Genomic DNA, 115,343 nt, shown 5'->3' on the forward strand with positions numbered 1-115,343 from the left:
GGTCTCGCCATTGGCTTGGTTTCCTTGATTGGTTACTCGTCGGACATTTTCCTGCCGCTCCTGAACGGTTACATCACGGAGCATTACGCGGGCATGCTCGGCTATCAGTTCTATTTCGCTTACGTGGCCGCTATCGGCACGCTTGGCGGCATCGCCGCGCTCGTGCTCAAGCGCATGTCCTATTCACAACCTGCCTGAATACGCTCGAACCATGAAAGTCGTTGCAATGCAAACGCACGTCGTTGCGGTGCCTCCTCCGCACCTCGGCGGCATGTACTGGATCTTCGTCACGCTGGAAACCGATTGCGGCATCCAGGGCGTGGGTGAAATCTACGCGGCCACCTTCCATCCCGATGTGATGGTGCCGGCCATCGAAGATGCGTTCTCGCGCTATCTGCTCGACCACGATCCGCATCATGTCGAGCGCCTGTTCCGCGAAGCGTATTCGAGCGGCTTCACGCAGCGCCCCGATCTCACGATGATGGGCATCGTCAGCGGTCTGGAAATGGCCTGCTGGGACATCATCGGCAAGGCCGCGAACAAGCCCGTGTACGAATTGCTGGGCGGCATGGTGAACGAGCGTCTACGTTCGTACACCTATCTTTATCCGAAGAACGCCAAGGGCGAGTACGACTACGACGATCCCGATCTCGCCGCCGAATGCGCCGCGCAGATGGTGAAGATGGGCTTTAGCGCCGTGAAGTTCGATCCGGCCGGCCCGTACACCGCGTACTCGGGCCATCAGCTTTCGCTGGAAGTGCTCGACCGCTGCGAAACGTTCTGCCGCAAGGTGCGCGAAGCCGTGGGCAACAAGGCCGATATTCTGTTCGGCACGCATGGTCAGATGGTCCCTTCGTCGGCGATCCGTCTGGCGAAACGCCTCGAAAAATACGATCCGCTGTGGTTCGAAGAGCCGGTCCCTCCGGGCCAGCCCGACGCCATGGCCGAAGTCGCGAAGCACACCAGCATTCCGATTTCGGCGGGCGAGCGTCTGATCACGAAATACGAGTTCCACAAGCTGCTGGAAGCGGGCGCAGCCTCGATCATCCAGTTGAACGTGGCGCGCGTGGGCGGCCTGCTCGAAGCGAAAAAAGTGGCGACGCTGGCCGAGGTCTATTACGCGCAGATCGCGCCGCATCTCTACAACGGCCCGATTGGCGCGGCGGCGAGCATCCAGCTGGCGGCCTGCACGCCGAACTTTCTGATCCAGGAAAGTATCGGCACGTGGGGCGGTTTCCATGCGGAAGTCCTCAAGCAGCCGATCCAGTGGGAAGAGGGCTACATCATTCCGTCGAAGGCGCCGGGTCTGGGCGTCGAACTGAACATGGACGTGGTGCGCGCGCATTCGCCTTACACCGGCAAGCGTCTGCATCTGCAGATGGCGAGCCAACCGGCTGACGTGCGCGATAACTCGCCTGCACGCGGCTAGGCGCCAGTCAATACGCGGGAACATAGCGATGAATTACGACTACATCATTGTCGGCGCGGGTTCGGCGGGCTGCATTCTCGCCGAACGGCTTTCGGCTTCGGGACGCCATTCGGTGCTGCTGCTCGAAGCGGGCGGATCGGACAACTCGTTCTGGTTCAAGATACCCATCGGCTTTGCCAAGCTGTACTACAACAAGGTGCACAACTGGATGTACTACAGCGAGCCGGAACCGGAACTCGCGGGTCGCCAGATCTACGCTCCGCGTGGCAAGGTGCAGGGCGGCTCGGGCTCGATCAACGCGATGATCTACGTGCGCGGCGCGCAGCGCGATTTCGACGATTGGGCGGCTGCGGGCAATCCGGGCTGGTCGTATCAGGACGTGCTGCCGTATTTCCGCAAGCTCGAATCGCATCCGCTGGGCGACACGCCGTGGCACGGCGCGAATGGTCCCGTGCGTATTTCGCCGATGAAAGACGGCGCGCATCCGATCTGCCAGACCTTCCTGGAAGGCTGCGAGCAACTGGGCTATGCGCGCAACGACGATTTCAACGGCGCGAAGCTCGAAGGCGTGGGTATTTACGATGTGAATACGCGCAATGGCCAGCGCGCCTCCAGCAGCTTTGCGTATCTGCATCGCGCGGGCGAGCGTCCGAACCTGAAGATCGAGCTGCATGCACGCGCAACACGCTTGCTGTTCGATGCGAGTCCGGAGGCGAACCCGCAGACGCCGCGCGCAATCGGCGTTGAAATCGAGCAGCAAGGCGTCAAGCGCACATTTCACGCCAATCGCGAAGTGATCGTGGCGGCGGGGGCCGTCGATTCGCCCAAGCTGCTGCAACTCTCGGGCGTGGGCCCGGCCGCGCTGCTCAAGCAGCACGGCATCGGCCTGGTGCATGAACTGCCTGCCGTGGGCCAGAATCTGCAGGACCATCTGTGCGTGAGCTTCTACTATCGCTCGCGCGTGAAGACGCTGAACGACGCCTTCAGCAGTTGGGTCAGCAAGATCAAGTTCGGCATGCAGTATGTCTTCCAGCGCAAAGGGCCGTTCTCGATGAGCGTGAACCAGTCGGGCGGTTTCTTCCGTACGTCTGAGGATCAGGTCCATCCAAATATGCAGATTTATTTCAATCCGCTGTCGTATCGGATTCCTAAATCAAATCGCGCACAATTGACGCCGGAACCGTATTCGGGCTTCCTCGTCTGCTTTAATCCGTGCCGTCCGACCAGCCGCGGTTCGGTCGAAATTGCCTCGGATAGCGTTGCGGATGCGCCGAAGATCCGCGGCAATTATCTGTCGACGCAAAAGGATCGCGACGAAGCCATCGAAGGCAGCCGTCTGGTGCGCAAGCTCATGCAGGCGAAGGCGCTCAAGGACATCACGGTGGAAGAAGTCACGCCCGCCGGCGAAGTCACCGACGACGCCAGCATGCTCAAGTTCTTCCGCGAACAAAGCGGCTCGATCTATCACCTGTGCGGCAGTTGCGCGATGGGTCCGGACCCGGAAACATCGGTGGTGGATGCGCGCCTGCGCGTGCATGGCATCGACGGTCTGCGGGTGGTCGATGCGTCGATCTTCCCGAACATCACGTCCGGCAACACTAACGCGGCGACCATGATGGTGGCGGAAAAGGGCGCAGATCTGATTCTGGAAGACGCAGATCGCACGATCGCCGCGCGCAGCCTGGCGCAAAACGTTCAGCGGGCCGCGGCGATCTCTTCCTGAAGCCACTGCCTGAAAAGCTGGAGCGGCCTGGACGCTTTCTGTTCGGGCCGCACCACGAACCAGTAGGATTGCCGCCCATCCACGTGGATGTCGCGCACCGGCGCGAGCAGGCCATCGGCCAGTTCGCGCCCGATCATGTTGCGATCGGCCATGGTCACGCCCAGCCCTTCGATGGCGGCGCGGATCGCATGGTCGAGCAGATCGAATTCATAGCCGCCCGAGGTGTCCACATCCTCGATGCGCGCAGCGTCCAGCCAGTGACGCCACGTCAGATAGCGCTGGTTTTCCGCGGCCAGCACGTGTAGCAGCGTTTGCTGCGAGAGATCGACGGGACCGTTCGCCAGCAGCGCGGGCGCGCACACGGCGATATGCGACTCGTGCATCAGCAGCGAGCTCTCCAGCCCGTCCCATTCGCCATCGCCAAAACGGATCGCGCAGTCTAGCGCGGTCGAATCGGCGAGCGTGTCCTGTAACTGCGTCGTGAGGCTCAATTCGAGCGAAGGATGGCGCGCGTGCAGGCGCGTGAGGCGCGGTACCAGCCAGCGGCTCGCGAAGGTGGGCGGCGCGTTCACACGCAGGCGGTTCAGGTCGCTTTTCTGCTGGATCGTGCGCACGGTCACTTCGATACGATCGAACGACTGCTGGAGCGTGCGCAAAAGCGCGCGCCCGGCCTCGGTCAGTTCGAGCCGGTGATGGTGGCGCTCCAGCAGCGTTTCGCCGAGTTGTTCTTCGAGCTGGCGCACCTGGCGGCTCACGGCGCTCTGCGTCACGTTCAGCTGTTCGGCGGCGCGGGTGAAGCTGCCGCTCGTGCCTGCCGCCTCGAACGCTTTCAAGGCGTTCAGCGCCGGCATCTTTCGCTTCAAGGTCGTCTCCTCGCGGTCGGCGCTATCGCGAAAAGGCGCGGCGCCAAAACGACGGAGTATACCGGGCCGCGCGGCCATCTAGCGCCGCGCCCGCGAAAGCGCCGCCAGACCGAGCGTCACGGCCGTCGCAAAAATATAGAGGCCGCCAGGGCCGAGCAGGCGCATGAAGAGCGAAGCTAGCGTCGGCCCGGCCGCGCCGCCCAGCGAGAACACCAGCAGCAGCGTGGCGCTGGTCTGCACGCGGCGGGTCTGGTCGACGTGATCGTTGACGTCCGAAACGATCACGCCGTACAGCGTGAAGGTGAGCGCGACGTACAGGAACAGCAGCGTATCGACCAGAAGCGGAATGCGCACGACGATCAGCGCGGCGGCCGCGACGGCGGCGACCAGCGAGACGAGACCGAGTGTCGCGCGGCGGCCAAGCAGATCGGATAGCCGTCCCACCGGCCATTGCGACAGCAGCGCACCAATCAGCACGACCCCCATCGCATGCGAGATATCGCCCGCCGGAAAGCCGATACGCGCGAGATAAACCGGCGTGAGCGCGTAGAACGCGCTCGACAGCAGCCCCGCGCCGATACACGCGGGGACACTGCGCGGCGCGACGCGTGCGAGTTCGCGCAGGCCGTCGAGCAGTAGCGTAGGGCGCTTGGGCGTGGCGAGCGGCGAGGCGCGCGCGGCGGCTTCGGTCACGGGCGGCGGCACGCTTTGCTGCCAATCGCCGATCAGCGCGACGGGAATCAGCGAAATCACGTAAAGCCCGTTGACGAGTGCGTGTTCGACATTGCTGCCGGGCGCGGCCACGCCTAGCAGGAATTGCCCGGCGCTCACGCCCAGGTAGGTGAGCACCAGATAGAGCGCGAAGGCGCGTCCGCTCCGCTCGTTGGGCACCGCGCCGTTCACGCCGCTTTCGATCGACGTGAACACGCCGACCATGCTGAAGCCCGTCACGAAACGCAGCGCGGCCCAGGCATCGGGCGAATCGAAGGAGAGATAGCCGAGGGCGGCCAGCGCCGTGAGCGCGCCGAAGCCGATGAAGGCGCGCTGCGGCCCGATCCGCCCAACCAGCGGACCCAGCCCCAACGCGCCCGCAATGAAGCCGACGTAGTAGCACGATTGCACGAGACCCACGCCGAGCGCGCCGTGCGCAGCTTCGAGCATGCGCAGCGAGATCAGCGTGGTGAGGAGGCTGTTGCCGCAGACGAGAACCGTGTAGCCGCCCAGCAGGCCGTAGAGCGCCCGCATCGGGCGCTTAGTGAGTCACGGCGCTGCGGCGCTCGACGAAACGGCGCACGTAGTCGTCGGCGGGGCGCTCAAGGATGTCTTCGGGCGTGCCGCACTGGATCAGGCGACCATCGCGCAGGATCGCGATCTGGTTGCCGATGCGCAGCGCCTCGTCCAGATCGTGCGTGATGAAGACGATGGTCTTTTGCAGGGACTTTTGCAGTTCGAGCAACTGGTCCTGCATTTCGGTGCGGATCAGCGGATCGAGCGCGGAGAATGCTTCGTCCATCAGCAGCACGTCGGTGTTGGCGGCGAGCGCGCGAGCCAGGCCCACGCGTTGACGCATACCGCCCGAGAGTTCGTCCGGGTAGTGGTCGCCGTAATTGCCGAGCCCCACCTTGCCGAGCCACTCGCGCGCGCTGGCAAGCGCCGCCGCCTTCTTTTCGCCGCGCGTGACGAGTGCGTAGGCGGCGTTGTTGAGCACCGTCTGATGCGGCAGCAGGCCAAAGCTCTGGAACACCATGCTCACGCCATAGCGGCGCAGCTCCCGCAGGCCGTTGTCGTTGAGCTTGAGCACGTCCTTGCCGTCGATCAGGATTTCGCCGACGGTCGGCTCGATCAGGCGGTTGAAGTGGCGCACGAGCGTGGATTTGCCCGAGCCCGACAGCCCCATGATGACGAAGATCTGTCCCGAGCCGATCGACAGGCTCACGTCGTTCAGGCCCACGTTGCAGCGGGTCTTTTCCAGCACTTCCGCTTTGCCCGCGCCGCCGCGCAGCAGTTCCAGCGCACGTTCGCTCGCGTCGCGCGAACCAAAGATCTTGTACACGTGTTTGACTTCAATGCCGCTCATGTTGGTTACCTCTATACGTGTTCGTGTGTACTGCGCGAGTGCGCCTTAGTTCGCTTTACTTGGCGGGCTGGCCGCTCAGGTCGCTGGACTTGGATGCATCGGCGTTAGCGTCGGCCTGATTGCGGGCACGGCGGAACGGAATGCGCGACGGCTGCTTCTGGCGCGCGAGGCCGCGCGTGCGGCGTCCCTGACCGTAACCCTGACTGATACGGTCGATCACGATCGCGAGAATCACGATCGCGATACCGGCCTGCGTGCCCTTGCCCACGTCGAGCGTCTGGATGCCCGCGAGCACGTCTTCGCCCAGGCCACGCGAACCGATCATCGACGCGATCACTACCATCGACAGCGCCATCATCGTGGTCTGGTTGATACCGGCCATGATGCTCGGGCGCGCCAGCGGCAGTTGCACGCCGAACAGCAGTTGCACACGCGTGGTGCCGAAGGCGCGCGCCGCTTCGACGATCTCGCCGTCCACTTGCCGGATGCCCAGATCGGTCAGACGAATCAGCGGCGGCAGCGCGTAGACGACGGTGGCGAGAATCGCCGGCACCTTGCCGAGGCCGAACAGCATCAGCACCGGGATCAGGTAGACGAAGCTGGGCAGCGTCTGCATCACGTCGAGCACGGGCAGGAGAATGCGGCGCAGCGTGGCGCTACCGGCCGCGAGAATGCCCAGCGGCACGCCCAGCGCCACGGAAATGACGGTGGCGACCACCATCAGCGCGAAGGTCTGCATGAGCTTGTCCCACAGCCCGAAGCAGCCGATCAGCCAGAGCAGGCCGACGAACAGCAGCGCCACGCCCACACGGCGCGACGCATGCCAGCTCAGCAGGCCCACGAGGGCGAGCACGAGCAGAGGCGGCATGGCGCGCAGCAGGCCTTCGAGCGGCACGAGCACGTCGCGCAGCATCAGCACGCTGAAGTTGTGGAACGCGTCGCCGTATTGCTGCACGAACGCGGTGACCTGATCGTTGACCCAATCGGCGATCGACAGGTGGAGAAAGGGAGATCCCATGGTGAGCCTCATTCTGCGTGTGACGTGTAATGCGGTAAGTGCGGATCCTGCGGATCAGGTCAGGTCTTGAGACCCGCCTGCACGCGCGCCGCGACATCCGGCGTGACCCATTGCTTCCAGATTTCCGGATGCTGCTCGAAGAAGCTGCGCGCGACCGTGGAGGCGTCGAGTTTCTTGTCGTGCATCTGCTGGACCAGTTGTTCGTCGAGCGTGAGCGGCAGGCTCACTTTCTCGAAGAACGAAACGGCGTCGGGCTGGGCGTCGAAGAACGGCGTGGAGACCGCGACCTTCAGATGCGAGACCTTGAACGCCGAGGCGCAAGGCGTGCCCTTGGGATCGGCGATGGTGTTCCAGCAGGCGTCGGAGTACGGTGCACCCGCAAGCTGTACGAAGTGATACTTCGCCATCAGCCCGGCCGGTTGCCAGTAGTAGAAGAGGATGGGCTTGCCGCGCTCATACGCCGAAGCGATCGCGGCGTCGAGCGCACCGCCGGTGCCGGGGCGGAAGTTGGTGTAATCGTCACCGAGCTTGTAGGCGGACATCAGGCGATTGTTGAAGCGCTCGCAATCCCAACCAGCCGGACAGTTGTAGAAGCGGCCCTTGCCGGGTTCTTCGTCGTCGCTGAAAAGATCCTTGTATTGCGGCAGTTGCGCGATCGACCGCAGTTGCGGCGCGAGCGGTTTGATGCCGCGTTTGGCGTCGCCGTTGATGACGTAGTCGGGCACGTACCAGCCTTCCTTGTCGCCGCCGGGGATCAGTTCGCCTACCAGTTTCACGTTGCCGTCTTTCAGGCCGCGCGCAATGATCGGGCTGCGGCCGGTCCAGTGTTCGGCCCAGATTTGCAGGTCGTTATTGGTGAGCGCGGTTTCGGTGGCGGCAGTCGCGCCCGGCACGACTTCGGTTTTGCAGCCGTAGCCTTTTTCCAGCACCGTGCGGACCATTTCGGTCATCAGCGCGCCGCTTTCCCATGTGATCTGGGCGAGCTTCACCGTTTTGCCTGATTGACACCAGTTACCGGCTGCAAAGCTGCTCGTCGCGGCGCAGGTGAGCGCCAGTGCTGCGGCAAGGCGCACGCCTGCCAGGGTGATTCGTTGCATGTCTCCTCCGTTCGTTGTCGGGGTCGCCGTGCGTGCCGCTGCATGGAGCGGCTTTTTGCGGATTTTCGTTTCGGCGCGAACAGAGTCTAACGGCAGCATTTTGGGTTGCGAAGCAACGAAAAGTCATCGAAGCATTACCTGATCTCATGCCGATGATCCGGCGTCATGCCCCCATGAGATTTCATAGCTTTCAGCGCTGCGTGGCGTGTGCTGGAATTCGTCTCGACGCGCAGCCTGCATCGATAAAAAACGCACGTTGCAGCGCACCAATCAAACACCGGCACACCAGGAGACGGAGTCAATATGAAAGCCTTGGAAGTCTATATCGGCGAGGGTTTTGCAGGACCAGGCGTAAACGCTGCCCACATCAACATCATGATTGGCCCGCGTAATGGCCCGGTCGGTCAGGCGTTCACGAACAGCCTTTCGTCGCCCTCGCAAGGTCACGTGCCTTTCATGGTGGTCGCGCAGCCCAACGTGCCGGTCAAGCCCGCCACGCTCTACGTGAACAAGGCCGATATTCGCGGCGATCTGCATGGCAACGCCACGTGGGGCGCCTCGCAGGCGGCCATCGCGAAGGCGGTGACGGAAGCGATGCTCGACGGCACGCTGCCGCCGGAAGCCGAAAACGAATGGTGCGTCGTCACGGCGAACTGGGTGAACTGGTCGTGCGACGATCTGGACGCTGTGTACGAGAACAATTACGTCGCCTGCAAGACCGCGATCCATGCTGCGATGAATGGGCTGCCCAAGCTCGACGACATCGCGAAGATCAAGGATCAGATCAGCAATCCGTTCTACACGCCCAAGGCCAAAGCGGCCTGAGTCGCGACTCTTCTATCAGGTGACTACGATGCAATACGTGCAACTCGGCCGCTCTGGCCTGAAAGTGTCACGCCTGTGCCTTGGCACGATGAATATGGGCACGCCCGACTGGAAGCCCTGGATCTATAACGAAGAGCAAAGCGAGCCGATCGTGCGCCACGCGCTCGAAGCGGGCGTGAACTTTATCGACCTCGCAGACTTCTATTCGACCGGCGTGGGCGAGGAAGTCGTGGGCCGCATCGTCAAGCGCATCGCGAAGCGCGACGAACTCGTGCTGACCACCAAGGTGGGTTATCCGATTGGCGGCGGCGTGAATAATCAGGGCCATTCGCGCAAGCACATCATGGATGGCATCGACGGTTCGCTGCGCCGTCTGCAAACCGATTACGTCGACGTCTACATGCTCCATTACTTCGACGTGAATACGCCCGTCGAAGAAACGATGGACGCGCTCAACGATATCGTGCGCTCGGGCAAGGCGCGTTATATCGGCGTATCGACCATGTTTACGTGGCAGTTCGCAAAGATCCTGCAGGCCTGCGAGCGCTATAACTTCGCACGCCCGATCAATATGCAGTTGCAACTGAACTGCGCCTATCGCGAGGAAGAGCGCGAGATGGTGCCGTTCTGCCAGGATCAGGGCGTGGGCGTTTCGGTTTTCAGCCCGCTGGCTCGCGGCCTGTTGTCGGGCGACGCGAAGTCGGTGCGCAACCAGACTGACTTCTTCACCACGCAGATGTACGACGATCAGGTTTCGCGTGACGTGGCGATTTCGGTAGCCGAAGTGGCCGAAGCGCGCGGCGTGTCGTGCGCGCAGATCGCTCAGGCGTGGGTGCTGAATCGTCCGGGGATTTCGTCGATGCTGGTGGGCGCGGATACCGTTGCGCAATTCGACAGCGCGCTCGCCGCACTCGACACGAAGCTCGACGCCGATGAAATCTACGAACTCGATCGCAACTACACGCCGTGCGACGTGATCAACGACTACGTGACGTCGCGCATTCCGCGCGTGCCGCGCGCATCGCGCCGCCTGGAGATTGCAGCATGATCGACGGTCTCAAGGAAACACGTTTGCTGCGCACGTCGAGCTTTATCGACGGCGAATGGGTGGCGGGCGACAGCACCTTCGCGGTGATCGATCCGGCAACGGGCAAGCCGCTGGCAGAAGTCGCGCGTGCAGGGGCGCGCGAAACGCTGCAAGCCGTGGCGGCCGCTTCGCATGCGTTCCCGGCGTGGCGCGACGCCACGGCGGCAGAGCGCGGCGCGAAGGTGCGCCGCTGGGGCGAGTTGATGGTCGCGCATCGCGAAGACCTCGCGCGCATCATGGTGGCCGAGCAGGGCAAGCCGTATGCGGAAGCGCTGGGTGAAGTGGGCTACGCGGCGAGCTTTCTCACGTGGTTCGCGGAAGAAGCGCGCCGTGCATATGGCGATGTAATTCCGGCGCCGAAGAAGGGCTCGCGTATCGTCGTGACGAAGGAAGCCGTGGGCGTGGTCGGCGCGATTACGCCGTGGAATTTCCCGCTCGCAATGGTTACGCGCAAGGCCGGACCGGCGCTGGCGGCGGGCTGCACGATGGTGCTCAAGCCGTCCGAGGAAACGCCGTTGAGCGCATTCGCGCTTGCCGTGCTGGCGGAAGAAGCAGGCATTCCGCGCGGCGCGTTCAACGTCGTGACGGGCGACGCGCCGGCGATTGGCGACACGCTGATGGCGTCGAAGGCCGTGCGCAAGATCTCGTTCACGGGATCGACGCGGGTGGGCAAGCTGCTGATGCGCGCCGCCGCGGATAGCGTCAAGAAGGTTTCGCTCGAACTGGGCGGCAACGCGCCGTTCATCGTATTCGATGACGCCGATCTGGACGCCGCCGTGGAAGGCGCGATGGCATCGAAGTTTCGCAACACGGGGCAGACCTGCGTGTGCGTGAACCGCTTCTATGTTCAGGCGGGCGTGCATGATGCGTTCGTCGAAAAGCTGACGGCGGCAGTTCGCGCGCTGCGCGTATCGAACGGCATGGAGGCGGGCGCGACGCAGGGGCCGCTCATCAACGCCGCGGCGCTGCGCAAGGTTGAAGCACATGTGAGCGATGCGCGCGAAAAGGGCGGTGAGATCGTGTGTGGCGGCAAGGCGCACGCTTTGGGCGGCACGTTCTACGAGCCGACCATCATCACCGGCGCACATGGCGGCATGATGCTCGCGCACGAAGAGACCTTCGGTCCGGTGGCTGCTGTGTTCCGTTTCGAAACCGAAGAGGAAGCGATCCAGGCGGCGAACGACACCGAGTTTGGTTTGTCGGCGTACTTCTATGCGCGCGATATCGGCCGCGTGTGGCGGGTGGCGGGCGCGCTGGAAAGCGGTATGGTCGGCATCAACGAAGGGATCATTTCGACCGAGGTCGCGCCGTTCGGCGGCGTGAAGGAATCGGGCCTCGGACGCGAAGGATCGAAGTACGGTCTCGATGAGTATCTTGAGACGAAGTACATGATGATGGGTGGGTTGGGGTGAACTTCATCCAGTGTTGAGCGTTCTCCACGCATTGCTCTTTATGGGCGAAAGCCGCTACGTGAAAACGGGGCGGCTTTTTTTGTTGTGCGCGTGTGTACGCGGTCAAGATTCAGCCGTTTCTGATTTCCTCTGCAGATCAGTTCAAGGACTCTGATAGTCGCTTCGCCGACCGGAAGCGATACATCGATTGCTGAAAACTCAGAGCGGAGGATGACAGGTGCCAAATCCCAAAACAATTGTCAGGACCAACTCGACGCCAAATTCGATCTACGAAGTGCATTTAAGGGCCGTGACGTTCGACGAACTGTGGTCCGCATATCCAGACGAGGAAGACCCGTTTGTCGATCCGAAGACAGGAAAAGTGCCCGCCTACGCAGATAATCAATGTGCAATCCGACTAAGCCTGACGCTTCACCGTGTCGGCATTGCGATGAAGTCGTTTCGAGGTGAAGGGCAGATTCTTGTCGACGGCAAGCGAACCTCGTTGCGTGCGCGGGAGATGGCCGAGTGGTTGAAGTTACGTCCAATGGCGGGCTTGCCGTTGCCGGTCGATGTAACGGGCGCAGACTGGCAGAGCAAAATCAAGGGCAAGAGGGGCATCGTGTTCTTTTCCGGCTACTGGGCGCGGCAGACCGATCACAATGGCCAGGTTACGGGCGATCATATCGACCTATGGAACGGCAATACTTTGACCTCGCCGGGGATTCAAGGAAGGCTTACGTCGTTCTTCCGGTTCCGGCTAGGCCAGAATTCAGCCTGGTATTCGGACCTTGGAAAATCAAAGCAAATCCTCTTTTGGGAAGTCAAATGAGGCGCCTCGTGGTGACTGGACTATTCCTCGTTGCGGGACTTTTTACATCGTGGATATCGATGCTATTCGCGAGTTGGATTGCGTCGCGATTTGCGTGGCCATTGATCGATACGAGTTGGCATCCATGTTGGGACGCGGAGCGTTGTCAGGTTTCGTGGCTAGGCGATGCGATGGTTGTGGCGTCGATAATCGGCCCAGCGTTAGTTTGGGCTATGGTTGGATTTTGGCTGGCGAAAGAACTTCTGCCGCTTCAACTCAGCAGGCGCATAGTGCCGATGGCTATCGCGACGTTGGCGTTTTACCTTGTGCTCTACGTCGCCGTCTGGCCCTAGCTTCGACGAGACTTCATATCGGTGAGGGCACAGTCACGCGTTCACCGCGTGCCGCCCCACCAACCACTGACTGAAATTCCTCACCCGCACAGTCTCCTGCACCTCGGGCCGCACATCGAGCCAATACCCAGAAGGCCCGTCCACCTCGATCTCGCTTAACTGCACGAGCGTCCCGTTCGCCAGTTCCTGTTCGATCATGTGCCTGTCCGCCACGGCAATGCCCAGGCCTGCCACTGCCGCATGAATCACCTGATCGAGCGTACTGAACTCCAGCTCGCCGCGTGGTGCCATTTCCACGTCCAGCGCGGCCGCTTCGAGCCACGCCTCCCACACCAGCAAACGGCGATCGATGTCGAGAATATAAAGCCACGGATGCTGCGCCAGAATCTCACGCAGCGCATCCGCGTTTTCAGGCACATGAGAGAACTCGCGCGCGGATCCGACCAGCACATGCCGCTCGCGCATCAGCAATGTCGATTGTCCTCCCGGCAGCGGTTCCATACCGAAGCGTATCTGGCAATCCTCATTGCGTTCGCTGCCATGCAAAGGGCCATATTCGTTCGTGATGGAGATACGCAGATCGGGATGAAGCATCTGGAAATCGCGCAGACGCGGCGTAAGCCAGCGGGTCGCAAGCGTGGGCGCGGCGTTCAGGCTCAGCAGACTGTTCGAAGGATCGGCGCGAATCGTATCGAGCGTATGAGCAATGCTGTCGAACGCAGCCTGCAACGTAGGCAGTAGACGCTTGCCCGCAGCAGTAATCTCCAGCCGATGGTGATGCCGCATGAACAGCGGAGTGCCCAGATAATCTTCGAGCAGGCGGATCTGGCGGCTGATCGCGCCTTGTGTGACGTGCAGATTCTGCGCCGCCTTGGTGAAGCTGAGAGTACGGCTGGCCTCTTCGAATGAACGCAGGGCCGAAAGGGAAGGAAGGCGGCGCATGCTGCAACCTCTTGATACGGAACGATACGGATAGCTAAATCGAAAACGCCGGCTCGCGCCGGCGTTTCAAACAGCGGGTGTCAGAAGGAGTGGGTGATGCCCACGCGGCTGACTACCTGGTTCTGCGTGCTCGACGGGTTGAAGCCCGTGATCTGTGCGTTTTCTGCGCCGCCCGCTGCGTGCTGGTACGAGCCCATCGCGTAGACCGACGTGCGCTTGGAGATCGAGTATTGCGCGATCAGGTTGACCTGATGGTACTTGGGCGAGGCGTCGGTGGCGTGATCCTGGCCCATCGTAAAGGTGTAGCCCGCGCCCACCGTGAAGGCCGGCGTGATCGCATACGTACCCGACAGTTCGTAGTTCTGGAAGTGCAGGTCGTGGCTGCCGTTACCCGAAGAGAAGTCGACATTCGAGTAATTGGCCATCATCTTGAGGCTGCCCAGCACGTACGATGCGCCCGCCGAGAGAATCCCCTGGTAGCGGGCATTCGCCAGCGCGTTACCGTAGATGGTGTTCACGTAGCCGCCGCCGCTGCCGTAACCGGCCACCGCCGAAATCGGATCGTTGATGCGCAGGTAACCCACGCCCGCGCTGAACGAGCCGAGCGTGTACGCGGCTGCCGCGCTATACGAGGCATTGTTCGAGAACTGGCCCGCCTGGCCGCCGAACGAGTAGTGGCCTTCGAACTGGAAGCCCGCCATCACCGGGCTGATGTACTTGACGGCGTTGTTGACCGGGAACCCGTTGTCGAGGTTGTCCATGTCGTTCGGGTGCGCGAAGTACCAGCCGCCATAGTTGCCGTTCAGCGAATACGGCTCGATCAGGTCGACCGTGGCGTCCCACTGCTTGCCCAGGGTGATCTGGCCGTATTGTTCCGACTTCACGCCCACATACGCATTGCGCGAGAACATCAGGCCGCCGCCTGCTGCGCCGGTGGCCGCGTTGAAGCCGCTTTCGAGGCGGAAGATCGCCGAATAGCCGCCGCCCAGGTCTTCCGAACCGCGCAGGCCCCAGCGGCTGCCTGCCGGCACGCCGCTTTGCATCTGCACCAGACGGCCACCGCTGCCCGGCACGAGGTTGCCGTTCGCGCCGTTGACGACGTTGTTGGCATAGTCCACGCCCAGATCGATGATGCCGTACAGCGTGACGCTGCTTTGCGCGTGTGCGCCTGCCGCAGCCAGCGCGAGCGGCAGCGCCGCGAGAAGTTTCTTCTTCACTCCGAGTCTCCTTGTTTGAACGCCGCTCGCTGCGGCGCTTTTTTCTGCTTGTTCTGCCTGAATACTGACTTGCATGATTACCTGGTATAACGAAATAAGTCCGGATCGAATGCAGATGGGACGCTGATCGAACGCTCAGATTGAGCGCCCGATCGAACGATTACGCGCCCAGCGACTTCTGCACCTTTGTCGCGACATCGGCGGGCACCCACGTCTTCCACATTTCCGGATGGGTCTTGAGGAACTTGATCGCTTCGTCCTGGGCATCGACCTTATGCTCGGTCATGTCGAGAATCGTCGTGTTCAGGAAGTCGATCGGGAAGTTGACCTTGGAGAAGAAGGTCATCACGTCCGGTTCGGCTTGATAAAAAGGCGTGGAAACACCGATCTTCAGTTGCGAGACCAGATACGACGACGCGCACGGCTGCGTGCTGTTGGCGTCGCGCAGCGTCTTCCAGCAGGCTTCGTTGAACGGCGGCATCTTCAGTTGCACGAACTTGTACTTCGCCATCAACGCGGCCGGTTCCCAGTAATACGTGAGGATCGGCTTGCCACGCGCATAGGCCGAGGAAATCGCCGCGTCGAGCGCCGCGCCGGTGCCGGGGCGGAAGTTCGTATAGCTGTCGTCGAGCTTGAGCAGCTTCAGGAGGCGCGTGTTCACGCGCTCGCAGTCCCAGCCCGACGGGCAGTTCAGGAAGCGACCACGATCCGGTTCCTCGTCGTCGGTGAAAAGCGTCTTGTATTTCGGCAGATCGCTCACGGATTGCAGGTCGGGCGCGCTCGCTTTGATACCGCGTTTCGGGTCGCCGTGAATCACGTAGTCGGGCACGTACCAGCCCTCCTTGGTGCCGCCCGGCAGCGTATCACCCACCAGCTTCACCGAACCAGCCTTGACGGCGCCCGCGATGATTTCCGAGCGGCCCGTCCATTGTTCGGACCACACTTGCAGATCGTTGCGCGAGAGCGCCGTTTCGGTGGCGGCGGTGCTGCCCGGCACGCTATCGGTCTGGCAGCCGTAACCGTTCTTGACGATGTAGCGCAGCACTTCGCTCGTAAAGTTGCCGCTTTCCCAGGTAACGCCTGCGAAATGGACCGGTTTGCCCTGGCTGCACCAGTTGCCCGCGGCGTGCGCGGGAACCGTGGCGACGGCGATCGGCGCAGCGATCAGGGCCGCGCGGATGGCGGCCAGAATCGGTCGGCTTAACTTTCTCATGACATGTCTCCTTCTATTGGAATTGTTTCGGAATGCTTCGGGTTTAGTCCGGTCGTTCGCGAAATCTTTGCTTTGCCGGAGCGGGTCAATCATGTGTCGACCCGCTTGATTCGGATGTCGTTTTTCGAGCGTCGGGTGCTAGTCGTAGCGGCTGTCGTTCGCGCGCGTCGCGGTCAGCACGGCTTCATCGAGTTCGATGCCCAGGCCCGGCGCGTCGCCCAGATCGATCCAGCCTTGCGCGTCCGTTTCGATGGCGCGCGTGAGCGGAAAATCACGGCGCGCGGGCGTCCATTCTGGCGGGTCGTAGGGGAATTCGACGAAGGGTGCATTGCCCGCGCCCGCCGTCACATGCAGATTGGCGGCAAGGCCGATGCCGTTGCCCCAGGTGTGCGGCGTGAACATCCTGCCGTTGGCTTCGATCTGCGCGGCCAGACGTCGGGCCCCTTCCATGCCGAGCGAGCAGACCACATCGGGCTGATACACATCGAGGCAATCGTGCGCGAGCAGCGCTGCGAATTCGTGCGCCTCGCGCGTCATCTCGCCGCCTGCGATGCGCACCTCGGTCGAGCCGCGCAGTTGGGCATGACCGGCGTAATCGCCGCGATGCAGCGGTTCTTCCACCCAGTAAGGGCGATAGCGTTCGATCTGGCGGATCACGGCGAGCGCGTCTTCCATGCGCCACGGCGCCTGGGTGTCCCAGGGCATGCGCCAGCCTTGGTTGCAGTCCACCATGATGTCGATGGCGTCGCCCGCGGCTTCGCGCACGGCGGCCAGCGCAGCGATATCGTCGGCGAGACTGGCGCGGCCAAAGCGCACCTTGAGCGCCGGAAAGCCGCGCGCCACTGCGTGTTCGGCCCACTGCGCCATGCCGTCGAGAGAGCGATGCACGCCCGACGACGCATAGGCCCGCACCCGCCGCGCGCGGCCACCGGCCATCTGCCAGCACGGCTGGCCGAGTATCTTGCCGGCCAGATCCCAGAGCGCGACATCGAGCGGCCAGAGACGGCCCGCGTGGAAACTCAGGTTGTCGAGCACGGCCGAATGGCGCGCGAGATCGAGCGGATCAGCGCCGATAAACAGATCGCGATAGTCGTCGAAGCCATACATGGCGTCGCCCGAACCGATGCCCACACGTCCTTCGGTGTCCTCCACACGCACGATGGTCGCCGGGAAGGCGCGGCGCGGACGGCTGTCCCAGGAGGCGGGAAACGGCGGGTCGAGCGGCAGGCGATGCTGGCTGACCGTGATGCGGGCGATGCGATTTGTCATGGCGCGTGTGGCGTCGCTTTTGGCGCGCTGAAAGCAGCGCCGGTCGGCGATTGTCTCCTTGGCCTGTGCTGGCGTTACGGCATCCTAGAGGGTCAATTAGTGGCACTCAATGAAGTCAATTCAAGTAAATGACAGCCTTCAATTCCCCGGATTGGGCGCGATAATGACGCAGCGGTCGTGCGGGGGCGCGACGCGCTTCGACCCCTCGGGAAAACACCCATGAACGGCTGGATGCCCACGCTGCCCGCGCTGCCTCGCGGCGAACCCAAATACCGCGCGATTGCGTACGCCTACGCGCAGGCCATCAACGGGGGCCAGATGTTGCCCGGCGAGAAATTGCCTGCGCACCGCTTGCTCGCGAAAAAGCTCAGTGTGACCACCGGCACGGTGAGCCGCGCCTATACGGAGCTGGAGCGCTGCGGGATGGTGGTGGCGCGCGTGGGCGACGGCACCTACGTCGCCGAGCCCGATGCGGACGGCGCACGTCTGCCAGCGCGCACCCGCCAGTCGCCCGAAGCCGGCGAAGGGAGCAATACCAGCAGCGCCGTCGGTCTTGCTTCCACGGCCAGTACACCCGCGCCGCCTGCGCCGGGCAGGCCGGTCGATCTCGGCCAGAACGTGCCGATGCCCACCGACGAAGCGCTGCTGCTCACCCAGACGCTGCGCGAACTGGCCGCCGACGAACGCCTCGCCGGCGAGTTGCTGCTCTATCAGCCCGAAGGGGGCCGCCGCTCGCATCGCGAAGCCGGGGCGCGCTGGCTCGCGCGCATGGGCTGCACGGTGCCCGCCGAACGCGTGCTCGTGACGCAGGGCGCGCAGCATGGACTCGCCTGCGTGTTGCGCGCGGTGCTGCGTCCCGGCGACACGATCTTCGCGGAGGCGCTGAGCTATCCCGGCATCGTGGCGCTCGCGCGGCAATTGCGCCTGAATCTCGTGGGCATCGAAATCGACGAGGAGGGCATCGTGCCCGCCGCGCTAGAACGCGCCTGCGGGCTGCTTGCGCCGCGTGCGTTGTTCTGCGTGCCGACGTTGCACAACCCCACCACCGCGACACTTTCCGAAGCGCGCCGCGCGGCCATCGCCGAGATCGCCGTGCGCCACAATCTGGTGGTGATCGAAGACCTCGTGCCCGCCGCGCTGCTCGATGCGCCGCCCACGCCACTGGCGGCGCGTTTGCCCGAGCACGGCATCGCGATCAGCAGTCTTTCGAAGGCCGTCGCGCCCGGCTTGCGCGTGGGCTACGTGCAGGCGCCGCAGGACTGGGTGGGCAAGATTCTCGCCGTGATCCGCAGCGACTGCTGGATGACCTCGCCGCTGAGTGCCGAAATTGCGGCGCGCTGGATCGTCAACGGCGAAATCGACCGGCTGGTCGCACAGCAGCGCGCCTGTGTGGACGTGCGTCAGGCGATTGCCGCCGAGGTGCTATCGGGATGGACCTATCGCACCGATCCGGCGAGTCCGCATCTGTGGCTGCCGCTCGCCGAACCCTGGCGCGCCGCTGAATTCGCAGCGGCTTTGCGTCAGGCAGGCGTGCTTGCAAAGACGGCGGATAGTTTCGTGATCGGACGGGGTTCCGCGCCGCATGCCGTGCGTTTGAGTCTGGGCGGCGCGCGTTCGCATGAAACTTTGCGCGAGGCATTGGAACTGCTGGCGCGCACGCTACGCAATGGGCCGGAAGGGCTTTATTCGGCGTAGTGCTGTCATTCTGGCGCGTTAGCATGAACGGCAAAGGCCACCATCAGCCGTCAGGAGCGACGAAAATCATGAGCAATGCGAAGGAGTCGAAAGCGAAACCCGGCAAGACAACAACGCCAAAGGCGCAAACCGGCGCCGAAGCCGGTAAGGCCCGTCGCACCGAAGTCATGGGCGAAGCGTTCGTCGAGCGCGCGATGGGCTCGATGGATGGCTTTACGCGGCCGCTTCAGGAATGGCTCAACGAACATGCTTGGGGCAGCACATGGTTGCGCGACGGGCTCGATCTGAAGACGCGCAGCCTGTGCACCTGCGCGATGCTGGCGGCGCTCGGGCGCAGCACCGAACTCAAGGGCCACGTACGCGGCGCGATCAATAACGGCGCGAGCGTGATCGAGATTCGGGAGGTGCTGCTGCACAGCGCGATCTATGCGGGAGCGCCTGCTGCCAGTGAGGCGTTTCGTGCTGCGAAGGAAGTGCTCGCGGAGATAGGCGTGGCGATGCCTGACTAAGGCGACGACCGCGTGCGCGCTGACCAAACGGCGGCGCACGCGTCGGACTGCTTCCCGCTTACGCTGCGACGCCTTCCTCCGCCTCACGCCGCCGCACGGCATCCAGATCGTCGACCGTCACCGGCACGCGGCGCGCCACGGCGCACATCAACTCGTAGCCGATCGTGCCCGACGGCTCGGCCACGTCATCCACCTTCACGTTCTCGCCCCACAGCTCCACATGCGAACCGATGCCCGCATTCGGACAGGGCGTGAGATCGACCGTGAGCATGTCCATCGATACGCGGCCCACCACGCGTGTGCGCACGCCGTCGACGGCGATCGGCGTGCCGGTCGGCGCGTGGCGCGGATAGCCGTCCGCGTAGCCGCAGGCAACTACGCCGATGCGCATCGGCTGCTCGACCGCATAGGTTCGGCCATAGCCGATGGTGTCCTGCGGCGCGAGCGTCTGCACGCCGATGATGCGGCTCGACAGCGTCATCGCGGCGCGCAGGCCCACGCCTTCGATATGGCGCGCCGCGCCGGTGGGCGATGCGCCGTAGAGGATCGTGCCGGGCCGCACCCAGTCGCGGTGCGCGCGCGGATGCCAGAGCACCGCCGCCGAGTTCGACAGCGAGCGCTCGCCGGGGATGCCTGCGGTGGCGGCGTCGAAGCGGTCAAGCTGCCAGTCGATGGCGCCGTCGTCGGCGTTGGCGAAGTGGGTCATGAGGCTGATCGCGCCGATGGTGGGGATCGCGCGGGCGCGTTCCCAGGCGGCGCGATAGGCGTCGGGCTGGTAGCCGAGACGGTTCATGCCCGAGTTCATCTTCAGCTGGATGTCGATGGGCTGCGTGGTGTGTGCCGCGGCCAGCAGCGCCAGTTGCTCGTCGCAATGCACGGCGACGGTCAGACGATGCGCGACGGCCGTGGCGACGTCGGCGGCATCGAACACGCCTTCGAGCAGCAGGATCGGCTTGGTCCAGCCAAGCTCGCGCACGCGTACCGCTTCGTCGAGATCGAGCAGGGCGATGCCGTCTGCGTCCGCGAGCGCCGCGTAGATGCGCTCGATGCCATGACCGTAAGCGTTGGCCTTCACGACGGCCCACACGCGTGCGCCCGCGGCGCTGCGCGCGGCGAGCTGAAGGTTATGGCGAATGGCTTCGGGATGGATGCGGACGGAAATGGGGCGCGGCATGATGGGCGATCCTGCGGACGAAGGTGAGTGGGTGAGTTCAGTAATTTGTGCAATCGTATTGATTTTCGTCCAGTTATTTTTAACGTATTTTTCTGGGAATTTGGTTTTATCGACTGTATTCGCCGATTTACGCCGCGGCCTGCTGTTCGCCCGCGGCGTGACGCAATGCCTCCAGCACGGTGGCGACGGCGGCGCTGCGCGGCTCGTGGCTCAGCGCGCCCACGGCGGGCGCGATGGTCGTGAGCTTGAGCGGCAGCACGCGCAATTCGCGCATCGCGTCGCTGCGGGCCGCGCGCGTGGCCGACGTCACGAACAGACACGGCATGCGCTGCGCTACCGCGCGGTTGGTGTGATGCGAGGCCGACTCCATCACGATCTGCGGCATGGCGTGGCCCGCGCGCGCGAATTCGGCTTCAAGGGCGGTGCGCATGGGCGAACCGAGCGGCGGTGCGATCCACGGAAACGCCGTGGTATCCGGCCAGCTCACCTTGCTGCGCCGATGCAGCGGATGCCGATGGCTTGCCACCACGACCACCTCGTCGTGCAGCAGTGCGTCCGCGCGCAGCCCGGAAGCCAGCGCCGTCGCTTCCAGGCGGCACACCAGCAGATCGAGTTCGCGCCGCTGCGCGAGCGGCAGCAGGCGGTCGAGCGTATCGACGCGCACGTTGAGCTGCAGCGGCGTGTCGTGCTCGTGTAGCCACGCCAGCACGGCGGGCAGGAACTGCTCGTCCATATTGGGCAGCAGACCGATCGTGAGCGGCTGGCCCAGGCCCTGGCGCAGCGCCTCGAAGGCCGGTTCGATCTCGCGCAGATCGTTGAGGATGCGCGCGATGCAGTCGAGCATCGCCTCGCCGTAGAGCGTGGGTTCGACGCGCCGCGAGGTGCGCTCGAACAGTCTCAGGCCCAGCGACTCTTCGAGTTCGCGCAGCCATTTGGAGAGCGCGGGCTGCGAGATCGACGCGGCTTCTGCGGTGCGCGCGAAGCTGCGATAACGGCCCAGCCATTCGAGCGTTTCCAGATCACGCAGACGCAGGCGGCGCAGTGCAACGGGCAGCGCGGCAAGGCGCGCCGCGTCCGGCGATGTGGCTACCTTCTGAATGGGCTTCGAGGCGGGGCGGGTGGCGGACATGATCGGGCGATTCCATTCATATATCTGCGGTTATGGATTATGGGGAATCTTTCATCGAATCGCACGCCGATCCGCGAATAATGAAAAGCCCGCGAACAAGGCCCGCGCGCAATGACGGCGGGCCACGAATGAAGGAGACGCACGATGAATGACGGCACGAACGGCAGCGCGAATGGCGGCCGCCGAAATTTCCTCAAGGCAGCCGGCGCGGCTGTAGCGACCGTGGGCGTTAGCGCCGCCGCGCCCGCGACGGGCATGGCGGCCGAAGCGCCCCGCGCCGCGAGCGCGCCCGACGGTGTGCCCGCGTTCCGCCAGGCTGCCAGCGCGCCCGGGCAGGCGCCCGAGGGCTACAACATCCTCTTCATTCTCACCGATCAAGAGCGCCACTTCGACGCCTGGCCGTTCCCGGTGCCGGGCAGAACCGCGCTGCGCCGCGACGGCATCACCTTTGCGAATCACCAGATCGCCTCGTGCGTGTGTTCGCCTTCGCGCTCGACCATCTACACGGGGCAGCACACGCAGCACACCGGCGTGCTCGACAACGCGGGCGTGCCCTGGCAGCCCGACATGTCACCGGATATCCGCACCGTCGGCGACATGATGCGCGACGCGGGCTATTACGCGGCTTATCTGGGCAAATGGCATCTGAGTTCGAAGCTGCACGAAACGGCCAGCCCGTACACCGCGCCCGTGAGCGATTACAACCACACGATCAAGGAATACGGCTTCGACGATTACTTCGGCGTGGGCGATCTGATCGGCATGGTGCGCGGCGGCTACAACTACGACGGCATCACCACCGAATCGGCGGTGAGCTGGATGCGCAATCACGCGCCGCGTCTTGCGAAAGAGGGCAAACCGTGGTTTCTCGCGGTCAATCTCGTGAATCCGCATGACGTGATGTTCGTGAATACCGATCCCGCCGGATCGAACCTGCAGGACGCGAACAAGCCGATGCTCGGCAACGCGCATCCGCCCGAAGACGCGCTTTATCAGCAGAAGTGGGACCGCGTGCCGCTGGCGGCGTCGCGCCATCAGCCTTATGACGAGCCGGGCCGCCCGCCCGCGCACGGCATGTTCAACGCGGCGCACGCGAATCTGGTGGGCCGCTATCCGTTCACTGACGAGCGGATTCGGATCTATCAGGATAACTACTTTAATTGTCTGCGCGATTGCGACACGCATGTCGTGCGTCTGCTGCAATCGCTTCAGTCGTTGGGCCTCGATGAGCGCACCATCGTCGTGATGACGGCGGATCACGGGGATCACGTGGGCGCGCATCAACTGGTGGGCAAGGGCGCGACCGCGTATCAGCCGCAGAATCATGTGCCGCTGGTGATCCGCCATCCTGCTTATCCGGGCGGCAAGCACTGCGATGCGCTGACCTCGCATATCGACGTTGCGCCTACGCTGCTCGGCCTCGCCGGTCTCGACGATGCGCGCCGCGCGGCCATTGGCGGTCCCGCGCTCAAGGGCAAGAATCTCGCGCCGTGGCTCGCCGCGCCGGAGAAAGCGCAAACCAATAGCGTGCGCGACACCGCGCTCTTTAATTACGCGATGCTGCTCTATTACGACAGCGAATGGATGCTCAAGGAATTGAGCACGCTGCGCGAAAAAGGCGTGCCTGAAGACGAATTGCGCCGCCGCGCGCTGGCGCAGCAGCCTGATTTCCGCTTGCGCGGCACGATACGCAGCGTATTCGACGGGCGTTACCGCTTCACGCGTTATTTCTCGCCGCTGCAATTCAATACGCCGACATCGCTGGAAACCCTGTTCGCGCAGAACGATGTCGAGCTATACGACGTGGCGAGCGATCCCGGCGAGATGCGCAATCTGGCCGTCGACCGCAAACGCAACGGCGAATTGCTGCTGGCGATGAACGACAAGCTCAACGCGGCGATCGCCAATGAAGTCGGCGACGATAACCCCGACGTGATGCCGATTCGCGACGGCAAGGTGCAGGTGCAAATCCGCAGCTTCCATTAAGGCTGGCGGCGTGCGGGATCGAGTTGCCTGTAGTAGAAAGTGGTCGCGCAGAAGCCGCCGTCGGGCATCAGTGCGTAATCCGGCACGGTGCCCGCGCGCTGCCATCCTGCGCGCTCGTAGAGCCGCTCCGCCTCGCCGCCTGTGACGGTGTCGAGCACCAGCACGGTCTTGCCCGCCAGTTGCGCGTGCGTATCCACGGCCTGCATCAACCGCGCGCCGATGCCTTGCCTGCGCGCGGCGCGCGACACCAGCATCTTCGCGACATCGGCGCGATGGGGTTGATTCTCCGGCTGCGCAGTGACGATCTGCACCGTGCCGACGATGCGGCCGTGTGCGTCTTCGGCAATCAGCAGGATGCGCTCGTCGGCGGCCACGCCATCGGCGACGCGCTTCCAGAATGCGAGCGCGGTCTCGCGCGCAAGCGGCGCCATGAAGCTCACCGACGCGCCGCCTTCTACACAGTCGATCAACACGTCGGCGAGTGCATCGATGCTTGCCGCCGCTTCGTTCGCGCCTAACCGGCGCACTTCGATATCGCTGTTCATGGTGAGGTCCGCGAATGATTAAGGAGCGACGCGGCTCAAGGCCACGAGATAGCGCGCGCGCTGGCGCGTGGGATTGCGCCAGACGATCGGGCAATCGAGCTTCATGGCGAGACAATCGCCCGTCTCCAGACGCCAGCGCTGTTCGCCGACCGTGATTTCCATCGTGCCTTCGATGATCCAGACCTGTTGATGGATTTCCGCGTCGCGCAGGCTGGTGTCGTAGGCGACGCGCTTGCCAGCGGGGAATTGCACCTCGACGAGCTGGATGGGCGAGGGGAGTTCGGGCGAAAGATTGCGGCGCACGTAGCCGGAGGCCGGATCGGTCCAGACCGGTTGTCCGTGCGCGGCGCAATAGGGCGAAGGTTCGGCGGCCACCGTGGAGTCGGGCGGCTCGAACAGCGAGGCGAGCGTGACGCCCAACGCAGTCGCGAGCTTGTCGAGCACGACGGCGGTGGGGCTGCTTTCGCCGCGCTCGATCAGCGAGATGGTGGAGCGACTGACGGCGCTGCGCTCCGCGAGCGCTTCGAGTGACCAGCCGCGCGCGTCGCGCAGTTCGCGCAGGCGTTGGGCCAGCGCGGAATGGATATCCATGGCGTCCAGTTTAGTGGATGGTATTGTCCAGTAAACTAGATGCGCGATTTTCGATTGTCAATGCCGACAAAAAAGTCGACGTAACAAAAAGACCTCCACCCGGTTCACAGATTTGCGAAAAATCTGCTCACCGTAGTGGAGGCCTACGTGTACAACGAGTGCATCAACTCAGCGCGATCAGAACTCGACAGTCGCGTTGGCGATGAACGTACGCACTGCGCCCGGCAGCACGTAGTAACCGTATCCGGTGGTCCAGTAGCGCTTGTCGAACAGATTGTTGACGCCTGCGCGGAACGTCACGTCCTTGCCCGCGATTGCCGTTTCGTACTTCGCGCCGATATCGACCGTCGTATAGGACGGCACGATGAACTGGTTCGCCGCGTCCAGCGCCATATTCCCCGTGTACTTGACGCCCGCATCGAGCGTCAGGCCGTGCACGACCGGCGGCGAATATTCGACGCGCGCCGTCGCCTGGAAGCGCGGCGTGCCGAAGATGCGCTTGCCGTTGATGCTCGCATCGTCGATACCCACGCCCTTGGCGTTGAGCGCCAGCACGCCCGCCATCACGCGCACATCGCGCACCGGCGAGAACCAGGCGCTTGCATCGACGCCCATGTAGCGCTCGGTGCCGTCCTGCACGAACATGTTCGCGGTGTTGGTGTAGTCGTAGCCGCGATCGATGCGGAACAGCGCGACATTGCCGCCCCAGCGCTCGTGATCGGTCTTGAAGCCCACTTCGTACTGCTTGCTGCGCAGCGGGCCGTAGACCGTCGGGTAGTTCGCGTTGAACTGCGAGGCCGCGCCGCCTTGTTCGAGCGATTCGACATAGCTCACATAAGCCGTCGAATACGCATCGGTCTTGAACATGATCGCGCCGGTGGGCGTGACTGGGCTCTTGCTGTATTGCGACGCGTAGGTCTGGTCGACGTTATAGGTGTCCTGACGATAGTGCGTGTAACGCAGGCCCACGAGCGCCGACAAACGATCGGTGAACTGCATCGTGTCGCTCGCGAACAGCGCGGTCTGCGTCGTCGTGTCGTGGCGATACAGCTGCGAGTTGAACGAGACGGCCGGGTTATACAGCGTGATCGGCGTATAGATGTTGCCGCTGCCGAGCGAATAACCGCCCGACAGACCGCCAGGCTGGTTGTCGTACTCGGCGGTCTGCTGCGAGTACTCCGCGCCCAGCGCGACGTCATGCTTGATGAAGCCGGTCGAGAACTTGCCTTGCACCATCGCCGTCGCGTCCGAGTAGAAATAGCGCGTGAGGGCAGTGTAAAGCGTGTTCGAATAGTCGCCCTGGGCGTTGTTGACCCACAGCAGACTGTCGTTGTTGTAGCGGTTGAGCTTGGAGAAGCGGTAATTGGCGCTCGCTTTCCAGTCATCCGAAATACGGTATTGCAGACCGGTGCCTACCGAGGTCGTTTCCGTCTCGTACCAGTTTTGCGGCTGCGTGAGGCTGCGCGTCACGCGGCTCGCATCCGGAACGGCCGAGTTCGCACCGAAAATCATGATGTCGAACAGCGTGCCGGTCTGTTTGGATTTCTGGTAGAGCGCGTCGGCCGTCAGCGTCAGATCGGGCGTGATGCGGAAATCCAGTGCGAGCGAAGCCGCCTGGCGACGGATATGGCCGTTCGCTTCGGCGGTATTGCCGTCTTCGTTGACGGCGTTCAGGCGGTAGCCAAAGCGCTTGTCGTTGCCGAAGCGGCCACCCAGATCGGCGCTCTCCGTGAATACGCCCGCCGACTCGTAGCCGAACGTGAACGCGTGATACGGATCATCGGTCGGGCGCTTGAGCACGTAATTGACGATGCCGCCCGGCGCGCTGAAGCCGTACATGAAGCCGCTCAAACCCTTGAGCAACTGGACCTGCTCGAACGCTTCGAGCGGCAGGTTCATGTCCCAGCCCGTGAAGCTCTGGCCGTCGATCTTGTTGCCGTTGAGCTGGTCGAGCTGGATGCCGCGAATGCTGAACGTCGAGTTTTCCCCGGTGCGGCCGTTGCCGACGATGGACACCGCCGGGTCGTACTTGAAGACGTCGTTCACGCTGGTCGCGCGCAGATCCTTGATGTCTTCACTCGATTTCACGTCGGTCGAGAACGGCGTATCCACCTGCTTGCGCGAGCCGAGCGCGCCTGCGCTGACATGGTCCGTGCTCAACGGATCGCCGTCGGTCGATGCCGTGACCTTGACCGTCGGGAGCGTCTGAGCCGTTTGCTCGCTCTTGCCCGCAGACGAAGCCTTGTCGGTCGCGGCGGATGCGGATGCGGATGCGGATGCGGATGCGGATGCGGATGCGGATGCGGCAGCGGCCGGAGCCGCCTGTGCCGCCTGTGCCGCACTGACCTGAGGCAGAACCGCGAAGGCGGCGCTCACCAGACTGAGGGCTGCAAGAGAAATAGGGGAGCGATGCAAGGAGCGCTTGAGTGCTGACGACGAGCGCGATGCGACCCCGGAGGGCAAAGCCGTATTTTTGTGCATTCGGTGTATGAGGTAGCGGGTGCGCGACCTCCGCAGCGATTGAATACGGTCGGCACTCGTTCTGAGAATGGTTCGCATTATCACTAATCAGCATAACTCTTTCAAGCCATGTTGTAAGGCGACCACGCTCCTGCCAGGTCTATCCTCCAGCGGTCGCCAGCCGGAGATTCGCGTCGGCGATTACGGACGGCGCAGCAATTTCTTCCAAGACTTCGCGCCTGGCGTGTCGCACGATCGCGGCTTTGCTCACGCTTTGCGCCACGCCATGAATCCCGCCACCAATGGTTTTTTGCTGTCTCTTTCGCTTTGCCTCGATATCGGCATCGCCAATATCGCCATGATGAATCTCGCCATGCAGCGCGGGTACTGGAACGGCTTCTGGCTGGGCCTGGGATCGTGCGTCGGCGATCTGATCTACGCCGTGCTCGCGCTCGCGGGCATGACGGCATTACTGCAGTTTTCCGCCGTGCGCTGGTGCATGTGGCTGGGCGGTTCCGTCGTGCTGGCGGTGCTGGCCGTGAAAATGATCAAATCGGCTTTTGCTTCGGCACGTGCGGGTTCGGTCGATGAATCGCGTGTGGATCAAGGTTCGCCGTTGCAGCAAGTCGCCAAGGGTGCGTTGCTCGCGCTGTCGTCGCCTTCGGCTATCGTGTGGTTCGCGGCGGTGGGCGGTTCGCTCATCGCGCAATCGGGCGTAAGTGGCTGGCAGGCCACGGGTAGTTTTCTCGGTGGATTCTTCGCGGCGGGCGTGGTGTGGACCGTGGCGGTGTGCTTCGTGGCTCGGCAGGGCGGCAAGCGTTTCGGCGCGCGTGGTTTGTCGTTCTGCTATTTCGCCTCTGCGGCGCTGTTCGCGTTCTTCGCGTTTCAGGTGGTGACGTCGGGTTACCGCACACTCATTCTGGGCGGCGCGGCGTAGCAAAACGCAGCGGACTCACGCCTAGCGCCTTGCGAAACGCGTTGATGAAGTGGCTCTGATCGTAAAAGCCCAGCGTGAACGCGACATCGGCAATGGTCGCGCCAGCGCGCAGCAGACGGCGCGCCTCAATCAGGCGCAATTGCATGTGGTACTTGCCCGGCGACATCCCATATGCGTCCTTGAACGCGCGGATCAGATGAAACTTGCTAATGGCGGCGATGGTTGCAAGATCATCGAGTTTGACCGGCGTGTCCAGTTGTTCGCGCATATACGTCCGCACGCCGTCCAGACGATGGGCGTTGAGGCGTTCGATGCGGGCATGAGGCCCGTGGGCGTGACCGTTCGCGAGTAGTGCGGCGGCCAGTTCGGTCAGCGCCGTATCGTATTCGAGCGTGTCGGCAAGCCCTTGTCGATCTGCGCCTGGTGTGCGCGCCGCGAGATACACATCGACAATGCGCCGATGCAGCGACGCATCCGCGAAGACGCCCTGACTGACTTCCTGCGCGCCCGCCCGCGACGTCCAGCCATTCGCGCTGGCAATATCGGCGAGCAATTGTGGTTCCAGGTACAACGAAATAAATTCGGTGTCGCCTGCCGAGGGGTGGAAGGCCGAAGCCTGAATCGCGTACGGGTTGTAGACGGTTGCCGTGCCAGCGGGCGAACTGAAGGTCCTGCCGTCGAGCCAGACGTCTTCACTACCGCAAAGCGTCGCGCTGATCACATATTCGGCATGCGTGTGGCGCGCAAACTCCGCCGTGCCCGTGGCCCGAATGCGCGCGATTTCCAGTGCGCCGTTACGGTAGAACTCCGTCGTCTTCAGCATGTGAAGTCTGCTGGGGCGGCAAAAGCAGTGGCGCAGTGGCTTGCGGCCACCGCTTTTGCGCGATCAACGTCAGGCTGCCGCGATCACGTCGATGCGCAGCGCCTCGCCGCCTGCCGCCACTTCCAGCAGGCGATCGACGTTCGGATGCGCGCCGGGACGGTTGCGTGCGTCGGCGGTGTGTTCGGCGAACACGGCCAGACCGTGCTCGGCCGCTTTCGCGTCGAGCGTGCCGAATGCCAGCTTCAGGTAGTGATAAACAGCCAGCGAGCCTTGCTTGCCCGGCTTGTTTTCGATCGTCGAGATCACTGCGCCCTGGCCGTCGACCAGATCGATGCGCTCGATGCCGTCGATGGCGGGCAATTGTGCGAGGTTGTCCTTGAAGACGTTGCCCGGCTGGATCGGCTGCGTGGAGGAAGTAGAGGACATTTCGTGCGCAAAAGTGCCCAGTATAGCGTGCGGAAAGTGCACGGGCTGTGTGCGGGCAGTGCGCGCAAACGTGCGGCTATCGCCGGAAGCGGGCCGCCACATGCTCCGGGATATTCTCCGGCGTCACCACGACGACCGAAGACGATGGCGTGACCGCCGCCTCGGGCAACAGCTTGTGAAACCGCATGACGTGCTGGCACGCCGCGCGCATGTCCTGCCGCAAGTCGTGATAGAGGATCGCGTCGATCTTGCCTGTGCGAAGCAACTCGACATTGTCGCGGTCCAGATCGTGCCCGATGAAGCACTTCGGCGCTTTTCCCTGCGCTTCGAGCGCACGCAGGATGGCGCGATTGCCGCCGCCCATCGAATAGACCGCGAGGATGTCCGCGTGAGCGCCGAGCGCCTTGCCGACCAGCTTTTCCGTGGGCGCATCGAGCCCGTGACCGCCGTTCGCGTCGATCAAGGCAAGCTGCGGGGAGCGGCTGCGCAAGGCCCGGCGAAAGCTGATCTCGCGCTCTTCCTCGCCGCGGAAACGCTCGTCGCTGAGGGTGATCAGGACCTTGCCGCGCTTGTCGCCCAGCCAGCGCCCTAGCAGCCACGCCGCAGTGGCGCCCGCGACGCGATTGTCGAGCCCCGCGTAGGCGATTCGTCCCGAATGAGGCAGGTCGGTAAAAATCGTTACTACCGGGATGCCGCTGCGTTTGAGTTCGCCGATGGCGTCGGCAACTTCGGGCACATCGCGCGCCTTCAGCAGGACGCCGTGGCTGCCGCGCTGTGCAACCGCTCGCAGCGCCGCAACCACATCCTGTGTGCTCATGGTTTCCTGCAGCAGCAGGCGCGGGCGGAACACGGCGGGTTGCAGCGTGGGCAATTCGGCTTCGAGCGCGTCGCGGATTTCATCGGCGAAACGGCGGGGCGCTTCCACGATCACATCCACGATCAGCTTGCGTCCTTTGGCGCCGGAAAAGCGTTCCTGCTCTTCAAGCTCCTTGATGGCTTGCGCGACGCGCATGCGAGTCTGCACGCGCACGTTGCCGCGCTCGTTGATCACGCGATCGACAGTGGCAATGCCCACGCCGGCCTGCAGGGCGATCTCCTTGAGCAAGAAGCGATGAGCCACGGCATGTCCCCGGCTTGATGGGTTGTTGAGGGAAATATGATAGCTCGTGGTGATGCGTCCTATCTTCCCCAACCACCGCGGGCGATCATGGCTGCGGTTTCGCCTTGTCCAGCGCCTCCAGGATCGCATAGGCCGCGCGTACGCGCGCCTCGTTCGGATACGCCTTGTTCGCGAGTATCACCACGCCAATGCGTCGCGCCGGCACATAGGCGATGTAGGCCGAGAAGCCGTTGGTCGAGCCAGTCTTGTTGATGAGCGCGTCGGCCTGCGGCGCGAGCGGCGGCGTGAGTGCGTGGGCGGGCGTCGGCTTGAGGATGGCGTCGGGGCCGTTGCCGCGTTCGAGTGTGTCGAGCGAAACCGGCCACGGATACTGCTCCCACACCAGGTCCTGCGTGAACGGTCCCGCTGTGTAGTAGCCCGTATGCGCGCAGTCGATCGCGCGTTGCCAGGCCGCGTCGAGCGGCGCGATACCCATGTTGGCGTCGATGTAGCGCACGAGATCGGGCGCGGTAGTCCGCACGCCATAGGCCTCGTCGTCGAAGACACCGGGGTTCATGCGTTTGGGCGTGTCCGTCTTGTCGTAGCCTTGCGCATAGTGCGGCTCGCTCGCGGTTGGCACGCGCAGCCACGTATGCGTCATGCCGAGGGCGGGCAGCAATTGCTGCTCGACGGCTTGCCGCTCGGGCACGCCCAGGCTCTGCGCCGCTGCGCGGCCCAGCAAACCGATGCCCATATTCGAGTAGACGCGCTGCGTGCCCGGCGCACTGGCGGGTTGCCAGGCGCGCAGCCACGCGTTCATTTGCGCGTCGTTGGTCACGGCATCGGGCACGAATAGCGGCAGCCCCGAAGTATGCGTGCCGACGTTGAGCACGCTGACGCGATCGAACACACTGCCGCGCAGCGCGCTCACATAATCGGTAACGGGCGCGGAAAACGAGAGCTTGCCTTGCGTGTGCGCATAGCAGGCGAGCGTGGCCGTCACCGTCTTGGTCACCGAGCCGACTTCGAACAGCGTCTCGTTATCCACGCGCGCCTGCGTGGCCTTCGACGCCACGCCGTAGTTGTAGAACGCGTGCTTGCCGTCCACGCTGATGCCCACGGCCACGCCAGGGATGCCGTACTGCGCCTGCAACGGCGCAATAGCGGCATCGACGGTTGATTTCACGCCCGATTGCGCAGCGTGCGCGCTCGCAGCCGCGCAGGTCAGAGCCATCAGTGCCACTTTTGTCTTGATATTCATCGCGTTGGTCATGATCGGTTGAGGAAAGCGTCGAATGCATTGCGCGACGTGCATTCTCTGGCGTTGCCGCGCCGCCGACAAGCGACGATAATTTGCCTTACCCAAAAGCAAAACTTATGGATCGTCCATGCGTCCCAATGTGCCCCTGCATGCGCTGCGCGCCTTCGAAGCGTCGGCGCGTCATCTGAGCTTCACGCGTGCGGGGCTCGAACTGAAGGTCACGCAGGCCGCCGTCAGCCAGCAGGTGCGCATGCTTGAAGACTGGCTCGGCGTGCCGCTGTTCCGGCGTTTGCCGCGCGGCCTTGGCATGACCGACGAGGCGCGCGCGCTCCTGCCGGTGCTGAGCGACGCGTTCGGTCGCATCGAGGGCGTGCTCAAGCAGTTCGAGGGCGGCCGTCTGCATGAAGTGCTGACGGTGGGCGTGGTGGGGACTTTCGCGATTGGCTGGCTGATGCCGCGCCTCAAGTCGTTTCGCGAGGCGCATCCGTTCGTCGAATTGCGACTGCTGACCAACAACAATCTGGTCGATCTGGCGGGCGAGGGGCTGGATTTTGCGATCCGCTTTGGCGACGGTAAATGGCCTGCCACGCAGAACGCGCGGCTGCTCGACGCGCCGCTGGCGGTGCTGTGCGCGCCCGAGGTTGCGCAGCGTTTGCGTCGCCCCGAAGATCTCGCGCGCGAGACGCTGCTGCGCTCCTATCGCACCGACGAATGGCTGCGCTGGTTCGAGGCGGCGGGAATCGATTCGTGGACGGTGAGCGGGCCGATCTTCGATTCGTCGCGGCTGATGGCCGAGGCCGCGATGCAGGGCGCGGGCGTGGCGCTCGCGCCCGCGCGCATGTTCACGCGCGAATTGCAGGCTGGGATGTTGGCGCGGCCCTTCGATATCGAGGTGCCGACGGGCAGTTACTGGCTCACGAGCCTGGCATCGCGGGCGATGACGCCGGCGATGCGGCTGTTCGAGACGTGGATCGTCGCCGAAGCGGCGGCCTGAAAGAGCGCGCGGTTAGAGCACATTCAGCATCGCCAGCGCGGTTTCCTGCAGATGCGGCAGCACGCGCTGCACGGCGGCTTCCGGGCTTTCGCTGCCGATCGACATATTCGTGCTCAAGGCGGCGATCACATCGCCCGCGCGGTTGCGCAAGGGCACAGCCACGCCGCGCACGCCTACCTGCAACTGCTGTTCGATGAGCGCATAGCCGTCGGCGCGCGCGCGGACGATTTTTTCGCGCAGGCGCGTGGCGCTCGTGAGCGTGTGCGGCGTGAAGGGCGCGAGTTCCACGCCGTCCAGCCACGCGGAAACCGCCTGCTGGTCTTCCTTGTAGGCGAGCAGCACCACGCCCGGCGAGATCAGCGGCGCGGGCACGCGTGCGCCCAGCACGAAGCCCGTCGTCATCACGCGCGACACGCCGTTGCGCGCAATCACGACCAGATCCCAGCCATCCAGCACGCTCACATAGGCCGATTCGTTGAGCGTCGCGCTGAGCTGCTGAAGATAGGGCTGCACCGTGCGCGGCAGGCGCGCCGAATCGAAATACGACCAGCCCACGCGCAGTACGCGCGGCGTGAGGCCGAACAGGCGTCCATCGGTATAGACGTAGCCCAGCGATTCGAGCGTGAGCAGATAGCGCCGCGCGGCCGTGCGAGACAGGCCCGTGCGTTCGGCGGCTTGCGTCGCGGTCATGCGCGCGTGCTCGCTGTCGAACGCTTCGAGAATCGCGAGGCCTTTTTCCAGGCCCGCAATCCAGTCGCGTTTGTCGAGGGTTGAGGTTTTCATCGCTCTATGAAGGCCGATCAGCGCAAAAGGCCGGGCATGCGCCCGGCCTCTCTTCGTCGGTTAAGTCCGTTGCGTATCAGGCCTTCGCGGGCTTCATGCGCGCCGCGACGATCAGCGAGATCAGGCAGCCCACCGCCAGGTATGCGGCCACCAGATGCCACGTGCCGCCGCCCACGCCCACCAGCGCCACGGCGATGAAGGGCGTGAAGCCGCCACCCACCACGCTGGCGAACTGATAGCCCACGCCTGCGCCGCTGTAGCGGTATTCGGCGCCGAACAGTTCGGTGAAGAGCGGCTGCTGCACGCTCACCACCATGTCGTGTGCGAGGTTCGCGAGCGCCACCGAGAAGATCACGATCCACAGCGTCGAGCGGGCTTCGAGCGCGAGGAAGAACGGCACCGCGCTGGCAAGACCGATTACCGCACCAATCAGATAGATGCGGCGCATGCCCAGGCGGTCGGCGAGCCAGGCGAAGCAGGGAATCGTCACGCACGAGAGTGCGCCGACAAACAGCCCGATGCCGAGGAACAGGTCGCGCGACAGCCCCAGATTCGCGGTCGAATAGCTCAGCGCGAAGGCGGTCACGATGTACATCGTGAAGAGTTCGGCCAGACGCAGCGCGATGATGTAGAGGAAGGCCTTCGGATGGCGCGTGAGCGCTTCGAGCACCGGCATCTTGAGCTTGCGATGGCCGTGTTCGACTTTCTCGACGAATTCCTTCGATTCATCCATGCTCGACCGTACCCACAGGCCGATCAGCACCAGCACGACGCTGAACAGGAAGGGCAGACGCCAGCCCCATGCACGGAATGCCGTATCGCCAAGCAGATGGCTCAGCAACGCGACGATGCCGGTCGCCAGCACGAGACCCACGCCGTAGCCCACCTGCACGCCGCTGCTATAGAACGCTTTCTTGCCCTTGGGCGCGCTTTCCACCGCCATCAGCGCCGCGCCGCCCCATTCGCCGCCCACCGCGAAGCCCTGGATTGCGCGCATCAGCACGAGCAGCACGGGCGCCCACCAGCCGATCGATGCGAAGGTCGGCAACAGGCCGATCGCGACCGTGGACAGACCCATCAGCATCACGGTGAGCACGAGCATGCGCTTGCGCCCGAGGCGGTCGCCATAGTGGCCGAACACCACGCCGCCGAGCGGGCGGAACAGGAAGCCCACGCCGAAGGTGGCGAAGGCCGCGAGCGTGCCCATGTTTTTGCCGATGGCGGGGAAAAATTCGGCGTTGAACACCAGCGCGGCAACGATGCCGTAGAGCAGGAAGTCGTACCAGTCGACGACGGCGCCAACGAAACTGCCGAGCGCCGCTTTCTTCGCCTGGCTGCGTGCCTGGCCGGCGTTGGACGGTTCGGCCGCGCCCGTGGATTCGAGGGTGGGGGTCATGAGAGTGTCTCCAGTCCCGGCAGCGCTTTGGTCTGCCTGCGTTGTTGCTTGCGGTGCTTCTAGCGTGATGCTTGCGATGTTGCTTGCGTCGTTCTGCGCCGGCGTGCGTGTGGTCGCCAGCGGTGAAACGGAGCATAGGGCGGCGCGCGCCCCGGATCAATGCACACAGCGCGCGAAATGCGCGATTATCGCCCATAAGTGTGCGATTATCGAACGCTTTGAGGGTTAGCACGGAGGATGGCGCGTGCCGTACGAGCGGGCTGTCTTTGGCGCGGTGTACGAATTGGTTAAAATTGCCGCGCGGCGGCCGGGTGGCGTTGCTCAGGTCGTCAAGCGTTTCATGACCCGTCGCCGGGGCTTGCGCCACGCGCGTTCTGCACGCACTCTCTAGCTGTGCTGGCCGCCTGGTTTCATTGCCTGCTTGATCGTTTTCGCTTCAACGTTTTCTTTAGACGCTTCATCGTCTGGTATCAGGAGCTTCCCGCATGTCGTCCACCCCTATTTCCGCTGCGGCGGAGCAGGCCAATCCGCTCGGCATGGCCGGGCTCGAGTTCGTCGAATTCGCGGCGCCCGAGCCCGCCGCGCTGGCGGCGCAGCTCGCGCAGCTGGGGTTCAAGGCCATCGCGCGTCATATCAGCAAGGACGTCACCCTGTGGCGTCAGGGCCAGATGAATTTCCTCGTCAACGCCGAGCCCGATTCGTTCGCCGCCCGCTATGCCGAGGAATACGGCATGGGCGTGTGCGCCATCGGCGTGCGTGTGGAGAGCGCGCGGCGCGCCTTCGAGCACGCGCTGCGTCTGGGCGCCTGGGCTTATGAAGGCGAGCGCATCGGCGCGGGCGAGTTGCGCATCCCGGCCATTCAGGGTATCGGCGACTCGCATATTTATTTCGTCGACCGCTGGCGCGGCCGGGGTGGTCAGCGCGGCGGCGTGGGCGATATCTCGATCTTCGACATCGACTTTCGTCCCATCGATGTGGCCACCGCGCAGGCCGATCTGGAGCACAGCGGCACGGGCCTGCAACGCGTCGATCACCTCACGCAGACGGTGGGGGCGGGGCGCATTGGCGAATGGCTCGATTTTTATCGCGATCTGCTGCATTTCCGCGAGATCCACGAGATCAACGCGAACTGGCACGTTGCGCAGGAGTCGCGCGTGATGGTGTCGCCGGATGGCGATATCCGCATTCCGGTCTATGAAGAAGGCACGCGCCGCACCGAACTCATGCACGAATATCTGCCCGATCATCCGGGCGAGGGCGTGCAGCATATTGCGCTTGCGACCGACGACATCGTGCCTTGCATCGACGCGCTGATGGCCAACGGCGTCGAGTTCGTCGAGCCGCCCGCCGCCTATTACGATTCGGTCGATGCGCGTCTGCCCGGTCATGGCGTCGATCTGGAGGCGCTGCGCAAGCGCCATATCCTGATCGACGGCGAGATTGGCGAAGACGGCGTGCCGCGCCTGTTTTTCCAGACCTTTGTGAAGCGCCGCGCGGGCGAGATTTTCTTCGAGGTGGTGCAGCGCAGCGGACACCAGGGTTTCGGCGAAGGCAATCTCGACGTTCTGGCGAAAGCACGCGCGGCGCAGCCGGGCGCTTAAACCGTCACCACGATCTTGCCGACCTGCTCGCCTGCTTCCATGTAGCGATGCGCGTCGGCGATCTGCTCGAATGCGAAGGTGCGGTCGATCGCGGGCTTGAGCGCGCCCGAGGCGAGGCCTTCGGTGATGAAGCGTTTGGCGCGTTCGAGCCGGGCGGCATCGGTGGTGATCTCGAATAGCTCGTAGCCGCGCACGTTCAGGTGACGGCCGAGCAGTTCCATCACCGGCACGCTCAGATCGCGCGTGTCGAGCGCGCCGTACTGGAAGAACTTGCCGTCACGCGCGAGCGCGCGCAATTGATGCGCGGCTTCGGGGCCGCCGACCGGGTCGAACGCGATCTGCGCGCCGCGCCCGTCCGTGCAATCGAGCACCTGTTGCGTGAGCGCCGCGCCGCCGCCCGCGATCACGTGTTTGGCCCCTGCCTTCAGCAACGCATCCCGTTTCTTGTCGCTGCGCGTGAGCGCGATGGGCGTCGCGCCCACGCTATTGGCGATCTGGATCGCAGCGAGGCCGACGCTGCTCGATGCCGCGCCCACCAGCACCGCTTCGCCTTGCTTGAGTCCGCCGAGTTCGATCAGGGCGCCCCAGGCCGTGGTGTACATCATCCACGTGGCGGCGGCCTCCTCGAATGACAGACCAGCCGGATTCTTCACGACCGCATGCACCGGCGCGTTGACGAGCTCGCCGTACATGCCGTAATCGAGAAACGAAAACGCGGGCACCACGCTCACCGCGTCGCCGACCGCGAAGTCCTGCACGCCGCTGCCCACCGCTTCGATCACGCCCGAGCCTTCATAGCCGAGCTGCGCGGGGAAGCGCGGCGCGTGGGTGTATTGGCCGCTGCGGTACATCACCTCGGCGCGATTCAGGCCAATCGCCTTGATGCGGATCTGCACTTCGCCGGCCTTGGGCGCGGCCACATCGATCTCTTCGACTTGCAGGACTTCGGGGCCGCCGGTGCGGTTGAAACGGACGACTCGTGACATATCAGGCTCCTTCGATCAAACGGTTTCGAACGGATACTGTAGGCCGCCTCAGACTGCGGATAAACGCGCGACGGAATCACTTATTGTTATTCGATCGATAACAATCGGCATGGCTTTGTTACGCGAGGCCACATGGGCCTAGCCCGGCAGCCTGCGCGCCGCGAGTTCCGAAATCCAGTCGATGAACACCCGCACTTTGCCCGGCAGATGGTCGCGGTTCGGATACACGACGGACACTGGCTTGGGCACGGGCGCGAGGTTGGGCAACACTTCCACGAGATGGCCTGTATCGATCCAGGGTTGCAGCGCGGGCCGCAACGCCTGCACGATGCCCAGGCCCGCCAGGCCGCTGGCGAGCACGGCTTCGGCGTTGTCGGTGAGGAGGCCGCTTGTGAGCTTGAGCGTGACGGTTTTGCCGCCGGAGCGAAACGTCCAGTCGATCACGCGGCGGTTGCGCCCGGTGAAGAAGTTCACCGCCTTATGCGTCTGCAACTCGTCGAGCGTGCGCGGCACACCGTGGCGCGCGAGATAGGCGGGAGAAGCACATGTCGCCATCTGCACTACGCCAATCTGGCGCGCAATCAGGCCCGAATCCTTGAGTTCACCCACGCGCAGCACGCAGTCGATACCTTCGCTGATCAGATCGGCGGGCTGATCGTTCACGCCCAGCACGATTTCCACCTGCGGATAGCGCTGCTGGAAATCGGGCAGGGCGGGCACCACCATGGTTTTGGCGAGCGCCACAGGCAATTCGATCCGCAAGCGCCCTTTGGGCTGCGGCCGGTTCTGCGCGAATTGTGCGAACGAAGCGAAGGTCTCGTTGACGTTGGCGAGCAGATGGACGCAGCGTTGATAGAACGCCTCACCTTCGGCCGTAGTGCTCACGCGTCGCGTGCTGCGGTTGAGCAGGCGGATGCCCAGTTCCGTCTCAAGTTGCTGCACGGCCTTGGTGACGGCAGGGCGGTGCAACTGCAGCGCCTCGGCGGCTTGCGTGAAGCTGCCGCGTTCGACGATGTTCACGTAGATCTGCATGGTCTGCAGACGGTCCATGGGAACTCCTCGGCGTGCTTTGGCACTGTGATTCGGACCCGCATCTTCGCACGCGCGGGCAAGACGCCGCATGTGGTCTGGCGCACGGTTGCGAAACGTCGCATGGCATAAGCTGTAAGCGGGCCTTCCCCTATGGCGGGGCTAATAAAGGGTCGAACAATGCCAGGCACCAGGCACATCTCCGGGACATTGCGCGCGGCGCTGCGCGCGGCCTTGCCGTTTGCGTTGTTCTCGTTGTTCTCTTCGGTGTTCTCCGCGAATGCCGTGTACGCGCAAGCACCGGCTGCCGCGTCCAATCCGGCCGTTGAAGATCATCCACCCGTCTGGATCGCACGCTCGCCGGGCCATCCCACCTTGATCCTGTTGCCGACCATTCACGCTTTGGCGAGCGACGACCCGCGCGTGAACGCAGCGCTTGCCTCGATTGCGGATGGCGTGCAGGCAATCGTGCTGGAAACCCACACAAAGCCGACGCCCGAGGATACGCAAACCGTCAGACGCATCGGCTTCTATCCCGCGAGCGACAATCTCACCAATCACGTGAGCTCGATGACGGCCGAATCGCTGGCCCGTTGCGCGCGCGACAGCGGCGCGGACATCCACGCTTTTTTCCAGACCAAACCGTGGCTGGCGGGTTTTGCGGTGCAGGCGGTGCGGTTGCATCAGTGGCGCTGGGCATCCGACGGATCGAAGCGCGTGCATTTCGTGAGGACGGCTGCGCCGCTGGTGTTCCCCGGCATCGACGAGCGACTGGAAACGCTGGCGCGCCACCGGCAGATTCCTCTGATCTATCTGGAAACGATGGAGCAGGGCATGCAGTTGTTCGACGACATGCCCGCCGCCGATCAGGAAGCGTTTCTACAGAGCGTGTGCGAAGGATTGCGCGGCGCTAAGACGCCGGGAGAGGTGTCGTATGAATCGTTCCAGGCCGCCTGGGCGAAGGGCGATGCGGCAGCGCTGGAGCATCTGGCGAACGCGCGTTATCCAGGCGAGAGCGACGCGCATTACGACTTCAGCCAATATCTCTTCTCGCGCGGAACGGACATTTTCGCGGCCACGCTGGAGCGCGACGGCTACTTTTACGGCAAGGGTCCGATCCTCGTTGCGGTGGGCGCGGGGCATTTTTTCGGTGAACGTTCGCTGCTGCAACATCTGCGCGATGCGGGCTATACCGTCACGCCGCCACCCGCACTGACGCAGCCCACGCCGTTGCCTGCCCCGCCGCTGCACGAGGTCGCCGCGCGTTGATTCTTGCGTTTTGCTTTCGCTTGAAAACGTTTGCGCATTACCGCGCCTTACCCTAAAGGTTCCCCCGGCGACGCCGTTAGCCGGGATATGAAGACGCCATTCTCCAAATCCGAAGCGCAATTGATCCTCTCGATCGCTCACGAGCGCGCCGAGTATCGTGCCGCCGTCGCGGGTGTCGAACTGGAATCCGCAGCAGGTTCCGCGATTTACGACACCGTGATCTATTCGACGCTTTCCGAACTCGCGCCGGCGCTGTCGATCGAGGAATTCATCGGTCTGCTCGCGCGTCCCGAGGTTTTGCACTGACGTTTCCGGATTGATCCGGAATCCTCATCGAAAAAAATAAAGGTTCGCCCGAACGACGAACCTCACACAGGGCACGCCGCGCACCCGCGCCGCGTGCCCTGTTGCATTTGAGCGTTTAGAACTTCTGGCGGAAGCCGATGCTGACGATGGTCTGCGACTGCGCCGCCGACGAGTGGCTGTTGCCCTTGTCCGACACCGACGCCGTCGCCGCCACCGGTTCGCCGAGTGCGTTGAGCGTCATGCCCGAAGCGTGCTGGTAGCCCGCGAGCAGGTACACCGTCGAGCGCTTCGACAGATCATAAAGCGCGCCGAGCGAGACGTTGTGGTACTGCGCTTCATCGTCGAGACCGTCGACGTGGCTGCCGCGCGTGTAGCTGTAGCCCGCGAACAGGTGCGTGCGCGGCTGCACGTTCCACATGCCGAATGCGCCCGCGATGTTGAAGTTCGCCGTGCCGGAGTAGAGCGAATTCGCGCCCGCCTTGTATTGCACGTTGCTGTAGTTCACGCCCACCAGCACGGTGCCGAAGTCCCACGTTGCGCCCGTCGCCACCACCTGTTGCGATTGCGCGCTGGCGTAGCCTTCGTTGATCGACGAATTGAAGGTGCCGTCGAAGGTGCCTTGCCACTTGCCGTACGTGGAATCGGTGAGGCCGGTCTTGCTGTTGTCCGAACGCTCGTAGCCTACGCCCACGTGCAGCGGGCCGTTCGCATAGCCCGCGCCTACGCTCCACGTGTTCTTGCGCTTGAGCGTGCCTGCCTGGCCGCCGAAGCCGTACAGCGCGCCGAACGTGAAGCCCGAGTAGTTCGCGCTCGTGTACTTGATCGAGTTGTCGACACGCGTGGTCTGGTCGAGATCGTCGATATCGCCCGGATGCGCACCGAAGCCGCCCACCACGCTGACCGGCGCGACCGGCGCGACGAAGTCGTTGAGCGAGGTGTATTGACGGCCCATGGTGAGCGAGCCGTATTGCTTGTCGGCGAGGCCCATGAAGGCCTGACGCCCGAACAGGCGACCGCCTTGACCCGAAGTGCCGTTGCTGATGTCGAAGCCGTCTTCAAGCAGGAAGATCGCGGCGAGACCATTGCCGAGGTCTTCCTTGCCCTTGAGCCCCCAGCGGCTACCCGAGAGGTTGCCGCTCGTCACGCCCACGTTCGAATGGCCTTGATACGCGCCGGCGCTGCCGGTGCGCTCACTGCTGCGGTACGTGATGCCCGCATCGACAATCCCGTAGAGCGTGACGGAGCCCTGCGCCGCCGCGACGCCCGCGAGCGACATCAGAATCGGTGCAGAGATCAGGTGTTTTTTCATCATGTGTTGTCTCGATGAGAGGTGGACCGCCATGCAGCGGTCTCTTGTTATGCGCGCAGGCACAGGCCGCCTCGCGTGAAAATGCGTGGCGGCCCGCGGCCTGCGCGCGGAAAAAAGGCGTGGATTTTACGGAGTCGTGGCGAAAGCGCCAGTGCCTTTTTCGCGCACGGCGTCGCGCACGGCGCGATGCCGTGCGCGAAAACCCCTGCTTTTTATGGGCTTAACGCTTGAGTGACGCGCCCGGCGGCATCTCGGGCGCGGTGATGCTGACCGTTTTGCGCACCTTGGCGACATCGCCGGTGCTGACCGGCGCACCGGTGTTGCCCCAACTCGTGCGCACGAAAGTGGCGACATCGGCGACTTCCTGATCCGAAAGACGCCAGCCGAACGGCGGCATGGTGAAGGTCGAAGGCGCGGTCTTCGTGCCTTCGAGCGCCGCGCCGGTGAGCAGCACGTGGATCAGCGAGGTCGCGTCCGTGCCCTGCACGACGGGGTTGCCGCCGAGCGCGGGGAACACGCGCGTGTAGCCGTGGCCGTCGCTGCGGTGACAGGCCATGCAGTTGTCGCGATAGACGGCCGCGCCGCGTGCGCTGGCGTCGCCGCTTTGCAGCGCGTGACCAGCGGCGGCGTCGTAGGCATAGGGCGTTTCCTTCGCGTCGCTCGACGGCAGCGTCTTCAGGTAACGGGCCATGGCCAGCAGATCCGCATCGGTCATGTACTGCATGCTGTGCTGAACCACGTCGGTCATGCCGCCGAACGCCGCCGTGTGCAGATTGCGGCCAGTTTTGAGGAACTGGACGATATCGTCCTCGCTCCATGCGCCGATGCCGGTGCGCGGATTGCCGCGCAGGCTCGCGGGCACCCAGCCGTCGATCGGCGCGCCGCCTGCGAGGAAATCGTCGCCTTCGAGATCGGTGAGCGCGAGTTCCTGCATCGTGCGTGCGCGCGGTGTGTGACACGCGCCGCAGTGGCCGAGACCCTGCACCAGATACGCGCCGCGCGAGACGATCGCATCGTTGTAATGCGAACCGTCGAACGCCTGCACCTTCGGCGCGAACATCGTGCGCCAGATGCCGAGCGGCCAGCGCATCGACAGCGGCCAGGGAATATCGACCGCACGATTGCTCGCCGCAACGGGCGCCACGCCCTGCGTGAAGTACGCGTAGAGCGCCTTCATGTCGTCATCGGACAGACGCGCGTACGACGGGTAGGGCATCGCCGGATAGAGCGTCTCGCCATTCGGGCGCACGCCTTCGCGCACGGCTTTGGCGAAATCCTCGTAACTCCACTTGCCGATGCCAGTATCGGCGTCGGGCGTGATGTTGGTCGAATAGATCGCGCCGATGGGCGTGTCGAATTTCAGGCCGCCCGCGAAGGGCTTGCCGCCTTTCGTGGTGTGGCAGGCGATGCAGTCGCCGGCGCGCGCGAGATATTCGCCGTGCGCGAGGAGCGCGGTGTCGGCCTTGGCGTTGCTGGCGGCGGGTGCATCGGCGGCGTGCGCAGCGAGGGCCGCAACAGAAAACGTTGCGGCCGCAACCGTCATGCGCACTGTCATGCGCACCAAGCGCGTGGGGGAAAAGATCGTCTTCATGCGGCTCGTCACACGCTCACCAGAGGGCCGGGGTTCTTCAGATACTGGTTGCGGATGGCCTTCGCCGACCAGTAAGCGAGCGCAGCGACCAGACCCGTCGGGTTGTAGCCGATGCCCTGCGGAAATGCGGACGCGCCCATCACGAACACGTTGTGCACGTCCCAGCTCTGCAGATAGCGGTTGATCACGCTCGTCTTCGGATCTTCGCCCATGACCGCGCCGCCCACGAGGTGAGTGGTCTGGTAGCGACGCGAATCGAAGTGCGCGCCGAATTCGCGCGTATAGACGTTGATGGCCTGCGGACCCATCGCCTCGGCGATCTTCTTCATCTGGCCGGTCACGTACTGCGCCATCTTGATGTCGTTGTCCTTCCAGTCGAAGGTCATGCGCAGCAGCGGTTGACCATACGAATCGCGATAGGTCGGATCAAGATCGAGGAACACATCGCGATACGACATGTTCGAGCCGTGCGCGTCCATCGACACGGTATGCGCGTAGTGGTCCTTCACCGCCTTCTTCCACTGCGAGCCCCAGTTGGGCGTGCCCGAGGGCGTAGCGATGCCGCTGATCGGCTTGACGCCCGCCTGGTTCACCCACAGCGGCGAGCCACCGACGAAACCGAGCGGGCCGTGATCGAAGTTATCGGCGTTGAAGTCGTCCACGGCCACGCCGTTGCCGCCTGCGCCGATAAACGGATTGGTGTACGTGTCCTTGTCGAAGAACGCGGTGATGGTCGAGAGATTCTGGTACGCGAAATTGCGGCCCACCACGCCTTCGCCCGACACCGGGTCATACGGCTTGCCGATGCCCGAAAGCAGCAGCAGGTGCACGTTGTGGTACTGGAACGCGGAGACGATCACCAGATCGGCGGGCTGGAACACTTCCTGGCCCGACGGATCGACATAAGTGACGCCGGTGGCGCGCTTCTTCGTATCGTCGAGTTCGACGCGCAGCACATGGCATTTCGCGCGCAATTCGAAGTGCTTTTCCTGCTTGAGCGCGGGCAGGATATTCAGGTTCGGCGAGGCCTTCGAGTACATGTAGCACGCGTAGCCGCTGCAATAGCCGCAGAAGTTGCACGGGCCCATCTGCACGCCGTACGGATTCGTGTACGGACCCGACGTATTCGCCGATGGCAGACGATAGGGATGCAGACCGAGCGACTTCGCCGCATCGGAAAAGCGTTGCGCTGAGTACGTATTCAGTTGCGCGGGCAACGGAAAATTGTCGCTGCGGCGCGCTTCGAATACGTTACCGTCGCCCACGACCTTGTCGCCGACCTTGTACGCCTGGCCCGAGGTGCCGAAGACTTTTTCCGCGAAGTCGAAATGCGGTTCCAGTTCGTCGTAGCTCACGCCGTAGTCCTGGATCGTCATGCCTTCGGGGATGAACTTCTTGCCGTAGCGCTCTTCGTAATGACTCTTCAGGCGCAGCTCTTCCGGCGTGATGCGAAAGTGCACGCCCGACCAGTGCAGACCCGCGCCGCCCACGCCTTCGCCCGGCAGAAATGCGGCGAGCTGACGATAGGGCAGCGCCGTTTCGCTCGCGTTATGGCGGATCGAAACGGTGGTCTTGGAGAGATCGAGGAAGAGCTTCTTGCGAATGTTGTACGTAAGCTCGTCGATGGTGTTGGGGTACGCGCCATCCGGATAGGTGTCGCGATACTCGCCGCGTTCGAGCGCCACCACGGACAGACCCGCCTCCGTGAGTTCCTTCGAAAGAATCGCGCCGGTCCAGCCGAAGCCGACGACGACCGCGTCCACATGAGGTTTCTTGATCGCCATTACGTGCGCTCCCCGTTGATCGACACCGGACCGTACGGGTAGGCCTTACCGTTCTGGTTGACGAAATCCATGAAATCGGCGCGCGCGCCGGGAAAACCGATCATCTTCCACGCGGCCATGTCCTTGTTGCCGCCGTGGATCGGATCGCAGAAATAGCCTTCGCGCGTGTTCTGCAGCAACTGGCCGAAGAACACCTTGGCCGGCACGCCGTCGAGTTCGACCTTGCCCGCTTCGAGGGCGCCGAGCACCGCGTCGCGCGTGTTGGCGTCGAGCGCATCGAATTCCTTGCCGTACGCCTTCGAGCAATACGCGTTGACCGCCGCGATGCCGAGGCGATAGAGATCGCGCGGCACCAGCTTCAACTGGTAACCCAGTTCGGGCGCGCCTTGCTGGAAGGGGCCCTGCATGTACCAGAGCGCGCCGTGGGCGTAAGGCGTATCCATCTGACGATCGATGAATTCGGGCACGCCCGCGTCGAGCGCGCCGGGGCCTTCGGCATCGGCGGGAATCAGACGGTCGACCGCCGCGCGCAGGAAGCTCCACTCGCGGGCATCGAAGAAGCGGGGTTTGTATTCGGTCTGCGCGGACGGGCCCGTCGCGCCTGAGGGCTGGCTGCCGCCTTGCTGCGCCGAACCGGCAGACGACTGCGAGCCGCCCTCGCAGGCCGCGAGGGCGCCGGTTGCCGGAACGAGCACCACCGCCGTGCGCAGGAAGCCCCGGCGTGACGTGAGAGGAGATTCGGACATGATTGTGGATTCTGTATCAATTCGGCATGGCCTGATCCGGCCGTGCCGTTTGCGGGGACCGGCTTTTAGCCTAGGCCGCTTTGCGGGGCAATGGTAATTGGAACCGGTTCCATGATTATCCGAGAATTTTACAATAATCAATTTCAGGGGAGGTAGGGGTAGTGCTGCGCGAGGGGTTACGGGTTGGGTTGGCGGCATGCCAAGTGGGAAGCGTCGTAGCCGGAATTTCTAAGCGAATCAGGTGGTTACTGAGTTTTTCTCAAAGCTGACTTATCACGGTCGCGATGCGTATGTGGGTTTCACTGGCAAGAGACGCAGTGTCGCTTTTGTTGCTTTTAGGGGAAGAATAGCGGCGCCGGGTTGTCAGGAGGCTGGAGGATTTGGTAGACGCACTGACGCAGGCAATAATTTGTCTGATGAAAATCGCCAATGAAGTTGGTGTCCCTTTAACGGCGCGACGTGAGATAACCGACGATCGCAGCAAGGACCGCGGCCAGCGCTAGCCAAATCGCGAAAAAAAGATCCGCTGATTGCGGATCTGTGTCGAACAGACTGCCTGCCGGGCGGAATCGGCCATAAAGATACAGTCCTCCCCATGAGACGGCAGTTGCGAGGATTGCGCCGAATACTGCGCCGAGGACAAATCTCATGATTCTCATTTGAGAGGGAAGAACAGGATTGTGCGTGACTTCCGAAAATCTTCCCATATGCCCGGAATGACGATATTCCAGTTCACGCGAAATCCTGTCCCGATACCTGTGAGCTTGCTTCCATTCCAAAGATCAATGTGTCCTCCACTTGGGTTGGCGACGGCTTCACCCTCCCGATACCAGTAACCGTCAAACATAACAATGCCCGTTCTGCCCTTGATTCTGGATACCCAATTCTCTCCAGTGATGTCTTCGGCTTTGTCAACACCCGCAATAGGACGAAGCCTCAGCCACTCAGCGAGCTCGTTTGCACGTGTTGCAGTCGCTTTACCATCAAGGATAATCCGACCAATACTTGATTGTCGCGCCAGGGGTTTGACTAATTTCGAGGAAAACGATTTCATTTCGATACCTACTCTGTGGAAAGCCACGCTTAGGCGAATTGCGCATTGATCGGGGTAGTCAGGATTTTTATAAGGATTTCCGCTCGGGTAGCTATTCCATAACTCGTTGAAAGTCAGAACCTTCAGCTGAATGTCCTTGATTGAGTTTGGCGTGGGATTCGTTTGAATAGCGACTCTTCTATTTGGCATCGGTCATTGCTCCGCCAAAGCTTCGTCACCCCATACGACGAAATATGTGTTGTCGGGAAATTCGGTACTCACGCGCGGCAGCAATCCTGTGGCGCTCAGGCGACCGCTAACGGGTTGTATATCAGGTGATTTGATTCGATAAGGATATTCATCGCATTCACTGGCGTTAACAATCCGGACCTGTTCATCGAATTCAGAATCCGCGCCAGATGAATCGGCTATAGTCGCGGATTTTTCTGCATCGAACGATCCGAGGTGCTCGATGCCGTCGTTGTGACGCGATATGGATTGCGTCATCGCTTTCATTTTTGGTGGTTGACTACATTGGCATCGCAGGATATCGCCGTCCAGCGCGATCTCCAGCCCACTATGTGTTCGACGGGAAGGGCCGCCCGATTTTTCAATCAATCCGAAACTCTTGCAAGCATCGCAGAATGATTTGCTGCCGATAAATGCTTGATGGAATCCGTTAATGGTTGGGGATTTCGGTAAGACGCTTTTATCGATATAACCGCCGGTTTCTGGTTTGTCCTCGGCGCATAAAATCAATCGCAGCATGTGCAATGACTCCCATCTTGATATGTTTTTGAACATTGCCGGAAGGTCCGATGGTTGCGAATTAGCTTGCTCAAGACAACAAGAAGATTCTGAATTCGAAGCAGCTGATGCCGCGCGGCAGCAAAGTGCGCGGCGGAAGCCGTCCTCCAAACAAACCCTAACAAATCCTCAAGTTGTTTGACAACTAAGCGAGCCCGGTGCTACTGTTCAGGCTATCGACAACCCTCCCACCCAGCACGAGGCCTCATGAACGTGTCCCCGATCGTCGAGAGCGAATTCGCTTCGACCGTGATGGCGGTGCCCCCTCTGGCACGCCGCCCCGATTTCTCGCTCGACGTTGAAGCCAACGGCAAGCTCATCCGTCACATGGAAGCGGGCGGCATCCGCACGCTGCTGTACGGCGGCAATGCCAACCTGTATCACGTCGCCGTCAGCGAATTCCGCGAACTGCTGGACATGCTGGCCGAGCAGACCGCGCCCGAAACGCGCGTGATCCCGGCCATCGGCCCGGACTACGGCAAGATGCTCGATCAGGCGCACATCCTCGCGCAAACGAAATACCAGACCGCCATGGTCCTGCCGCTCGCGGGCTTCACCACGCCCGCTGGCGTGGAAGCCGGCCTCACGCGCATCGCCGACGCCGCCGGTATTCCGCTCACGCTCTATATCAAGAGCGAGGATTACGTCGATGTCGACACGCTTGTGCGCCTGATCGACCGCGGCACGCTGATCGCCGTGAAGTACGCCATCGTGCGCGCCGATCCGGCCAACGATCCGTACCTGCGCCGCCTGCTGCAAAGCGTGCCGGCTTCGAAGGTCGTCTCGGGCATGGGCGAGCGTCCGGCGCTGGTGCATGTGCGCGACTTCGGTCTGGCCGCGTGGACCACGGGTTCGGGCTGCATCGCCTCGCACGCCGTCATGGCGCTGCTCAAGGCCGCCAAGGAAGGCCGCGCCGATGACGCCCAGCGCATCTACGACGCCTTCATGCCGCTCGAAACGCTGCGCGATGACATCTCGCTGATCCGCGTGCTGCACGACGCCGTGACGCTGTCCGGTATCGCCGATATGGGTCCGATCCTGCCGCTGCTTTCGCAGTCGCCGGCCGAAGCGCTGCCCGCCATTGGCGCTGCCGCGAAGGAACTGCTGGCGTTCGAGCAATCGCTGGCGACGGCGCACGCTTGAGCGTCAAGCAACCGATTGATCTGAACGGAGCGACCATGTCGTCTATCACTGGAAACATGCTGCTGGGCGCGCAGGCCGTGCGCGGCCAGGCCGGCGAGATGCGCGCCTTCGCGCCCGCGCTCGGCAAGGACATCGAGCCGTCGTTCGGGCTGGGCGGCAAGGCCGAAGTCACGCGCGCCTGTGAACTCGCGGCGCAGGCCTTCGACGCCTTTCGCGCCGCGCCACACGAAACCCGCGCGAAGCTGCTCGAAGCGGTCGCCGATCGTATCGTCGGTATCGGCGATGAACTGATCGAGCGCGCGCATCTGGAATCGGCGCTGCCCAAGGCGCGTCTCGAAGGCGAGCGCGGCCGCACGGTCGGCCAGTTGCGCCTGTTCGCGTCGCTGGTGCGCGATGGCCGCTGGTGCGGCGCGGTGCTCGATTCGGCGCTGCCGGATCGCAAGCCGCTGCCGCGCTCCGATCTGCGCGCACAGCGTATCGGCCTCGGCCCGGTGGCCGTGTTCGGTGCGAGCAATTTCCCGCTGGCGTTTTCGGTGGCGGGCGGCGATACGGCGTCGGCGCTGGCCGCCGGTTGTCCGGTCGTCGTCAAGGCGCACCTCGCGCATCCGGGCACCTCGGAACTCGTCGGTCGCGCGATCCAGCAGGCGGTCGCCGATGTCGGCCTGCCCGAAGGCGTGTTCTCGCTGATCTTCGGCGGCGGCAACGAGACCGGCGAAGCGCTGGTTGCGCATCCGGCCATCAAGGCGGTGGGTTTCACGGGTTCGCGCCGCGGCGGTCTGGCGCTTGCGCACATCGCCGCACAGCGCGCCGAGCCGATCCCCGTCTACGCCGAAATGAGCAGCATCAACCCGATGTTCGTGCTGCCGGCTGCATTGGCCGCACGCGGTGAAGCGCTCGCAACGGCTTTCGTCGATTCGCTCACGCTCGGCGTCGGTCAGTTCTGCACGAATCCGGGCCTCGTGCTGGCCATCGATTCACCGGAACTCGACCGCTTCGTGCAGACCGCGAGCGTGGCGCTCACCGGCAAGCCGTCGCAGAGCATGCTGACGGCGGGCATCGCCTCCGCGTATGGCGAAGCGGTGGCGGCGCGCAAGACCGCGCAGGGCGTCGAGCAACTGGCCGAAGGCGCGCAGACGGACGCACATTGCGCCGCGCTGCCGCTGCTGTTCAAGACCAGCGCCGAGCAGTTCCTCGCGCAGCACGCGTTGTCGGACGAGATTTTTGGGCCGACTTCGATCGTCGTGGCCTGCCGCGACGAAGCGGAACTCGTGCGCGTGGCCGAGCATCTGGAAGGCCAGCTCACGGCCACGCTGCAGATCGACCGCGACGACTACGCGATGGCCGCGCGTCTGCTGCCGGTGCTGGAGCGCAAGGCGGGCCGTATCCTGGCGAACGGTTTCCCGACTGGCGTCGAGGTGTCGTACGCGATGGTCCATGGCGGCCCGTTCCCGGCTACCTCGGATGCGCGTACGACTTCGGTGGGCGCGATGGCGATCGAACGTTTCCTGCGTCCGGTCTGTTATCAGGATCTGCCGGCTGAACTGCTGCCGGCTGCGCTGCAGGACGGCAATCCGCTTGAGCTGTGGCGTCTGCGCGACGGCGAGCTGGTGCGCAAGTAAGCGTTAGAGGCCAGCCGAAGGCGCTTGCACAACCACTGCAAGCGCCTTCGTCGTAGGGCTGCCGGCGAGGCTTTCAGAATTGCCTCGCAAATCCCTACACGTTGCTTGACAACTTGATGTGTGGTTCGGCATCCTTTGACCGCGGCTCAGAAGACAGAAACGCCAGAAAAAGCGGCGCACAAAAAAACGGAACAACCGTAGCTGCGCAGAAAAAATTCCATAAACAGAGTGAGGAGATGCGATGTTCGATGGACGCTTGAAGGCCAGGGTGCTGGCCGTTTGTGTGACGGCCGTGGCGACGTTCGGCATGAGCGCGGCAAAGGCTGATCCCGTTTCCCTGAACATTGTCGATGTGGCCGGCAATCTGCAATTGACGCAGAAGGCCTTCGAGGCGTTCAAGGCGAAGTATCCGAATCTCGTCTCCAATATCACTTACACCAACGCGCCCGCGCCTCAACTGCCCGGCAAGATCAAGGCGATGCAGGCTGCAGGCCGCGCCGATATCGATCTCGTCCTCACCGGCACCGACGCGCTCGCCGCTGGCATCGAGCAAAACCTCTGGACAAAGCTGCTGCCGGATCAATCGGCGGCGCTGCCGGGCGTGCTCGACAAATACGCGCCGGGTCCGCGCAAGATGCAGGATCTCGCACAGGGCTACGGCCTCGAAGTGTCATACATGCCGGCCGGTCCGCTGGTCGAATACAACCCGGCCAAGGTCGCGAAGCCGCCGCACACGCCCGCCGAACTGCTCGCGTATTGCAAGGCCAATCCGGGCAAGCTGATCTATGCGCGTCCGGCCAATTCCGGCCCGGGGCGCACTTTCCTGATGGGCTTGCCGTATCTGCTCGGCGATAAAAATCCGCAAGACCCGATCAACGGCTGGGACAAGACCTGGGCCTTCCTCAAAGAGCTGAATACGTGCGTGCCGTACTACCCGGGCGGCACCTCGGCGGTGATGAAGGAACTGGGCGAGGGCTCGCGCGACATGACCGTGACCGTGACGGGCTGGGACATCAACCCCCGTGCGCTCGGCATCGTACCCGCCGAATTCAAGGTGCAGGCCTTCGACAACATGACGTGGGTGAACGACGCGCACTTCATGGTGGTGCCCAAGGGCGTGTCGAAGGAAAAGCTCGCGGTGTTGCTCAAGCTGATGAATTTCATGCTGGAGCCGCAGCAGCAGGCCATGACGTATGACGACGGTTACTTTTATCCGGGCCCGGCCGTGAACGGCGTGACGCTCGCGATGGCGCCGAAGCAGAGCCAGGATGTGATCGCCAAATTCGGTCGTCCCGAGTACGCAAAGTGGCTCACGCAGTATCCGCACGTCCAGCCGCTTTCGGCGCAGGCGATGGTGGCGGCGTTCCAGAAATGGGACCGCGAAATCGGCTCGCAGAAGTCGCAATAGTCATCTACAACGGCGCGACGCCAGGCTTCGAGCGATGTTTGAAGCCTGGCCTCGGATGAGTGGATCACGGGGTCAGGAAGGGGTCATGAAGCATTCTTTCGATCGTCTGCGTCTGGACGCGGTGTGTCGGAGTTTCGCCAGCGCAGAGGGCACGCAGCTCGCGGCGCTGCGCGGTCTCGATCTCGACATTCGCCGCGGCGAATTCATTGCGCTGCTCGGGCCTTCGGGCTGCGGTAAATCGACGGCGCTCAACTGCATTGCGGGCCTGCAACCGCTCACGAGCGGCAGCATCTGGCTCGATGAACAACGTATCGATGTGCTGCCGCCGGAAAAGCGCGGCTTCGGTATGGTGTTCCAGAACTACGCGTTGTTCCCGCACATGACGGTGCTGGAAAACGTGGGTTTCGGCCTGAAAATGCAGGGCGTTTCGCGCGATGAAGTGAAGCGCCGCGCGCGCGAAGCGCTGCAACTCGTGCAGCTTGTCGGCCATGAAGGCAAGCTGCCGGGCCAGCTTTCGGGCGGCCAGCAGCAGCGTGTGGCGATTGCGCGCGCGATCGTGATCGAGCCGCCGCTCGTGCTGATGGACGAACCGCTTTCGAATCTCGACACCAAACTGCGCATTGAAATGCGTGCGGAAATTCGCCGCATTCATGGCCAGCTCGAACGCGCGACGATCTACGTGACGCACGATCAGGACGAGGCGCTGTCGATGGCCGACCGCATCGTCGTGATGAAAGAGGGCGTCGTGCAGCAGGTCGCCACGCCCAAGGAAGTGTATAGCCGCCCTTCGAATCTGCATGTCGCGCGTTTCATGGGCTATCGCAACGTGTTGCCGTTCGCGGTGAGCGGGGAGCGCGGCGAACATATCGCGATGTCGGCGTCGGGCATCACGCTCACGGGCGTGCCGATGGGCGATATCAAGGGCAGTGAAATTGCCGTGGCGATGCGTCCAGAAGATTTCGAGCGCGCCAATGCGGGTGATGCCAACGCCTTCGACGTCGAAGTCGAAATGGTCGAATACGGTGGCCGCGATTCGCTGCTGCTCGCCCACGCGCCGTTCGGCAAGTTGTGGGCGCGCGTGGAAGGCGAATTCGAAGCGGGCGAGCGCGCTACCTTGCGTGTCGCGCCGTCGCGCGTGCTGGCGTACGCCGAAGCCGCGGAGCGTGCCGCATGAGCACACTCGTCACGTCGCTCACCAAGGCGCCGCGTGACGCACGCGGCTGGCTGGTCGCGCCTGCGCTCGGCTTTATCATCGCGCTGTTTCTGTATCCGTTTGCTTACGGCCTCGTGCTCTCGTTCAAGCCGATGAACGGCGGCGGCATGCTCGCGAATTACGTGCAGTTTTTCCACGATCTTGCGCTGTGGCCGACCGTATTCGTCACGTTGAAACTGGCTGTGCCCGCAACGATCATCAACGTGGGTTTGTCGCTGCCGGTGGCGTTCGCGCTGCGCCGCAAATCGCCGTATCAGAAGCTGGTGACGACGCTGCTGGTGATTCCGGTGACGCTCGGCACCGTGCTGATCGCCGATGGCATGCTCAGCTACTTCGGCCCGAACGGCTGGTTTCCGCAGGCGCTGCACGCGCTGCATCTGTACACGAGCGAAGAGATTCGCCTCACGCACAACTACTGGGGCGTGCTGATCTCGCTGATCGTGTCGGGTTTTCCGTTTGCGTTTCTGCTTACGCTTTCGTACGTCACGGGCATTGATCCGACGCTCGCGCGGGCGGCCGCCACACTCGGCGCGGGACCGTGGCAGCAGTTCCGCCTGATCTATCTGCCGCTGCTTGCGCCCGGTCTGACGATGGCCGCGTGTCTGTCGTTCGTGCAGGCGTATTCGGTGTTTCCTTCGGCGGTGCTACTTGGCGCGCCGGCCGGTCCCACGCGCGTGATTTCGATTGCGGCTTCGGAGGCGGCGTTCGAGAGCTACGACTATTCGCTCGCGTCGACCATCGCGATTGCCATGGGCTTCGTGCAGCTCGTGGTCGTGGCGGCGATGCTCGGTGCGAAGCGCTACTTCTATTCGGGCCCGGTGAGCGGAGGGAAAGGCTGATGACCGCACATCAACGCAACGCAGCCGGCCTGCACGCGAATACGCCGATCAACAGCGACAGCGCGACCAATGCGCCGCGCACAAAGCCCCGCGCGAGCGTGCCCGACATCCTTTGGAAAGTGATCGTCTGGGGCGGCGTGGTGTTTTTCCTGCTCAACGTGGTGCTGCTGATCGCCACGGTGGGCGTGAATTCCATCGCCACGCGCTGGTTCGGCACGCCGCTGCCGCAGGGCTTCACGCTGCACTGGTATGCGCAGGCGTGGCGCGACTTCCAGTTGGGCAGCGTGCTGTGGGTGACGTTCGAAGTGGTGGGCGCGGTTGTGTTGCTGTCCATCGCGCTGGGCGTGCCTGCTGCTTATGCGCTGGCGCGCGCGCAGTTTCCGGGCAAGCGCATCTGCATGCTCGTGTTTCTGCTGCCGCTGATGGTGCCGCCCGTGACTTACGGCATTCCGATGGCCACGGCGATGTACCAGTTTGGCCTCGCGGGCACCTTGCCCGGCGTGATTCTCGCCAATCTCGTGCCCGCGCTGCCTTTCGTGATTCTCGTGATGACGCCGTTCATCGAGCAGATCGATCCGAATCTGGAATCGGCGGCGCGCATCTTTGGCGCGAACACGCTGCGCTATTTCCGTTACGTACTGCTGCCGCTCCTCGTGCCGGGGATGCTGGCGGCCGGGCTGCTCGTGCTGGTGCGCACGATCGGCATGTTCGAACTCACTTTTTTTACCGCCGGACCCGACACGCAAACCCTCGTCGTCGCGCTGTATTACGCAGTGTTCTCGACGGGCGTGCGCGCGCCGCAGTCCATCGACGCCATGGCGATGATCTACATGGCGATCACGCTCGCATGGGTGCTGGTCGCGCTGCAGTTCGTCAGCCCGACACAACTCGTGTCGCGCGTGAAGGAATCGCGTTAGAGCGGCTGGCGGCCTTACTGAAACACATCCGCGGAAACACCTGGAGCAACGCAAGATGAGCAACAAGCGAAAGACCCCCGAAGAACTGCGCAGCCACCGTTGGTATGGCGTGAACGACCTGCGATCGTTCGGCCATCGTTCGCGCACGGCGCAGATGGGCTACAGCCGCGAAGAGTACGCGGGCAAACCGGTGATCGCGATCCTCAATACGTGGAGCGAAATCAACCCTTGCCATACGCACTTCAAGCAGCGCGTGGAAGAGGTCAAGCGCGGCATCTGGCAAGCGGGCGGCTTCCCGATCGAACTGCCGGTGCAGACGCTCTCCGAGCCGTTCCAGAAGCCGACCACCATGCTCTATCGCAACTTCCTCGCGATGGAGGCGGAAGAGACGCTGCGTTCGTACCCGGCCGACGGCGTCGTGCTGATGGGCGGTTGCGACAAGACCACGCCCGCGCTGCTGATGGGCGCGATCTCGATGGACCTGCCGACCATCTTCCTGCCCGCCGGCCCGATGCTCAACGGCAACTGGAACGGCGTGACGCTCGGCTCGGGTTCGGACACCTGGAAGTACTGGGCCGATCTGCGCGCGGGCAAGATCACCGAGGACGACTGGAAGGGCGTGGAAGGCGGCATCGCACGCTCGCCGGGCCACTGCATGACGATGGGCACGGCGTCGACGATGACGAGCGCGGCGGAAGCGCTCGGCTTCACGCTGCCTGGCTTTGCGTCGATTCCCGCACCGGATTCGCGTCACGCGCAGATGTCGGCGAAAACCGGCATGCGGATCGTCGAAATGGTGTGGGAAGACCTCAAGCCCTCGGACATCATCACGCGCAAGGCGGTCGATAACGCGGTCACGACTTGCCTCGCGCTCTCCGGCTCGACCAATGCGATCGTGCACATGATCGCGGTGGCGCGCCGCGCCGGCGTCGATCTGACGCTCGCGCACTACGACGACGTCGCGCGCCGCACGCCGGTGCTCGCGAACATCCGCCCGACCGGCAAGTACCTCATGGAGGACTTCTATTATTCGGGCGGCCTGCGCGCGATGCTCAAGGAGCTGGGCGACCTGATCGATGGCACGCAGATGACGGTCAACGGCAAGACGCTGGGCGAGAACATCGCCGATGCCGAGATTTACAACGAAGAGGTGATCTATCGCCGTGCGAAGCCGCTGATGCCGGATACGGGCCTTGCCGTGCTGCGCGGCAATCTCGCGCCGGACGGCGCGGTCATCAAGCCGGGCGCGGCTGAGAAGCGTCTGCATGTGCATACGGGCAAGGCCGTGGTGTTCAAGGACTACAACGACATGGCTGCACGCATCGACAGCGAAGAGCTGGAATGCGACGAAAACAGCGTGATCGTGCTCCAGCACGCCGGTCCGGTGGGTGCGCCGGGTATGCCCGAGTGGGGCCAGTTGCCGATTCCGCAAAAGATCCTGCAGAAAGGCGTGCGCGACATGCTGCGCATTTCCGACGCGCGCATGAGCGGCACGAGCTACGGCGCGTGTGTGCTGCACGTAGCGCCCGAATCGTTTATCGGCGGCCCGCTCGCGCTGGTGCAGGACGGCGATCTGATCGAGCTGAACGTGCCGGAACGCCGCCTGAACGTGCTGATCTCCGATGAAGAAATGGCGCGCCGCAAGGCCGCGTGGGTGGCGCCGGAACCGCGCTTCAAGCGCGGCTATGGGGCGATGTACCAGATGCACGTCATGCAGGCCAACAACGGTTGCGAATTCGACTTCATGCAGAGTGAAGGCGCGGGCGGTTGCGGCGGTAGCAGCGAAGCAGGCGGCGAGCCCGAAATCCACTAAGGAACGAGGTTCACGCCGGAAGGCACGGGGTTTCGCGTTGTTTTAACGTTACGCGGCCCCGTGCTGAGCAGGAGGAGCACTCTCGCAAAGAGATTCACGAGTAGTTAAAAAAAGCAATACATCACAACGATTAAATCAGGAGTACAGATGAAGAAGACCCTTATTGCTTCGGCGCTTGGATTCGCCGCGTTGGGCGCGCACGCCCAGAGCAGCGTCACGCTGTACGGTATCGTCGATACCGGCATTGGTTATCAAAGCAGTTCGGCGGCGCTCGGCAGCAACTCGGGCGGTCATTCCGCCGTCAAGATGGTGCAGGGCGTGTGGGCCGGTTCGCGCTTCGGCCTGAAGGGCAGCGAAGACCTGGGCGGCGGCACGCGCGCGATCTTCCAGCTCGAAGAAGGCTACAACTCGGCCAACGGTGCGCAATCCACCTCGAACCTGATGTTCAGCCGCGCCGCGTTTGTCGGCGTTGCCAACAAGGACTACGGCACGCTCACGGCGGGCCGCCAGTACGCGCCTTACTACACGCTGCTCTCGCCCTATAGCCCGACCAACTGGCTCACGGGCGCATACGGCGCGCACCCGGGCGATCTGGATTCGATGGACACGATCTACCGCATCAACAACTCGCTGGTCTACACCTCGCCAAACTTCGCGGGCTTCACGTTCAGCGGCATGTACGCATTCGGCGGCGTGCCGGGCAGCGTCGGCGCGGGTCAGACGTGGAGCGTGGCGGCCAACTATATCCACGGTCCCGTGGGTCTTGCGGTGGGCTTCGAGCGTCTGAGCAACTCGACGAGCGGCGGCGGCACGTGGGGCTCCAGCTCGACGGCGTACAGCAATGGCGAGCCGGGCGTGTCGGGTGTCACCAACGGCTTCCAGACGGCGCAGACGCAGCAGCGCCTGGCGGTGACGGGTGGCTACGCGTTCAACTCGCAGTGGGATATTTCGGCGTCGTATTCGAACGTCCAGTACATCGCGGGCGCGGGCTCGAAGTTCTTCGACACGCAGATCTGGAACACCGGCGGCGTCGTGCTGCACTACAAGCCGCTCGTGGCGCTCGATCTTGCGGCCGGTTACAGCTATACGCGCGCGACCAAGGCCAACGGCATCCAGAGCGCGGCCTCGTACCAGCAGTTCAATCTCTCGCAGTACTACAGCCTGTCCAAGCGCACGGGCCTGTATTTCGTCGAGGCGTATCAGCGCGCGGGCGGTCAGACGCTGGGCACGAACGGCGCGGGCAACATCATCAACGCAACCGCCGATATCGGCGACGGCCAGAACAGTGCGCCGTCTTCGTCGCGCAGCCAGTTCGCGGGCGCTGTGGGCATCGTGCATCGCTTCTGATTTTCAGGCGGGATTTTCACGCTCCGAGGCAGGTTTGACGGCAGCGCCAGCACGGCGCTGCCGTTTTTTTATGGGCTGCAGCGAAGCGGAGCGTTCGGTCAGCCTGGGCGACATTGCTTCGTCATCCTGACGGGCGTTCGCAAACTGCGCCCGATATTCAAGCGGCGTGATGTCTTTGAGCGCTTTGAATTGCCGATTGAAATTCGCAACGTTGGGAAAGCCGGAGCGCGTGGCAATCACGGAGACGGGCGCGTGCGTGTCGGTCAGCATGCGGCAGGCGTGGCCGATACGCACGCGGTTGATATAGCGCCCGACGCTTTCGCTCAGATGATGCGTGAAATGCCGCGTCAAGGAGCGCTCCGAAAGGCCCGAAGCCTTGGCCAAGGTCGATAGCCTGAGCGGTCGGGCGAATTGCGTTTCGATCAACGCAAGCACGCGATTGATCTGATCGGATTCGTGCCCGTTGGCCGCGCCGGTTTTTGCGTCGAACGCGCTGGGTGAGGCGAGCGGCGTGGCGGGCAGCGCGGCGAGGAAATCCAGAATGTCGAGGGCGGCGTGCAGGCGTTCGCGTGGCCTGTGGCGGACAACAGTTGGTCGAGATGCTCGCGCATGTGTGCGCCCGCGCCATCTTCAAACGCCAGCCCACAGGCTGCGCGGCGCAGCAGATCGCACAGGCCGTTGTATTCCGGGCAGACATCGGCGAGACGACGCACCCATGCGCCATCGAACCATACGACGATGGCGACTTCCGGCTGCGTATCGTCGATGGAGCGGTTAGACGCCCAGGTGTGCGGGAGATTGGGCGGAACCAGCACCAGATCGTCCGCGCCATAGCTCGATACCGAATCGCCGATATAGCGCTTGCCCTGGCTATTCAACGTCAGCGTAAGTTCGTATTCCGGATGGTGGTGCCATTCGAATGGAATGCGCCGCAGTTGCCGGTGGTAAACCCGCACCGAACAATCGTGGCCGAAATCGACAAGTTCGAACGCTGCTTTCATGGCCGGAATCAAGAAATCATTGGCCGGATAGTATCACGCAAGCGCTGGTGGCTCGCGTACGCTCCACGTATCGAAAACATGACATGGAGACGACGCAATGGCCTTGCAAATCGACGATCTGGCGGCGGCTATCCGCAATGCGAAGCGCGAACTGCGCGAGCAACTGCCCAACTACCGCGAGGTGTTCGCCGAGGTCGAAGCCGCGTTGACGAGAGACGCGGACCAGATCGCGACGCTGCGCGAACGCGGCGAGCCGGTCATACCGGAAATCGCCTTCAAGGACATCGTAGGGAGCCGCGTGAGCGCAGCGCAGATCGCGCTCGTCAAGGCGCGGGGCGCGTGCGTGATCCGCAATGTGTTCGAGCGCTCGCTCGTGGAGCAGTGGGACAACGAGATCGCGGATTACGTCGAGCGAAATGATCTCGATGCGCGCTTGCAGAATCGCGCCGAAGACCCATACTTTGGCCAGCTTGCGTCCAGCAAGCCGCAGATTTACGGGGTTTATTGGTCGAAGCCGCAAGTGCTCGCACGCCAGTCGAACGAACTCACGCAGGCGCGCGTCTTTCTCAATCGCCTCTGGCGAACGGAAAGCGAAGGGCGCGTGCATTTCGATCCCAATCACGTGCCGGTCTACGCAGATCGCCTGCGTCGTCGCCCGCCTGGTTCGGAGTCCCTGGGGTTATCCGCACATTGCGATGGCGGGTCGGTCGAGCGCTGGATCGAGCTGAACTTCCGCAAGGTGTATCGACACGTTTTCTCGGGCAACTGGCGCGACTACGACCCGTTCGACGCGGCCTGGCGCACGCAGGTTGAGGAGATCGCATCGCCTGCGGTCTGCTCGATGTTCCGCACCTTCCAGGGATGGACGGCGCTCACGCAGCAGGGGCCGGGCGACGGCACGCTGCAACTGGTGCCGATCGCTAACTCGATGGCCTACATTCTGCTGCGAGCCCTGCAGGACGATGTCGCCGACGACGATCTGTGCGGCGCGATGCCGGGCCGCGCGCTATCGATCAAGGCCGACTATCACGCGCCATTGTTCCGCGCGCTCAGTTCGATTCCGCTGATGCAGCCGGGCGACACGGTGTTCTGGCATAGCGACGTGATTCACGCGGTCGAAGATGCGCATCGCGGCAAGGGCTATAGCAACGTGATGTATATCGCGTCGCTGCCGGGTTGCGCGAAGAACGACGCTTATTTAAAGCGGCAATTGCCGGCTTTCCTGGACGGCAAAAGTCCGCCCGATTTTCCAGCCGATCATTTCGAAGTGGATTTCATTGGCCGCGCAACAGCGGACGACCTTACGGCGTCAGGCTGCGCGCAAATGGGCTTCGATCTGTGAGGGATGGCGGGCGAGCGCTTTAAAGCGCGTGCTGTACCGTGCGTGCCGAATCCGTGATGTCCTGGCCGAAACCGGCGACGGTATTGCAGCCGGTGAGGCCGAGCGTAGTGGCGGCGACCAGAAGGATCGCCAGTGTGCGAATAGACATATCAACCCCGCGTTGTTATCGACAGCCGCCTTTGCGCGTTATCGCGTTCTTCAGGCCAGCGTGGGCGCAAGTCTATCAGCACCTGGCGGGTTGGTGTCTTACATGAACTTTGTCGTGCGCTATCATCCTTCTCCGGTATCGCAAAAAAGCGCCGCGCCCGTTGGCGCATCCTTCACGACCGTTCACGCACCCATCGCCAACGATGTTCGATTTCCACCTTTCCGGAGGCGTCCTGCTTCCGCACATGCAGTCGCTCGACACGTTGCAACTCTGCGGGATCGCTGTCGCGCTGGTGCTTGGCGGCATGGTGAAGGGGGTAACGGGCATCGGCGTGCCGCTCGTCGCCATGCCGATCCTCACGCACTTCCTGCCCGTCAAACAGGCGGTGCTGCTGCTATCGATGCCTATCATCCTCGGCAATATTCCGCAGGCGCTCGAAGGCGGCGAGTTCTGGAAGACGGTCAAGCAGATCGCCGCGCCTTTGCTTGGCACCGTGCTGGGCAATGTGGTGGGGGTGTCCTTGCTGATCCGGCTTGAACCGCATCACGCGCAGGCGGCTTCCGGGCTGGCGCTGATCGTGGCGGCGGCGTTGCTGCTCGCGTCGCCGAAGCTCACGCTGTCGCCCGCGCTGGTGAAACCGGTGGGATTCGTGCTGGGTTTCGGCGCGGCGCTGATGGAGAGCATCGCTTCGGTGCCAGGGCCGCTGCTGGCGATGTATCTGATCGCATCGGGCGCGACGGGGCGCGTCTTTACCAAGCAGATCGCCATCATTCTGGTGGTGTCGGTGCTCACGCTCATCACCACGTTCGGCAGCGGCGCGCATGCGAATGGAACGGATCTGGGTATCTCGGCGCTGGCGAGTGTGCCGGCGATCATCGGCATGTTTCTGATCCGCCCTTTGCGCGACAAATTGCATCCGCTGGCGTTTCGCGTGGTGGTGCTGGTGTGCGTGCTGGCGGCGGCGGTGCAGATGATCTTGAAGTCGGGTGTGCTGTGACTGCGTGAAGGCACACGTCACACCATGAAAAAAGCGCCCGTCTGGATCTGGGCGCTTTTTTTCGTTTCAGGCGAAAGAGCGTTTAACGCCCACGCTTTTCCGATGGCGTGAAATCGAAGCTCGCAAAGCTGCCGCCCTGATAACGCTGTGCGGTCGCATCCAGCGGATTCTGCTGCGCCAGAATTTCTTCCGCCCAGTCTTCGGCATTCTGCTTCGGCTCATAGCCCAGACGCTTCGCGTCGTCGCTTGCGCCTTCCTGCGCCCAGTAGCTGCGCGTGTTGTTCGACACGCCCCACACCACGGCAAAGCCAATCGATTCGACGTTGATCACGCGATCGATCATGTGAAACAGATCTTCGTGTCCGAACCACGTGCTCAGATGGCGGAACTCCGTCGGCTTCGGCAGGCAGCTGCCGATGCGCACGTTGACGGTTTCGATGCCGTGCTTGTCCCAGTAGAGGCGCGCGAGCGATTCGCCCCACGCTTTCGAGAGACCGTAGAAACCGTCCGGGCGGAACGCGCAATCGAGATCGAGCTTGTCTTCGACCGGATACATGCCGATCGCGTGATTGGAGCTGGCGAACAGGATGCGTTGCGTGCCGTGGCGTCGCGCGCCTTCGTAGACTTCGACGAGACCGCGCAGGTTGTTCTCGATGATCTCGGGCAGGGGACGTTCGACGCTGGTGCCCGCCATGTGGATCAGCACGTCCACGCCGTCGAGCAGGCGGTCGACCACGGCGGGATCGCGCAGGTCGCCGTGCATGACGTCTTCGCCGTCGAATAGCGGTTCGAGCGGCTTCGTGCCGGCCGCGGAGCGCAGGTTCACGCCGCGCTCGTGCAGACCCTTGCGCAGGACGGTGCCGAGCTGGCCGGCCGCGCCGGACAATGCAACTTTCTTCACAGTGGTTTTACCTCTCTTGAAAACGCCAAAAGCCGGCGCCCTCGCGGGCACCGGCCGATGATGGGCCGATCAGGCTTTTACGTTCTGCGCGGCCTGCAACGAGGCGCTGGCGACGTTATCGCGCTGCTGGTTCGAGATCAGACGCCAGGCGACGCAGGCACCGATCAGGTCGAACAGCATCAGGCACACGAACAGGGGGTTATAGCCGATCGTGGTAGCCAGTGCGCCGACGATGAGCGAGAACACCGTCGCGCCGAGGTAGCCGAACATGCCCGACAGACCCGTGGCCGTTGCGACTTCATGCTGGCCGAACACGTCCGACGAGAGCGTGAACAGGGCGCCCGAGATCGTCTGGTGCGCGAAGGTGCCGACGCAGAAGAGGGCGATGGCGGCGTAAGGGCTGGCGACCAGACCCACGCAGGCCGGTCCGATCATCAGCACCGCGCCGGTCGTGATGACGAGCTTGCGCGAAGTGATCAGCGAGCAGCCGAACCAGCGGATAAAGAGCGGAGCAAGGTAGCCGCCGATCAGGCAGCCGAGGTCGGCGGCGAGGAAGGGCAGCCACGCGAACATGGCGATTTCCTTCAGGTTCATGTGCCGCACGGTGACCATGTACAGCGGAATCCACGCGCCAAAGGTCTGCCATGCCGGTTCCGCGAGCATGCGCGGGATGCCGATGCCCCAGAAGCGGCGCGTCTTGAGCACTTCCTTGAACGAGGCGCGCTTGCCACCGGTTGCCTTCTGCGCGGCGGTCTGACCGGCGCTGATGTAGTCGGCTTCTTCCTGCGAGAGCTTCGGATGCTCAGCGGGCGTCTTGAAGAACACCAGCCACAGCGCGACCCAGATCAGCGCCACGCCGCCCGTGAGCACGAAGGCGAACTGCCAGTTGTATTTGAGAATGCACCAGACCACCAGCGGCGGAGCGATCATCGCGCCAATCGACGTGCCGGTGTTGAGCCAGCCGGTCGCGACCGAGCGTTCCTTGGCCGGGAACCACATGCTGATGGACTTCATGCCGGCGGGGAAGATGGCGGCTTCGCTCATGCCCAGCAGGCCGCGGAAGAACGCCAGCGCACCCCAGCTGCCCGCCAGGCCGTGCAGCATATTGGCGATGGCCCAGCCGAACGCAAAGATCGCGAAGCCGATCTTGACGCCCAACGAATCCAGCACGAAGCCAGCGATAGGCTGCGAAAGCGCGTAACAGGCCTGGAAGGCAGTGACCACGTACGAGTACTGCTGCGTGGTCATGTGCATCGTCTGCGTGAGCGTGGGCGCCGCCACGGAAAGCGAACTGCGCGCGAGATAGTTGAAGATCGTGCCGATCATGATGAGGCCGATGATCCACCACCGAACCCCTTTGATAGTCTTGCGTTGCACTGCTCGTCTCCTGCTTTGGCGGACGTCGGTTCCGTGGGCGCGAGGCCTGGCGGGACGTCCTGATGGATGTTGTATGCGTGCGCTTTGCTGGGAGCGTAGCCGCGGCGTTTGTCATGCAACCCTGCGGTCCCGCTTCCGTTGTTCAGCCGTTTTCGGTTCCTTCGACCTGGCCGTGACGGACCCGGATAAGGCCTGTCATGTAAGACATCATTCTATTTGCGGCAAAGTTGTAAAGCAAATCTTGTTTGAATGGGGATTTCCCTGGGATTTCGTCGGTACTGGCGTCGGGTTTGTGGGTTGTCAGGAAAGGGGGCGATCGTGGCTATTGAGGGTGGACAGGCACGGCACAGGTGCTCCCGAGCCGGTGTATCGGGGCTTGACGCGGTTGTCCGATGACTGCTCGCAAAGCGAGTCGCAACGGGCTGGTTGACAATTTTCGTGTTGTATTACAACAATGCGGTCATTGCGCCCGATCACGTCCATAGGGATGGTCGGGCAACCCATCTGCGCGACCATTGCGCCCCTGCCATCACACCGGAAACGGACGAGACACGATGAATTCACCCGCCATCAACGTGAGCGAACAAGCGCTCGAACAACTGCGCCACGTCTCCACCGCAACGCTCACCACCCAGCTTTTCAAGCACGGTCTGCGTAACGTCTTCATTCAGGGCGTGAAGCCGCTGGCGTCGCCGGCGGTGGGCACGCCCAATCTCGTCGGGCCGGCCTTCACGATGCGCAACATCCCGGCGCGCGAGGATCTCGACCAGTTGAGCGCGTTCCAGAATCCCGAGCATCCGCAGCGCAAGGGCGTCGAGACCGTGCCGGCCGGCGCGGTGCTCGTGCAGGACTGCCGCGGCGTGACCGATGCGGCGTCGATGGGCTCGATCCTCGCCACGCGGCTGAAGATGCGCGGTGTGGCGGGCATGGTCTCGGACGGCCCGGTGCGCGATAGCGCGACCATCGCCGCGCTCGGTATTCCGGTGTATTGCGCGGGTGCGTCCGCGCCGCTCAACCTTTGCAAGCACCACACCGTCGACCTGAACGTGCCGATCGGCTGCGGCGGCGTGGCGGTGTTTCCCGGCGATATCCTGGTCGGCGACGCCGACGGCGTGGTTGTGATCCCGCGCCATCTCGTCGAGGAAGTGGCGCAGGCGGCCACGGAACAGGAAACGCTCGAATGCTTCATCACCGAGCGCATCGAAGCGGGCGCGGCGCTGCCCGGCACCTATCCGCCGAACGAGGCCACGCTCGCCGCCTACGCCGAGTGGAAAAAGGCGCGCGGCTGAAACAACCCGCGACAGCAAAAGTTTTCTCAATTTCCGATACGACATGCCGAAGTTTCAGGACCAGGACGTCATCGAAATCGTGCGCGGCGGCTCGCGTCTCTTGCTCGCGCCGCAAGCGGGCGGGCGGTTGCTGTCGTGGCATTTGCACGGCGCGCCCATCATCCATTGGCCCGATGCCGCCGACTGGAGCCAGCCGGGGCTGGTGCGCGGCGGCAATCCGCTGTTGTTTCCGTTCATCGCGCGGCATCGCGTGGATGGGCGCGTCGGCTTTTGGCGCGATGCGCAGGGCGTTGTGCGCGAGATGCCGCTGCATGGTTTCGCGCGCGATCTGCCGTTCGACGCGCGGGTCGATGCACAAGGCGCCAGCGTGCGGATGACGCTCACCGACAGCGAAGCGACGCACGCGAGGTATCCGTTTCGTTTCCGCTTCGCGGCGCAGTATCGGCTGGTGGATGAGGCGACGCTCGAAGTCTCGCTCACCACGACGAATACCGCTGATGCCGACGCGGAGCGCATGCCGTATTACGCAGGTCATCACTTCTATTTCGCGCTGCCGCACACGCAGCGCGGCGAGGCGACGCTCGCACTGCCGCGCAATGTGTATCGGCACCAACTGGCGGATGGAGCGACGACCGCGCCGCAGCCCGGCGCGACGCGCTACCGCTTCGACGATCCGCAGATCGTCGATCGCTTCCATTGCCTCGACGGCGAACCTGTGTCGCCCGTGCGCATCGAAATGCCGACGCTCAACCGCGCCGTTGAAATCGACCTGAAGCGCCCCGGCTCGCTGCCGTGGTACGCGGTGACGTCGTGGACACTCGCGCCGGAATCGGATTTTTATTGCGTCGAACCGTGGCTCGGGCTGCCCGACGCGATCCACAACGGTTTGGGGCTGCGCTGGCTCGCGCCGGGCCAGAGCGAAACGGCGACGCTGCGTATTGCCGTGAGCGCGCTGCGATGATGATGGGTGGAAAACAACGTTGTGAACGCGCAGAAGCCTTGCCGGAAGGGGAGTTTCGTTCTGTGCGCGTCTCATATGACTTACAATCCCCGACACACCTGACAACTCACCGCGTAGCACCAGACCATGGCTGAGCAGAAAGCGCCGAATATGCCGGCGCGGATTTACAGCGACATCCTGAACCGCATCATTGAAGGCGAATACAAGGAAGGCGAACGCCTGCCGACCGAGCACATGCTCGCGGAGCGCTTCGCCACTTCCCGGCCGACCGTGCGCGAAGCGCTCGCACAACTGCGCGCCGACGGCATTATCGCCACGCGTCACGGTTCGGGCACCACGGTCATGCGCCGTCCCGATCCGGACGTGCGCCGTTTTGCGCCGCTCGAAACGTTGTCGGACATCCGTCGCTGCTACGAATATCGCGTAGTGGTGGAAGCGGGCGCGGCCGCGCTCGCGGCGCAAAAAGCCGACGACGCTGACATCATCGCCATCCGCCGCGAGTGGGACAATCTTCAGACCATCATCGAAACCTCGGGTATTGGCGCGAAGGACGACTTTGCGTTCCATATGGCCGTGGCGCGCGCTTCGAAGAATTCGTTCTTTATTACCGCGCTCTCGGGCATTCAGGAGCAGATGGTTTTCAGCATGAATCTGTCGCGTAACCTCTCGCTCGTGAAGTCGATCGAGCGTCAGCGCATCGTGCAGCAGGAGCATCTGGAAGTGCTCGAAGCAATCCAGGCGCGCGACGCTGTGCGCGCGTCGGAAGCCATGCGCGAGCACCTTGAACATGCGGTCAGCCGGATGTTTGGCTCTTGATCAGCGCGGCATTGCGCGTGATTGGCGATTGAAAGGCGGCGCAAGGCCGCCTTTTTTACGCGCGTTTTTTCTCGCATTTCGCGCTTCCCGGTCAGCGAGTTTCCTTTCCGAACGTTTTATCCTGTGTCTTTCCAATGGGAAACACGATGCGTTCGACCGTCTTTCGCGCCACCGTCGCGACCTTTCTGGCCAGTGCGCTTTGCGCCGCTTTTGTTGATCGCGCCGAAGCGAGCCGCGCACACGCTTCTAGCGGGCGTCCCGTGGACGCCATCGCCAGTGCGCGTATGCCGGTCGATACGTCGCAAGGTCACGCCGATTTTGCGCTCGACCTGAGCGCCGACTGGAATTCACCGCAGCCCCAGATCGTGCGCGCCCTGATCGTGCTGCATGGCCGTCTGCGCAACGCCGACGATTATTTCCGCACGGCGCAACGCGCGCGCGAAGCAGCGGGCGGCGATCCTGCCAGCACGCTGCTGATTGCACCGCAGTTCCTTTCGACTGACGATACGCGCGCCTTTCACTCGCCGCCGGATCTCCTGAGCTGGCATGCGGACGCATGGATGGGCGGCGCGGATGCAAAGACCGGCGTGCCCATCGGCGCCTATGCGGTGCTCGATGTGATCGCGCATCGTCTCGCCGACAAGCAGCGCTTTCCCAACCTGAAGACGATTGTGTTCGCGGGACATTCGGGCGGCGCGCAGGTGTTGCAGCGCTATGCGCTTGCCTCCGATGCGCCGGATGAGCTGGCGCAGGCAGGTATCGACGTGCGATTCGTGGTAGCCAGCCCCTCGTCGTATGCATACTTTGATGCGCAGCGCCCGGTCGCCTTCAACGCGGCGAGCTGTCCCGGCTTCGATAACTGGAAATACGGCATGCAGGCGCGCCCCGCGTTTCTGCGCGGGCGTTCACCCGAGCAACTGGAAGCGCGCTACGCGCAGCGCCATATTCTCTATCTGGTGGGCGGCGACGATCACGATCCCAACTCGGCCTCGCTCGATAAAAGCTGCGCCGCCATGGCGCAAGGGCCGCAACGTCTCGCACGCGCCGAAAGCTTCTTCGGCTATATGCAGAGCCGCCATCCGGGCAGCCTGAACCAGCAGTTTCATGTCGTGCCGGGTGTCGGGCACAACCAGGCGCGCATGCTCACTTCGCATTGCGCGCTCAATATGATGTTCGACGTGGGAAGTTGCGACGACTGATTGGCCAGTATCGTTGGCCGATGCAAACCGCGATTCCGAAAGGAAACCGTCAAGTCGTCTTGACGCCGATCGGCAATATTTACGCTGAAAAGAAAAAACGGGCTTCGTTCGCACGAAACCCGTTTTTTACACGGCTGCGACGCCGTGAGCGTCCAGCCGGAAATCTTGCGCCCGCTTAGGCCGTTTGCTTTGCAGCGCGCGTTGCTTGAGCCGCTGCCTTCGATGCCGCCTTGGTGACGGCGTCGATGTTGCTTTCGGCGATTTCGGTGGCTTGCTTGGCAGCCTTGTTCACCGAGTCGAATGCGCCTTGCGCTGCCGTGATGGCCGACTTGAACGCGGCGATTGCGCTTTCCGAACCCGCCGGTGCGTTCTTGGCTGCGCTGTCGACGAACGACTGGACGGCGCGTTGCTGCTGTTCGAACTGGCTCTGGGCGGCTTCGCTCAGTTCCGAGTGCGTCGCCGAAACGATGGCGTACACGTTGCGGCCGTAAGCCAGCGCCTTTTCGGCTGCGGGCTGTGCGAAGCCGGCTTGCAGGGCGAAAAAGCCTTGCGGGTCCTTGGCAGACAGTGCGCGCTGGGCGTGTTCCTGGCCTTCAGCGATTGCGTTGCGAGCCGTTTCGATGTTCAGTTCGGCGAGCTTGACTGCGCTTTCGAATGCCTTCGTCGTGAGGCCGAAGAGGGTTTCGAGGCCAGCTTTCTGGGTGGCGGCGAATTGTTCGGGAGTAGGCAGAGTCATGTCGTCGTTCCTGATGGTGGACCGTTACGCGTCGGTTCCGTGAAAAGAAGAAAACGTTCTATCGATCACCGGTTCGCGCATTGGTGCGATGCAGCAATCTAGCTCCATAATATCTCAAAAGTAACGCGTGTCAAGCGTTATGTTGTGCATCGCAACATTTCAGTAAATGCTTGATTCGAATTAAGAATTTACTGACATCGGCAGCCATTGGTCAGCGCAGGAATTTCCGATTTGAAACGCATGAAAATTCTGCATTGCCGTGGATTTTCCGATCGGAAACGACGCTGGTGCGGCAGCCTTCGCTGCCATCTCGCCGGCGTGTCCGCCCGCGCGCGGCACGCTTAAGCGCATCGCTTTGCATGCGGGTGCAGAATGTGCGCTCCCTGGCGCGCTGGCCTACGTCATACGTCAGGTCGTCCCCCAACACAGAGCCGCGACGCAACGGTGAAGCAGCAGAGGTTCGCGCGCGAAGCGAACCGTCCCGCGCTATGCGGCTCGGCGATTCCGAAGGAGAAGTCACATGGCTGATTCGAGCGGTAAGTCTCTCGGCAAATCCACGACGAGTGCAGGTGCGCCGGCCATCAGCGATCGCAATTCGCTGACGATCGGACCCGACGGCCCGATCGTGTTGCACGACGTGCATTTCCTCGAGCAGATGGCGCACTTCAATCGCGAGAAAGTGCCGGAGCGCCAGCCGCACGCGAAGGGTTCGGGTGCGTTCGGCGAGTTCAAGACCACTGAGGACGTCTCGAAGTACACCAAGGCGGCCCTGTTCCAGAAGGGCGCGAGCACCGAGATGCTGGCGCGTTTTTCCACCGTGGCGGGCGAGATGGGCAGCCCGGACACGTGGCGCGACGTGCGCGGCTTTTCGCTGAAGTTCTACACGACCGAAGGCAATTACGACCTGGTCGGCAATAACACGCCGGTGTTCTTCGTGCGCGACCCGATGAAGTTCCCGCACTTTATCCGCAGCCAGAAACGTCTGCCCGATTCGGGCCTGCGCGACGGCGAGATGCAATGGGACTTCTGGACCAACAATCCGGAATCCGCGCACCAGGTGACCTATCTGATGGGCGAGCGTGGCTTGCCGAAGACGTGGCGTCACATGAACGGCTACGGCTCGCATACCTATATGTGGGTCAACGCGCAGGGCGAGAAGTTCTGGGTGAAATACCACTTCCATACCAACCAGGGCATGGAATTCTTCACGAACGCCGAAGCCGAAGCGACTGCGGGCCGCGACGCCGACTTCCATCGCCGCGATCTGTTCGAATCGATCAAGCGGGGCGAATTCCCGTCGTGGACGCTTTCGGTGCAGGTCATGCCGTACGCGGAGGCAAAGCAATATCGCTTCAATCCTTTCGATCTGACGAAGACGTGGTCGCACAAGGACTATCCGCTCATCAAGGTCGGCACGATGACGCTCAACCGCAATCCTGAGAACTTCTTCGCGCAGATCGAGCAGGCCGCGTTCTCGCCGGGCAATACGGTGCCGGGCATCGGCCTGTCGCCGGACCGCATGCTGCTGGGCCGCGCGTTCGCCTATAACGACGCCCATCGCGCGCGCATCGGCACGAACTTCAACCAGCTGCCCGTGAATCGTCCGAAGGTGCCCGTGCAGACCTATCAGTTCGACGGTCATATGGCGTATGAGCACACCGGCAATGCGCCGACCTACGTGCCCAACAGTTTTGGGCGTCCGTGGGCCGATGAGACCGGTCCCGCCGACGACGGTTGGGAAACCGATGGCGAGATGGTGCGCACCGCCTACACGCTGCACGCCGAGGACGATGACTTCGGCCAGCCGGGCAACCTCGTGCGCCATGTCTTCAACGACAAGCAACGCGCGCTGCTCGTCGAGCAGGTGGTGGCGAGCCTGGGCGGCGTGCGCAGCCCGGTGCGCGAGCGCGTGTTCGAATACTGGAAGAACATCGACGCCAACGTCGGACGTCAGATCGAGGAGCAGGCGGGCAGCGGCAAATAAGCGCCTGTCGATCGATCCGGAGTGAATCGCAGGCCGGGGCGGTGCGCAAGCGCCGTTCCGGCCTTTTTTGCGTCTGCGGCGCAACGCTGCAGAACGCAGCGAAGCTGACAATCCCGCCATTTTTCGGCTTCTGCACGGTCAGGTGTGAGGGCGCATAATGCGCGTGCGCCAATATGGGTGCACCGCTTCGGCCATGCACGATGCTTGTTTTGCGCATGCGGGGAATAAATCCTCCTCGCCGCGCGTTATCTCCTACTGAAACGTTACGGCCCGCTCTCGTGAAAACTTCTTTTTCCGCCGAATCGAGTTTTTCCGCCGCGCCGCCCGCGCAGAAATACACGCGCGTGGCTGTGCTGCTGCACTGGTCGATTGCCTTGCTGATGCTGGGCAATGTCGCGCTTGGCCTGACGGCCGCGCTGCTGCCCGACGGCACGCTTTCCGACGAAAACATCCGCTTCGTGATCGACACGCACAAGTCCATCGGCATCACCGTGCTGGGGCTGGCGATCCTGCGCGTGTTGTGGCGTCTCACGCACCGTCCGCCGCCGCTGCCCGCCGAATTCCCCATGTGGGAGCGCGCCGCCGCTCACGCGGCCCATCTCGCGCTCTATGTGCTGATCTTTGCGATGCCGCTCACGGGCTGGCTGCACGATTCGGCCTGGGTGGCCGCCGCCTCGCATCCGATGTATCTGTTCGGGTTGTTCCAGTGGCCGCGCATCGGCTTCATCATGAATCTCGATCCGGCCACCAAGAACCAGCTGCACGAGCAGTTCGGCGCGCTGCACACGGCATGCAGCTACGCGCTTTATGGCGTGCTCGCGCTGCATATTGCGGGCGCGCTCAAGCATCAGTGGATCGACCGTCATTCGGTGCTGCGCCGGATGATGCCGTGAACGACGCAGTGTGACGCTGTGTGATGAATAGTCAGGAAAAGGGACTGTCTTGAACGACTCGCTCGACCAGGCGCTTGCGCGCACCTCGCCGCGTATTGCGCCGCCGCCCACGCCGCTCATCAGCATCGTGATTCATCTGGGCGTGATGGTGCTCTGGTGCGTGCTGTTCGCACGCGCGTTCTTCCTGCAAGGGGTGGTCGCGTGGTCGACCGGCATCGCCTACGTCATTTACGACACCGTGCTGCTGATCTTCGTGGCCTGGCAGTCGCGCGTACTGCTGCGGCCGTATGAAAGCGCGAATCTGGCTGCGCCTGCCTCGTCCGCCTTGCCGACGCTCGGCGTGATCGTCGCGGCCCATAACGAAGCGGGCGTCTTGCCGATCACGCTCGATGCCTTGTTCGCGCAGACGCGTGCGCCGCGCCAGATCGTGATCGCCGACGATGGCTCGACCGATAGCACTGCCGCGTTGCTTGTGAAGCACTACGGGCTCACTGATCCGGGCGAAGGGCGCATGAGCGAGCCGTCGGCGCACTATCCGAATCTGCGCTGGCTCAAGCTCGCGCATGGCGGCAAGGCGCGCGCCCTGAACGCAGCGCTTTGCGCGATGGACACCGACGCGGTCATGACCGTCGATGCCGATACCTTGCTCGAACCCGACGCCTGCGCCGCCATGGCCGATGCCTTCGCGCGTCAGCCCACGCTCGTGGCGGCGGCGGGACTGCTGACGCCGGTGTGCGGCACCTCGCCGAGCGGGCGCTTTTTTCAGTGGTTCCAGACCTACGAGTACATCCGCAATTTCATCTCGCGCTTTGCTTGGATGCGCGCGGATAGCCTGCTGCTCGTCTCGGGCGCGTTCGCCGCGTTCCGCCGCGAAGCGGTGGTGTCGGTAGGCGGCTTCGATCCGAATTGTCTCGTAGAGGATTACGAACTGATCCACCGCTTGCGCCGCTATTCGGCGCGCGAAGGTCTGGGCTGGGATGTGCGCGTGATCGGCACGGCGCGCGCCACGACGGATGCGCCCGGCACGCTCGCGAGTTTTCTGCGCCAGCGCCGCCGCTGGTTCGCGGGCTTCCTGCAGACGCAGTACTGGTATCGCGACATGACCGGCAATCGCCGCTACGGCAAACTCGGCCTCATGATGCTGCCGGTCAAGGCCTTCGACACCGTGCAGCCGATCTACGGCCTCACGGCGTTCGTACTGCTGCTGGGTTTTCTGTTCGACGGCCGCTTTACGATTGTCTTACCGGTACTGGCGGTGATCGTCGGCAAGATCGTGATCGACCTCGCGTTTCATCTGTTTTCCGTGCATCTGTATCGACGCTGGAGCGGCGACCGCAAGAGTTCTAGCTTTGGCATGGCGCTGCTGGCGGCGATTTTCGAACCGTTCTCGTTCCAACTCATGCGCCACACCGGCGCAGCAATGGGCTGGCTGCATTTTCTGCTCGGGCGGCGCAAATGGGGCGTGCAGCAGCGCACCGGATTGAGCGCGCAACAACGGCGCGAAACGGCAGCGCAATCTCGCTGACTGGGCAAGCGCGGCACTTGCGGCTAGACTGCACCATGATGAGGCGTCGAATCGTAATGCAGTCCGGCCGCGCCAGTGCGCCCGAAATCATGCACCATTCGGGCGCGTGATTGGTGTGACAAGCGCTTGAAACAGGCGCGGGCAATCGCACTCCGGTGATGGCATACGCCTTGCTTTTTGTAGCGTATCGCAGTGCGCGGCTCATGACGCGAAGTCATGGTTGAGGTCGTGTCGCTGCATCCACGCGCGAGAACGAGCGATGCAAGTCCATGACGAAATGCGCGACGAGGGCGCGGTGCGCCCGCACTATGAACGCTTTCAGCACTGGCTGGAGCGGCAGACCAGCGAGACGATGGCGCGCAAACGCGCCGAGGCGGACCTGCTGTTCCGCCGCGTCGGCATCACGTTCGCGGTCAACGGCGATCTCTCAGGCACTGAGCGGCTGATCCCGTTCGATCTCATTCCCCGCATTATTCCTTCTGACGAATGGGCCGCGCTCGAACGCGGTCTGCGTCAGCGCGTGAAGGCGCTCAATCTGTTTCTGCACGACGTTTATCACGAGCGCTATATCGTGCGCGCCGGCGTAATTCCCGCCGAGCAGGTCTACACCAACGCGCAGTATCGGCCTGAAATGCAGGGCATCGATTTGCCGCTGGGCGTCTACGCGCATATCGCCGGCATCGACATCGTGCGTGACGGTCGCGATGGCGCGTTCTACGTGCTCGAAGACAATCTGCGCGTGCCTTCGGGCGTTTCGTACATGCTCGAAAACCGCAAGATGATGATGCGGCTCTTTCCCGATCTGTTCGTTCAGCACAAGGTCGCGCCGGTCGCGCACTATCCCGATCTGTTGCTCGAAACGCTGCGCTCGTGCGCGCCCGATGGCGTGGACGATCCGGTTGTCGTGCTGCTCACGCCGGGCATGTACAACTCCGCGTATTTCGAGCACACCTTTCTTGCGCAGCAAATGGGCGTGGAGCTGGTCGAAGGTAGTGACCTGTTCGTGGAGGATAACTACGTATTCATGCGCACGACCAAAGGGCCGCGCCGCGTGGATGTGATCTATCGGCGTGTCGACGATGACTTTCTCGATCCGCTGGCGTTCCGCGCCGATTCCGCGCTTGGTGTGCCGGGTCTGCTCACGGCTTATCGCGCGGGGCGCGTGGTGCTGGCGAATGCGATGGGAACCGGCGTAGCCGACGACAAATCGATCTATCCCTACGTGCCGGACATGATCGAGTTCTATCTGGGCGAAAAGCCGATACTCAACAACGTGCCCACCTGGCAGTGCCGCCGTCCTGAGGATCTGGCCTATGCGCTCGACCATTTGCCTGAACTCGTCGTGAAGGAAGTGCATGGCGCGGGCGGCTACGGCATGCTGGTTGGCCCGGCTTCGACGCACGAGGAAATCGAGGCGTTTCGCGCGCGGCTGATCGCGCGGCCCGGTAACTATATTGCGCAGCCCACGCTGTCGCTATCCGCGTGTCCGACCTTTGTTGAAGCGGGCATCGCGCCGCGCCATATCGATCTGCGTCCATTCGTGCTGTCGGGCAAGACGGTGCAGATGGCGGCGGGCGGGCTCACGCGCGTCGCGCTCAAGGAGGGCTCGCTGGTGGTGAATTCGTCGCAGGGCGGCGGCACCAAAGACACATGGGTGCTCGAATGAACGCGCCCAACGATTCTGCAAAAGATTCCACGAAAAACACTGCAAAACGCGCATTGAAAGAGGAGCGAGCATGCTGAGCCGTACCGCCGATCACCTGTTCTGGATGGCCCGTTACATGGAGCGTGCGGAGAACACCGCGCGCATGCTCGACATCAACCTGACGGCGCTGCTGTTGCCCGGCAACGCCGATGACGAAGCGCGCACGCATCGCGCGATGCTGCGCATTTCCGAGCTGGACACGGCTTTCGATGCGCGCCACGAAAAGACCACGCGCAATAACGTGCTGCAATTTCTGGTTGCGGACCCAACGAATCCGTCCAGCATCTACTCGTGTTTGCAGGCGGCGCGCGAGAATGCGCGTGCAGTGCGCGGCACGCTCACCACGGAGTGGTGGGAAACCGTCAACGACACCTGGCTGCAATTCTCAGAACTGCTGCGCGGCGACACCCTGGCCACGCATCCCGAGTCGCTGTTCGAGTGGGTGAAGTTTCGCTCGCATCTGTCGCGTGGCGTTCGCGTGGGCACCGCGTTGCAGGACGATGCGCTGTTCTTCACGCAACTCGGCACCTTCCTGGAGCGCGCCGACAACACCGCGCGCATTCTGGACGTACGCTTCGTCGAGGTGGATCAGGCCGATTCGCGCTCGGCGGCGCGCCAGCTTGAAGACTTCTATTACTGGACCTCGATTTTGAGTTCGGTGTCTGCGCTGGAGATTTATCGCAAGGTGTATCGCGATGTGGTGACGCCCGCGCGCGTAGTGGAGCTGCTGATTCTGAATCAACAGATGCCGCGTTCGCTGCTCGCTTCGATGGAAGGGGTGTGCGTGAATCTGGCGATGCTGCGCACCGACGCGTCACGCGAAGTCGAGCGCACAGCGGGCAAACTACGCGCCGAACTGCTCTACGCGGATTTGCGGCAGATTTTCTCCGTGGGCGTGCATACCTTCCTCACGCAGTTTCTCGCACGCGTCTATGAACTGGGCAACCAGGTGGCGCGCACGTATCTGATGTTGCCGGTGGGCTAATGCGATGCGAGGTCGTTCGCATTCCAGATCGATTCGTTGAAGGAAATTCGCCATGCAACTCGCGATTCGTCACGACACCGTATATCGCTACGACGCGCCGGTGCATTATTCGATCCAGCAATTGCGGCTTGCGCCGCTTACCACGCCTACGCAGATCGTCACGCAATGGCATGTGGATGCGCCGGGCAAGCTCGACGCGAGTCGCGATGCCTATGGCAACACGCTCATGACGCTGGTGCTTTCGCGTCCGCACCGTGAGATACGGCTGCGCGTGCGCGGCGAAGTGGAAACCGTGCCGCTGGCTCAGGGACGATTGACCGAAGGCGAAGGGCCGATTCCCACCTGGCACTTCACCTCGCCCACGCGTCTCACGGAGGCCGATGCGGCGCTTGCCGAATTTGCGCAGAGCCTCGGACCGCTGGACGATGCGGCATCGCTCCTGGAGGCGGCGGCGCGCATCACGCAGCAGGTGCGTTATGAATCCGGCGTGACCGATGTCGCCCATACCGCCGCCGACGCGTTTTCACTCGGCCGCGGCGTGTGTCAGGATCACGCGCATGTGATGCTGGCCGTCTGTCGTGCGCGCGGCGTGCCGGCACGCTATGTGAGCGGCTACTTCGCGCCCGGCGATGTACCCGAAATGGCGAGCCACGCCTGGGTGGACGTCTGGCTCGACAACGGTTGGGTGACGGTGGACGTCACGCACGCGTGTTTCGCAAGCGAAAAATACTGCCGGATCGCCGTGGGGCGTGACTACGAAGCGGCTGCGCCGGTGCGCGGCCGTCGTATTGGCGGCCTCGGAGAAACGCTCGATGTGAGCGTGCGGGTCAGCGCGAGCGACACGCAGCAGCAACAACAGCAATAGTTTTCTCTTTATACGAAAGGAAACGCCTGAAAAGGCGCGGGTTTCCGATCAGCAACACCGCAACGGCGAGCATGCGAAAATCGCGGCTACGTACAAGTCAGGCACGAGCCGATTCGAAGGACAACTATGACGTACTGTGTAGCGTTAGCGGTGGAAGAGGGGCTGGTTTTCCTGTCGGATACGCGCACCAATGCGGGGGTCGATCACATCAGCACGTCGCGCAAAATGGCTGTGTTCGAAGAGCCCGGCGAGCGCGTGCTGGTGCTGCTGGTGGCCGGCAACCTGGCGATCACCCAGGCGACACTGCAAGTGCTGAGCGAGCAGCGTGACAGTGCGCAGCCCTCGCTGTGGAGCGCGCCGAGCATGGTGGACGCCGCGCGTCTTGTCGGCGAGGCCGTGCGCGAAGTGCATCGGCGCGATGCAGAAGCGCTCAAGCAGTTCAACGTCGATTTCAATTGCAGCTTCATTCTTGGCGGCCAGATTCGGGGCCAGGCCATGCGCGTGTTCCAGATTTACGCCGCGGGCAATTTCATCGAAACATCGAGCGTCAATCCGTACTTCCAGATCGGCGAATCGAAGTACGGCAAGCCGATTATCGACCGCGTGCTCACGCCGCGCACGCCGCTCGACGAGGCCGCCAAATGCGCGCTGATTTCAATGGATTCCACGCTGCGCTCGAACCTTTCCGTGGGGCTGCCGCTCGATCTGCTGGTCTATGAGCGCGATTCGCTGCGAGTGACGCGCTATGCGTCGCTCGATCATTCGAACGCCTATTTCCAGATGCTGCATTCGACCTGGGGCGAACGGTTGCGTCAGGTGTTCGGCGAAATTCCCGATCCGCTCTGGACCGACGACGGTGACGTCCCGCGCCATGAGCGCGTTGAGTTGCCAGCGGTGCCGCGCCCGCCGCTCGAAGGGCAGCGGGCGGACAGCGTCGCAGCGCGTCCCGCACAGACGCTCGCGCAAGGGCCGCAACCGGCGATGCCGCCGCGCAACAGCTGATTTTTCTCTTTCCTCGTTTCTGAACCGCGCGGCGGCGTGCCGTGCGTTTTCGCTCGCGTCACGGATCTGTCATGCGCGGGCGCCCGCGCGGGCCGCTTCGCGCGGTATCCTCCTGCAGGACGTGTAAATGTCGGCGCGAGCAGCGCGCCCTTTGACCGGAACGAGGAGGCAGGCTGATGAAGCATGACGACCCCAAGGCAGCGGATCAGAACGAGCACCCGACGAGCGATTCAAGTCACGTAGGCGACGCAAGCGGCGCCCCGGACGATCCCGCGCGCCGGCGCGTGCTGGGCGGCCTCGCCGCGGTGGGCGTGGGCCTCGCGCTCAGCGGTTGCCAGACCCCGGAAACGAACGCGGGCCTCGGCCCACGGAGCGCCGGCGATGCGCGCGTCGATGCAGCGCTGCGCGACCAGGTGCGCCACATCGTGGTGATTTACGCCGAGAATCGCAGCTTCAACAACCTCTACGGCAATTTTCCTGGCGTGCAAACGCCGCTTTCCGGTGTGCCTGCCTCGCGCTATGCGCAACTCGACCGCGACGGCAAAACGCCACTCACGCAGTTGCCGAAGATCTGGGGCGGCCTCGTTCCGCAGGCGCAGGAACTGGACGGCAAACGCTACATGATTGGCGAACAGGCGATTGAGGGACTGGCGAACCAGCCGTTTCGCATCGTCGACGCGCAAGGTCAACCGTTGCCGAACGGAATCATCACGCGCGATCTGGTGCACCGGTTCTATCAGAACCAGATGCAGATCAACACCGGGCGCAACGACCAGTTCGCCGCGTGGGGCGATTCGGGCGGCCTCGTGATGGGCTATTACGAGAACTCCGCCGACACCCTGCGGCTCTGGCAACTCGCCCAGCAGTACACGCTTTGCGACAATTTTTTCATGGCGGCCTTCGGCGGGTCGTGGCTCAACCACATCTATCTGATTGCCGGGCAGCCGCCGTATTACCCGAACGTCCAGTCGAGCCCGGCGAAGCATCTGGTCTCCGTGCTCGACGGCGACGATCCGCTCGGCACCCGCCTCAAGCTCGCGGCCAGCAGTCCGGCATCGGCGCTGGGCGGTCCGCCGAAATTCGTCAACGACGGCGCCTTCACGCCCGATGGCTACGCCGTCAACACGATGGCCCCGCCGTATCAACCGAGCAGCGTGCGCCCCGCCGAGGACGGCAATCCGGCCTGGGCCGACCCTTCCGATCCGCGCGTGATGCCGCCGCAAACTTTTGCCACCATTGGCGACCGGCTTTCGGCCAAGGGCGTCGACTGGGCCTGGTACAGCGGCGCGTGGCAATTCGCGCTCGACCATCGCGACACGGGCTCGGTGCCTGATTTCCAGTACCACCATCAGCCCTTCAACTACTTTGCCAACTTTGCGCCGGGCACCACGGAACGCGCGCGGCATCTGCGCGACGCAGGCGTGGGCGACGACCCGGCCACCAACCGCCTGCTCGCCGATATCGACGCGGGACGCCTGCCCGCCGTCACGTTCTACAAGCCGCAAGGCAACCTGAACATGCACGCCGGTTACGCCGATGTGGAATCCGGCGACCGTCACGTGGCCGCCGTGATCGAGCATCTGCAGCGCAGCCCGCAATGGGCCAATACCGTGATCGTGATGACGCACGACGAGAACGGCGGCTGGTGGGATCCGGTCGCGCCGCCCACGGGCGACCGCTGGGGGCCGGGCTCGCGCATTCCGGCGCTCGTGATTGCACCGTTCGCGAAGAAGGGACACGTGGATCACACCTTCTACGACACCAACTCGATCCTGCGCTTCATCAGCCGCGTGCATGGACTTGCCCCGCTCGACGGCGTGGCGTCGCGCGACAAGGCCTTTGCGGCACGCGGGCAAACGCCGCCGGGCGACCTCACGGCGGCGCTCGATCTGGCCTGAAGAAGGCGGCAGAAGATGAAGGCAGAAGGCGAGGGTGGGCGACCGGAGCAGAAGGCGAGCAAAAGTTGCCCATCGGAAACCATCTGCTGAATCCGTGACTAAATCGACTAACTGTCCGTCCGATCAATGAGTTGGCGCGCTCTTCAGTGGGTTATCAACAGGTTTATCCCAAGAAGCTGTGGACAACTTTTCTGCGCGTTTTTTGTGCATTTTTGCTTGTGCATGCGCGTTTATCGTTATGAATCATAGGCTTGGTTGCGATGTCCAGCACTTGTCCCCAGGGCTGTGAACAAAAACTGTGGACAAGCGCAGCCCCATTGCACGCATCCGGGTCAAAACTGCTGCAAACGGCAACGCGGCAGACAATCCGATATGCATCAGGTACTTGGCGCACTCATCCCTGGGTTACGCACAGGCCTGCTAACAAAAACTGTGGATAGTCTGCAGGGATGAGACCCAGATGCTGATATCGATAACACTTGCCTTGCGCGGCCCGCAGTTTCAGTCCGATAATCGGGTTCGCAGTCGATTGCCTCGCGGGTGTGATGGATGGCTTCACCGCCGTAGCCTGGCAGTCTGAACAGTTCGCAGCACGCATCACGTACGCTTCGCTCCACGCGTCGCGACTCATTCTCCCCGCCACTCTCCATCGCGCCGTGCTCAAGAACTCGCGCTTTGTCGGTCTCCTGCATATTCCCGGTTTTCTGCCGCTAGCCGGCGCCACCCTGATGCTGGGCGTGGCGATGTCCTTCACCGCGCCGTACCTCTCGCTATTCGGCGTCGAGCGCGCCGGCATGACGCCATTCAGGCTGGGCGTGTTCATGACCGCCATCGCCGCGAGCGGTGTGATCGCCAGTACGGCGGCGGGGCGCTGGAGCGATCGTACGGGCAAGCACCGGCTGCTGTTGCTGGTGTCGCTCTGCGCGGCGACCCTCGGCTACCTGTGTCTGTGCGTCGTGCGCGATTACCGGCTGCTGCTGGCGGTGGGCATCGCGTTTATCGGCGCGGGCGGCTGTGCGCTTTCGCTGGTGTTCTCGTTCAGCCGCGCAGCATTGCCTGCCGCCGACGATGCCGAGCGCACTTTCGCCAGCGCAACCTTGCGCACGATTCTGTCTGCCGCCTGGGTGTTCGGTCCGGCGGTGGGCGCGCTGGTGCTCGCGGCCACTGGCTTCTACGGGCTGTTCCTGTTCGCCGCGGCCAGCTTCGCGGCCTGCGGCACGATCGTCTGGCGCATGCGCGAGCCGCGTCAGGACGAGCACGCCACGCAACATCTGATGGCGCGGCCCACGGCCCAGGAAGTGGCGCAGGAGCGCGCCGAAGACGCCATCGCGCCTTACGAGGGCCAGCCGCTCACGCAAGCCGAGGTGCAGCCCGCCGTGAAGCAGCGTATCCGCGTCGCTGCGCCCGATGTCTCGCAGAAGGACATCATGCGCGCGATCGTTGCGCTCACACTGATCGGTCTTGCCGCCAACGCGACCATGATCGTGTTGCCGCTGTACATCGTCCACGGCTTGCAGGGTTCGCGGATTGATGTGTCGATCATGCTGGGGCTGGGCGCGCTCATGGAGATTCCGATGATGCTCGCGCTGGGCGCGAAGGCGTCGCGCCTGAACAAGCCGCATTGGCTCGCGGCTTGCGCGGTGGTGCACGCGGTGTATTTCGCGTCGATGGCGGCGGCGCCCGGCGTGCATTCGCTCATCCCGATGCAGATTCTCAACGCCTTCGTGGTGGCCGTGACGTCCTGCCTTGGCATGACTTTCGTGCAGGATCTGATGCCCGATTCGCCGGGACGGGCGACAGCGCTGTTCTTCAATGCGTCGCGGCTGGGCTCGATCCTGTCCGGTGTGCTGTCGGGGATGCTGGTGCAGGCGTTCGGTTATCGCGGCACGTTTCTGTTTTGCGGCGTGCTCGCCCTGTGCGCGCTCGTATTGTTCGCTGTGCCTGGCGAGCAATATCCGAAGATGTGGCGCGCGGTGCGCGATTTCGTGCGTGAGCGTTTCGCGTCGCGCTCCCGATAACGATGCGCCGTTCGTCGATTCGATAAGGCATTCGAATCAATCGACGTAAAAGAAAAGCGGCGCAATCAAGGCGCCGCTTTGCGTTTCCTTCAGGAATCGGAATTTCCGATCAGACCGTTTCGGCCACGCGTGCGCCCGTGTTCTCCGCAGCGGCGAAATCTTCGGCATCCACATCGTAGCCCGACGGTTCCCAGCGCACCGAAAGCAGCGCCACCAGGCCCGCGAGCGGCGCAATGGCGATGATCCAGAACACCCGCGTGTTGAGCGCGGCGGCCAGCACGGGGAACAGGAACAGCGACACGGTCGAGCTTGCGCGCATCAGCGTCTGGTTCAGGCCCACGCCCACGCCGCGCAGCGAAGTCGGGTAGCCCAGCGAGGCAAACGTCATGCTGTGCGAGCCCGGGCCGATCCCCTGGCCGAACAGGAACGCCGCGAGCAGCGCGACGGCGCTGACGACTTCGGGCGTCGTCGCCGGTTTGCCGACGATGGCGAGGCCGACGAGCGCGCAGAACTGGATCACATAACCGCACACGGTCATGTTCCACGCGCCGAAGCGCGGCACGGTGCGCACCGCGATCAGGCCGCCGACGAACGCGAAGCCCAGGTTCAGCGCGAGCGAGGCGAGGATGGTGGTCAGCATCGACTGCGCGAGGAAGCTCGAAATGATCACCGGCAGGCCGAACGCCACGGCGTTATAGGCGAACGACGAAGCCACGCCGATCACGGTCGCGAGCACCGTGCGCCGCGCATAGACGCCGCGCAGCAGCGCGCCGTAGTTCTTCCACGACGCCACGCGCGCGGGTTTGGCGGCCGCCTGGAGCGCTTCGGGCGCGACATCGGCGTCGATGCCATAGGAACGTTGCAGGATGCGCGCCGCGCCCGCGAGATCGCCTTGATTGGCCGCCCAGACCGGCGACTCACTGATGTAGCGGCTGCGGATCGCGATGATGACGAGCGCGGGCACCGCGCCAAAGCCGAGTGTCAGACGCCAGAGCAGGTGCGAATGCGAGGCGGGCAGCGTCGCATAGAACGCCAGCACCAGCAGGTACGACACGCTGATCGCCGCATACCAGACAGGGCACCACATCGCCACGCGCGCGGCCTTGTTGCCGCGGCCCGAGAGGCGCGAGAACTCGGCGAGGAAGGCCATCGCGACGGGCAGATCGATGCCCACGCCCAGCCCCATGACGAAGCGCGCGCCGCCCAGCACCCAGGCGTTGGGCGCGAGCGCGCAGGCCAGCGCGGCGATCACGAAGAAGAACATGTCGGCCATGAAGACGCGGTAGCGGCCGATGCGGTCGGTCAGAAAACCGCCGAGGAACGCGCCGACAATCGCGCCGAACGTGATCGCCGAGGCCACGAAGCCGGTGCCCGCCGGTGACAGCGAGAATTCGCGAGCGACGTCCTTGAGGCCGAAGGCCAGCGCGCCCAGATCGTAGGCATCGAGGAACACGCCGCCCAGCGCGATCGCGACGACGATGCGGGCATTGCTGCCGGGCGCGCCGCCCGCGTTGACGAGCCGCGAGACATCGGCGGCGCTGCGGATCAGCGCGCGGCCGTTGGAAGAAGGGGAAGCAGAGGATGCGGTGGTCATGCGGGCAGGCGGGCGGCGGCTGGAAAGCCTCGAATGCTACCGGCGGCCCGCTGGACGCCCAAATCGTCTTTCGTAATGAGCTTATGCGCTGCGTATGCGGTGCGCATGGATGCCCATTTTTAGTGCATTTAGTGCATATACGTCACGCGGCGCGTGCGGTCGCTCAGTTGCACGCCGGCGTCGAGCAGGCAGATGGCGAACCAGCGCGACGTCTTGAGCATGCCGCTCACGCTCTGCATGGGCAGCCAGTCGTTGAGCAGACGCACGGCGGCTTCACTGCGGGTCGATTGCAGCAGCGCGATCACCTGCAGCAGCGAGCCTTCATCCTTCGCCAGTTCCGAGGCGCAGCGGCAGCGCGTGTCGAGCGGGCGGCATGAGGCGCGGCAGAGCGTGCCCATCAGCAGGTCGAAGTGGGCGATGCCTTCGGCGCCAAGGCCTGCGTCGGCCAGTACGCCGCGCCAGCTTTCGGCTTTGCCGTAGGCGTCGCAGTGCGGACGCAGCCAGGTGCGCACGGCGCGCAGAACGGTTTGTTCGGCGCTATCGGGATGCTGGACGAAGGTGTCGTCGAGCAGCGTGTCGTTTCTCGCGAAAGGGGCGGTGTAGTTCATGGGGCCTCCGGCGAACAGGGCAAACGCGCAGCAGGGTGCGCGGATCAGCGGATCAATCAGCAATCGATCAATCAGGCCGGCCTCGCCGGCATGGAAAGCATGATGCCCCAAAACGCATCCAAATGCAAATGATTCTCATTTGTATAATGGCGATGCCAGTGGGCAGCGAATGCGCATGCGGCAGTGCAGCAGCACCGCGTTAAAGATCGGAATCAATCACCGGTGACGTGGGAAAGGACTCTTCCAGGCAGGCCGCTTAATTGGAGGGCCACAAGCCGCTACAGTGCCGCCCATGCGTGTTCCAGCATCGCTGGCGCATCGTGAGAGTTCGCCCCGGCCCGAAGACGGCCGGGGCTTTTTTTGCACCGCGCAAAGCCTCGCCCCGCAAGCCTGGCGCGGCCTGCAGGATTGCGCCCCTATGCATAAGTCATTGAGGGCAAAAGAACAAGTAAGGTATTATTCGGGCCGCGCGGTGTGACGGCGTGTCGCTTGCACAGGCGTTCAAGAGGTCGTCGGGGGCTCTTTTGAGAGCGGAGAAGCGCTGATAAGCGGTGTTTCCTGTTTTTTGTACTAGCATAAAGTTGCACAAAAACAATGACTTGTATCAGTGCCTGATCTGGGTTGTGTTGTTGCGCTGCAAAAGTTCAGTATTCCGTTTACCCTCGTTAACCCTTGGACGTGTGTTGCATTTCGCCTCTCAGCTGACAGAACCATTGCAGCCAGCCTGGTCCGATTTTCACCCCGCGTTATCTTTCAGTTTGCTTGCGCGCCAGCCCGTGCGCAGACGAATTATGTGCCCCGCATTTTTAAGGTCCTGTTGAAATGCAATCCGTTCCATTCCTGAGTCTGGCGATCTGGATTCCCATCCTGTTCGGCGTGGCTGTGCTGCGCCTCGGGTCGGATCGCCATCCGCAGCGCACGCGCTGGTTGTCGCTGATCGGCTCCATCGTCGGTCTGCTGGTGACCATTCCGCTCATTACCGGTTTCGACAACCATGTTGCCGCCATGCAGTTCGTCGAATTCCGTAACTGGCTGCCCGACTTCGGCGTGGCGTGGCGACTCGGGATTGATGGCATTTCGCTGTGGTTGGTCGTGCTGACCGCATTCACGACGCTGGTGATCGTGATTGCTTCGTGGGAGTCGATCACCGTGCGCGTGGCCCAGTACCACGGCGCGTTCCTGATCCTCTCGGGCCTGATGGTCGGCACCTTCGCTGCCACCGACGGCATGCTGTTCTTCGTGTTCTTCGAAGCGACCCTGATTCCGCTGTACCTGCTGATCGGTTCGTGGGGCCACGCCCGCCGCAGCTACGCCGCGGTCAAGTTCTTCTTCTTCTCGCTGGCCGGCTCCCTGCTGATGCTGGTGTCGATGCTGTATCTCTACAGCCAGGCGCACACCTTCGACATGGCCGCATGGCACAACCTGTCGATGGGCCTCGTGCCGCAGCTGCTGGTGTTCATCGGCTTCTTCGCGGCCTTCGCGGTCAAGGTGCCGATGTGGCCGTTCCACACCTGGCTGCCGGACGTCCACCTCGAAGCGCCCACCGGCGCGACCGTGATCCTGGCGATGCTCAAGCTGGGCGGCTACGGCTTCCTGCGCTTCACGCTGCCGATCACGCCGGACGCCGCGCACTTCTTCGCGCCGGCCATCATCACGCTGTCGCTGGTCGCCGTGGTGTACTCGAGCCTGCTCGCGCTCGCGCAGACCGACATGACCAAGCTGCTCGCGTATTCGACGATCGCCCACATGGGTCTCGTCACGCTGGGCCTGTTCCTCTTCAACCAGATCGGCACCGAAGGCGCGATCGTCCAGATGATCTCGTACGGCTTTGTCTCGGGCGCGATGCTGCTGTCGATCGGCATGCTGTTCGACCGCACCAAGACGCGCACGATCTCGGCCTACGGCGGCGTTGTCAACGTGATGCCGCGCTACGCCGTTTTCATGATGCTGTTCTGCATGGCCAACGTCGGCCTGCCGGGCACCTCGGGTTTCGTCGGCGAGTTCATGGTCATCATGGGCGCGATCCGCGTGAACTTCTGGGTTGGCGCGATTGCGACGACCACCGTCATCCTGAGCGCGGCCTACACGCTGTGGATGTACAAGCGCGTGATTTTCGGCGCGGTCGCGAACAAGAGCGTCGCGAAGCTGGCCGACATCGGCCGCCGCGAAACGCTGATTCTGGGCTCGCTCGCCGCGCTGGTGCTGGCAGTGGGCATCTATCCGAAGCCTATGACCGACGCCATCGAGCTGTCGGCCGCCAACCTCGTGACCCAGGCAGGCCGCACCAAGCAGCCCGCCGAGGACACGGCCAACGCAGATGCTGTGCGCACCGATGCCGCACGCTCCGCCACGGAGACCCGCGCGCCGCACTCGCCGACGTAAGCAGGGCAGGTTAGTACCGCAGAAATGACTGCAGAAGAATGACGACGCACCGCGCGCTGTCCCGCCCATCAGGGCGGTACGGCGCGCGGCGCATTCAAAAGTTTCGGATTGTGTAATTCGGAAGAAAAGCCGCGGCGGATTGGCGTCAAGGCTTAAGTGGGGCATTACGTGCGTGTGTTGATGAGGCGCGACAGACCTCGCGAACGCATGCGACATAGTGTCTCACTTTTGTTTTGACAAAGATCATTTTCAGCATTCATTGATTGTCATGGATCAAAGCGGCTGTATGATTCGGGCGCGCTTCCTTTGCCGGATGTCAGGGGATGTGCCCGGAACTATTCAATGAATGAAATTCAGGCAAACGTGATGAAAAGAACAACCTTGCAAAGGTTATTGCTTCCCGTCAGCGCCGGATTGGCCATGTGTCTTTCCGGTTGCAATCTGGAAGTCCTCGACCCCAAAGGTAGCGTGGGCGTAGCGGAAAAGCAGCTGATCGCGACCTCCACCTGGGCCATGCTGATCGTGGTGATCCCCGTGATCATCCTGACGTTGTGGTTCGCGTACCGCTATCGCGCATCGAACCGCAGCGCCACCTACGCGCCGAAATGGTCGCACTCGACGGCTATCGAAGTCGTCGTCTGGACCGTCCCGACGCTGATCATCCTGTTCCTCGCGGTACTCACGTGGAAGACCACGCACGAACTCGATCCCTACAAGCCGCTTGAATCGAACGTCAAGCCGATCAATGTCGAAGTGGTCGCACTCGACTGGAAGTGGCTGTTCATCTACCCGGATCTGGGCATCGCCACGGTGAACCAGCTGGCCGTTCCTGTCGGCACGCCGGTGAACTTCAGCATCACGTCGGACTCGGTGATGAACTCGTTCTTCATCCCGCAGCTTGGTACGCAGGTGTACGCGATGGCAGGCATGCAGACCCGTCTGCACCTGATCGCTGATCACGCTGGCGACTACGCCGGCCTGTCGGCGAACTTCAGCGGCAAGGGCTTCTCGGACATGAAGTTCCGCACCCTCGCCACGAGCCAGCAAGACTTCGACGCATGGGTCCAGAAGGTCAAGGCGTCGCAGACGCAGCTTTCGATGGATCAATACGCGACGGTTGCGACGCCGAGCGAGAAGGCACCGGTTGAATACTTCTCGACGGTGGATCCGAAGCTCTTCAACAACATCATCGCGAAGTACAACAACGGCCACGTCACGAATTTCAGTGACCCGTCGTGCGTGACCAAGGGGTAACCAGGCATGTTCGGAAAACTTACACTAGCCGACATTCCGTATCACGAGCCGATTATTCTCGGCACGATGATCGGTATGGCGATCATCGGCGCATTCGTGCTCGGTGGTATCACTTACCTCGGTAAGTGGAAATATCTGTGGACGGAGTGGCTGACGAGCGTCGACCACAAGCGTCTGGGCGTGATGTACATCGTGCTCGCCCTCATCATGCTGCTGCGCGGTTTCGCCGACGCAATCATGATGCGTACCCAGCTGGCTCTCGCGTACAACGCGCCGGGCTATCTGCCGCCGCACCATTACGACCAGATCTTCACGGCTCACGGCGTGATCATGATTTTCTTCATGGCCATGGCTTTCATGGTTGGCCTGATGAACATCGTGGTGCCGCTGCAGATCGGCGCACGCGACGTCGCGTTCCCGTTCCTGAACTCGCTGTCGTTCTGGATGACCGCTGTTGGCGCAATCCTGCTGATGATCTCGCTGGTCGTCGGTGAATTCGCCATGACGGGCTGGCTTGCCTACCCGCCGCTGTCGGAGCTGGCATACAGTCCTGGGGTAGGGGTGGATTACTACCTGTGGGCGCTGCAGATCTCCGGTGTCGGTACGCTGCTGACCGGCGTGAACTTCTTCGTCACCATCATCAAGATGCGCGCTCCTGGCATGACGATGATGAAGCTGCCGGTGTTCACGTGGACGGCGCTGTGCACGAACGTGCTGATCATGGCTGCGTTCCCGATCCTGACCGTCACGCTGGCGCTGCTGGGCCTCGACCGTTACATCGGTACGCACTTCTTCACGAATGACGGCGGCGGTAACGCCATGCTGTACCTGAACCTGATCTGGGCCTGGGGTCACCCCGAGGTGTACATCCTGATCCTGCCGGCGTTCGGTATCTTCTCGGAAGTCGTGGCTACCTACGCCAAGAAGCCGCTGTTCGGCTACAAGGCAATGGTCTACGCGACCTGCGCGATCATGGTGCTGGCATTCGTCGTCTGGCTGCACCACTTCTTCACGATGGGTTCGGGCGCTGACGTCAACGCGTTCTTCGGTATCGCCACGATGATCATTTCGATCCCGACTGGCGTGAAGATCTTCAACTGGCTGTTCACGATTTACCGCGGTCGCCTCGAGTTCAACTCGTCGGTGCTGTGGACGCTTGGCTTCATGGTCACCTTCACCATCGGCGGCATGACCGGCGTGATGATGGCGATCCCGGGTGCTGACTTCGTGCTGCACAACTCGCTGTTCCTGATTGCTCACTTCCACAACGTGATCATCGGCGGCGTGCTGTTCGGCTACCTGGCTGGCTTCAACTACTGGTTCCCGAAGGCATTCGGCTTCAAGCTGGACGAAAAGCTGGGCAAGCGCGCATTCTGGTTCTGGCTCGTGGGCTTCTACGTTGCCTTCACGCCGCTGTACGTGCTGGGCTTCATGGGCGCAACGCGTCGTCTGAACCACTACGACAATCCGGCATGGCATCCGTGGATGATCATCGCCTGGGTTGGCGCCGTGCTCGTGGCAATCGGTATCGCTCACCAGCTGATGCAGCTGTATGTGTCGATCCGCGACCGCAACCTGCCGGAAAACCGCGATGTGACGGGCGATCCGTGGGGTGGCCGTACGCTGGAATGGTCGATGTCGTCGCCGCCGCCGTCGTACAACTTCGCGATCATCCCGAACGTGTCGGAACTCGATGAGTTCCAGCACCTGAAGGAAACCGGCCGCGCAACGGTCGATGTCGCGAACACGCACTACACCGACATCCACATGCCCTCGAACACCAGCGCTGGTCTGTTCATCGGTATGTTCAGCCTGATTCTCGGCTTTGCTGGCATCTGGCACATCTGGTGGCTCATGATCGTTGGCTTTATCGGCATCGTCGGTACGGCAATCGCTTACAGCTTCCAGAAGAACGAAGGCTATTACATCCCGGCCGCCAAGGTCCGGGCCGACGAAGAAGCGCGTAGTCGCGCACTGGCCAAGGCGTTTGCTGTCAAGCAACGCGGTGGCAAGGTTGAAGAAGCACTGGAGGCCAACTGATGTTGACGAAGACTGGTGCGGCCGCACTCGCGGAGCACGATCACCACGATCACCCGCCGTCACACTCGGTGTTCGGCTTCTGGCTGTACCTGATGACTGACTGTATTCTGTTCGGCACGCTGTTCGCAGTGTTTGCCGTGATGCAGAACCAGTTCGCAGGCGGCCCGTCGGGCAAGGACCTGTTCGACATCAACGGCGTCGCGATGGAAACGGCAGTGCTGCTGCTGTCGTCCATCACGTACGGCTTCGCGATGATCGGCGCGCACAAGCAGCGCAAGGGTCAAGTGCTGTTCTGGCTGGCGATCACCTTCCTGCTGGGCGCAACGTTCCTGTATTTCGAACTGCATGAATTCGCGCACATGATTGCCGAAGGCAACGGTCCGCAACGCAGCGCGTTCCTGTCGTCGTTCTTCACGCTGGTGGCTACCCACGGTATCCACGTGACGTTCGGCATGATCTGGATGGTCGTCCTCATGGTGCAGACCCTGAAGGCGCCGGAACTGGGCGATCGCGAAGTGCGCCGCCTGTCGTGCCTCAGCCTTTTCTGGCACTTTCTGGACATCGTCTGGATCTGCGTGTTCTCCTTTGTTTACCTTGCGAGCGTGATCTAAATGAGTGCTCATCCTATCCACGAAGAAGAAAGCCACGGCAGCTTCGGCGGCTATGTGGCCGGTTTCGTCCTGGCGGTGGTGCTCACGGCAGCATCGTTCTGGCTGGTTCTGCATGGCGGTTTCCCGCGTGAAACCGCACTGCTCGGCCTGGCCGCTCTGGCAGTCGTGCAGATCGTGGTTCACCTCGTGTTCTTCCTGCATATGAACACGTCGTCGGGCCAGCGCTGGAACGTGACCGCATTTGGCTTTACGGCCATGACGGTGCTGATCGTCGTGATCGGTACGCTGTGGGTCATGCACAACGTCAGCATGAACATGATGTCGCGTTAATCGTCGATTAAACGCACGTCTCGCTGAAAAGCAAAAAACGCCGCCTGGGTTTGCGCCCGGCGGCGTTTTTCTTTTGGGTGTTTCGTATCGGAAAGGCGCGCTGTTCTCTGACGCGTTTCAGACGCCGAAGCGCTGTCGCACGGTTTGCGCCACGGCGCCGCCGAGCTTGTGATGCTGATCCGCTTCGTAGTGAATGCCATCGGTCGTGCTGACGCTCGCGAATTCGCCCGCATCGAGAAACGCCGAACCGTATTTCACCGCCACGCGCTCATAGAGCGGCGCAAGCAGGCGCGATTTTGCCGCGCCGCCCGTGAAAATCTCGCCGAGAAAGCCGATCTCCTCGATGGGCGCGGGCGACATCAGCAACACGTGAGGCGTCGATCCGCCTGGGCCCGCACGACAGGCCACGAGCGTTTCGAGCAGCACGTCGACCGAATGGGCGATATCGGCCGGGGTGACGGAGAAACGCGTCTTGAGGTCGTTGGTGCCGAGCATGAGCACGACGACGTCCACCGGCAACTGGCTCTCCAGACACGGTCGCAGATACGCGAGGCCGTTCTTGTGGCGTCCCTCGATGGGATCGTCGTGAACCGTGGTGCGTGCGGGCAGGCCTTCTTCGACCACGCGCCAGCCGCTGCCGAGCGCGTCAGCCAGCACGCCCGGCCAGCGCTCGGCGGGGCCGAAGCGTTCGAGTACGCCAGGCAGGTTCAGCGGTTTGGTGCCGTGCGTGTTCGAATCGCCATAACAGAGCAGAGTGCGTAACGACATGGATGGCTCTCCTGTTGGTGAGTTTCCGATGCGAAATTTCCGGCTGTCGAGCGCTTTATGGTGCGCGAACGCGTGCGTGGCCGGAGCGATAAAAGCCACTTCGTGAGTCGGGAGATTACTAGACGACTGGTCTAATCCGCCTGTAACATGGCAACCCATGAACGCAGCGCCAGCCGTCGAAGTTCGACAACACATCCTCGATACCGCCATGCCCATCATTCTGGGCAAGGGTTTTTCGGCCGTCGGTCTCAATGAGATTCTCGCGACCGCGGGCGTCCCCAAAGGGTCGTTCTATCACTATTTCGGCTCGAAAGAGGCGTTCGGCGAAGCTTTGCTGACGTGTTACTTCACCGAATACGAAGAGCGTCTTGAAGCGCAGCTCGTACAGCGGGCCGGTTCGCCGGTCGAGCGCCTGATGGGCTATTTCGAGGACTGGCGTGTCATGCAGTGCGCGGACGGTCCCGACGGCAAATGCCTCGCGGTGAAGCTGGGCGCGGAAGTCAGCGACCTGTCCGAGCCGATGCGCGCGGTGCTGCGTCGTGGTACTGAAGAGATCATCCGGCGTATTGCGGTCTGTATCGACGAAGGTTGCGCCGACGGTTCGCTCACCGGCATCAGCGATGCGAGCTCTACCGCTGCGACGCTCTACGAACTGTGGCTAGGCGCGACGCTGATGGAGAAGATCCGCCGCGACCGCCGTCCGCTTGACGCGGCGATGGCCACGACCCGGCAACTTCTGAATCTGCCGCGCGCAGTCTGACGGCAAGTCCCGGGCTTACCCGGGAACGTAACCAACACGCCACATCGGCATGACATCATCGATTGGACGCGTTTGAGCAGGCGTCTTCTTGAAGAGTCGTATCATGCGGCAAGTGACTAGACGACCGGTCTAATTGTGCAGGCGCCGAAAGAATCGGCACGGCACGCAAGACCGGTTTCAATGGGCGCGAGAGCGCCCGGCATCATCGATAAAAGGAAAACTCGATGAACGTACTGATCGTTTTGACTTCGCACGACCAACTCGGCAACACGGGCAAGAAGACGGGTTTCTGGCTCGAAGAGTTTGCCGCTCCCTACTTCGCACTGCGCGACGCGGGCGCGAAGATCACGCTGGCGTCGCCCAAGGGCGGCCAGCCGCCGCTCGATCCGAAGAGCAGCGATCCGTCGGCGCAGACCGATGCCACGCGCCGCTTCGACGCGGACGCCGCGGCACAGGCCGAACTGGCCAATACGAAACGTCTCGCCGATGTCGACGCGAACGACTTCGACGCAGTGTTCTATCCGGGCGGCCACGGCCCGCTGTGGGATCTCGCCGAAGACACGCAGTCGATCGCGCTGATCGAAAAGACCCTCGCCGCAGGCAAGCCGGTCGCGGCCGTGTGCCACGCACCGGGCGTGCTGCGTCACGTCAAGGGCGCCGATGGCCGCTCGATCGTGGCGGGCAAGAAGGTGACCGGTTTCGCAAACAGCGAAGAAGCCGCCGTCGAGCTGACCGATGTGGTGCCGTTCCTCGTCGAGGACATGCTCAAGGCCAACGGCGGCGACTACTCCAAGGCGGAAGACTGGGCTCCCCACGTGGCCATCGATGGCCTGCTCATCACGGGGCAAAACCCCGCATCGTCGGAGCCGGTCGCCGAAGCGCTGCTCGAACTGCTGAACAAGAAGTAAGTCCGTTTATCCCCATTTCCTTCAAGCAACTCTGCGCGCCGCGAAATATGCGGCGCGGGGAGCGTTTTTGTCGCTCGCTGCGCGAGCGCGTGCTTAAAGGAAATCCTGAATTCTTTATTCAACGTTTTTTCAAGGGCGCGAAATTCCGCCGGATTCCCGGTTCGCGCCGCCCAAGGAGAGCAGTAGATGTCCGCATTGTTCGAACCGTTCAAGCTCAAAGATGTATCCCTGCGCAACCGCATCGCGGTTCCGCCGATGTGCCAGTACATGGCCGTCGATGGCATGATCAACGACTGGCACCACGTTCATTACGCCCAGATCGCGCGCGGCGGCGCGGGCCTCGTGATCGTCGAAGCGACGGCGGTGTCGCCGGAAGGCCGCATCACGCCGGGCTGCGCGGGTATCTGGAATGACGAGCAGGCCAAGGCGTTTGCGCCGACCGTCGCCGCTATCAAGGCTGCGGGCTCGGTGCCCGGCATCCAGATCGCACACGCGGGCCGCAAGGCGAGCGCCAATCGTCCGTGGGAAGGCGACGACCATATCGCCGAAGGCGACGCACGCGGCTGGCAGACCATCGCGCCGTCCGCGATCCCGTTTGGCGCGCATCTGCCGAAGGTGCCGCAGGAAATGACGCTCGACGATATCGCGCGCGTGCGCGAAGACTTCGTCGCAGCGGCAAAGCGCGCGCTGGACGCGGGCTTCGAATGGCTGGAACTGCACTTTGCGCACGGCTATCTGGGTCAAAGCTTCTTCTCGGAACACTCGAACCAGCGCACCGATGCTTACGGCGGCAGCCTCGAAAACCGCAGCCGTTTCCTTCTGGAAACGCTCGCTGCCGTGCGCAAGGTCTGGCCGGAACATTTGCCGCTGACGGCGCGTTTTGGCGTGATCGAATACGATGGCCGCGACGAGCAGACGCTGGCCGAATCCATCGAACTCGCGAAGAACTTCAAGCGCGAAGGCCTGGACATGCTGGGCGTGAGCGTGGGTTTCTCCACGCCGACCGCGCAGATTCCGTGGGCGCCGGCTTTCCTCGCGCCGATCGCGCAGAAGGTGCGTCGCGCGGCGGGCCTGCCGGTGTCGTCGGCATGGGGTATCGGCACGCCGGAACTGGCCGAGCGCTCGGTCGCTTCGGAGCAGCTGGATCTGGTGATGGTGGGCCGCGCGCATCTGGCGAACCCGCACTGGCCGTACTTTGCTGCGCAGGAACTGAAGGTCGATCGCGCGGCGTGGGTGCTGCCGGCGCCGTACGCGCACTGGCTCGAACGCTACAAGGCCTGAGCGGCCTGACGACGGAAATTGCCGATCGGAAATTTCATCGACGCAGACTCATTGACTTACCGACGATAAGGACACTCTGATGAGCATCTATCTTTTTGCGAGCCTCACGCCGAAGGCCGAACATGTCGCCGACCTCGAAGCGGAACTGCGTCACATGGTGGTCGAAACGCGCAAGGAAGCGGGCAATCGTCGCTACGACCTGCTGCGTCGCGCGGACGGCACGCCGGGTTTTCATCTCTACGAGACATACGTGGATGAAGCCGCTGTTCAGGCGCATCGCGAAAGCGCGCACTATGTGGCGTTTCGCGGCAAGATCGGCGACTGGCTGGCCGAGCCGGTCGACGTGAAGGCACTGGTGGGCGTGGATATCGCTGCTTGAGTTTGAAGCGATAGCCTCGTTTGTATGAGAGAAAGCGCCAAGGCGATGTGTTGCCCTGGCGCTTTTTCGTTGGTCCTGGTCGGTGCGCGTCAGTGCGCGAAATCCAGTACCACGCGGCCCTCGATTGCGCCGCGCTCCATGCGTGCGAACACGTCGTTGATGTTTTCGAGCCGGTCGGTGCTGACGGTCGCCTTGACCTTGCCTTCCTGCGCGAAGATCAGCGACTCTTCAAGGTCGAGCCGGGTGCCGACGATCGAGCCACGCACCGTCACGCCGCTCAGCACCATGTCGAAAATCGGCAAGGGGAAATCGCCGGGTGGCAGGCCGTTGAGCGAAACCGTGCCGCCGCGTCGTACCATCCCCAGGGCCTGTGAGAACGCGATCGGCGAAACCGCGGTGACGAGCACGCCATGCGCGCCGCCAATTTCCTTCTTCAGATAAGCCGCCGGGTCGGTGGTCTTCGCATTGACGGTAACCGTCGCCCCCAATCGCTTTGCAAGCTCGAGTTTCGCATCGTCAACGTCGACGGCGGCGACGTTCAGGCCCATCGCGCGCGCGTATTGAACCGCCATGTGCCCGAGCCCACCTACGCCGGAAATCACGACCCAATTGCCGGGACGCGTATCGGTCACTTTCAGGCCTTTATAAACCGTGACGCCCGCACAAAGTACCGGCGCGATGTCGATAAAATTCACGCCCTTGGGCAGCAGGCCGACGTAGTTGGCATCGGCTTTTGCATATTGCGCGAAGCCGCCGTTGACCGAATAGCCCGTGTTTTTCTGCTGCTCGCACAAGGTTTCCCAACCACCCAGGCAATGTTCGCAATGACCGCATGCGGAATAGAGCCACGGAATGCCCACGCGGTCGCCTTCCTTGACGTGCTTCACGCCGCTGCCCACGCCCACCACGTAACCGACGCCTTCATGGCCCGGAATAAAGGGCGGTTGCGGCTTGACGGGCCAGTCGCCATGCGCGGCGTGCAGGTCCGTATGGCACACGCCGCAGGCTTCGATCTTCACGACGAGTTCGCCGGGACCCGGCTCGGGAACGGCCACTTCTTCGATAACCAGTGGCTTGCCAAATTCGCGGACCACGGCTGCCTGCATTGTCTTGCTCATCATCGGCTCCTGTTCGGGGTAAGAGCGCTACACCTGCGCAATCATGCTTTCGTGACTCTTTCAGTGTGCCAAATTGTGTGAAGTAACGCGCCGGAATTGCGCGTGTCATATCGACGCAATGGGTATCGCATCAGGGAAAGAAGTTATTTAACGAAGCATTTTCAATGCGAATTTGAATTGCACTCCGAATCAAATGTTTGCTTTCCAGATAAGGATCGTGAGGTATCCGATGCTGGACACATTGGCCGATTACAATGGGCGTTTCGCCCATCGACCCGTGCGTCCGGATGCAGACCGAAGAACTTTTCCAGCAGGCACATGAACGGCATATCGCCGGCGATTTCGCCGCCGCCTGCGAGGCATATAGCCGTATCGTCGAACTTGACCCTTTGCACGGCCCAGCGCATTTCCGGCTCGCGGTGATTGCGATGCAGCAAGGCCGCTTTCAGGAAGCGGTCGGCGGGCTTACGAAAGCGCTTGAAATCGAACCGGCGAACCGGCGCTATCGCGAGGCAATCGGGCAGGCGTATGCGTTTTCGCAGCGCCACGCCGAGGCCGCGGCAGCTTATCGCACGCTGCTGGAGGAAGACGCCAGCGATGCAGATCACTGGTTTGGCTTCGCCAGTGCGCTGCAGGCGCAGGGTGCGTATCACGACGCGGCGCAGGCGTGGGAAGTACTCACACAGCGTGATCCACAGCGCGCCGACGCGTTCAACAATCTCGGCAATTGCCGTCAATTGCTTGGCGAGGCGGCGCTCGCGCAAGCGTCGTACGAGCGCGCGCTGGCGGCGCAGCCGGGCAATGCCGACGCGTTGGTCAATCTGGGCACGCTGCTGCGTGCGCAAGGGCAGCATGCGCAAGCGCTGGCGTTGCTGCGTGAAGCCGTTGAAGCTGCGCCCGATTCCACGGCAGCGCTCGTGAACCTTGGCGTGTTGCTGGTCGACGAGGGCAATCCGCAAGAGGCGGCAGCAGTGCTCGAACGCGCGCTAAAGATTGCGCCGGATTTTGCGCATGCGGCCTATAACTACGGTAACGCGCTGCACGCGCTAGGACGGCGCAGTGAGGCTCAGGCACAGTACCGTCACGCGCTGTCGATCAATCCCGCCCATGCCGAAGCCGCTAACAATCTCGGCAATGTATGCCGCGAACTGGGCGAGCACAAGGCAGCGATGGACGCTTTTGAAACCGCCATTCGCGTGCGGCCCGATTTCGTCGATGCCTGGAACAACGCGGCGAATCTGCAGCGTACGCTGGGGCAGCATGACAAGGCCTGTGCGCTGCTGCGCAAGGCGCTCGAACTCGCGCCGGAACATTCGCCCACGCTCAATAACCTCGGCAACGTCTTGAAGGATCGCGGCGAGCTTGATGAAGGTATCGCGTGTTTCGAGCGCGCCGTGAAAAGCGATCCGGATAACCTCACTGCGCACAGCAATCTGCTTTACGCGCTTTCGTTCCAGTCAGCCGCGCCTGAAGCGATTCTCGAAGAGGCGCGGCGTTGGTCGGGACAGCATGAAGCGCCGTTGCGTGAGCAACGATATTTTCACGAACCGAAAGACCTGCAAGGACGGCGGTTGAAGATCGGCTATGTATCGGCGGATTTTCGTGAGCATTGCCAGGCATTATTCATGACGCCGCTGCTTGCGAATCACGACAGAAGCCGCTTCGAGATCCATGCGTATTCGAGCGTCGTACGTCCCGATGAAGTGACGGCACGTCTCGCGGCGCATATCGACGTGTGGCACGACGTGCGTCAGCTCAACGACGCGGCGCTCGCGCAGCAGATTTACGCAGACGGCATCGATATCCTCGTCGATCTCACCATGCATATGGCCGATGGCCGGCCATTGCTGTTTGCGCGGCAACCGGCTCCGGTGCAGGTTGCGTGGCTGGCCTATCCCGGTACGACGGGCATCGACGCAATCGGCTATCGCTTCACCGACCCGCACCTCGATCCGCCTTCGTTTGAGGCGCATTACACCGAACGCACCGTGCGTTTGCCAGACACATTCTGGTGTTACGACCCGCTTGCGCGAGAACCGGCAGTCAACGCGCTGCCCGCGAAGCAGGCGGGACACATTACGCTCGGCAGTTTGAATAACCCCTGCAAATTGACGGATTCGACACTCGCACTGTGGTCGCGCGTGTTCGCGGCGTTGCCGGATGCCCGCCTCATGCTGATGGCCGCACAGGGCGATGCGCAGGCGCTTCTGGCCACGCGTCTTGCGCAACACGGCATCGATCCGGCACGCGTGCGTTTCGTACCGTTCCAGCCGCGCGATGCCTATCTGCGCACTTACCACCAGATCGACCTCGCCATCGACACGCTGCCGTACAACGGCCACACCACGACGCTCGACGCGCTGTGGATGGGCGTACCCGTAGTGACGCGGGTGGGTGCGACCTGTGCAGGCCGGGCCGGATTGTCCCAACTGGCGAATCTGGGGCTGGATGCTCTCGCCGCGTTTTCCGACGAGGATTTCGTGCAGACGGTGGTATCGCTTTCTACGTATCTGCCGCGACTGGCCTATTTGCGCGCGACCCTGCGCGCGCGGATGGAGGCCTCGCCACTGATGGATGGCGCCCGCTTTGCACGCGGTATGGAAACTGCGTACGCAGCGATGTGGAGCGAATGGAGCGGGGCGGGGGAAGAGAAACCGCAAACCGCGATCTGACGCAACTGGCCGGATGGCATAGGCCATCTGGCCAGATTGACGAGGCGGAAAGCCGCTCTGGCAGTGATTCAGCACGCGCCCTGCATGCTGTATAAATATACAGTAAAATCTCCAATACTCTGCCCGCCCGATCGGGCCGAAAGCGGCCGGGCCCAGCGCCCGGTTCCCACGCCTGTGATCCATCCGGAATGCCAGCGCAAGTGAGCGATAACCGATCCATCCGAATCCGCGGTGCCCGTCAGCACAACCTCAAGAACCTCGATCTCGACCTGCACACCGGCGAAATGACGGTGGTGACCGGGCCTTCCGGCTCGGGCAAGTCCAGTCTTGTGTTCGACACCCTTTACGCGGAAGGGCAGCGTCGTTACGTCGAAACCTTCAGTGCGTATGCGCGCCAGTTCCTCGACCGCATGGACCGTCCGCAGGTCGATCGCGTTGATGGCGTGCCGCCCGCCATCGCCATCGACCAGACCAACCCGGTGCGCAGTTCGCGCTCGACGGTCGGCACCATGACGGAGCTGAACGACCACCTGAAGCTGCTCTATGCGCGCGCTGCGAATCTGTTCGATCGCGTCACGGCGCAGCCGGTGCGGCACGACACGCCGGAAACGATCTACGCGGAACTGCTCGCGCGCACGGCGGTGGGCGATCCGCGTCTGGTGGTGACGTTCCCGGTCGAGTTGCCGGATACGACGACCGAGGAAGAAGTGCAGCAGTGGTTGTCCGCGAGCGGCTATACGCGCGTGCAGGCACAGCGCGAAGTCAAAACTGCTGAAGGCACGCGCAAGGTGCTCGACGTGGTCGCCGACCGCTTCCGTTTGCAGAATGCCGACAAAGCCCGTGTGGTCGAGGCCATCGAGGCTTCGCTCAAGCGCGGTGCCGGGCGCGTGAACATTTATGTCGTATCGGAAACGGACGCTTCTAGCGACGTTTCCGATACGAAACCCGAGCCGCAGATCTGGCGTTTCTCCACCGGCCTGCATTGCCCGGACAGCGATCTTCGCTACGCGGACCCGCAACCCGCGCTGTTCTCGTTTAACTCGGCTTATGGCGCGTGTGAAGTGTGCCGCGGTTTCGGTCGGGTGATCGGCGTGGATTGGGGGCTGGTGATTCCCGACGCGCGCAAATCCTTGCGCGGTGGCGTGATCAAGCCGCTGCAGACGCCCGCGTGGAAGGAGTGTCAGGACGACCTGATGCGCTACGCCGCCAAGGCTGGCGTCCCGCGCGATACCGCGTGGTCCGAGCTGACCGAGGAGCAACGCGACTGGGTGATCAATGGCGCGGCGGACTGGAAGGGCAACTGGCAATCGCAGTGGTATGGCGTGAAGCGCTTTTTCCAGTATCTGGAATCGAAAGCGTACAAGATGCATATTCGCGTGCTGCTCTCCAAATATCGCAGCTATACGCCGTGTGAAACCTGTGGCGGCGCGCGTCTGAAGACCGAAGCCTTGCAGTGGCGTCTGGGCACGCAGGAAAACGCCGACGAAGTGCTCGCGCCCGCCGCGCGCTTCCTGCCGCATGGCGTGGACTGGTCGCGCGCGCAACTCGAAGCGCTGCCCGGTCTGACGCTGCACGACGTGATGTTGCTGCCGATCGAGCGCATCCGCCGCTTCTTCGACAATCTTTCGCTATCGTCGGCACTCCTTGACGATGCGCTAAAACTGCTGCTCGCCGAAGTTCGCACGCGCCTCAAATATCTGTGCGACGTGGGGCTGGGCTATCTCACGCTCGATCGCCAGAGCCGCACGCTGTCGGGCGGCGAAGTGCAGCGGATCAACCTGACCACGGCGCTCGGCACCTCGCTCACCAAGACGCTGTTCGTGCTCGACGAACCGAGTATCGGTCTGCATCCGCGCGACCTGAATCGTATCGTCGAAGCCATGCAGCGCCTGCGTGACGCGGGTAATACGCTGGTGGTGGTCGAGCACGACCCATCGGTGATGCTTGCCGCCGACCGTCTGATCGACATGGGTCCGGGACCGGGCGAGCGCGGCGGTACGATCGTCTATGACGGTACGCCCAGGGACATTCGTTCGTCCGGCACGCTGACCGGCGAGTATCTGGGTGGTCATCGTGCGGTTGCCGACGCCTCGCACTGGGAGCGTCGCCCTGTCGATGCGAATACGCCCAGCCTGCTGCTGGAAGGTGCGAGCGAACACAATCTGCGCGACGTGACGGTGCAGTTCCCCTTGCAGCGTCTCGTCTGCGTGACGGGTGTGTCGGGTTCGGGCAAATCGACGCTCATTCAGGACGTGCTTTATCCGGCGCTGGCGCGCCATCTCGGCAAGGCCACGGAGTCGCCGGGCGTCTATCGCGCGCTCACCGGTGCGGAGCAGATCACGGACGCCGTGTTCGTCGATCAATCGCCGATCGGCAAGACCGCGCGTTCGAATCCGGCCAGTTATGTGGGCGCGTTCGACGAGATCCGCAAGCTGTTCGCCAAGGCCACGCTCGCGAAGCAGCGCGGCTACACGGCGGGCATGTTCAGTTTCAATTCGGGCGAAGGCCGCTGCCCGACCTGCGGCGGTTCGGGTTTCGAGCACATCGAAATGCAGTTCCTGAGCGACGTCTATCTGCGTTGCCCGGATTGCGACGGCAGCCGCTATCGTCCGGAAGTGCTCGAAGTGAAGATCGAGCGTGGCGGACGTCTGCTGTCGGTGGCGGATGTGCTGGATCTGACCGTGAGCGAAGCGGTGCAATGTTTCGCTGAGGATGCCGAAGTATTGCGCGTGATCCAGCCTATCGTCGATGTGGGCCTGGAATATGTGAAGCTTGGCCAGCCGGTGCCCACACTTTCGGGCGGCGAGGCGCAGCGCCTGAAACTCGCGGGTTATCTCGCGGAAACGGCGCAGGCGCGTGGCAAGGACAAGGCCGTGGGCGGCCGTCTTTTCATGTTCGACGAGCCCACCACGGGCCTGCATTTCGACGATATTGCCAAGCTGATGCGCGCGTTCGGCAAGCTGCTGGCGGGCGGTCATTCGTTGCTCGTCATCGAGCACAATCTCGACGTGATTCGCGCGGCGGACTGGCTGATCGACCTCGGTCCCGAAGGCGGCGATGCGGGCGGCGAAGTGGTGTGCGTTGGCACGCCCGACGACGCGATTGCCTGCCCGCGTTCGCATACCGGCGCGGCGCTGGAGCGCTACGAAGCCGCGCTCGGCCACGGTGTGGAACCCGTGCTTGCCGAAGAAGAAGGCATCGCGCTGCAGACCGCGATGCGCGCCGCGCAGGCGCGCCGCGAGATCCAGGGCGAGGACGTCGTGCGTATCGTCAATGCGCGCGAGCACAACCTCAAGGCGCTCGACGTCGATATTCCGCATGGCCGTTTTAACGTTATTACGGGCGTGTCGGGCTCGGGTAAATCCACGCTCGCCTTCGACATTCTGTTCCATGAAGGCCAGCGCCGTTATCTGGAATCGCTGAACGCCTACGCGCGCTCGATCGTGCAACCCGCGGGACGCCCTGAAGTCGATGCCGTGTACGGCATTCCGCCGACCGTTGCCATTGAGCAGCGTCTTTCGCGCGGCGGTCGCAAGAGTACGGTGGCGACTACGTCTGAAGTCTGGCACTTCCTGCGTCTGCTGTACGTGAAGCTCGGCATGCAGCATTGCGTGCACGACGGCACGCCAGTCACTTCGCAAAGCGCCGATGCGATCGTCGCGCAATTGCTGCGCGAGCATCGCGGTGAGCACGTGGGGCTGCTTGCGCCGCTCGTGGTGAACCGCAAGGGCGTCTATACCGATCTTGCGAAATGGGCCAAGGCGCGCGGCAATACGCATCTGCGCGTCGACGGCGAATTCCTGCCGGTTGCGCCGTGGCCGAAGCTCGACCGCTTCCGCGAGCACACCATCGAACTGCCGGTGGGCGATCTCGTGATCGAGCCTGAAAACGAGGCTCAATTGCGTCAGATGCTCGAAACCACGCTCGAAGCGGGTAAGGGCGTCGTGCATCTGCTCGCGCCGCTCGACGGTCTGAACGACGCACTCGGCAACGGCACGTCGACGTCGCATATCGGCACGGTGAAAGTGCTTTCCACACGCCGTGCCTGCCCGGTGTGCGGCACGAGCTATCCCGAACTCGATCCGCGCATGTTCTCGTACAACAGCAAGCACGGCTGGTGTACGACCTGCGTGGGCACGGGCCTCGCGCTCACGCGCGAACAGCGCGCCGTGTATGACGATACGGTGATGTCCGCCGACGATCGCGGCCGCGAACAGACGCTGCCTTCGGAAGAGCAGGAGCCCGAAGGAATGGCCGACGAGCCGTGTCCGGATTGTCATGGCACGCGCCTGAATCCCGAGGCGCGTGCGGTGACGTTCGACGAGCATGCGATCGTCGAGGTCGCGCAATGGACCGTAGCGCAAACGCGCGGCTGGATCGAATCGCTCGAACTGAATGGCCGCGATGCGCAGATCGCGCGCGACGTCATCAGCGAAATCCGCAGCCGCCTGCAATTCCTCGAAGAAGTCGGCCTGGGTTATCTGAGTCTCGATCGCGCCGCGCCGAGTCTTTCGGGCGGCGAAGCGCAACGTATCCGCCTGGCGGCGCAGCTTGGCAGCAATCTGCAGGGCGTCTGCTATGTGCTTGACGAGCCGACTATCGGTCTGCATCCGCGCGACAACCAGATCCTGCTCAACGCGCTGCGCAACCTCGGCGACAAGGGCAATACGCTGGTCGTGGTCGAGCATGACGAAGATACGATTCGCCGCGCCGATCACATCATCGATATCGGGCCGAGCGCGGGCAAGCGCGGCGGTCGCGTGGTCGCGCAAGGCAAGGTCGCCGATCTCGCGGCGCAGCCCGATTCGCTCACGGGCCGCTATCTCGCGCATCCGATCGTGCATCCGCTGCAACCGCGCCGCGAAGTGAAGCCGGCGCGTGCGGGCCGCGAAGCGGTGCCCGAGCAATGGCTGACCGTCCACGGCGGCAAGCTGCACAATCTGCGCGACGTGACGGCGCAGATTCCGCTCGGTCGTCTGGTGGCGATTACCGGCGTGAGCGGTTCCGGCAAGTCCACGCTTGCACGCGATGTGCTGCTCTCGAATCTGCTCGATGCAGTGGGCCGTTCGGTGCTGTCGTCGCCGGCAGTGCGACGTGCGCGCAAGAGCGCGAAGGAGACCGCGCCGAGCGCCGCCGAACGTCGTTCGAGCGTGCTCGCGCGCACCAGCGCGAAGCCGAAGCTGGAGGTTTCACACGTATGGCAGGGCTGCGAATCGATCAGCGGTTGGGAGAGCATCGATCGCGTGCTCGAAGTCGACCAGACGCCGATTGGCAAGACGCCGCGCTCGTGTCCGGCCACCTATATCGGTGTGTGGGATGCGATTCGCCGTCTGTTCGCCGATACGCTGGAAGCGCGTGCGCGCGGCTATAGTGCGTCACGCTTCTCGTTCAATACGGGCGACGGTCGTTGTCCCGCCTGCGAAGGCCAGGGAGTCCGAACTATTGGCATGAGCTTCCTGCCCGATGTGAAGGTGCCGTGCGATGTCTGTCATGGTCAGCGCTTCAATCCGGAAACGCTGGCGGTGTCGTGGCGCGGGCGCAATATCGGCGAAGTCCTGACGATGGAAATCGACGAAGCTGTGGAGTTCTTTGCCTCGATCACGAGCATTTCGCATCCGCTGCAATTGATGAAGGACGTGGGGCTTGGCTATCTCACGCTCGGCCAGCCGTCGCCAACGCTTTCGGGCGGCGAGGCGCAGCGCATCAAGCTCGTGACGGAACTGTCGAAGGTGCGCGACGACATCACGCGCCGCGGTCAGAAAGCGCCGCATACGCTTTACGTGCTCGACGAACCGACTGTGGGCCTGCACATGGCCGACGTCGCGCGCTTGATTCGCGTGCTGCATCGTCTCGCGGATGGCGGGCATAGCGTAGTGGTGATCGAGCACGATCTCGACGTGATCGCCGAAGCCGACTGGATCATCGATCTCGGTCCCGAGGGCGGCGTGGGCGGCGGTACGATCGTCGGCGCGGCGGACCCCGAAGGGCTCGTCAAGGTGGCCGCGAGCCACACGGGCGCGGCCCTCAAACCGGTGCTCGCGCGCACGCCATCCGACGAACCGCAAATCGATGCGCCGGCGGCCGAGGCTGCGGACAAACCAGAGGGCGCCAGACGGCGCGCGACAGCGTCCCAGGGGTAACCCCGTCCGACGCTTCACAAGGACGCCTGCAACGGCTGTAAATGGCCCGCGCAGGCGTCAAATCGCTTGATCTGGGCAGCGGCGGCAAGGTATGATGGGCTCCGCTTGCAGCAAATAGCCGCGCACCTTTGCGGCACATTCTGGCGAGCGGAGCAGCGGACCTCAGATCCCCTCCGAACCGGCCACGGATTCCACCTCCTGGTCACCTCATCAGTGCAGAAAAGCTTCGCGCAAACTGGCGAAGCCTTTGTCTTTTCAGGGCAGACGATTCGATATCGATCGGCACACGGCCCTTGGCGATGCGAGAGGAATTAACCGATGTTCGACCTCGACAGTGAGGCGCGCGAACGGCTCATCGTGTGGATTAAACGCCGCATGGACGAGTACGGCATTACGCTCGAAGTTCTTGAATCATCAATTGCAGAAAGCGAACGGCTTCCGAAGTACCGTGACGCATATGGCAACTCCTGGAATGGAGAAGGCGATATGCCGAGCTGGCTGTTGCGTTATAAGCATGCGGGTCAGGATATCGAGCATTTTCGCTGCTAGTAGTCCGATCGCCGAACGCCCGTTTGGCTGATTTTGACTTCTCCGATATTTTTCAGTGTCGCTTTAAAATACCTTTCAGCCATTCAACGAATATTGCCCATTTAATCAATGGCGCTTCGCACCGTCACGTCCTTTTGTTCTGAAGCGCAATAAAGCGGCTCAGGCATCAGGCTCAAGCCCGCTTTGCGCGATAAGCGCCATAATCGTGCTCGCTGCGGCCTGGCGGCTGCAAGGAGGCGGATATGGCGTTACTGGTCGTCGGGCTCGTGCTGTTTATCGGCGTGCATTCGATTCGCGTCGTGGCCGCGCCGTGGCGCGCCGCACAGATCGAGCGTTTTGGCATACGCGCGTGGCGCGGGTTTTTTGCGCTCGTTTCGATACTCGGCATCGTGCTGACCGTCATGGGCTATGGGCTCGCGCGTCGCTATCCGGTGCCTGTCTGGCTGCCGCCATTCGGTATGGCGCACCTTACCGGCCTGCTGACCGCCATCGCCTTCGTGATGATGACGGCCGCCTACGTGCCGGGCAATCGCATCAAGCGCGCGCTGGGCCAGCCCTTTGTGAGCGGCGTGGCGCTATGGGCGTTCGCGCATCTGCTCGCCAACGGCACGCTGCACGCGATGCTGCTTTTCTTCGTGTTTCTCGTCTGGTCGCTGATCGAAGTGCGCGCGGGGCGCAGGCGCGACCGTGAAGCCGGTGTCGTCTACGCGCCGGGTTCCGTCGCGCGCGATGGGGTCACTGTTGTGATCGGCCTCGTAGCGTGGGCCATTTTTGCGTTCTGGTTGCATGGCCTGCTGATCGGCGTGCGACCGTTCGGCTGATCGGGCGACACCACAAAACACAAAAGCGGCGACACAAAAAAGAAGCCTGCTCAATGGCAGGCCTCATCAAAGGTACAGCTCGGAGTTCCGCGATCAGATCGCAGTGATTGCGATCTTAGGGCCGGTTCATGAAAGCCGCGTGAAAGTCCACGCGAAAATCACGAAATAGCCGCTCGGGCGGGCTCGCATTACAGATCGAAGAACACCGTTTCGCCTTCGCCCTGCATGCGGATATCGAAGTGGTAAACGATATTGCCGGCCTGTTCGCTGCGACGCGCGATCAGCGTATTGCGACGCGCTTCGGGCACCGAAGCGAGCACCGGATCGGCTGCATTCGCGGCGACTTCGTCATCGAAATAAATGCGCGTGAACGTGTGCGTGAGCATGCCGCGCATCAGGACGATCACATTGATATGCGGTGCTTCACCGGCGTTTTCGCTGGCCGGCTTTACCGTGCGCACGATATAGCGCTGCTCGGGGTCCGTGCCGGTGCCGACGCGGGCGAAGCCGCGAAAGCCGGTTTCGGCCACCTGTGCGCGCGATTCGGGGTAGTGGCCTTGCGAGTCGACCTGCGAGAACTCCAGCATCGCGTCGAACACGGGCTTGCCGTCGCCGTCGATTACATGGCCCATCAGCGTGATGTGCTCGCCGGGCGTTTGCGAACCGGCGATCTCGTGCGTAAACAGGCTCTTGTAGTCGAAGTTGTATTGCTGCGGGCAGAGGCCGTAAGCGAAGTACGGGCCGACGGTCTGCGAGGGCGTTTCCTTGAGTGCCATGATCAACGCTCCGTGGGGGTCTGGTTCGGGCCGCGCAGCACGATGTCGAATTCGTAGCCGAGTGCGTAGCTGTCTTCGGTGGTGTCGAGCGAGAAGCGCGAAATCATGCGCTCGCGCGCTTGCTCAGGCGTGCCCTGATAGATTGGGTCGAACGCGAGCAGCGGGTCGCCGGGGAAATACATCTGCGTCACGAGACGCGAGCCGAAGTAATCGCCGAACAGCGAGAAGTGAATATGCTGCGGACGCCACGCGTTGGGGTGATTGCCCCAGGGATATGCCCCCGGCTTGATCGTCAGGAAGCGGTAACGGCCTTCGTTATCCGTCACGCAGCGACCTGCGCCGAGGAAGTTCGGATCGAGCGGCGCATCGTGCTGATCCTGCTTGTGAACGTAGCGTCCTGCTGCGTTGGCCTGCCAGATTTCCACCAGCGTGTTGCGCACCGGCTTGCCGCCGTCGTCGAGCACGCGGCCGGTCACGATGATGCGCTCGCCCAGCGGCTCGCCGTTGCGGACGGCATTGCGCGTGAGGTCGTGATCGAGCGCGCCGAGATCTTCTGCGCCATAAACCGGCGCGTGCAGATTGCGCAGCTTTTCCTTGAGCGGAATCATCGGCTGCGTCGGGCCGCGTTTGACGGAGGAGCGATACGGGGGATAGACAAACGCCGGATGCGAATCGAAGTCGCGCGGCGACAGGATGGACTCGTCCATGGTGGGGGTGTCTCCTGGCAGGATTTGTGGGATGAAGTTTATTGCAGCGTGACGGGCAGTCGCATCACGCGCATGCAGTCACTTTATCCAATGCGAAAAGTTATGCAAAATGACGTTTTATCGTGTCTCGTATAACCAATCGTTATGCAAAACCGGCTTGCAGATTCGCGCGTCAAATTCCGCCATCTCCAGTGCTTTCTTGCCGTTGCGCAGTTCGGCAGCGTGCAGCAGGCGGCGGAGAGCCTGTCGATCACCCAACCCGCTGTGTCCAAAACGATCGCCGAGCTTGAAGCCGCGCTGGGCGTGAAGCTTTTCGAGCGCGGCCGCCACGGCGCGGTGCCCACGCGCGAGGGGCAGCTTTTCATGCCGCACGCGAGCGCTTGCGTGAGCGCGCTACGACAGGGCGTGGCGCTGCTCGCGCGCGAGGAAGGGGCGGTGGCGGCCACGCTCGATATCGGCGTGCTGCCGACGGTGGCGACGGCGCTGCTGCCCGCCGCGTTGTGCGGCTTTACCGTTGACTGGCCGCGCGTGAGCGTGCGTTTGGTGACGGGGGCTAACGCAGAATTGCTCGAACTGTTGAAGGCGGGCGCGATCAGTTTTGCGGTCGGGCGGCTCGCGGACCCCGAACGCATGGTGGGGCTGAGTTTCGAGCAGCTCTACAACGAACCGCTCGCAGTAGTCGTGCGCAAGGGGCATCCGCTCGTCGCTGAAACCGGCGAAGCGCAACCGCTAGCGCCGTTTCCAACGGCATTCCAGCTGGTGCTGCCGCCCTTCGGCACCTTGATCCGCCAGGCGGCGGACAGTCTGCTGGCGGCGTGGGGCGCGCCGCCGCTGACCTCGTTCGTCGAGCTGTTATCCGTTTCGGTCGGGCGCGCGCTTGCGCTGGAGAATGACGCGGTCTGGTTCGTGCCTTCCGGCGCGGTCGAATACGACCTGCGAGAGGGCACGCTAGTGCGCTTGCCGCTGCCCACCGCTGGCGGCGAAGAGCCTGTGGGCCTGATTCAGCGCACCGATACGCAGCCAACAGCGGCGGGGCGCGGCTTGATGGATGCGGTGAGGCAATCGGCGCGCGAACGCGTTGGTTCGCAAACTATTGTTGCGGCGAAGAAGGGGCGTTCGCGCGGCAAGAGCAAGGCGTGATGGGCGCGCGGGGCCTCACGCTGCTGGAAGTTTCCTTTTGGAACGTGGCGATTTGGCGGTCGCAACGGGCGCGGCGGTGACGACTTCGGCAGCCTCAGGCGCGCCCGGCACCGTCTCGCCGGTGGACATCCAGAGCACTACCGCGTCCTCCTTGCTCGTGGACACGGCGTAGTGGCCGGTGCGGCTGTCGAAGTACAGGCTGTCGCCCGCTTCCAGATGCGTGGGCGTATACAGCTCAGTGTGCAAGCAGACGCTGCCGCTGATTACGTAGATGAATTCCTCGCCTTCGTGGCGTCCCCAGTCGTCGAACGCGTCAACCGAATGCGCGGTGATACGCACCAGAAAAGGCAGCATGGCCTTATGCGCAAGTTCGGTGGCAAGCAGTTCCATCGAGTAGCCGCGATACGCGTGCGGCTTGCCTGCGCCGCGCCGCGTGAGCGCGCGACGGCCACCGGAATCGAGCTTCGGCGTCGAGCCAAACAGTTCGCCCAGATCGATCTTCAAACCCGCGACGATTTTTTGCAGCACATCGAACGTGGGCGACATCAACCCGTTTTCAATCTTCGATAGTGTGGAACGCGATACGCCGCACACGCGGCTGGCGTGCTCGATCGTCAGATCCTGGGCGAGGCGCGCGGTGCGGACCCGGCGTCCCAGATCCGTGGTCGATGAAGCTGCCGATTGCGTGTGCGTAGTGTCCATGAGGGAAAAGGGCGTGTGGGTATGTTCTGGCACGTTTCCGATCATAGCAAAGCGTCGCCTTTAGGAAACATCGGCCAAATGGCTAACGTTTGCAATCGATGCGTTGTTTTAACGCGCTTTGGTGGCACTTTTTGTCGCACTTCGGGCGTTCATGGGCGTGAATTGACAATGTTTGAAGATCGGCGCGGATCTTTATCGCTGTCAGAACTGTCTTTCAATATAGTAAGGATGTGAGTGGAGCCTCGTCGAGGCGTCCCGTTGCACTATGCGGTGATCCTTACTATTGATTTGAATGCTGAAGATCAAGCAAGGAGAAGGAAATGCGCGACGAACGTCTCGAATTACTGTTGGCCATCTCACGAGAAACGCTGGGTGTCGAGCGCTTCGAACTGACGGGCAAGCAAACCGCCGACTACCACCTGGTGAGTTCGGACGACGTTGGCCGCGCGCTCGAATCCGCTTATGACGCAGGCTTGATCGTCGGACATCGCATCGGCCGCGCCGAATGCGTGGAAGAGTCTTAGTCGAAACCTGCTGTCCTTCGATGCCGGAGTTTGACGCTCCGGCGTTCCCCTGAATACATTCCCTCTAAAGACATAAAGGCCGCCCATCGTGTTGGGTGGCCTTTGTCGTTATACGCAGCCACGCGGGTTGCGTGGTGCTCTTCATTTCCTATCGGAAACCCGTATCTTTGCAGTCTGTTTCCTAAAGGAAACTTCAGCCCGTGGCTAGGTTTTCTAATCAAAATGCCTGCAGTACAAAGCGGAATGGCTGCTTGTTAGTCGATATTACGTCTGTCATACACGCTCAATGCCGTCTTGATGCCCTTTCGACGCCCGTGTATAGTCGCCTCACCAGAGTTTTGTTTCTTATCGGAAATAAAGGATCGGTCATGGACGCAACACGCATTCTTGCTGACCTCGGCATTTCAGAAGAGGCCAGGTCGGGTGACATCGAGGTGAAATCGCCGATATCCGGCGAGGTGATCGGGCGGGTGGCAAGCCAGTCGGCGGCAGATGTCGACGCAGCGCTGGCTCGCGCGCATCAGGCGTTTCTGCAGTGGCGAAACGTACCGGCGCCGCGACGCGGAGAACTCGTGCGGCTGCTGGGCGAGCGCCTGCGCGAGCGCAAGGAAGCGCTAGGCAGTCTGGTCTCGCTGGAGGCGGGCAAGATCCTTCAGGAAGGGCTAGGCGAAGTCCAGGAGATGATCGACATCTGCGACTTCGCGGTGGGCCTCTCGCGGCAACTCTATGGCCTGACGATCGCGTCGGAGCGGCCGGGCCATCGCATGGCCGAAAGCTGGCATCCGATGGGCGTGTGCGCCGTGATCTCGGCATTCAATTTTCCAGTTGCGGTGTGGTCCTGGAACGCGGCGCTCGCGCTGGTCTGCGGGAATCCGGTGATCTGGAAGCCCTCGGAAAAAACGCCGCTTACCGCGCTGGCCGTCCAGAAGATCATGGACGATGCGTTGCGCGCATTTGGCGATGCGCCTGCGGGCCTCGCATCGCTCATCGTCGGCGGACGCGACGTTGGCGCGAAGCTCGTGGCCGACCCGCGCGCGGCGATCGTGAGCGCAACCGGCAGCACGGAAATGGGCCGCGCGGTTGGCGTCGCGGTGGCGCAGCGCTTTGGCCGTTCCATCCTGGAACTCGGCGGCAACAACGCGGGCATCGTGACGCCCAGCGCCGATCGCGAACTCGTGTTGCGCGGGATTCTCTTTTCGGCAGTCGGCACGGCGGGGCAACGTTGCACCTCACTGCGCCGTCTATTCGTGCACGAGAGCGTGTACGAAGCGACTGTCGAGCGCCTGAAGCAGCTTTACGCCAAGGTGCCGATCGGAAACCCGTTGCAGGCCGGCACGCTGATGGGGCCGCTGATCGATTCGCATGCATTCGAAGGCATGCAGTCGGCGTTGCAGCAGGCGCGTGAGGAGGGCGGCACGGTGACGGGCGGCGAGCGGGTTCAGGTTGCGGGTCTGGCCAATGGCTATTACGTGCGTCCCGCGCTGGTGGAAATGCCGACGCAAAGCGCGATTGTCCTGAAGGAAACGTTCGCGCCGATTCTCTACGTCATGAAGTATCGCGACTTCGACGATGCCGTCGCGGCGAACAACGCCTCAGCGCATGGTTTGTCGTCGTGCGTGTTCACGACTGACCTGCGCGAGGCGGAGCGTTTCCTTTCGGCATCGGGCAGCGATTGCGGCATCGCGAACGTGAATATCGGGCCGAGTGGCGCGGAAATCGGCGGCGCGTTCGGCGGCGAAAAGGAAACCGGCGGCGGTCGTGAGTCCGGCTCGGATGCGTGGAAGGGCTATATGCGACGCGCGACCAACACGGTCAATTATTCGTCGGCGTTGCCGCTTGCGCAGGGCATCGACTTCTCGCTCGATTGATCGTTAGAAAAGCAAAAGGCGGGGCGATGCAGCAATGCGTCGCCCCGTCTTCGTTTTCGTGCGTTTATTTTGGATTGCGAATCAAGAAGCCAGGCGGCGCAGCGGCTCGAACGACCAGCTGTGCGGCACGCCGTGCACGGCGAAGAACCACGCGGCCACCCATGATGCCGCGATCACGATCAGATCACAGCGGCCGCTGCGCCAGAGATTCAAAGAATGTCGCCGCGCGATCCACGGCACGCCAAGCGGATTTGGCCAGTCGGCGAACAGATGAATCACGCCGCCGCACGCGAAGCCAAATGCGGGCGCGGCAATCAGCCAGTGCCCCAGTTCGCGATACGAGCCTAGCAGCAACGCTATCCAGCCAAGACCCCAATGTGTGAGCGTGCGATGCGTGATCCACAGCTTGCGCTTCTTGCGCCACCACGCGACTTCCAGCCAGTCGGGTGCAGTGCCGCCGAATACGCCTGCAACGAAGGCCAACGCCGCAGCGAGATGCCAGGGGGTGTCCGCTCCCGCGTGCGTGACGATAGCTGCGGCGATGACGCCGGCGGCCCAGCCGGTGGCGTGATGTGCGGACCCAGAAGCCATGAAGCGATGTCGTGCAAAATCTTAAGAGGGCGCAATCTTCGCAGATGTGACGACATCATGACAGAGGCTTTGTGCGAGTTTTTCGCTCGCACAGCGTCGTTAGTTGCAACGAAAGAAAATAAGTTGAAATCAGGTCGTGCAACGCGCGACATCGAAGCGCATTTCGGCTTCAGGCGGATCATCCGAACTCGACGCGCCATGCGTCACACGGATCACCGAACCATAGCCATTCGGTGTGAGCGAGACGAAGTACGACGCATCCGAACGCGAACCAATTGCGAGTTCCATCGCATTGCCGTTGCGCGATTCATGCACGCTCGGCAAGCGGTCTTCAAGGCAACTCGCGATCGACGAAGGCGAGCGTGCCGATGACGCGTAGATCATCGTTTCGCCGTTCGAGGCGGTGCTGGATGGCGACGATCCGCAGGCTGCGATCAGTGCGAGCGGAAGGGCGGCGATGAGGCGTTGCGTGAGGGTGTTCATAAGCGGTGTGACCCATGCTGAGCAGGACGCAACGCGAGATGCGCTGCGAGTACGTGCTTAGGAGTATACGCACGCGTTCGCCGACGCAGTCTGATCGAGAAGTAAAAAGATGCAACTGCGCGAGCGCTAGCGCTCATTGCTTCGCGAGGCCTGCGCGACAAAAGTTGCCGATACGAAACTGAAAGAATGCGCTGAAAACACACGCGACGCGCAAGCGAAATCATCGAATGAAAAAACGCACATGCGCTCGTGCCGCCTGTGCGTTTTGCTGGAGCCAGGCAAGACAGCGGATTGCGCCGCTTGCCCGATGATTCCCGTGTGCTTTAGAAGCGGTGACGCAGACCGATGGTTGCAGCGATCTGGTTGTTGGTCGACGAAGGCGACAGCGTGTTGATTGCCGCGACGTTCGCCACAGCCTGGCCCGAGGCATTCACACCCATCGAACCCGAAGCATGCTGGTACACACCGGCGACGTACACGTCGGTACGCTTGCTCAGCGAGTAGTCGCTGCCGATCATGACCGTATGCCACTTCGGGCTCTGGTCGCCGTTGCCCGTGCCGGTCACGGTGCCGTCGGTGAACGTGTACGAACCCACGAGGGCGAGCGCCGGCGTCAGGTGGTACGCGCCGTTGAGTTCGAAGTTGTCCATGTGCAGGTTCAGGCCGCTCACGCCAGCCAGCGTCGCGCCGCCGCTCGACAGGCTCTGCAGTCCGTCGATCTGCGAATGCGACCACACGAAGCCGACTTGCGCCGGGCCGTAGGTGTAGTTCGCGCCCGCGCCGAAGGTGCGTTGCTGGCGTGCCGAAATGTTCTGGTCAGCCGAAGCCGCACCGCTCGTGTTGCCGCCCACGGTGCCGGAGTTGTTCAGTTGCAGGTAGCCAGCCGCCACGTTCAGCGGTCCATTGCTGTACGACGCGCCCGCGCTCCATGCGCGGCTGTTCGCGAAGCCGTCGGCCTGGTTCGAGAAGCCATACAGGCCGCCGAACTGCAGACCCGAGTAGTTCGCGCTCGAGTACTTGACCGCGTTCTTGATCGAGAACGACTGGGCGAAATTGTCGTTATCGAACGGGTGGCCCGCGAGGTTGTTGCCGAAGCCCGCGCCGGCTTCCGAGAGCGGGGCGAGGTACTGGTTCATCGAGTCATACTGGCGGCCGAGCGTGACGGTGCCGTACTGGTCGCTTTGCAGGCCGACGAACGCCTGGCGGTTGAAGCCCGAGTCGCCGTTCTTGTAGCCGCCGTTATTGAGGTTGAAGCCGCTTTCCAACGTGAAGATCGCCTTCAGGCCGCCGCCGAGATCTTCAGCGCCTTTCAGGCCGAAGTAGTTGTTCGACATTGCACCGCTGCCTTGCGCCCACATGCTGTGGCCGCCCGCGTTGTTGGCATACACGATGCCTGCGTCGAGCGAGCCATACAGGGTCACGCTGCTTTGCGCGTGAGCGCTCATTGCGAATGCACCGAGAACGCCAGCGAGGATAAGGGTTTTTTTCATGCTTTTTAACTCCGGACAGTACTTGGGAATCTCACGGAATGCGATTGCCTGGCAATGCGATCCGTGGTCTGACGATTCGAGGGCAAGTGTATTCCGGTGATTTCGCCGATTGGTTTTATTGGGCGCAACAATACTTTCTGAAATTTGTAATAGCCGAATTAATGCGCGTAAGTAATTGCGTATAAAGGTATTTTTCTTAATCGTGAGAGATGCGACAAAATGTGACAAGCCCGATTTTGTTGCGCTGGTACTACGGCTTTATTGTGCTTGTGTGGCGGCGGATTGGCGGGATCGGGGGATTTTTACGCGATATTTCTGCCGTTTTCTGAAAGGTACTGTTCCAGATTATGCGTTCTATAGGCATCGGTCGCGGCGGTACAATTCGTTCGCCCCTTGACCAAGGGTGGTCTTTTTTCATCTGTTTTACGCGGCTCTCGGGCCGCGTTTTTTTTGCGTTGATATAAATCATTGATGGTTCAATCGACGCGCGAAAGATAGTGTTGCGTAAAACGAAATAAGGTCTGACGCTTGAAGATTGCGTTCATTACCGCATCGGGTATCGGCGATTGAGTGTTATTTGATGGGTATTCGAATGCCGGTCATTATTGAAACGTCAGTTTTCTGATTGCGCGGATTATCGGTTGACAGGCGTTCTGCGCAAGCGGGCCGCTGATCGCAAGCAAGCGACGGGCGGGGAGTGCGACCGCCGTTGCGGCGCTTGCGGGTAAAATCCTGCCCCTGCCCGCTGAAATCGGGCAGGCCCGCAGAACCCGATGGAACCCGCCATGACCGATGCTTCGCCCGCCGCTTTCCCCGACGACGCCCATGAAACGCCCGCCGACGACGATGTGATCCAGGATCCGCGCCTGTGGCGCAAGGACGGCTGGACGGCGCGTGTCATCAAGAACGAGGACGACGACGGTTGGGCTGTCGCGATGATCAAGGACGGCGAGCCGGAGCCCGCGCTGGTCGGCCCGTGGACGATGGGCCGCGACAAGAAGAATCCGAAGCCGCTCGATACCTCGGCATTCAATACGCTCGTGAAGACGGCGTCGGAAGTCCTGCGCCGGCACGAACAGCAGTTGCATGCGCTGTTGCACAAGCGCGTTGGCCTGCAAACCAATGATGGCGACATCGATGTCACGCTCGACATCGTGCCCGACGAGTACGAACCCTACGCCGTGCTCACGGCGCTCGACGCCTTTGGCGAACAGCTCGCGCAGGTGCGCGTGGCGCCCAGCTTCAAGCTGACCAAGGCACGCGCCGAATCGTGGGCCGAGGGCGGATTCGGGCGCATCGAGTAAGACACTCGCGCGCCGGGG

The 115,343-nt window shown here is 62.8% G+C and carries 97 protein-coding genes and 1 pseudogene (1 of these 98 running past the window's edge); 55 read left to right on the top strand and 43 right to left on the bottom strand.

Annotation, left to right across the window (positions count from 1 at the left end; translation table 11 throughout):
* The 3 genes in view from F3J17_RS12130 to F3J17_RS12140 are tightly spaced (at most 28 nt apart) and all read left to right on the top strand, a layout consistent with a single transcriptional unit that may run on beyond the window.
* A protein-coding gene (locus F3J17_RS12130; protein WP_240160956.1) for an MFS transporter crosses the window boundary here: on the top strand, nucleotides 1–198 show its 3' end. 1,056 nt of this gene lie to the left of the window's left edge; the window shows 198 of its 1,254 coding nt (coding positions 1,057–1,254); its start codon lies beyond the left edge, outside the window; the stop codon is at nucleotides 196–198.
* 13 nt (nucleotides 199–211) lie between these two features.
* On the top strand, nucleotides 212–1,429 hold the full coding sequence (locus tag F3J17_RS12135; RefSeq protein ID WP_167058125.1) for a mandelate racemase/muconate lactonizing enzyme family protein: 1,218 nt from the start codon (nucleotides 212–214) through the stop codon (nucleotides 1,427–1,429).
* A 28-nt stretch (nucleotides 1,430–1,457) separates the two neighbouring features.
* Nucleotides 1,458–3,152 (top strand): GMC family oxidoreductase N-terminal domain-containing protein, encoded by a 1,695-nt coding sequence (locus F3J17_RS12140; protein WP_167058128.1) that lies wholly within the window; start codon nucleotides 1,458–1,460, stop codon nucleotides 3,150–3,152.
* Here the strand turns inward: F3J17_RS12140 and F3J17_RS12145 are convergent.
* The 5 genes from F3J17_RS12145 to F3J17_RS12165 all read right to left on the bottom strand — a co-directional run bounded on the left by F3J17_RS12145 (nucleotide 3,125) and on the right by F3J17_RS12165 (nucleotide 8,207).
* On the bottom strand, nucleotides 3,125–4,003 hold the full coding sequence (locus F3J17_RS12145; RefSeq protein ID WP_205194774.1) for a LysR substrate-binding domain-containing protein: 879 nt from the start codon (nucleotides 4,001–4,003) through the stop codon (nucleotides 3,125–3,127). The two genes, F3J17_RS12140 and F3J17_RS12145, sit on opposite strands and share 28 nt — an antisense overlap.
* A gap of 90 nt (nucleotides 4,004–4,093) precedes the next feature.
* Nucleotides 4,094–5,260, bottom strand: coding sequence for an MFS transporter (locus F3J17_RS12150; protein ID WP_167058134.1), 1,167 nt, complete (start codon nucleotides 5,258–5,260; stop codon nucleotides 4,094–4,096).
* Nucleotides 5,261–5,267: 7 nt separating this feature from the next.
* Nucleotides 5,268–6,092, bottom strand: a complete 825-nt coding sequence (locus F3J17_RS12155; protein WP_167058137.1) for a betaine/proline/choline family ABC transporter ATP-binding protein — start codon at nucleotides 6,090–6,092, stop codon at nucleotides 5,268–5,270.
* Between the two features lie 55 nt (nucleotides 6,093–6,147).
* Complete coding sequence (locus F3J17_RS12160) at nucleotides 6,148–7,110, bottom strand: proline/glycine betaine ABC transporter permease (RefSeq protein ID WP_167058140.1); 963 nt, start codon at nucleotides 7,108–7,110, stop codon at nucleotides 6,148–6,150.
* A 59-nt stretch (nucleotides 7,111–7,169) separates the two neighbouring features.
* Nucleotides 7,170–8,207: an ABC transporter substrate-binding protein gene (locus F3J17_RS12165; RefSeq protein WP_167058143.1), complete on the bottom strand. Its 1,038-nt coding sequence runs from the start codon at nucleotides 8,205–8,207 to the stop codon at nucleotides 7,170–7,172.
* A gap of 303 nt (nucleotides 8,208–8,510) precedes the next feature.
* Here F3J17_RS12165 and fae point away from each other — a divergent pair, with 303 nt between their 5' ends.
* From fae to F3J17_RS12185, 4 genes are all read left to right on the top strand, one after another.
* A complete protein-coding gene (fae, locus tag F3J17_RS12170) occupies nucleotides 8,511–9,032 on the top strand; it encodes a formaldehyde-activating enzyme (protein ID WP_167058146.1) in 522 nt (173 codons plus the stop codon).
* 28 nt (nucleotides 9,033–9,060) lie between these two features.
* Nucleotides 9,061–10,080 (top strand): aldo/keto reductase, encoded by a 1,020-nt coding sequence (locus F3J17_RS12175; protein ID WP_167058149.1) that lies wholly within the window; start codon nucleotides 9,061–9,063, stop codon nucleotides 10,078–10,080.
* Nucleotides 10,077–11,531, top strand: a complete 1,455-nt coding sequence (locus F3J17_RS12180; protein WP_167058151.1) for an NAD-dependent succinate-semialdehyde dehydrogenase — start codon at nucleotides 10,077–10,079, stop codon at nucleotides 11,529–11,531. Before F3J17_RS12175 ends, F3J17_RS12180 begins: the two co-directional genes overlap by 4 nt.
* Before the next feature lie 217 nt (nucleotides 11,532–11,748).
* Nucleotides 11,749–12,342, top strand: a complete 594-nt coding sequence (locus tag F3J17_RS12185) for a type VI secretion system amidase effector protein Tae4 (protein WP_167058154.1) — start codon at nucleotides 11,749–11,751, stop codon at nucleotides 12,340–12,342.
* A 365-nt stretch (nucleotides 12,343–12,707) separates the two neighbouring features.
* Here F3J17_RS12185 and F3J17_RS12190 read toward each other — a convergent pair whose 3' ends face one another.
* From F3J17_RS12190 to F3J17_RS12205, 4 genes are all read right to left on the bottom strand, one after another.
* The gene (locus tag F3J17_RS12190) at nucleotides 12,708–13,616 is read right to left on the bottom strand and encodes a LysR substrate-binding domain-containing protein (protein ID WP_167058157.1); all 909 of its coding nucleotides are present in this window, start codon (nucleotides 13,614–13,616) and stop codon (nucleotides 12,708–12,710) included.
* An 80-nt stretch (nucleotides 13,617–13,696) separates the two neighbouring features.
* Entirely contained in the window at nucleotides 13,697–14,833 is a 1,137-nt protein-coding gene (locus F3J17_RS12195; protein WP_345891184.1) for a porin, read from the bottom strand.
* A 160-nt stretch (nucleotides 14,834–14,993) separates the two neighbouring features.
* Nucleotides 14,994–16,046, bottom strand: a complete 1,053-nt coding sequence (locus F3J17_RS12200; protein WP_167058162.1) for an ABC transporter substrate-binding protein — start codon at nucleotides 16,044–16,046, stop codon at nucleotides 14,994–14,996.
* Between the two features lie 138 nt (nucleotides 16,047–16,184).
* Nucleotides 16,185–17,315, bottom strand: a complete 1,131-nt coding sequence (locus F3J17_RS12205; protein ID WP_167058165.1) for a mandelate racemase/muconate lactonizing enzyme family protein — start codon at nucleotides 17,313–17,315, stop codon at nucleotides 16,185–16,187.
* Between the two features lie 219 nt (nucleotides 17,316–17,534).
* Between F3J17_RS12205 and F3J17_RS12210 the strand changes: the two genes are divergently transcribed.
* Both F3J17_RS12210 and F3J17_RS12215 read left to right on the top strand, forming a co-directional pair.
* The gene (locus tag F3J17_RS12210; protein WP_167058168.1) at nucleotides 17,535–19,010 is read left to right on the top strand and encodes a PLP-dependent aminotransferase family protein; all 1,476 of its coding nucleotides are present in this window, start codon (nucleotides 17,535–17,537) and stop codon (nucleotides 19,008–19,010) included.
* A gap of 167 nt (nucleotides 19,011–19,177) precedes the next feature.
* Nucleotides 19,178–19,519 (top strand): carboxymuconolactone decarboxylase family protein, encoded by a 342-nt coding sequence (locus F3J17_RS12215; protein WP_240160958.1) that lies wholly within the window; start codon nucleotides 19,178–19,180, stop codon nucleotides 19,517–19,519.
* Nucleotides 19,520–19,577: 58 nt separating this feature from the next.
* On the opposite strand, the gene alr is transcribed toward F3J17_RS12215, so the two are convergent.
* Both alr and F3J17_RS12225 read right to left on the bottom strand, forming a co-directional pair.
* Nucleotides 19,578–20,693: an alanine racemase gene (gene alr / locus F3J17_RS12220; RefSeq protein WP_167058174.1), complete on the bottom strand. Its 1,116-nt coding sequence runs from the start codon at nucleotides 20,691–20,693 to the stop codon at nucleotides 19,578–19,580.
* 127 nt (nucleotides 20,694–20,820) lie between these two features.
* Nucleotides 20,821–21,822, bottom strand: coding sequence for a LysR substrate-binding domain-containing protein (locus tag F3J17_RS12225; protein WP_167058177.1), 1,002 nt, complete (start codon nucleotides 21,820–21,822; stop codon nucleotides 20,821–20,823).
* 144 nt (nucleotides 21,823–21,966) lie between these two features.
* On the opposite strand from F3J17_RS12225, the gene F3J17_RS12230 reads away from it, so the two are divergent.
* The gene (locus F3J17_RS12230) at nucleotides 21,967–23,808 is read left to right on the top strand and encodes a sulfatase-like hydrolase/transferase (protein ID WP_167058180.1); all 1,842 of its coding nucleotides are present in this window, start codon (nucleotides 21,967–21,969) and stop codon (nucleotides 23,806–23,808) included.
* On the opposite strand, the gene F3J17_RS12235 is transcribed toward F3J17_RS12230, so the two are convergent.
* The 3 genes from F3J17_RS12235 to F3J17_RS12245 all read right to left on the bottom strand — a co-directional run bounded on the left by F3J17_RS12235 (nucleotide 23,805) and on the right by F3J17_RS12245 (nucleotide 27,320).
* Nucleotides 23,805–24,353: a GNAT family N-acetyltransferase gene (locus F3J17_RS12235; RefSeq protein ID WP_167058183.1), complete on the bottom strand. Its 549-nt coding sequence runs from the start codon at nucleotides 24,351–24,353 to the stop codon at nucleotides 23,805–23,807. The genes F3J17_RS12230 and F3J17_RS12235 overlap by 4 nt on opposite strands.
* An 18-nt stretch (nucleotides 24,354–24,371) precedes the next feature.
* Nucleotides 24,372–24,944 carry an XRE family transcriptional regulator gene (locus F3J17_RS12240; protein ID WP_167058186.1) on the bottom strand — a complete coding sequence of 191 codons (573 nt, stop codon included), beginning with the start codon at nucleotides 24,942–24,944 and terminating at the stop codon, nucleotides 24,372–24,374.
* A 177-nt stretch (nucleotides 24,945–25,121) separates the two neighbouring features.
* A complete protein-coding gene (locus F3J17_RS12245) occupies nucleotides 25,122–27,320 on the bottom strand; it encodes a TonB-dependent siderophore receptor (RefSeq protein WP_345891185.1) in 2,199 nt (732 codons plus the stop codon).
* Between the two features lie 370 nt (nucleotides 27,321–27,690).
* On the opposite strand from F3J17_RS12245, the gene F3J17_RS12250 reads away from it, so the two are divergent.
* Nucleotides 27,691–28,341, top strand: a complete 651-nt coding sequence (locus tag F3J17_RS12250) for a LysE family transporter (protein ID WP_167058192.1) — start codon at nucleotides 27,691–27,693, stop codon at nucleotides 28,339–28,341.
* Here F3J17_RS12250 and F3J17_RS12255 read toward each other — a convergent pair.
* The 4 genes from F3J17_RS12255 to ampC all read right to left on the bottom strand — a co-directional run bounded on the left by F3J17_RS12255 (nucleotide 28,319) and on the right by ampC (nucleotide 31,950).
* Nucleotides 28,319–29,164, bottom strand: a complete 846-nt coding sequence (locus tag F3J17_RS12255; protein WP_167058195.1) for an AraC family transcriptional regulator — start codon at nucleotides 29,162–29,164, stop codon at nucleotides 28,319–28,321. The genes F3J17_RS12250 and F3J17_RS12255 overlap by 23 nt on opposite strands.
* Before the next feature lie 69 nt (nucleotides 29,165–29,233).
* Complete coding sequence (locus F3J17_RS12260) at nucleotides 29,234–29,590, bottom strand: DUF2322 family protein (protein WP_167058197.1); 357 nt, start codon at nucleotides 29,588–29,590, stop codon at nucleotides 29,234–29,236.
* A gap of 76 nt (nucleotides 29,591–29,666) precedes the next feature.
* A complete protein-coding gene (locus F3J17_RS12265) occupies nucleotides 29,667–30,710 on the bottom strand; it encodes a LacI family DNA-binding transcriptional regulator (RefSeq protein ID WP_167058800.1) in 1,044 nt (347 codons plus the stop codon).
* An 85-nt stretch (nucleotides 30,711–30,795) separates the two neighbouring features.
* On the bottom strand, nucleotides 30,796–31,950 hold the full coding sequence (gene ampC / locus F3J17_RS12270; protein WP_240160938.1) for a class C beta-lactamase: 1,155 nt from the start codon (nucleotides 31,948–31,950) through the stop codon (nucleotides 30,796–30,798).
* Nucleotides 31,951–32,077: 127 nt separating this feature from the next.
* Here ampC and F3J17_RS12275 point away from each other — a divergent pair, with 127 nt between their 5' ends.
* On the top strand, nucleotides 32,078–32,944 hold the full coding sequence (locus F3J17_RS12275) for a LysR family transcriptional regulator (RefSeq protein ID WP_167058200.1): 867 nt from the start codon (nucleotides 32,078–32,080) through the stop codon (nucleotides 32,942–32,944).
* A gap of 12 nt (nucleotides 32,945–32,956) precedes the next feature.
* Here the strand turns inward: F3J17_RS12275 and F3J17_RS12280 are convergent, their stop codons facing one another.
* Nucleotides 32,957–33,727, bottom strand: coding sequence for an IclR family transcriptional regulator C-terminal domain-containing protein (locus tag F3J17_RS12280; protein ID WP_167058203.1), 771 nt, complete (start codon nucleotides 33,725–33,727; stop codon nucleotides 32,957–32,959).
* Nucleotides 33,728–33,803: 76 nt separating this feature from the next.
* Complete coding sequence (gene shiA, locus F3J17_RS12285; protein WP_167058206.1) at nucleotides 33,804–35,123, bottom strand: shikimate transporter; 1,320 nt, start codon at nucleotides 35,121–35,123, stop codon at nucleotides 33,804–33,806.
* A gap of 485 nt (nucleotides 35,124–35,608) precedes the next feature.
* On the opposite strand from shiA, the gene F3J17_RS12290 reads away from it, so the two are divergent.
* Nucleotides 35,609–36,724: a VOC family protein gene (locus F3J17_RS12290; RefSeq protein WP_167058209.1), complete on the top strand. Its 1,116-nt coding sequence runs from the start codon at nucleotides 35,609–35,611 to the stop codon at nucleotides 36,722–36,724.
* Here F3J17_RS12290 and F3J17_RS12295 read toward each other — a convergent pair.
* Nucleotides 36,721–37,710 (bottom strand): zinc-dependent alcohol dehydrogenase family protein, encoded by a 990-nt coding sequence (locus F3J17_RS12295; protein ID WP_167058212.1) that lies wholly within the window; start codon nucleotides 37,708–37,710, stop codon nucleotides 36,721–36,723. The genes F3J17_RS12290 and F3J17_RS12295 overlap by 4 nt on opposite strands.
* A gap of 138 nt (nucleotides 37,711–37,848) precedes the next feature.
* Entirely contained in the window at nucleotides 37,849–38,760 is a 912-nt protein-coding gene (locus F3J17_RS12300) for a LysR family transcriptional regulator (RefSeq protein ID WP_167058215.1), read from the bottom strand.
* Between the two features lie 159 nt (nucleotides 38,761–38,919).
* Between F3J17_RS12300 and F3J17_RS12305 the strand changes: the two genes are divergently transcribed.
* Nucleotides 38,920–40,008, top strand: coding sequence for a TraB/GumN family protein (locus F3J17_RS12305; protein WP_167058218.1), 1,089 nt, complete (start codon nucleotides 38,920–38,922; stop codon nucleotides 40,006–40,008).
* Between the two features lie 87 nt (nucleotides 40,009–40,095).
* On the top strand, nucleotides 40,096–40,314 hold the full coding sequence (locus tag F3J17_RS12310) for a hypothetical protein (protein ID WP_167058221.1): 219 nt from the start codon (nucleotides 40,096–40,098) through the stop codon (nucleotides 40,312–40,314).
* A 115-nt stretch (nucleotides 40,315–40,429) separates the two neighbouring features.
* Here the strand turns inward: F3J17_RS12310 and F3J17_RS12315 are convergent, their stop codons facing one another.
* The 6 genes from F3J17_RS12315 to F3J17_RS12340 form a co-directional block, all read right to left on the bottom strand.
* Nucleotides 40,430–41,623, bottom strand: a complete 1,194-nt coding sequence (locus F3J17_RS12315; RefSeq protein WP_167058806.1) for a porin — start codon at nucleotides 41,621–41,623, stop codon at nucleotides 40,430–40,432.
* 220 nt (nucleotides 41,624–41,843) lie between these two features.
* Nucleotides 41,844–43,214 (bottom strand): cytochrome c, encoded by a 1,371-nt coding sequence (locus tag F3J17_RS12320; protein WP_167058224.1) that lies wholly within the window; start codon nucleotides 43,212–43,214, stop codon nucleotides 41,844–41,846.
* Between the two features lie 8 nt (nucleotides 43,215–43,222).
* Entirely contained in the window at nucleotides 43,223–44,998 is a 1,776-nt protein-coding gene (locus F3J17_RS12325) for a GMC family oxidoreductase (protein ID WP_167058227.1), read from the bottom strand.
* Nucleotides 44,998–45,744 (bottom strand): gluconate 2-dehydrogenase subunit 3 family protein, encoded by a 747-nt coding sequence (locus F3J17_RS12330; protein WP_167058230.1) that lies wholly within the window; start codon nucleotides 45,742–45,744, stop codon nucleotides 44,998–45,000. The genes F3J17_RS12325 and F3J17_RS12330 overlap by 1 nt, the downstream gene beginning before the upstream one ends.
* 655 nt (nucleotides 45,745–46,399) lie before the next feature.
* Entirely contained in the window at nucleotides 46,400–46,987 is a 588-nt protein-coding gene (locus tag F3J17_RS12335) for a type VI secretion system amidase effector protein Tae4 (protein ID WP_167058233.1), read from the bottom strand.
* Nucleotides 46,988–46,990: 3 nt separating this feature from the next.
* A complete protein-coding gene (locus F3J17_RS12340; protein WP_167058235.1) occupies nucleotides 46,991–47,545 on the bottom strand; it encodes a PAAR domain-containing protein in 555 nt (184 codons plus the stop codon).
* Nucleotides 47,546–47,791: 246 nt separating this feature from the next.
* Here F3J17_RS12340 and F3J17_RS12345 point away from each other — a divergent pair, with 246 nt between their 5' ends.
* From F3J17_RS12345 to F3J17_RS12380, 8 genes are all read left to right on the top strand, one after another.
* Nucleotides 47,792–48,727 (top strand): dihydrodipicolinate synthase family protein, encoded by a 936-nt coding sequence (locus tag F3J17_RS12345; protein ID WP_167058238.1) that lies wholly within the window; start codon nucleotides 47,792–47,794, stop codon nucleotides 48,725–48,727.
* A gap of 35 nt (nucleotides 48,728–48,762) precedes the next feature.
* Nucleotides 48,763–50,346: an aldehyde dehydrogenase (NADP(+)) gene (locus tag F3J17_RS12350; RefSeq protein WP_167058241.1), complete on the top strand. Its 1,584-nt coding sequence runs from the start codon at nucleotides 48,763–48,765 to the stop codon at nucleotides 50,344–50,346.
* A gap of 307 nt (nucleotides 50,347–50,653) precedes the next feature.
* Nucleotides 50,654–51,754, top strand: a complete 1,101-nt coding sequence (locus F3J17_RS12355; RefSeq protein WP_240160960.1) for an extracellular solute-binding protein — start codon at nucleotides 50,654–50,656, stop codon at nucleotides 51,752–51,754.
* An 85-nt stretch (nucleotides 51,755–51,839) separates the two neighbouring features.
* Nucleotides 51,840–52,928, top strand: a complete 1,089-nt coding sequence (locus F3J17_RS12360; RefSeq protein ID WP_167058247.1) for an ABC transporter ATP-binding protein — start codon at nucleotides 51,840–51,842, stop codon at nucleotides 52,926–52,928.
* The gene (locus F3J17_RS12365; RefSeq protein WP_167058249.1) at nucleotides 52,925–53,806 is read left to right on the top strand and encodes a sugar ABC transporter permease; all 882 of its coding nucleotides are present in this window, start codon (nucleotides 52,925–52,927) and stop codon (nucleotides 53,804–53,806) included. The genes F3J17_RS12360 and F3J17_RS12365 overlap by 4 nt, the downstream gene beginning before the upstream one ends.
* A complete protein-coding gene (locus tag F3J17_RS12370; RefSeq protein ID WP_240160940.1) occupies nucleotides 53,806–54,723 on the top strand; it encodes an ABC transporter permease in 918 nt (305 codons plus the stop codon). Before F3J17_RS12365 ends, F3J17_RS12370 begins: the two co-directional genes overlap by 1 nt.
* A 55-nt stretch (nucleotides 54,724–54,778) precedes the next feature.
* Entirely contained in the window at nucleotides 54,779–56,536 is a 1,758-nt protein-coding gene (gene araD, locus F3J17_RS12375) for an L-arabinonate dehydratase (protein WP_167058252.1), read from the top strand.
* 147 nt (nucleotides 56,537–56,683) lie between these two features.
* Nucleotides 56,684–57,883 (top strand): porin, encoded by a 1,200-nt coding sequence (locus F3J17_RS12380; RefSeq protein ID WP_167058255.1) that lies wholly within the window; start codon nucleotides 56,684–56,686, stop codon nucleotides 57,881–57,883.
* A gap of 3 nt (nucleotides 57,884–57,886) precedes the next feature.
* Here the strand turns inward: F3J17_RS12380 and F3J17_RS12385 are convergent.
* A pseudogene (locus tag F3J17_RS12385) lies at nucleotides 57,887–58,884 on the bottom strand (AraC family transcriptional regulator).
* A 97-nt stretch (nucleotides 58,885–58,981) separates the two neighbouring features.
* Here F3J17_RS12385 and F3J17_RS12390 point away from each other — a divergent pair.
* Nucleotides 58,982–60,226: a DUF1479 domain-containing protein gene (locus F3J17_RS12390; protein ID WP_167058257.1), complete on the top strand. Its 1,245-nt coding sequence runs from the start codon at nucleotides 58,982–58,984 to the stop codon at nucleotides 60,224–60,226.
* 19 nt (nucleotides 60,227–60,245) lie between these two features.
* On the opposite strand, the gene F3J17_RS36460 is transcribed toward F3J17_RS12390, so the two are convergent.
* Nucleotides 60,246–60,374, bottom strand: a complete 129-nt coding sequence (locus F3J17_RS36460) for a hypothetical protein (RefSeq protein ID WP_275692903.1) — start codon at nucleotides 60,372–60,374, stop codon at nucleotides 60,246–60,248.
* A gap of 202 nt (nucleotides 60,375–60,576) precedes the next feature.
* Between F3J17_RS36460 and F3J17_RS12395 the strand changes: the two genes are divergently transcribed.
* Nucleotides 60,577–61,371, top strand: coding sequence for a sulfite exporter TauE/SafE family protein (locus F3J17_RS12395; protein ID WP_167058260.1), 795 nt, complete (start codon nucleotides 60,577–60,579; stop codon nucleotides 61,369–61,371).
* An 82-nt stretch (nucleotides 61,372–61,453) separates the two neighbouring features.
* Here F3J17_RS12395 and F3J17_RS12400 read toward each other — a convergent pair whose 3' ends face one another.
* Nucleotides 61,454–62,272 (bottom strand): NAD(P)-dependent oxidoreductase, encoded by an 819-nt coding sequence (locus tag F3J17_RS12400; protein ID WP_167058263.1) that lies wholly within the window; start codon nucleotides 62,270–62,272, stop codon nucleotides 61,454–61,456.
* A gap of 69 nt (nucleotides 62,273–62,341) precedes the next feature.
* Complete coding sequence (locus F3J17_RS12405; protein WP_167058812.1) at nucleotides 62,342–63,598, bottom strand: MFS transporter; 1,257 nt, start codon at nucleotides 63,596–63,598, stop codon at nucleotides 62,342–62,344.
* Nucleotides 63,599–64,203: 605 nt separating this feature from the next.
* Between F3J17_RS12405 and F3J17_RS12410 the strand changes: the two genes are divergently transcribed.
* From F3J17_RS12410 to F3J17_RS12425, 4 genes are all read left to right on the top strand, one after another.
* A complete protein-coding gene (locus tag F3J17_RS12410) occupies nucleotides 64,204–64,938 on the top strand; it encodes a ribonuclease activity regulator RraA (protein ID WP_167058266.1) in 735 nt (244 codons plus the stop codon).
* Between the two features lie 43 nt (nucleotides 64,939–64,981).
* Nucleotides 64,982–65,899, top strand: a complete 918-nt coding sequence (locus F3J17_RS12415; RefSeq protein ID WP_167058269.1) for an aldose epimerase — start codon at nucleotides 64,982–64,984, stop codon at nucleotides 65,897–65,899.
* A 126-nt stretch (nucleotides 65,900–66,025) separates the two neighbouring features.
* Complete coding sequence (locus tag F3J17_RS12420) at nucleotides 66,026–66,715, top strand: FadR/GntR family transcriptional regulator (RefSeq protein WP_167058272.1); 690 nt, start codon at nucleotides 66,026–66,028, stop codon at nucleotides 66,713–66,715.
* A gap of 146 nt (nucleotides 66,716–66,861) precedes the next feature.
* Entirely contained in the window at nucleotides 66,862–67,914 is a 1,053-nt protein-coding gene (locus tag F3J17_RS12425) for an alpha/beta hydrolase (protein ID WP_240160941.1), read from the top strand.
* A gap of 175 nt (nucleotides 67,915–68,089) precedes the next feature.
* On the opposite strand, the gene phaP is transcribed toward F3J17_RS12425, so the two are convergent.
* On the bottom strand, nucleotides 68,090–68,650 hold the full coding sequence (gene phaP, locus F3J17_RS12430; RefSeq protein ID WP_167058275.1) for a TIGR01841 family phasin: 561 nt from the start codon (nucleotides 68,648–68,650) through the stop codon (nucleotides 68,090–68,092).
* A gap of 520 nt (nucleotides 68,651–69,170) precedes the next feature.
* Here phaP and F3J17_RS12435 point away from each other — a divergent pair.
* From F3J17_RS12435 to F3J17_RS12475, 9 genes are all read left to right on the top strand, one after another.
* Nucleotides 69,171–70,634, top strand: a complete 1,464-nt coding sequence (locus F3J17_RS12435) for a catalase (RefSeq protein WP_167058278.1) — start codon at nucleotides 69,171–69,173, stop codon at nucleotides 70,632–70,634.
* A 278-nt stretch (nucleotides 70,635–70,912) separates the two neighbouring features.
* A complete protein-coding gene (locus F3J17_RS12440; RefSeq protein WP_345891186.1) occupies nucleotides 70,913–71,527 on the top strand; it encodes a cytochrome b in 615 nt (204 codons plus the stop codon).
* 49 nt (nucleotides 71,528–71,576) lie between these two features.
* Nucleotides 71,577–73,052, top strand: a complete 1,476-nt coding sequence (locus F3J17_RS12445; RefSeq protein WP_167058283.1) for a glycosyltransferase — start codon at nucleotides 71,577–71,579, stop codon at nucleotides 73,050–73,052.
* 259 nt (nucleotides 73,053–73,311) lie between these two features.
* Nucleotides 73,312–74,718, top strand: a complete 1,407-nt coding sequence (locus tag F3J17_RS12450; protein WP_167058286.1) for a circularly permuted type 2 ATP-grasp protein — start codon at nucleotides 73,312–73,314, stop codon at nucleotides 74,716–74,718.
* Between the two features lie 70 nt (nucleotides 74,719–74,788).
* Entirely contained in the window at nucleotides 74,789–75,742 is a 954-nt protein-coding gene (locus F3J17_RS12455) for an alpha-E domain-containing protein (protein ID WP_167058288.1), read from the top strand.
* Between the two features lie 52 nt (nucleotides 75,743–75,794).
* Entirely contained in the window at nucleotides 75,795–76,607 is an 813-nt protein-coding gene (locus F3J17_RS12460) for a transglutaminase family protein (RefSeq protein ID WP_167058291.1), read from the top strand.
* 126 nt (nucleotides 76,608–76,733) lie between these two features.
* Nucleotides 76,734–77,609 carry a proteasome-type protease gene (locus tag F3J17_RS12465; RefSeq protein WP_167058294.1) on the top strand — a complete coding sequence of 292 codons (876 nt, stop codon included), beginning with the start codon at nucleotides 76,734–76,736 and terminating at the stop codon, nucleotides 77,607–77,609.
* 176 nt (nucleotides 77,610–77,785) lie between these two features.
* Nucleotides 77,786–79,507: an acid phosphatase gene (locus F3J17_RS12470; RefSeq protein ID WP_167058297.1), complete on the top strand. Its 1,722-nt coding sequence runs from the start codon at nucleotides 77,786–77,788 to the stop codon at nucleotides 79,505–79,507.
* A gap of 656 nt (nucleotides 79,508–80,163) precedes the next feature.
* The gene (locus tag F3J17_RS12475) at nucleotides 80,164–81,525 is read left to right on the top strand and encodes a sugar efflux transporter (RefSeq protein ID WP_167058817.1); all 1,362 of its coding nucleotides are present in this window, start codon (nucleotides 80,164–80,166) and stop codon (nucleotides 81,523–81,525) included.
* 109 nt (nucleotides 81,526–81,634) lie between these two features.
* On the opposite strand, the gene F3J17_RS12480 is transcribed toward F3J17_RS12475, so the two are convergent.
* Together F3J17_RS12480 and F3J17_RS12485 are read right to left on the bottom strand one after the other, a co-directional pair.
* Nucleotides 81,635–83,119 (bottom strand): MFS transporter, encoded by a 1,485-nt coding sequence (locus F3J17_RS12480; RefSeq protein WP_167058300.1) that lies wholly within the window; start codon nucleotides 83,117–83,119, stop codon nucleotides 81,635–81,637.
* Nucleotides 83,120–83,247: 128 nt separating this feature from the next.
* On the bottom strand, nucleotides 83,248–83,727 hold the full coding sequence (locus F3J17_RS12485; protein ID WP_167058303.1) for a PLP-dependent decarboxylase: 480 nt from the start codon (nucleotides 83,725–83,727) through the stop codon (nucleotides 83,248–83,250).
* 822 nt (nucleotides 83,728–84,549) lie between these two features.
* Between F3J17_RS12485 and F3J17_RS12490 the strand changes: the two genes are divergently transcribed.
* The 5 genes from F3J17_RS12490 (at nucleotide 84,550) to cyoD (ending at nucleotide 90,344) form a co-directional block, all read left to right on the top strand.
* On the top strand, nucleotides 84,550–86,109 hold the full coding sequence (locus F3J17_RS12490; RefSeq protein ID WP_167058306.1) for an NADH-quinone oxidoreductase subunit M: 1,560 nt from the start codon (nucleotides 84,550–84,552) through the stop codon (nucleotides 86,107–86,109).
* A gap of 366 nt (nucleotides 86,110–86,475) precedes the next feature.
* Nucleotides 86,476–87,363: a ubiquinol oxidase subunit II gene (gene cyoA, locus F3J17_RS12495; protein ID WP_167058309.1), complete on the top strand. Its 888-nt coding sequence runs from the start codon at nucleotides 86,476–86,478 to the stop codon at nucleotides 87,361–87,363.
* A gap of 6 nt (nucleotides 87,364–87,369) precedes the next feature.
* A complete protein-coding gene (gene cyoB / locus F3J17_RS12500; protein ID WP_167058312.1) occupies nucleotides 87,370–89,403 on the top strand; it encodes a cytochrome o ubiquinol oxidase subunit I in 2,034 nt (677 codons plus the stop codon).
* Entirely contained in the window at nucleotides 89,403–90,014 is a 612-nt protein-coding gene (cyoC, locus tag F3J17_RS12505; protein ID WP_167058315.1) for a cytochrome o ubiquinol oxidase subunit III, read from the top strand. Before cyoB ends, cyoC begins: the two co-directional genes overlap by 1 nt.
* Nucleotides 90,015–90,344 (top strand): cytochrome o ubiquinol oxidase subunit IV, encoded by a 330-nt coding sequence (gene cyoD / locus F3J17_RS12510; RefSeq protein WP_167058318.1) that lies wholly within the window; start codon nucleotides 90,015–90,017, stop codon nucleotides 90,342–90,344.
* Nucleotides 90,345–90,461: 117 nt separating this feature from the next.
* On the opposite strand, the gene F3J17_RS12515 is transcribed toward cyoD, so the two are convergent.
* Entirely contained in the window at nucleotides 90,462–91,112 is a 651-nt protein-coding gene (locus F3J17_RS12515; RefSeq protein ID WP_167058321.1) for an SGNH/GDSL hydrolase family protein, read from the bottom strand.
* Between the two features lie 157 nt (nucleotides 91,113–91,269).
* Here F3J17_RS12515 and F3J17_RS12520 point away from each other — a divergent pair, with 157 nt between their 5' ends.
* From F3J17_RS12520 to F3J17_RS12535, 4 genes are all read left to right on the top strand, one after another.
* A complete protein-coding gene (locus F3J17_RS12520) occupies nucleotides 91,270–91,872 on the top strand; it encodes a TetR/AcrR family transcriptional regulator (protein WP_167058324.1) in 603 nt (200 codons plus the stop codon).
* Between the two features lie 224 nt (nucleotides 91,873–92,096).
* Nucleotides 92,097–92,780, top strand: coding sequence for a type 1 glutamine amidotransferase domain-containing protein (locus F3J17_RS12525; protein WP_167058327.1), 684 nt, complete (start codon nucleotides 92,097–92,099; stop codon nucleotides 92,778–92,780).
* A 186-nt stretch (nucleotides 92,781–92,966) separates the two neighbouring features.
* Nucleotides 92,967–94,061 carry an NADH:flavin oxidoreductase/NADH oxidase gene (locus tag F3J17_RS12530; RefSeq protein ID WP_167058330.1) on the top strand — a complete coding sequence of 365 codons (1,095 nt, stop codon included), beginning with the start codon at nucleotides 92,967–92,969 and terminating at the stop codon, nucleotides 94,059–94,061.
* 79 nt (nucleotides 94,062–94,140) lie between these two features.
* The gene (locus tag F3J17_RS12535; RefSeq protein WP_167058333.1) at nucleotides 94,141–94,440 is read left to right on the top strand and encodes a putative quinol monooxygenase; all 300 of its coding nucleotides are present in this window, start codon (nucleotides 94,141–94,143) and stop codon (nucleotides 94,438–94,440) included.
* Nucleotides 94,441–94,529: 89 nt separating this feature from the next.
* Here the strand turns inward: F3J17_RS12535 and adhP are convergent, their stop codons facing one another.
* Nucleotides 94,530–95,558: an alcohol dehydrogenase AdhP gene (gene adhP / locus F3J17_RS12540; protein WP_167058336.1), complete on the bottom strand. Its 1,029-nt coding sequence runs from the start codon at nucleotides 95,556–95,558 to the stop codon at nucleotides 94,530–94,532.
* Nucleotides 95,559–95,845: 287 nt separating this feature from the next.
* On the opposite strand from adhP, the gene F3J17_RS12545 reads away from it, so the two are divergent.
* From F3J17_RS12545 to F3J17_RS12560, 4 genes are all read left to right on the top strand, one after another.
* Nucleotides 95,846–98,230 (top strand): tetratricopeptide repeat protein, encoded by a 2,385-nt coding sequence (locus F3J17_RS12545; RefSeq protein ID WP_167058339.1) that lies wholly within the window; start codon nucleotides 95,846–95,848, stop codon nucleotides 98,228–98,230.
* 200 nt (nucleotides 98,231–98,430) lie between these two features.
* Nucleotides 98,431–104,370: an excinuclease ABC subunit UvrA gene (uvrA, locus tag F3J17_RS12550; protein ID WP_167058342.1), complete on the top strand. Its 5,940-nt coding sequence runs from the start codon at nucleotides 98,431–98,433 to the stop codon at nucleotides 104,368–104,370.
* A 318-nt stretch (nucleotides 104,371–104,688) separates the two neighbouring features.
* Nucleotides 104,689–104,919 carry an H-NS family nucleoid-associated regulatory protein gene (locus F3J17_RS12555; RefSeq protein WP_027815455.1) on the top strand — a complete coding sequence of 77 codons (231 nt, stop codon included), beginning with the start codon at nucleotides 104,689–104,691 and terminating at the stop codon, nucleotides 104,917–104,919.
* Nucleotides 104,920–105,161: 242 nt separating this feature from the next.
* Nucleotides 105,162–105,740 (top strand): NnrU family protein, encoded by a 579-nt coding sequence (locus tag F3J17_RS12560; protein ID WP_167058345.1) that lies wholly within the window; start codon nucleotides 105,162–105,164, stop codon nucleotides 105,738–105,740.
* Between the two features lie 188 nt (nucleotides 105,741–105,928).
* On the opposite strand, the gene pcaG is transcribed toward F3J17_RS12560, so the two are convergent.
* The gene (pcaG, locus tag F3J17_RS12565; RefSeq protein ID WP_167058820.1) at nucleotides 105,929–106,519 is read right to left on the bottom strand and encodes a protocatechuate 3,4-dioxygenase subunit alpha; all 591 of its coding nucleotides are present in this window, start codon (nucleotides 106,517–106,519) and stop codon (nucleotides 105,929–105,931) included.
* Nucleotides 106,519–107,223, bottom strand: a complete 705-nt coding sequence (gene pcaH, locus F3J17_RS12570; protein WP_167058348.1) for a protocatechuate 3,4-dioxygenase subunit beta — start codon at nucleotides 107,221–107,223, stop codon at nucleotides 106,519–106,521. The genes pcaG and pcaH overlap by 1 nt, the downstream gene beginning before the upstream one ends.
* Nucleotides 107,224–107,367: 144 nt before the next feature.
* Between pcaH and pcaQ the strand changes: the two genes are divergently transcribed.
* Nucleotides 107,368–108,363, top strand: a complete 996-nt coding sequence (gene pcaQ, locus F3J17_RS12575; RefSeq protein WP_167058351.1) for a pca operon transcription factor PcaQ — start codon at nucleotides 107,368–107,370, stop codon at nucleotides 108,361–108,363.
* 15 nt (nucleotides 108,364–108,378) lie between these two features.
* Here the strand turns inward: pcaQ and F3J17_RS12580 are convergent, their stop codons facing one another.
* A complete protein-coding gene (locus F3J17_RS12580) occupies nucleotides 108,379–109,065 on the bottom strand; it encodes an XRE family transcriptional regulator (RefSeq protein WP_167058354.1) in 687 nt (228 codons plus the stop codon).
* A 320-nt stretch (nucleotides 109,066–109,385) separates the two neighbouring features.
* Here F3J17_RS12580 and F3J17_RS12585 point away from each other — a divergent pair, with 320 nt between their 5' ends.
* Nucleotides 109,386–109,589 carry a hypothetical protein gene (locus tag F3J17_RS12585; protein WP_167058357.1) on the top strand — a complete coding sequence of 68 codons (204 nt, stop codon included), beginning with the start codon at nucleotides 109,386–109,388 and terminating at the stop codon, nucleotides 109,587–109,589.
* A gap of 368 nt (nucleotides 109,590–109,957) precedes the next feature.
* Complete coding sequence (locus tag F3J17_RS12590; RefSeq protein WP_167058360.1) at nucleotides 109,958–111,457, top strand: aldehyde dehydrogenase family protein; 1,500 nt, start codon at nucleotides 109,958–109,960, stop codon at nucleotides 111,455–111,457.
* Nucleotides 111,458–111,538: 81 nt separating this feature from the next.
* Here F3J17_RS12590 and F3J17_RS12595 read toward each other — a convergent pair whose 3' ends face one another.
* From F3J17_RS12595 to F3J17_RS12605, 3 genes are all read right to left on the bottom strand, one after another.
* On the bottom strand, nucleotides 111,539–112,048 hold the full coding sequence (locus F3J17_RS12595) for a metal-dependent hydrolase (protein WP_167058363.1): 510 nt from the start codon (nucleotides 112,046–112,048) through the stop codon (nucleotides 111,539–111,541).
* A gap of 129 nt (nucleotides 112,049–112,177) precedes the next feature.
* The gene (locus tag F3J17_RS12600) at nucleotides 112,178–112,531 is read right to left on the bottom strand and encodes a sugar ABC transporter ATPase (protein ID WP_167058366.1); all 354 of its coding nucleotides are present in this window, start codon (nucleotides 112,529–112,531) and stop codon (nucleotides 112,178–112,180) included.
* A gap of 323 nt (nucleotides 112,532–112,854) precedes the next feature.
* Nucleotides 112,855–114,021: a porin gene (locus tag F3J17_RS12605; protein ID WP_167058369.1), complete on the bottom strand. Its 1,167-nt coding sequence runs from the start codon at nucleotides 114,019–114,021 to the stop codon at nucleotides 112,855–112,857.
* 785 nt (nucleotides 114,022–114,806) lie between these two features.
* On the opposite strand from F3J17_RS12605, the gene F3J17_RS12610 reads away from it, so the two are divergent.
* Nucleotides 114,807–115,325: a hypothetical protein gene (locus F3J17_RS12610; protein ID WP_167058372.1), complete on the top strand. Its 519-nt coding sequence runs from the start codon at nucleotides 114,807–114,809 to the stop codon at nucleotides 115,323–115,325.
* Nucleotides 115,326–115,343: the final 18 nt, after the last annotated feature.

The sequence above is a fragment of the Burkholderia sp. Ax-1719 genome (genome assembly GCF_011753055.1).
Taxonomy (GTDB): domain Bacteria; phylum Pseudomonadota; class Gammaproteobacteria; order Burkholderiales; family Burkholderiaceae; genus Paraburkholderia.

Excerpts from the sequence above, each read along its gene's own strand:
- F3J17_RS12135 (WP_167058125.1), top strand. The coding sequence starts at position 212 with ATGAAAGTCGTTGCAATGCAAACGCACGTCGTTGCGGTGCCTCCTCCG.
- F3J17_RS12140 (WP_167058128.1), top strand. The coding sequence starts at position 1,458 with ATGAATTACGACTACATCATTGTCGGCGCGGGTTCGGCGGGCTGCATT.
- F3J17_RS12145 (WP_205194774.1), bottom strand. The coding sequence starts at position 4,003 with ATGCCGGCGCTGAACGCCTTGAAAGCGTTCGAGGCGGCAGGCACGAGC.
- F3J17_RS12150 (WP_167058134.1), bottom strand. The coding sequence starts at position 5,260 with ATGCGGGCGCTCTACGGCCTGCTGGGCGGCTACACGGTTCTCGTCTGC.
- F3J17_RS12155 (WP_167058137.1), bottom strand. The coding sequence starts at position 6,092 with ATGAGCGGCATTGAAGTCAAACACGTGTACAAGATCTTTGGTTCGCGC.
- F3J17_RS12160 (WP_167058140.1), bottom strand. The coding sequence starts at position 7,110 with ATGGGATCTCCCTTTCTCCACCTGTCGATCGCCGATTGGGTCAACGAT.
- F3J17_RS12165 (WP_167058143.1), bottom strand. The coding sequence starts at position 8,207 with ATGCAACGAATCACCCTGGCAGGCGTGCGCCTTGCCGCAGCACTGGCG.
- fae (WP_167058146.1), top strand. The coding sequence starts at position 8,511 with ATGAAAGCCTTGGAAGTCTATATCGGCGAGGGTTTTGCAGGACCAGGC.
- F3J17_RS12175 (WP_167058149.1), top strand. The coding sequence starts at position 9,061 with ATGCAATACGTGCAACTCGGCCGCTCTGGCCTGAAAGTGTCACGCCTG.
- F3J17_RS12180 (WP_167058151.1), top strand. The coding sequence starts at position 10,077 with ATGATCGACGGTCTCAAGGAAACACGTTTGCTGCGCACGTCGAGCTTT.
- F3J17_RS12190 (WP_167058157.1), bottom strand. The coding sequence starts at position 13,616 with ATGCGCCGCCTTCCTTCCCTTTCGGCCCTGCGTTCATTCGAAGAGGCC.
- F3J17_RS12200 (WP_167058162.1), bottom strand. The coding sequence starts at position 16,046 with ATGAGAAAGTTAAGCCGACCGATTCTGGCCGCCATCCGCGCGGCCCTG.
- F3J17_RS12205 (WP_167058165.1), bottom strand. The coding sequence starts at position 17,315 with ATGACAAATCGCATCGCCCGCATCACGGTCAGCCAGCATCGCCTGCCG.
- F3J17_RS12210 (WP_167058168.1), top strand. The coding sequence starts at position 17,535 with ATGAACGGCTGGATGCCCACGCTGCCCGCGCTGCCTCGCGGCGAACCC.
- F3J17_RS12215 (WP_240160958.1), top strand. The coding sequence starts at position 19,178 with ATGGGCGAAGCGTTCGTCGAGCGCGCGATGGGCTCGATGGATGGCTTT.
- alr (WP_167058174.1), bottom strand. The coding sequence starts at position 20,693 with ATGCCGCGCCCCATTTCCGTCCGCATCCATCCCGAAGCCATTCGCCAT.
- F3J17_RS12225 (WP_167058177.1), bottom strand. The coding sequence starts at position 21,822 with ATGTCCGCCACCCGCCCCGCCTCGAAGCCCATTCAGAAGGTAGCCACA.
- F3J17_RS12230 (WP_167058180.1), top strand. The coding sequence starts at position 21,967 with ATGAATGACGGCACGAACGGCAGCGCGAATGGCGGCCGCCGAAATTTC.
- F3J17_RS12235 (WP_167058183.1), bottom strand. The coding sequence starts at position 24,353 with ATGAACAGCGATATCGAAGTGCGCCGGTTAGGCGCGAACGAAGCGGCG.
- F3J17_RS12240 (WP_167058186.1), bottom strand. The coding sequence starts at position 24,944 with ATGGATATCCATTCCGCGCTGGCCCAACGCCTGCGCGAACTGCGCGAC.
- F3J17_RS12250 (WP_167058192.1), top strand. The coding sequence starts at position 27,691 with ATGAATCCCGCCACCAATGGTTTTTTGCTGTCTCTTTCGCTTTGCCTC.
- F3J17_RS12255 (WP_167058195.1), bottom strand. The coding sequence starts at position 29,164 with ATGCTGAAGACGACGGAGTTCTACCGTAACGGCGCACTGGAAATCGCG.
- F3J17_RS12260 (WP_167058197.1), bottom strand. The coding sequence starts at position 29,590 with ATGTCCTCTACTTCCTCCACGCAGCCGATCCAGCCGGGCAACGTCTTC.
- ampC (WP_240160938.1), bottom strand. The coding sequence starts at position 31,950 with ATGAATATCAAGACAAAAGTGGCACTGATGGCTCTGACCTGCGCGGCT.
- F3J17_RS12275 (WP_167058200.1), top strand. The coding sequence starts at position 32,078 with ATGCGTCCCAATGTGCCCCTGCATGCGCTGCGCGCCTTCGAAGCGTCG.
- F3J17_RS12280 (WP_167058203.1), bottom strand. The coding sequence starts at position 33,727 with ATGAAAACCTCAACCCTCGACAAACGCGACTGGATTGCGGGCCTGGAA.
- shiA (WP_167058206.1), bottom strand. The coding sequence starts at position 35,123 with ATGACCCCCACCCTCGAATCCACGGGCGCGGCCGAACCGTCCAACGCC.
- F3J17_RS12290 (WP_167058209.1), top strand. The coding sequence starts at position 35,609 with ATGTCGTCCACCCCTATTTCCGCTGCGGCGGAGCAGGCCAATCCGCTC.
- F3J17_RS12295 (WP_167058212.1), bottom strand. The coding sequence starts at position 37,710 with ATGTCACGAGTCGTCCGTTTCAACCGCACCGGCGGCCCCGAAGTCCTG.
- F3J17_RS12300 (WP_167058215.1), bottom strand. The coding sequence starts at position 38,760 with ATGGACCGTCTGCAGACCATGCAGATCTACGTGAACATCGTCGAACGC.
- F3J17_RS12305 (WP_167058218.1), top strand. The coding sequence starts at position 38,920 with ATGCCAGGCACCAGGCACATCTCCGGGACATTGCGCGCGGCGCTGCGC.
- F3J17_RS12310 (WP_167058221.1), top strand. The coding sequence starts at position 40,096 with ATGAAGACGCCATTCTCCAAATCCGAAGCGCAATTGATCCTCTCGATC.
- F3J17_RS12315 (WP_167058806.1), bottom strand. The coding sequence starts at position 41,623 with ATGAAAAAACACCTGATCTCTGCACCGATTCTGATGTCGCTCGCGGGC.
- F3J17_RS12320 (WP_167058224.1), bottom strand. The coding sequence starts at position 43,214 with ATGAAGACGATCTTTTCCCCCACGCGCTTGGTGCGCATGACAGTGCGC.
- F3J17_RS12325 (WP_167058227.1), bottom strand. The coding sequence starts at position 44,998 with ATGGCGATCAAGAAACCTCATGTGGACGCGGTCGTCGTCGGCTTCGGC.
- F3J17_RS12330 (WP_167058230.1), bottom strand. The coding sequence starts at position 45,744 with ATGTCCGAATCTCCTCTCACGTCACGCCGGGGCTTCCTGCGCACGGCG.
- F3J17_RS12335 (WP_167058233.1), bottom strand. The coding sequence starts at position 46,987 with ATGCCAAATAGAAGAGTCGCTATTCAAACGAATCCCACGCCAAACTCA.
- F3J17_RS12340 (WP_167058235.1), bottom strand. The coding sequence starts at position 47,545 with ATGCTGCGATTGATTTTATGCGCCGAGGACAAACCAGAAACCGGCGGT.
- F3J17_RS12345 (WP_167058238.1), top strand. The coding sequence starts at position 47,792 with ATGAACGTGTCCCCGATCGTCGAGAGCGAATTCGCTTCGACCGTGATG.
- F3J17_RS12350 (WP_167058241.1), top strand. The coding sequence starts at position 48,763 with ATGTCGTCTATCACTGGAAACATGCTGCTGGGCGCGCAGGCCGTGCGC.
- F3J17_RS12355 (WP_240160960.1), top strand. The coding sequence starts at position 50,654 with ATGAGCGCGGCAAAGGCTGATCCCGTTTCCCTGAACATTGTCGATGTG.
- F3J17_RS12360 (WP_167058247.1), top strand. The coding sequence starts at position 51,840 with ATGAAGCATTCTTTCGATCGTCTGCGTCTGGACGCGGTGTGTCGGAGT.
- F3J17_RS12365 (WP_167058249.1), top strand. The coding sequence starts at position 52,925 with ATGAGCACACTCGTCACGTCGCTCACCAAGGCGCCGCGTGACGCACGC.
- F3J17_RS12370 (WP_240160940.1), top strand. The coding sequence starts at position 53,806 with ATGACCGCACATCAACGCAACGCAGCCGGCCTGCACGCGAATACGCCG.
- araD (WP_167058252.1), top strand. The coding sequence starts at position 54,779 with ATGAGCAACAAGCGAAAGACCCCCGAAGAACTGCGCAGCCACCGTTGG.
- F3J17_RS12380 (WP_167058255.1), top strand. The coding sequence starts at position 56,684 with ATGAAGAAGACCCTTATTGCTTCGGCGCTTGGATTCGCCGCGTTGGGC.
- F3J17_RS12390 (WP_167058257.1), top strand. The coding sequence starts at position 58,982 with ATGGCCTTGCAAATCGACGATCTGGCGGCGGCTATCCGCAATGCGAAG.
- F3J17_RS36460 (WP_275692903.1), bottom strand. The coding sequence starts at position 60,374 with ATGTCTATTCGCACACTGGCGATCCTTCTGGTCGCCGCCACTACGCTC.
- F3J17_RS12395 (WP_167058260.1), top strand. The coding sequence starts at position 60,577 with ATGTTCGATTTCCACCTTTCCGGAGGCGTCCTGCTTCCGCACATGCAG.
- F3J17_RS12405 (WP_167058812.1), bottom strand. The coding sequence starts at position 63,598 with ATGATCGGCACGATCTTCAACTATCTCGCGCGCAGTTCGCTTTCCGTG.
- F3J17_RS12410 (WP_167058266.1), top strand. The coding sequence starts at position 64,204 with ATGAATTCACCCGCCATCAACGTGAGCGAACAAGCGCTCGAACAACTG.
- F3J17_RS12415 (WP_167058269.1), top strand. The coding sequence starts at position 64,982 with ATGCCGAAGTTTCAGGACCAGGACGTCATCGAAATCGTGCGCGGCGGC.
- F3J17_RS12420 (WP_167058272.1), top strand. The coding sequence starts at position 66,026 with ATGGCTGAGCAGAAAGCGCCGAATATGCCGGCGCGGATTTACAGCGAC.
- F3J17_RS12425 (WP_240160941.1), top strand. The coding sequence starts at position 66,862 with ATGCGTTCGACCGTCTTTCGCGCCACCGTCGCGACCTTTCTGGCCAGT.
- phaP (WP_167058275.1), bottom strand. The coding sequence starts at position 68,650 with ATGACTCTGCCTACTCCCGAACAATTCGCCGCCACCCAGAAAGCTGGC.
- F3J17_RS12435 (WP_167058278.1), top strand. The coding sequence starts at position 69,171 with ATGGCTGATTCGAGCGGTAAGTCTCTCGGCAAATCCACGACGAGTGCA.
- F3J17_RS12450 (WP_167058286.1), top strand. The coding sequence starts at position 73,312 with ATGCAAGTCCATGACGAAATGCGCGACGAGGGCGCGGTGCGCCCGCAC.
- F3J17_RS12455 (WP_167058288.1), top strand. The coding sequence starts at position 74,789 with ATGCTGAGCCGTACCGCCGATCACCTGTTCTGGATGGCCCGTTACATG.
- F3J17_RS12460 (WP_167058291.1), top strand. The coding sequence starts at position 75,795 with ATGCAACTCGCGATTCGTCACGACACCGTATATCGCTACGACGCGCCG.
- F3J17_RS12465 (WP_167058294.1), top strand. The coding sequence starts at position 76,734 with ATGACGTACTGTGTAGCGTTAGCGGTGGAAGAGGGGCTGGTTTTCCTG.
- F3J17_RS12470 (WP_167058297.1), top strand. The coding sequence starts at position 77,786 with ATGAAGCATGACGACCCCAAGGCAGCGGATCAGAACGAGCACCCGACG.
- F3J17_RS12480 (WP_167058300.1), bottom strand. The coding sequence starts at position 83,119 with ATGACCACCGCATCCTCTGCTTCCCCTTCTTCCAACGGCCGCGCGCTG.
- F3J17_RS12485 (WP_167058303.1), bottom strand. The coding sequence starts at position 83,727 with ATGAACTACACCGCCCCTTTCGCGAGAAACGACACGCTGCTCGACGAC.
- F3J17_RS12490 (WP_167058306.1), top strand. The coding sequence starts at position 84,550 with ATGCAATCCGTTCCATTCCTGAGTCTGGCGATCTGGATTCCCATCCTG.
- cyoA (WP_167058309.1), top strand. The coding sequence starts at position 86,476 with ATGAAAAGAACAACCTTGCAAAGGTTATTGCTTCCCGTCAGCGCCGGA.
- cyoB (WP_167058312.1), top strand. The coding sequence starts at position 87,370 with ATGTTCGGAAAACTTACACTAGCCGACATTCCGTATCACGAGCCGATT.
- cyoC (WP_167058315.1), top strand. The coding sequence starts at position 89,403 with ATGTTGACGAAGACTGGTGCGGCCGCACTCGCGGAGCACGATCACCAC.
- cyoD (WP_167058318.1), top strand. The coding sequence starts at position 90,015 with ATGAGTGCTCATCCTATCCACGAAGAAGAAAGCCACGGCAGCTTCGGC.
- F3J17_RS12515 (WP_167058321.1), bottom strand. The coding sequence starts at position 91,112 with ATGTCGTTACGCACTCTGCTCTGTTATGGCGATTCGAACACGCACGGC.
- F3J17_RS12520 (WP_167058324.1), top strand. The coding sequence starts at position 91,270 with ATGAACGCAGCGCCAGCCGTCGAAGTTCGACAACACATCCTCGATACC.
- F3J17_RS12525 (WP_167058327.1), top strand. The coding sequence starts at position 92,097 with ATGAACGTACTGATCGTTTTGACTTCGCACGACCAACTCGGCAACACG.
- F3J17_RS12530 (WP_167058330.1), top strand. The coding sequence starts at position 92,967 with ATGTCCGCATTGTTCGAACCGTTCAAGCTCAAAGATGTATCCCTGCGC.
- F3J17_RS12535 (WP_167058333.1), top strand. The coding sequence starts at position 94,141 with ATGAGCATCTATCTTTTTGCGAGCCTCACGCCGAAGGCCGAACATGTC.
- adhP (WP_167058336.1), bottom strand. The coding sequence starts at position 95,558 with ATGAGCAAGACAATGCAGGCAGCCGTGGTCCGCGAATTTGGCAAGCCA.
- F3J17_RS12545 (WP_167058339.1), top strand. The coding sequence starts at position 95,846 with ATGCAGACCGAAGAACTTTTCCAGCAGGCACATGAACGGCATATCGCC.
- F3J17_RS12555 (WP_027815455.1), top strand. The coding sequence starts at position 104,689 with ATGTTCGACCTCGACAGTGAGGCGCGCGAACGGCTCATCGTGTGGATT.
- F3J17_RS12560 (WP_167058345.1), top strand. The coding sequence starts at position 105,162 with ATGGCGTTACTGGTCGTCGGGCTCGTGCTGTTTATCGGCGTGCATTCG.
- pcaH (WP_167058348.1), bottom strand. The coding sequence starts at position 107,223 with ATGGACGAGTCCATCCTGTCGCCGCGCGACTTCGATTCGCATCCGGCG.
- pcaQ (WP_167058351.1), top strand. The coding sequence starts at position 107,368 with ATGCAAAACCGGCTTGCAGATTCGCGCGTCAAATTCCGCCATCTCCAG.
- F3J17_RS12580 (WP_167058354.1), bottom strand. The coding sequence starts at position 109,065 with ATGGACACTACGCACACGCAATCGGCAGCTTCATCGACCACGGATCTG.
- F3J17_RS12585 (WP_167058357.1), top strand. The coding sequence starts at position 109,386 with ATGCGCGACGAACGTCTCGAATTACTGTTGGCCATCTCACGAGAAACG.
- F3J17_RS12590 (WP_167058360.1), top strand. The coding sequence starts at position 109,958 with ATGGACGCAACACGCATTCTTGCTGACCTCGGCATTTCAGAAGAGGCC.
- F3J17_RS12595 (WP_167058363.1), bottom strand. The coding sequence starts at position 112,048 with ATGGCTTCTGGGTCCGCACATCACGCCACCGGCTGGGCCGCCGGCGTC.
- F3J17_RS12600 (WP_167058366.1), bottom strand. The coding sequence starts at position 112,531 with ATGAACACCCTCACGCAACGCCTCATCGCCGCCCTTCCGCTCGCACTG.
- F3J17_RS12605 (WP_167058369.1), bottom strand. The coding sequence starts at position 114,021 with ATGAAAAAAACCCTTATCCTCGCTGGCGTTCTCGGTGCATTCGCAATG.
- F3J17_RS12610 (WP_167058372.1), top strand. The coding sequence starts at position 114,807 with ATGACCGATGCTTCGCCCGCCGCTTTCCCCGACGACGCCCATGAAACG.